The sequence below is a fragment of the Cellulomonas sp. PS-H5 genome (assembly GCF_019265565.1).
Classification (GTDB): Bacteria; Actinomycetota; Actinomycetes; order Actinomycetales; family Cellulomonadaceae; genus Cellulomonas.
The window spans coordinates 1-115,343 of record NZ_JAHVCI010000001.1 but is presented as its reverse complement, the minus strand read 5'-3'; the positions used below and the strand labels follow the sequence as shown (position 1 = coordinate 115,343).

The 115,343-nt window shown below is 71.9% G+C and carries 87 protein-coding genes and 1 pseudogene (1 of these 88 running past the window's edge); 36 read left to right on the top strand and 52 right to left on the bottom strand.

Annotated features, from left to right (window positions below; genetic code table 11):
- The 4 genes in view from J5O08_RS00435 to J5O08_RS00420 are tightly spaced (at most 28 nt apart) and all read left to right on the top strand, a layout consistent with a single transcriptional unit that may run on beyond the window.
- Nucleotides 1-314 carry the 3' end of an ROK family protein gene (locus J5O08_RS00435; protein ID WP_255589019.1) on the top strand. 724 nt of this gene lie to the left of the window's left edge, so the window shows 314 of its 1,038 coding nt (coding positions 725-1,038); its start codon lies off the left edge, out of view; it ends in the stop codon at nucleotides 312-314.
- A complete protein-coding gene (locus tag J5O08_RS00430) occupies nucleotides 311-907 on the top strand; it encodes a histidine phosphatase family protein (RefSeq protein ID WP_218704883.1) in 597 nt (198 codons plus the stop codon). Before J5O08_RS00435 ends, J5O08_RS00430 begins: the two co-directional genes overlap by 4 nt.
- Nucleotides 904-1,689 (top strand): DeoR/GlpR family DNA-binding transcription regulator, encoded by a 786-nt coding sequence (locus tag J5O08_RS00425; RefSeq protein ID WP_217616802.1) that lies wholly within the window; start codon nucleotides 904-906, stop codon nucleotides 1,687-1,689. Before J5O08_RS00430 ends, J5O08_RS00425 begins: the two co-directional genes overlap by 4 nt.
- A 28-nt stretch (nucleotides 1,690-1,717) precedes the next feature.
- Nucleotides 1,718-2,785, top strand: a complete 1,068-nt coding sequence (locus tag J5O08_RS00420) for an amidohydrolase family protein (protein ID WP_218704882.1) — start codon at nucleotides 1,718-1,720, stop codon at nucleotides 2,783-2,785.
- Here J5O08_RS00420 and J5O08_RS00415 read toward each other — a convergent pair.
- The 8 genes from J5O08_RS00415 to melA form a co-directional block, all read right to left on the bottom strand.
- The gene (locus tag J5O08_RS00415) at nucleotides 2,754-4,034 is read right to left on the bottom strand and encodes an MFS transporter (protein ID WP_218704881.1); all 1,281 of its coding nucleotides are present in this window, start codon (nucleotides 4,032-4,034) and stop codon (nucleotides 2,754-2,756) included. The two genes, J5O08_RS00420 and J5O08_RS00415, sit on opposite strands and share 32 nt — an antisense overlap.
- Nucleotides 4,031-5,872: a DUF4832 domain-containing protein gene (locus J5O08_RS00410; RefSeq protein ID WP_218704880.1), complete on the bottom strand. Its 1,842-nt coding sequence runs from the start codon at nucleotides 5,870-5,872 to the stop codon at nucleotides 4,031-4,033. Before J5O08_RS00410 ends, J5O08_RS00415 begins: the two co-directional genes overlap by 4 nt.
- A complete protein-coding gene (locus tag J5O08_RS00405; RefSeq protein ID WP_308281203.1) occupies nucleotides 5,869-6,780 on the bottom strand; it encodes an LLM class flavin-dependent oxidoreductase in 912 nt (303 codons plus the stop codon). Before J5O08_RS00405 ends, J5O08_RS00410 begins: the two co-directional genes overlap by 4 nt.
- Nucleotides 6,777-7,925 (bottom strand): N-acetylglucosamine-6-phosphate deacetylase, encoded by a 1,149-nt coding sequence (locus tag J5O08_RS00400; protein ID WP_218704879.1) that lies wholly within the window; start codon nucleotides 7,923-7,925, stop codon nucleotides 6,777-6,779. The genes J5O08_RS00405 and J5O08_RS00400 overlap by 4 nt, the downstream gene beginning before the upstream one ends.
- A gap of 3 nt (nucleotides 7,926-7,928) precedes the next feature.
- A complete protein-coding gene (locus tag J5O08_RS00395; RefSeq protein WP_218704878.1) occupies nucleotides 7,929-9,095 on the bottom strand; it encodes an SIS domain-containing protein in 1,167 nt (388 codons plus the stop codon).
- Entirely contained in the window at nucleotides 9,092-10,387 is a 1,296-nt protein-coding gene (locus J5O08_RS00390) for a D-tagatose-bisphosphate aldolase, class II, non-catalytic subunit (protein ID WP_255589018.1), read from the bottom strand. The genes J5O08_RS00395 and J5O08_RS00390 overlap by 4 nt, the downstream gene beginning before the upstream one ends.
- Before the next feature lie 32 nt (nucleotides 10,388-10,419).
- A complete protein-coding gene (locus tag J5O08_RS00385) occupies nucleotides 10,420-11,646 on the bottom strand; it encodes a Gfo/Idh/MocA family protein (RefSeq protein WP_218704877.1) in 1,227 nt (408 codons plus the stop codon).
- Between the two features lie 141 nt (nucleotides 11,647-11,787).
- Nucleotides 11,788-13,107 (bottom strand): alpha-galactosidase, encoded by a 1,320-nt coding sequence (gene melA, locus J5O08_RS00380; protein WP_218704876.1) that lies wholly within the window; start codon nucleotides 13,105-13,107, stop codon nucleotides 11,788-11,790.
- Between the two features lie 172 nt (nucleotides 13,108-13,279).
- Between melA and J5O08_RS00375 the strand changes: the two genes are divergently transcribed.
- From J5O08_RS00375 to J5O08_RS00355, 5 genes are all read left to right on the top strand, one after another.
- On the top strand, nucleotides 13,280-15,070 hold the full coding sequence (locus tag J5O08_RS00375) for an ATP-binding protein (RefSeq protein ID WP_218704875.1): 1,791 nt from the start codon (nucleotides 13,280-13,282) through the stop codon (nucleotides 15,068-15,070).
- A gap of 175 nt (nucleotides 15,071-15,245) precedes the next feature.
- A complete protein-coding gene (gene uxuA, locus J5O08_RS00370) occupies nucleotides 15,246-16,427 on the top strand; it encodes a mannonate dehydratase (protein ID WP_218704874.1) in 1,182 nt (393 codons plus the stop codon).
- A gap of 20 nt (nucleotides 16,428-16,447) precedes the next feature.
- Nucleotides 16,448-17,479 (top strand): LacI family DNA-binding transcriptional regulator, encoded by a 1,032-nt coding sequence (locus tag J5O08_RS00365; protein WP_218704873.1) that lies wholly within the window; start codon nucleotides 16,448-16,450, stop codon nucleotides 17,477-17,479.
- Nucleotides 17,480-17,608: 129 nt separating this feature from the next.
- Nucleotides 17,609-19,045 carry a glucuronate isomerase gene (uxaC, locus tag J5O08_RS00360; protein WP_218704872.1) on the top strand — a complete coding sequence of 479 codons (1,437 nt, stop codon included), beginning with the start codon at nucleotides 17,609-17,611 and terminating at the stop codon, nucleotides 19,043-19,045.
- The gene (locus tag J5O08_RS00355; RefSeq protein WP_218704871.1) at nucleotides 19,042-20,460 is read left to right on the top strand and encodes a mannitol dehydrogenase family protein; all 1,419 of its coding nucleotides are present in this window, start codon (nucleotides 19,042-19,044) and stop codon (nucleotides 20,458-20,460) included. Before uxaC ends, J5O08_RS00355 begins: the two co-directional genes overlap by 4 nt.
- A gap of 319 nt (nucleotides 20,461-20,779) precedes the next feature.
- On the opposite strand, the gene J5O08_RS00350 is transcribed toward J5O08_RS00355, so the two are convergent.
- The 6 genes from J5O08_RS00350 to J5O08_RS00325 form a co-directional block, all read right to left on the bottom strand.
- Nucleotides 20,780-22,993 carry a beta-galactosidase gene (locus J5O08_RS00350; RefSeq protein ID WP_218704870.1) on the bottom strand — a complete coding sequence of 738 codons (2,214 nt, stop codon included), beginning with the start codon at nucleotides 22,991-22,993 and terminating at the stop codon, nucleotides 20,780-20,782.
- Nucleotides 22,986-23,681 carry a DUF624 domain-containing protein gene (locus tag J5O08_RS00345; RefSeq protein ID WP_218704869.1) on the bottom strand — a complete coding sequence of 232 codons (696 nt, stop codon included), beginning with the start codon at nucleotides 23,679-23,681 and terminating at the stop codon, nucleotides 22,986-22,988. The genes J5O08_RS00350 and J5O08_RS00345 overlap by 8 nt, the downstream gene beginning before the upstream one ends.
- Nucleotides 23,678-25,246, bottom strand: coding sequence for a xylan 1,4-beta-xylosidase (locus J5O08_RS00340; RefSeq protein WP_218704868.1), 1,569 nt, complete (start codon nucleotides 25,244-25,246; stop codon nucleotides 23,678-23,680). The genes J5O08_RS00345 and J5O08_RS00340 overlap by 4 nt, the downstream gene beginning before the upstream one ends.
- An 84-nt stretch (nucleotides 25,247-25,330) precedes the next feature.
- A complete protein-coding gene (locus tag J5O08_RS00335) occupies nucleotides 25,331-26,971 on the bottom strand; it encodes an extracellular solute-binding protein (RefSeq protein WP_218704867.1) in 1,641 nt (546 codons plus the stop codon).
- Nucleotides 26,972-27,026: 55 nt separating this feature from the next.
- Nucleotides 27,027-27,953 (bottom strand): carbohydrate ABC transporter permease, encoded by a 927-nt coding sequence (locus J5O08_RS00330; protein WP_230322822.1) that lies wholly within the window; start codon nucleotides 27,951-27,953, stop codon nucleotides 27,027-27,029.
- Nucleotides 27,947-29,002, bottom strand: coding sequence for a sugar ABC transporter permease (locus tag J5O08_RS00325; RefSeq protein WP_218704866.1), 1,056 nt, complete (start codon nucleotides 29,000-29,002; stop codon nucleotides 27,947-27,949). Before J5O08_RS00325 ends, J5O08_RS00330 begins: the two co-directional genes overlap by 7 nt.
- Before the next feature lie 267 nt (nucleotides 29,003-29,269).
- Here J5O08_RS00325 and J5O08_RS00320 point away from each other — a divergent pair, with 267 nt between their 5' ends.
- The 3 genes from J5O08_RS00320 to J5O08_RS00310 are packed head-to-tail and all read left to right on the top strand — an operon-like array spanning nucleotide 29,270 to nucleotide 33,823.
- On the top strand, nucleotides 29,270-30,301 hold the full coding sequence (locus J5O08_RS00320; RefSeq protein ID WP_218704865.1) for a LacI family DNA-binding transcriptional regulator: 1,032 nt from the start codon (nucleotides 29,270-29,272) through the stop codon (nucleotides 30,299-30,301).
- Nucleotides 30,298-31,749 (top strand): serine hydrolase, encoded by a 1,452-nt coding sequence (locus J5O08_RS00315; protein ID WP_218704864.1) that lies wholly within the window; start codon nucleotides 30,298-30,300, stop codon nucleotides 31,747-31,749. The genes J5O08_RS00320 and J5O08_RS00315 overlap by 4 nt, the downstream gene beginning before the upstream one ends.
- A gap of 22 nt (nucleotides 31,750-31,771) precedes the next feature.
- Nucleotides 31,772-33,823, top strand: a complete 2,052-nt coding sequence (locus J5O08_RS00310; protein ID WP_218704863.1) for an alpha-glucuronidase — start codon at nucleotides 31,772-31,774, stop codon at nucleotides 33,821-33,823.
- A gap of 186 nt (nucleotides 33,824-34,009) precedes the next feature.
- Here the strand turns inward: J5O08_RS00310 and J5O08_RS00305 are convergent, their stop codons facing one another.
- From J5O08_RS00305 to J5O08_RS00290, 4 genes are all read right to left on the bottom strand, one after another.
- Complete coding sequence (locus J5O08_RS00305; protein ID WP_218704862.1) at nucleotides 34,010-34,423, bottom strand: hypothetical protein; 414 nt, start codon at nucleotides 34,421-34,423, stop codon at nucleotides 34,010-34,012.
- Nucleotides 34,420-36,243, bottom strand: a complete 1,824-nt coding sequence (locus tag J5O08_RS21430; RefSeq protein WP_218704861.1) for a PKD domain-containing protein — start codon at nucleotides 36,241-36,243, stop codon at nucleotides 34,420-34,422. The genes J5O08_RS00305 and J5O08_RS21430 overlap by 4 nt, the downstream gene beginning before the upstream one ends.
- Before the next feature lie 547 nt (nucleotides 36,244-36,790).
- Nucleotides 36,791-37,468 (bottom strand): hypothetical protein, encoded by a 678-nt coding sequence (locus tag J5O08_RS00295; RefSeq protein ID WP_218704860.1) that lies wholly within the window; start codon nucleotides 37,466-37,468, stop codon nucleotides 36,791-36,793.
- 50 nt (nucleotides 37,469-37,518) lie between these two features.
- Nucleotides 37,519-39,174, bottom strand: a complete 1,656-nt coding sequence (locus J5O08_RS00290) for a histone-like nucleoid-structuring protein Lsr2 (RefSeq protein ID WP_218704859.1) — start codon at nucleotides 39,172-39,174, stop codon at nucleotides 37,519-37,521.
- 321 nt (nucleotides 39,175-39,495) lie between these two features.
- Between J5O08_RS00290 and J5O08_RS00285 the strand changes: the two genes are divergently transcribed.
- Together J5O08_RS00285 and J5O08_RS00280 are read left to right on the top strand one after the other, a co-directional pair.
- A complete protein-coding gene (locus J5O08_RS00285; RefSeq protein WP_218704858.1) occupies nucleotides 39,496-40,602 on the top strand; it encodes a hypothetical protein in 1,107 nt (368 codons plus the stop codon).
- A 65-nt stretch (nucleotides 40,603-40,667) separates the two neighbouring features.
- Nucleotides 40,668-41,186, top strand: a complete 519-nt coding sequence (locus tag J5O08_RS00280; RefSeq protein ID WP_218704857.1) for a thermonuclease family protein — start codon at nucleotides 40,668-40,670, stop codon at nucleotides 41,184-41,186.
- A gap of 102 nt (nucleotides 41,187-41,288) precedes the next feature.
- On the opposite strand, the gene J5O08_RS00275 is transcribed toward J5O08_RS00280, so the two are convergent.
- Complete coding sequence (locus tag J5O08_RS00275) at nucleotides 41,289-42,710, bottom strand: glycoside hydrolase family 1 protein (RefSeq protein WP_218704856.1); 1,422 nt, start codon at nucleotides 42,708-42,710, stop codon at nucleotides 41,289-41,291.
- Between the two features lie 445 nt (nucleotides 42,711-43,155).
- Between J5O08_RS00275 and J5O08_RS00270 the strand changes: the two genes are divergently transcribed.
- The 3 genes from J5O08_RS00270 (at nucleotide 43,156) to J5O08_RS00260 (ending at nucleotide 47,459) form a co-directional block, all read left to right on the top strand.
- Nucleotides 43,156-45,048 (top strand): beta-glucoside-specific PTS transporter subunit IIABC, encoded by a 1,893-nt coding sequence (locus tag J5O08_RS00270; RefSeq protein ID WP_218704855.1) that lies wholly within the window; start codon nucleotides 43,156-43,158, stop codon nucleotides 45,046-45,048.
- Nucleotides 45,049-45,128: 80 nt separating this feature from the next.
- Nucleotides 45,129-45,983 (top strand): PRD domain-containing protein, encoded by an 855-nt coding sequence (locus J5O08_RS00265; RefSeq protein ID WP_218704854.1) that lies wholly within the window; start codon nucleotides 45,129-45,131, stop codon nucleotides 45,981-45,983.
- Between the two features lie 72 nt (nucleotides 45,984-46,055).
- Complete coding sequence (locus J5O08_RS00260) at nucleotides 46,056-47,459, top strand: hypothetical protein (RefSeq protein ID WP_218704853.1); 1,404 nt, start codon at nucleotides 46,056-46,058, stop codon at nucleotides 47,457-47,459.
- Nucleotides 47,460-47,531: 72 nt separating this feature from the next.
- On the opposite strand, the gene J5O08_RS21310 is transcribed toward J5O08_RS00260, so the two are convergent.
- Together J5O08_RS21310 and J5O08_RS00250 are read right to left on the bottom strand one after the other, a co-directional pair.
- Nucleotides 47,532-48,146, bottom strand: coding sequence for a DUF47 family protein (locus tag J5O08_RS21310; protein WP_218704852.1), 615 nt, complete (start codon nucleotides 48,144-48,146; stop codon nucleotides 47,532-47,534).
- A 5-nt stretch (nucleotides 48,147-48,151) separates the two neighbouring features.
- Nucleotides 48,152-49,111, bottom strand: a complete 960-nt coding sequence (locus J5O08_RS00250; protein ID WP_218704851.1) for an inorganic phosphate transporter — start codon at nucleotides 49,109-49,111, stop codon at nucleotides 48,152-48,154.
- 225 nt (nucleotides 49,112-49,336) lie between these two features.
- Here J5O08_RS00250 and J5O08_RS00245 point away from each other — a divergent pair, with 225 nt between their 5' ends.
- From J5O08_RS00245 to J5O08_RS00225, 5 genes are all read left to right on the top strand, one after another.
- Nucleotides 49,337-50,254 carry a carbohydrate ABC transporter permease gene (locus J5O08_RS00245; protein ID WP_218704850.1) on the top strand — a complete coding sequence of 306 codons (918 nt, stop codon included), beginning with the start codon at nucleotides 49,337-49,339 and terminating at the stop codon, nucleotides 50,252-50,254.
- Complete coding sequence (locus J5O08_RS00240) at nucleotides 50,254-51,072, top strand: carbohydrate ABC transporter permease (protein WP_218704849.1); 819 nt, start codon at nucleotides 50,254-50,256, stop codon at nucleotides 51,070-51,072. The genes J5O08_RS00245 and J5O08_RS00240 overlap by 1 nt, the downstream gene beginning before the upstream one ends.
- Nucleotides 51,069-52,433 carry an ABC transporter substrate-binding protein gene (locus J5O08_RS00235; protein ID WP_218704848.1) on the top strand — a complete coding sequence of 455 codons (1,365 nt, stop codon included), beginning with the start codon at nucleotides 51,069-51,071 and terminating at the stop codon, nucleotides 52,431-52,433. The genes J5O08_RS00240 and J5O08_RS00235 overlap by 4 nt, the downstream gene beginning before the upstream one ends.
- Nucleotides 52,434-52,526: 93 nt before the next feature.
- Entirely contained in the window at nucleotides 52,527-53,153 is a 627-nt protein-coding gene (locus tag J5O08_RS00230; protein ID WP_218704847.1) for a heme utilization protein, read from the top strand.
- A 52-nt stretch (nucleotides 53,154-53,205) separates the two neighbouring features.
- Nucleotides 53,206-54,258, top strand: coding sequence for a LacI family DNA-binding transcriptional regulator (locus tag J5O08_RS00225; RefSeq protein WP_218704846.1), 1,053 nt, complete (start codon nucleotides 53,206-53,208; stop codon nucleotides 54,256-54,258).
- A gap of 24 nt (nucleotides 54,259-54,282) precedes the next feature.
- Here the strand turns inward: J5O08_RS00225 and J5O08_RS00220 are convergent, their stop codons facing one another.
- Nucleotides 54,283-56,682, bottom strand: a complete 2,400-nt coding sequence (locus J5O08_RS00220) for a glycerophosphodiester phosphodiesterase family protein (RefSeq protein ID WP_218704845.1) — start codon at nucleotides 56,680-56,682, stop codon at nucleotides 54,283-54,285.
- Between the two features lie 473 nt (nucleotides 56,683-57,155).
- On the opposite strand from J5O08_RS00220, the gene J5O08_RS00215 reads away from it, so the two are divergent.
- The 3 genes from J5O08_RS00215 to J5O08_RS00205 all read left to right on the top strand — a co-directional run bounded on the left by J5O08_RS00215 (nucleotide 57,156) and on the right by J5O08_RS00205 (nucleotide 61,483).
- Nucleotides 57,156-57,695: a hypothetical protein gene (locus J5O08_RS00215; protein ID WP_218704844.1), complete on the top strand. Its 540-nt coding sequence runs from the start codon at nucleotides 57,156-57,158 to the stop codon at nucleotides 57,693-57,695.
- 113 nt (nucleotides 57,696-57,808) lie between these two features.
- Nucleotides 57,809-58,459 carry a hypothetical protein gene (locus J5O08_RS00210; RefSeq protein ID WP_218704843.1) on the top strand — a complete coding sequence of 217 codons (651 nt, stop codon included), beginning with the start codon at nucleotides 57,809-57,811 and terminating at the stop codon, nucleotides 58,457-58,459.
- Between the two features lie 6 nt (nucleotides 58,460-58,465).
- Entirely contained in the window at nucleotides 58,466-61,483 is a 3,018-nt protein-coding gene (locus tag J5O08_RS00205; protein WP_218704842.1) for a GDSL-type esterase/lipase family protein, read from the top strand.
- A gap of 238 nt (nucleotides 61,484-61,721) precedes the next feature.
- On the opposite strand, the gene J5O08_RS00200 is transcribed toward J5O08_RS00205, so the two are convergent.
- The 9 genes from J5O08_RS00200 to J5O08_RS00160 form a co-directional block, all read right to left on the bottom strand.
- Nucleotides 61,722-65,150 carry a DEAD/DEAH box helicase family protein gene (locus J5O08_RS00200; protein ID WP_218704841.1) on the bottom strand — a complete coding sequence of 1,143 codons (3,429 nt, stop codon included), beginning with the start codon at nucleotides 65,148-65,150 and terminating at the stop codon, nucleotides 61,722-61,724.
- Nucleotides 65,151-65,242: 92 nt separating this feature from the next.
- A complete protein-coding gene (locus tag J5O08_RS21820; RefSeq protein ID WP_218705016.1) occupies nucleotides 65,243-65,443 on the bottom strand; it encodes a restriction endonuclease in 201 nt (66 codons plus the stop codon).
- Between the two features lie 37 nt (nucleotides 65,444-65,480).
- Nucleotides 65,481-65,618 carry a restriction endonuclease gene (locus J5O08_RS21815; protein ID WP_374225903.1) on the bottom strand — a complete coding sequence of 46 codons (138 nt, stop codon included), beginning with the start codon at nucleotides 65,616-65,618 and terminating at the stop codon, nucleotides 65,481-65,483.
- 536 nt (nucleotides 65,619-66,154) lie between these two features.
- Nucleotides 66,155-67,318, bottom strand: coding sequence for a restriction endonuclease subunit S (locus J5O08_RS00185; protein ID WP_218704840.1), 1,164 nt, complete (start codon nucleotides 67,316-67,318; stop codon nucleotides 66,155-66,157).
- Complete coding sequence (locus J5O08_RS00180; protein ID WP_218704839.1) at nucleotides 67,315-68,796, bottom strand: class I SAM-dependent DNA methyltransferase; 1,482 nt, start codon at nucleotides 68,794-68,796, stop codon at nucleotides 67,315-67,317. Before J5O08_RS00180 ends, J5O08_RS00185 begins: the two co-directional genes overlap by 4 nt.
- Before the next feature lie 199 nt (nucleotides 68,797-68,995).
- Complete coding sequence (locus J5O08_RS00175; RefSeq protein ID WP_255589044.1) at nucleotides 68,996-70,216, bottom strand: aldose epimerase family protein; 1,221 nt, start codon at nucleotides 70,214-70,216, stop codon at nucleotides 68,996-68,998.
- 224 nt (nucleotides 70,217-70,440) lie between these two features.
- The gene (locus J5O08_RS00170) at nucleotides 70,441-71,418 is read right to left on the bottom strand and encodes an EVE domain-containing protein (protein WP_218704837.1); all 978 of its coding nucleotides are present in this window, start codon (nucleotides 71,416-71,418) and stop codon (nucleotides 70,441-70,443) included.
- 237 nt (nucleotides 71,419-71,655) lie between these two features.
- On the bottom strand, nucleotides 71,656-73,533 hold the full coding sequence (locus J5O08_RS00165; RefSeq protein WP_218704836.1) for a UvrD-helicase domain-containing protein: 1,878 nt from the start codon (nucleotides 73,531-73,533) through the stop codon (nucleotides 71,656-71,658).
- Nucleotides 73,533-75,716, bottom strand: coding sequence for an ATP-dependent endonuclease (locus tag J5O08_RS00160; RefSeq protein WP_218704835.1), 2,184 nt, complete (start codon nucleotides 75,714-75,716; stop codon nucleotides 73,533-73,535). Before J5O08_RS00160 ends, J5O08_RS00165 begins: the two co-directional genes overlap by 1 nt.
- Before the next feature lie 401 nt (nucleotides 75,717-76,117).
- Here J5O08_RS00160 and J5O08_RS00155 point away from each other — a divergent pair, with 401 nt between their 5' ends.
- From J5O08_RS00155 to J5O08_RS00135, 5 genes are all read left to right on the top strand, one after another.
- Nucleotides 76,118-77,293 carry an ROK family transcriptional regulator gene (locus J5O08_RS00155; protein ID WP_218704834.1) on the top strand — a complete coding sequence of 392 codons (1,176 nt, stop codon included), beginning with the start codon at nucleotides 76,118-76,120 and terminating at the stop codon, nucleotides 77,291-77,293.
- A gap of 16 nt (nucleotides 77,294-77,309) precedes the next feature.
- Nucleotides 77,310-78,116, top strand: coding sequence for an ATP-binding cassette domain-containing protein (locus J5O08_RS00150; protein ID WP_218705014.1), 807 nt, complete (start codon nucleotides 77,310-77,312; stop codon nucleotides 78,114-78,116).
- Between the two features lie 259 nt (nucleotides 78,117-78,375).
- Complete coding sequence (mmsA, locus tag J5O08_RS00145) at nucleotides 78,376-79,923, top strand: multiple monosaccharide ABC transporter ATP-binding protein (RefSeq protein ID WP_218704833.1); 1,548 nt, start codon at nucleotides 78,376-78,378, stop codon at nucleotides 79,921-79,923.
- A gap of 32 nt (nucleotides 79,924-79,955) precedes the next feature.
- Entirely contained in the window at nucleotides 79,956-81,251 is a 1,296-nt protein-coding gene (gene mmsB, locus J5O08_RS00140; protein WP_218704832.1) for a multiple monosaccharide ABC transporter permease, read from the top strand.
- A 118-nt stretch (nucleotides 81,252-81,369) separates the two neighbouring features.
- A complete protein-coding gene (locus J5O08_RS00135; protein ID WP_217614680.1) occupies nucleotides 81,370-82,482 on the top strand; it encodes a sugar-binding protein in 1,113 nt (370 codons plus the stop codon).
- A 100-nt stretch (nucleotides 82,483-82,582) separates the two neighbouring features.
- Here the strand turns inward: J5O08_RS00135 and J5O08_RS00130 are convergent, their stop codons facing one another.
- Nucleotides 82,583-83,284, bottom strand: coding sequence for a hypothetical protein (locus J5O08_RS00130; RefSeq protein WP_218704831.1), 702 nt, complete (start codon nucleotides 83,282-83,284; stop codon nucleotides 82,583-82,585).
- Nucleotides 83,285-83,301: 17 nt separating this feature from the next.
- Nucleotides 83,302-83,934, bottom strand: coding sequence for a helix-turn-helix domain-containing protein (locus J5O08_RS00125; protein WP_218704830.1), 633 nt, complete (start codon nucleotides 83,932-83,934; stop codon nucleotides 83,302-83,304).
- Nucleotides 83,935-84,135: 201 nt separating this feature from the next.
- Between J5O08_RS00125 and J5O08_RS00120 the strand changes: the two genes are divergently transcribed.
- Nucleotides 84,136-84,762: a hypothetical protein gene (locus J5O08_RS00120; protein WP_218704829.1), complete on the top strand. Its 627-nt coding sequence runs from the start codon at nucleotides 84,136-84,138 to the stop codon at nucleotides 84,760-84,762.
- Between the two features lie 54 nt (nucleotides 84,763-84,816).
- Here the strand turns inward: J5O08_RS00120 and J5O08_RS00115 are convergent, their stop codons facing one another.
- The 11 genes from J5O08_RS00115 to J5O08_RS00065 all read right to left on the bottom strand — a co-directional run bounded on the left by J5O08_RS00115 (nucleotide 84,817) and on the right by J5O08_RS00065 (nucleotide 97,732).
- Nucleotides 84,817-85,584, bottom strand: coding sequence for a hypothetical protein (locus J5O08_RS00115; RefSeq protein WP_218704828.1), 768 nt, complete (start codon nucleotides 85,582-85,584; stop codon nucleotides 84,817-84,819).
- On the bottom strand, nucleotides 85,581-86,390 hold the full coding sequence (locus tag J5O08_RS00110) for a hypothetical protein (protein ID WP_218704827.1): 810 nt from the start codon (nucleotides 86,388-86,390) through the stop codon (nucleotides 85,581-85,583). Before J5O08_RS00110 ends, J5O08_RS00115 begins: the two co-directional genes overlap by 4 nt.
- 41 nt (nucleotides 86,391-86,431) lie before the next feature.
- The gene (locus J5O08_RS00105; RefSeq protein ID WP_218704826.1) at nucleotides 86,432-88,672 is read right to left on the bottom strand and encodes a hypothetical protein; all 2,241 of its coding nucleotides are present in this window, start codon (nucleotides 88,670-88,672) and stop codon (nucleotides 86,432-86,434) included.
- On the bottom strand, nucleotides 88,669-88,935 hold the full coding sequence (locus J5O08_RS00100; RefSeq protein WP_218704825.1) for a hypothetical protein: 267 nt from the start codon (nucleotides 88,933-88,935) through the stop codon (nucleotides 88,669-88,671). Before J5O08_RS00100 ends, J5O08_RS00105 begins: the two co-directional genes overlap by 4 nt.
- Before the next feature lie 247 nt (nucleotides 88,936-89,182).
- Nucleotides 89,183-90,466, bottom strand: coding sequence for a low temperature requirement protein A (locus J5O08_RS00095; protein WP_308281199.1), 1,284 nt, complete (start codon nucleotides 90,464-90,466; stop codon nucleotides 89,183-89,185).
- A gap of 69 nt (nucleotides 90,467-90,535) precedes the next feature.
- The gene (locus tag J5O08_RS00090; RefSeq protein ID WP_218704824.1) at nucleotides 90,536-92,473 is read right to left on the bottom strand and encodes an FtsX-like permease family protein; all 1,938 of its coding nucleotides are present in this window, start codon (nucleotides 92,471-92,473) and stop codon (nucleotides 90,536-90,538) included.
- Nucleotides 92,470-93,270: an ABC transporter ATP-binding protein gene (locus J5O08_RS00085; RefSeq protein WP_218704823.1), complete on the bottom strand. Its 801-nt coding sequence runs from the start codon at nucleotides 93,268-93,270 to the stop codon at nucleotides 92,470-92,472. Before J5O08_RS00085 ends, J5O08_RS00090 begins: the two co-directional genes overlap by 4 nt.
- A gap of 143 nt (nucleotides 93,271-93,413) precedes the next feature.
- Nucleotides 93,414-94,583 carry a mannonate dehydratase gene (gene uxuA, locus J5O08_RS00080; protein ID WP_218704822.1) on the bottom strand — a complete coding sequence of 390 codons (1,170 nt, stop codon included), beginning with the start codon at nucleotides 94,581-94,583 and terminating at the stop codon, nucleotides 93,414-93,416.
- A gap of 95 nt (nucleotides 94,584-94,678) precedes the next feature.
- On the bottom strand, nucleotides 94,679-95,983 hold the full coding sequence (locus tag J5O08_RS00075) for an ABC transporter substrate-binding protein (RefSeq protein ID WP_217614672.1): 1,305 nt from the start codon (nucleotides 95,981-95,983) through the stop codon (nucleotides 94,679-94,681).
- 76 nt (nucleotides 95,984-96,059) lie between these two features.
- The gene (locus J5O08_RS00070) at nucleotides 96,060-96,860 is read right to left on the bottom strand and encodes a carbohydrate ABC transporter permease (RefSeq protein WP_217614671.1); all 801 of its coding nucleotides are present in this window, start codon (nucleotides 96,858-96,860) and stop codon (nucleotides 96,060-96,062) included.
- Between the two features lie 2 nt (nucleotides 96,861-96,862).
- On the bottom strand, nucleotides 96,863-97,732 hold the full coding sequence (locus J5O08_RS00065) for a carbohydrate ABC transporter permease (protein WP_217614670.1): 870 nt from the start codon (nucleotides 97,730-97,732) through the stop codon (nucleotides 96,863-96,865).
- A 196-nt stretch (nucleotides 97,733-97,928) separates the two neighbouring features.
- On the opposite strand from J5O08_RS00065, the gene J5O08_RS00060 reads away from it, so the two are divergent.
- Both J5O08_RS00060 and J5O08_RS00055 read left to right on the top strand, forming a co-directional pair.
- Nucleotides 97,929-98,939: a LacI family DNA-binding transcriptional regulator gene (locus tag J5O08_RS00060; RefSeq protein WP_255589011.1), complete on the top strand. Its 1,011-nt coding sequence runs from the start codon at nucleotides 97,929-97,931 to the stop codon at nucleotides 98,937-98,939.
- 66 nt (nucleotides 98,940-99,005) lie between these two features.
- A complete protein-coding gene (locus J5O08_RS00055; protein ID WP_218704821.1) occupies nucleotides 99,006-99,320 on the top strand; it encodes a hypothetical protein in 315 nt (104 codons plus the stop codon).
- 324 nt (nucleotides 99,321-99,644) lie between these two features.
- On the opposite strand, the gene J5O08_RS00050 is transcribed toward J5O08_RS00055, so the two are convergent.
- Together J5O08_RS00050 and J5O08_RS00045 are read right to left on the bottom strand one after the other, a co-directional pair.
- Nucleotides 99,645-100,217, bottom strand: coding sequence for a hypothetical protein (locus tag J5O08_RS00050; RefSeq protein ID WP_218704820.1), 573 nt, complete (start codon nucleotides 100,215-100,217; stop codon nucleotides 99,645-99,647).
- Nucleotides 100,218-100,583: 366 nt separating this feature from the next.
- Nucleotides 100,584-103,556 (bottom strand): glycoside hydrolase family 2 TIM barrel-domain containing protein, encoded by a 2,973-nt coding sequence (locus tag J5O08_RS00045; RefSeq protein WP_218704819.1) that lies wholly within the window; start codon nucleotides 103,554-103,556, stop codon nucleotides 100,584-100,586.
- A gap of 178 nt (nucleotides 103,557-103,734) precedes the next feature.
- Here J5O08_RS00045 and J5O08_RS00040 point away from each other — a divergent pair, with 178 nt between their 5' ends.
- Together J5O08_RS00040 and J5O08_RS00035 are read left to right on the top strand one after the other, a co-directional pair.
- Nucleotides 103,735-105,252, top strand: coding sequence for an alpha-N-arabinofuranosidase (locus tag J5O08_RS00040; RefSeq protein ID WP_218704818.1), 1,518 nt, complete (start codon nucleotides 103,735-103,737; stop codon nucleotides 105,250-105,252).
- Between the two features lie 195 nt (nucleotides 105,253-105,447).
- Complete coding sequence (locus tag J5O08_RS00035) at nucleotides 105,448-105,822, top strand: hypothetical protein (protein ID WP_218704817.1); 375 nt, start codon at nucleotides 105,448-105,450, stop codon at nucleotides 105,820-105,822.
- 35 nt (nucleotides 105,823-105,857) lie between these two features.
- Here the strand turns inward: J5O08_RS00035 and J5O08_RS00030 are convergent, their stop codons facing one another.
- Nucleotides 105,858-106,010: a hypothetical protein gene (locus J5O08_RS00030; RefSeq protein WP_218704816.1), complete on the bottom strand. Its 153-nt coding sequence runs from the start codon at nucleotides 106,008-106,010 to the stop codon at nucleotides 105,858-105,860.
- Nucleotides 106,011-106,262: 252 nt separating this feature from the next.
- On the opposite strand from J5O08_RS00030, the gene J5O08_RS00025 reads away from it, so the two are divergent.
- Entirely contained in the window at nucleotides 106,263-108,395 is a 2,133-nt protein-coding gene (locus J5O08_RS00025; RefSeq protein ID WP_308281198.1) for a serine hydrolase domain-containing protein, read from the top strand.
- Nucleotides 108,396-108,503: 108 nt separating this feature from the next.
- Here J5O08_RS00025 and J5O08_RS00020 read toward each other — a convergent pair whose 3' ends face one another.
- The 5 genes and pseudogenes from J5O08_RS00020 to J5O08_RS00005 form a co-directional block, all read right to left on the bottom strand.
- Nucleotides 108,504-109,967: a glycoside hydrolase family 1 protein gene (locus tag J5O08_RS00020; RefSeq protein ID WP_218704814.1), complete on the bottom strand. Its 1,464-nt coding sequence runs from the start codon at nucleotides 109,965-109,967 to the stop codon at nucleotides 108,504-108,506.
- A complete protein-coding gene (locus J5O08_RS21810; RefSeq protein ID WP_374225902.1) occupies nucleotides 109,964-111,646 on the bottom strand; it encodes a glucose PTS transporter subunit IIA in 1,683 nt (560 codons plus the stop codon). The genes J5O08_RS00020 and J5O08_RS21810 overlap by 4 nt, the downstream gene beginning before the upstream one ends.
- 72 nt (nucleotides 111,647-111,718) lie before the next feature.
- Nucleotides 111,719-111,907 (bottom strand): annotated as a pseudogene (locus J5O08_RS21805) (PTS transporter subunit EIIB); the annotation flags it as partial.
- Nucleotides 111,908-111,965: 58 nt separating this feature from the next.
- Nucleotides 111,966-112,790, bottom strand: coding sequence for a PRD domain-containing protein (locus J5O08_RS21425; protein ID WP_218704812.1), 825 nt, complete (start codon nucleotides 112,788-112,790; stop codon nucleotides 111,966-111,968).
- Nucleotides 112,791-113,021: 231 nt separating this feature from the next.
- Nucleotides 113,022-115,187 (bottom strand): DEAD/DEAH box helicase, encoded by a 2,166-nt coding sequence (locus J5O08_RS00005; protein ID WP_218704811.1) that lies wholly within the window; start codon nucleotides 115,185-115,187, stop codon nucleotides 113,022-113,024.
- Nucleotides 115,188-115,343: the final 156 nt, after the last annotated feature.

The following is a 115,343-nucleotide window of genomic DNA, read 5'->3' as shown; positions in this document are numbered from 1 at the left end:
TCGCCGCGGCGGTCTGGGACACGGCGGTCGAGGGGCTGGCCCTCGGGCTCTCGCACGTGGCGAGCCTGATCCAGCCCGAGGTGGTCGTCCTCGGCGGCGGGCTGGCCGAGGCCGGCGACCACCTGTTCGTCCCGCTGCGCGCCCGGCTCGCCTCGCTGCTCACCTACGTGCCCGTCCCGCCCCTGGTGAAGGCGCGCGCCGGGGAGAATGCAGGCCTGCTGGGGTCGGCCCTGCTCGCGCGCCGGGCGGCCGGACCCGGCACCGACGGCAGCACCGACCGCAGCACCGACGACCGAGGAGAGCAGCACCGATGAGGATCGCGCTGGTCCGGCACGGCCAGACCGACTGGAACATCCAGCGTCGCTACCAGGGCTGGGAGGGGCTCGACCTCAACGAGGTCGGCCGCGCGCAGGCCGTCGACGCCGCCGGGCGCCTGCTCGGCATCGGCGCGGAGCTGGGCGCCCGGTGGCGGTGGCTGTCCTCGTCGACCTCGCCGCGCGCGATGCAGACCGCGCGGATCATCGGCGAGCACCTCCCCCTGGTGCCCGGCGACCTGCAGTTCGAGGACCTGCGCGAGCGCGGCTTCGGCGTCGCCGAGGGGATGCTCATCGAGGAGGCCCGCACCCGGTGGCCCGCGCGCGACTACCCGGGCGGCGAGACGGCCGACGCGGTGCTCGACCGGGCGCTGCGCGGGCTGGACGCGGTGGGCCGGGCGCACCCCGGGCTCGACGGCGTCCTGGTCACGCACGGGACCACGCTGCGCCTGCTCGTCCAGAGCCTGACCGGCGAGGATCCCGGTAGCCTGCCCAACGCCGCCATCGCCGTGGTCGACGGTGAGCCGGGCGGGTGGTGCACGATCGTGCATCCATCGGCGACGACTGGGAGCGAGCAGGTACGAGGGCGATGAAGATCGAGGACCGACACCTGGCCATCGCCTCGTGGGTGGCCCAGCACGGGACCATCAGCGTCGAGGAGGTCATCGAGCAGTTCGGGGTCTCCCCGGCGACGGCCCGCCGCGACCTGGACGCGCTGGGCCAGCAGATGATCGTCATCCGCACCCGCGGCGGTGCCCGCGCCGCCGCGATCTCCGGCGACCTGCCGCTCCGGTACCGCGCCGCCCTGATGGGTCGGGAGAAGCTCGAGATCGCGCGCGCCGCGGCCGCCATGGTGCAGCCCGGGCAGACGGTCGCCTTCAGCGGCGGCACCACCACCACGCAGATCGCCCAGGAGCTGGGGGTCCGGGCGTCCGCCGACCCCGAGTTCGCGGAGAAGCTCACGACCGTGGTCACCAACGCGATCAACATCGCGAACGACCTGATCGTGCGGCCGGAGCTGCGCGTCGTGCTCACCGGCGGCGCCGCCATCGCGCGGTCCTACGAGCTCGTCGGCCCGCTGGCCAAGGCGGCCCTCCCCCTCATCAACGTCGACGTCTTCTTCCTCGGGGTCAACGCCATCAACCCCGCGCGCGGGTTCTTCACCGAGTTCGAGTCCGAGGCGGAGATCAGCGCCGCGATCCGGGAGAAGGCCGTGCAGTCGTACGTCGTGGCGGACCACACCAAGTTCGCCAGCACCGCGTTCGCCCTGATCTGCGAGCCGACGGACGTCACGGGCGTGATCACCGACGCCGACGCGGACGCGGAGGCGGTGGCCGCGCTGCGCGCCGCCGGCTGCCCCGTCATCCTCGTCTGATCCCACGGCCCCGACGGAGGGGAACGCGATGACCACCGACGACCTCGCCGACCTCCGGCTGCGGGACTTCGCGCCGCGGCCGATGCTCCGGACCGCCGAGACCGAGGTGCTGCGCTGCGCCACCCCGGCCGTCGACGCCCACAACCACCTGGGCCGGTGGCACACGGGCGAGTGGCGTGTCGACGACGTCGCCGCGCTCGTCGACCTGATGGATGAGCGGAACGTCGGCACCATCGTCAACCTGGACGGCTGCTGGGCGGACGAGCTCGAGCGCAACCTCGACCGGTACGACCGGGCGCACCCCGGCCGGTTCGCCACGTTCTGCCGCGTCGACTGGGGCGAGACAGCCACGCCCGGGTGGCCGGACCGGATCGCCGCGTCCGTCGCCGACTCCGCGGCCCGGGGCGCCACGGGGCTGAAGCTGTGGAAGGACATCGGCCTCGGCCTGGAGGACGAGCACGGCCGGCGGATCTTCCTCGACGACCCGCGCCTGGACGGGATGTGGCGGGCCGCGGCCGAGGCGGGGCTCCCGGTCACCGTGCACACGGCGGACCCGGCGGCGTTCTTCGAGCCCCTCGACCGGCACAACGAGCGCGTCGAGGAGCTGCTGGAGCACCCGGAGTGGCACGTCCGCGGCCCCGGGTCCCCCACCTTCGGTCGGCTGCTCGACGCGCTCGAGTCCGCCGTCGCGGCTCATCCCGACGTCACCGTGATCGGCGCCCACGTCGGCTGCTGCGCGGAGGACCTCGACCGCGTCGACCGGATGCTCCGCACGTACCCGAACTTCGCCTGCGACATCGCCGCGCGGATCGCCGAGCTGGGCCGGCAGCCGCGCCGCGCACAGCGCCTGATCGCGGACCACCCCGACCGGTTCGTCCTCGGCACGGACGTCGCGCCGCCGAGCGCCGACGCCTACGCGACGTACTACCGGTTCCTCGCCACCGCCGACGAGCACTTCTCCTACGGGCCGGAGGACCCGCCGGGGACCGGGCGGTGGCGCGTCTCGGCGCTCGACCTGCCGGCCGAGCACGTGGCGGCCGTCGTCGGCGACAACGCCCGCCGGCTCATCCCGGCACTCGGCGCCGCGCGGCTCTGAGCCGCGGCTGGAACACCCGCACGTTGACGTACCACCCGGCGGCCCCGCACCCGGCCACCAGCACGAACAGCGCCCCGAACCCGAGGGCGTCGAGCAGCGGCGCCAGCGCGAGGACCGCCACCGACGAGACCAGCATCGAGATCGCGAACAGGGTGCCGACGTAGGACGGCGCCCGGCCGCTCGGGCTCACGTCGCCGAGCATGAGCATCGTGGTCTTCAGGTAGCAGGCGGCGCCGACGTTCGCGAGCACCCACGCCACGGTCACGCCGCCGAGCGAGCCGCTGACCAGCCCCACCACCCCGGCCGCGGTCGCCGCGAGGGCGGCCACCGGCGACAGCGCGACCGGCCCGCGGCGGTCGATCACGAAGCCGAAGCCCAGGTTCACGGCGACGCCCGACACGATGGCGAGCGACGCCATCAGCGCGACGTGCTGCTCGCTCGCCGAGAACGTCCGGATGGCGTGCAGCGTGTAGAACGGCAGGAGCGAGTTCGCGAGCACCAGGAACACGCACGAGATCACCATCGCGCGGAACGTCGCGTCCCGGCCCAGCGTGCGCGGGACGTCGCGGAGGTACTCGGTGACCCGCATCGGCACCCGCGGCTCCGGGTCGTCGTGCTCGCGCATGAACCAGAAGCCCGCCGCGTTGGCGAACAGGAACGCCAGCCCCGCGCCGAACAGCACCATGTAGCTCCAGGGGTACGCGAGGCGGTCGATCACGAGGGGGATCAGGGCCGCTGCCCCCAGCGCGAGCACGCTCCCGATCGCCATGCCGACGCCCCGCAGCCCCGCCCGGCGCATCGGCGGCAGCAGCTTGAGCACCAGCGGGACGTTGAAGAGCGTGCCGGACCCGGCGAGCACGTTGAACACCGTCCAGGACGCGAGGAACAGCCACGTCATCAGGCCGGCGTGGTCGGCGAGCAGCGGCATCGCCAGCACGAAGGCCAGGAACAGCCCCCGCTGGACCAGCAGGACGACCGCGAACGTCCGCGCCATCCGCCGGGTCCGCGAGCACAGCGACACGAAGTACGGCTGCGAGACGAACGTGCCCAGGGACACGACGCTCGTGGCGATCGCGAACTGCGCGGTGGAGGCCCGCAGGTGCTCCAGGAGCAGCGGGATGACGGCGGTCATCGAGAGCAGCGCGACCGAGGGCTGGAAGGTCACGCCGTCCAGGAAGAACAGCAGCGAGTTCCGCCGCACTGCGCTCGCGCCGCCGAAGTCCCGGTCGACGGTGTCCTGCGCCGTCACCGGACCACGACCCGCCCGATGCGGTTGGCGCCGAGCCCGGCCGCCCAGGTGCCGCGGTTGGCGAACCGGACGCCGCGCCGGTTCTCGCTGGTCTCCTTGGGGTCCGCGATCCGCAGCAGGACGTCGTACTCCCCCGCCGGGACCGCCCCGAACGCGGTCATCGGGATCGCGCACGCGAACGCGTGCCAGGCGCCGGTGTTCTCGGCCCGGCCGTCCCCGTCGGCGGCGGGGAGCCAGGCGCGCACGTCCAGGTCGGTCGGCGCCGCGAACTCGGTCGCGCCGTCGACGGCGCGGAGCAGCACCCGCACCTGCTTGGCGTTGACGACGCCGCCGAAGCCCACGTTCTGCACGTGGCCGGCGCACTCCAGGGTCCCGGTCCGGGCGTCGACGGCGTCGGACACCTCGGACGAGCGCAGCACGAGGCGGTAGCCGAGGCGGTCGCGCAGGTACTCGAGCCCGGTCCGCCCCGCGTACACCGGGTCGAAGACAGCCCGGACCGTGCGCCCCGTGTACGGCGGCTCGGCGCCGTCGCCCGGGCCGGGGAGCGTGACGGGCGCGGACACCAGGTCCTCGGTGTACCGGGCGTCGTTCCACGTGCGGTAGTCCCCGTGCCGCAGGTTGAGCAGCGTCGTCCCGAGGCGCTGGGCCTCGACGATCGCGCCCGGCAGCCGGGAGAACACGTTCGGCGCGAGCCCGCCCTCCCCCTGCACGACCGAGCCCTGCCGACCGACCCACGCGGTGACGGTGTCGCGGTCGAAGCCCGGGTCTGTGCCGGGCGGCACCAGCATCGCGCTCCCCTCGGACAGCGAGCCGTGGTCGGACCAGCCGTCCTCGGACCAGCCGGCGGCGTAGCTGTCGTGGAAGAAGCCGAACCGCGCCTCCGGGGTGCCGGGCACGGGTGCCGGGAGCGCGTCGAGGTCGCGGAACGTCAGCGCCGTGCCGTGGGTGGCGTTGTGCCAGGCGAGGTAGCCGCCGGCGTGGGTGAGCAGGGGGCGGCTCGCCGGGACCGCGGCGAGGTAGGCGTCGAGCAGGGCCGTGTAGGCGGCGGGGTCCTCGGCCAGGGGCGAGGAGTGCTGCTCGCCCCACGGGCCGAGCATCCCCGTCTTGACGCACGTGATCACGTCCTCGAACTCGTGCAGCACGGGTGCCAGCTGCCACAGGTGGTACTCGATCCAGGACTTCCCCGTGTGCCCGGGGACGTCGCACGTCGCTGACGGGTTGTTCGGCGTGACGTGGGTCGGCTCGGGGCCCCAGATCAGGTGCTCGTCCGGGCCACCCTCGAGGAAGCCGAACCCGTTGCCGTCGTAGGAGAACTTGACCAGCGCGGTGCCCTCGCCGTCCCGCACCCGCTGCAGAGCGCCGCGGACGACGTCGAGCGCGTAGGACGTCAGCGGGCCGGTCCGCCCGGTGCGACCGCGGAACATCTCCTGCGTCGCCACGCCGCCGGCGGCGGCCAGCTCGGCGTCGAACGCGCGCCCGGCCGCGCGGGTCAGGAACGCGTTCGAGGAGAACTCGCACAGGTCGAAGCCCAGGAACGCGACCGAGGGCTCGGCGACGACGCCCGTTCCTCCGACGTAGCGCGGGCTGCGGTCCGTGCCGTCGAAGAACTCGGTGGGCTCGAGGTCGTCGCCGTCGACGACCCCGACCACGCCGGGCGCCACGAGGGTGGCGCCCTGGTAGCTCCCGGTGCGCGGCGCGCGCGGCACCCGGCGGTCCACCTCCGGCGTCGCGCCGAACCGGGTTCCCACCCACTGCCAGCGGCCGCGGTACGCGCCGCGGTCGGGGTTGGGGACGTCGACCGGGTCCTCGGTGTAGTCGAGGTCCTGGGCGACCCTCACGGCAGCTCCTCCCCGGACGCCGGCGGCTCGCCGTGCGCGCCGGCCAGGAGCGGCCGGACCTCGGTGCCGAGCCAGGCCGCCGTCGCTGCGGCGTCGGACATGTCCGGCGTGGTGCCGTCGGGTTCGACGGGCACGACCGCGACCGTCGTGGCGCCGGCGTCGGCGAACCGCCGGAGGTGCGCGGCGGTGCGGCGCGGGCCCGCGGCTCGCAGGGCGGCGTCCAGGCCCACGTACACGCAGGCGCCGAACGACCCGCCGTGATCGCGGGCGGCGCGGCCCTCGGCCACGGCGCGCAGCTTGGCGCGCGTGTCCTCGGGCGAGACGCCGAGCTGGAGGATCACGCCGTCGCCGACCTCCCCGGCGAGCCGGAGCGTCCGGGGTCCGTGCGCACCGACGTACAGCGGCGGCGGCTCCGCGGGCGGCCAGACCAGCCGGGCGTCGTCGAGCGCGACGTAGCGGCCCGCGACCGTCACCGCCTTCCCGCGCAGCAGCGGGCGCAGCACCGCGGCGTGCTCGCGCAGCAGCGTGAGCGGCGAGGCGACCCGGGCGCCGATCTCCGCCATCCAGGTCTGCACGCCGTGGCCGATCCCGGGGACCAGGCGTCCGGGGAACATCTCCGCCAGGGTGGCCACGTCCATCGCCGCGAGCACCGCGTGCCGCAGCGGCACGGGCAGCACGCCGAGGCCGACCCGCAGGCGCTCGGTCGCGCTCAGCACCGCGCCCGCCTGCGCGACCGCGGACTGCCGGTAGACGTCCTCCCACAGCCACAGCTCCGCCAGCCCGGACGCCTCGGCGGCCTCCGCGACCGCGAGGAGCCTCCGGGTGGGGAGCTCGGGCGTCGCCACCACGGCGAGCGTGACCGCGCCGCCGGGGCCGGGCACGCCCCCGTCCGGGCCGGGCCCGGTCACGCCAGGAACCGGCCGGCGCGCAGCACCCGCGTGACCCGCCCGCCGTCGAGCACGACCAGGTCGGCCGGCGCCCCGGCGACGATCCCGGGCGCCGGCAGCCCGAGGGCGCGAGCCGGGATCGACGACGCGGACGCCACGGCGGCGGCCACGTCCAGGCCGAGCACCGCCACGGCCCGGGCGACCGCGTCGGCGACCGTGATCGTGCTCCCGGCGAGCGACCCGTTCGAGGTCGCCCGCGCCACGGAGTCCGTCACGACGACCGCGCTGCCGCCGATCTCGTACGCGCCGTCGCCCAGGCCCGTGGCCGCCATCGCGTCCGAGACGAGGGCGAGCCGCTCCGGGGCCACGGTGGCGAGCACCCGCGCGGGCTCGGGTGCGACGTGGTGCCCGTCGAGGATGAGCTCGATCGTCACCCGGTCGTCGACCAGCGCCGCACCGAGCGGACCCGGCTCGCGGTGGTGCAGGCCGGGCATGCCGTTGAAGGCGTGCGTGAGCACGGTCGCCCCGGCGTCGAACGCCGCCCGGGCCTGCGCCGCGGTGCAGGACGTGTGGCCGACGGCGACCGTGACGCCCTCGGCCACGAGGTAGCGGATGGCGTCCACGGCGCCCGGGAGCTCCGGGGCGAGGGTCACCATCCGCAGCGCGCCGCGAGACGCCCCGACGAGCCGCCGCAGCTCGGTGACGGACGGCGGCCGGAGCAGGTCGGGCGCGTGGCACCCCCGGTGGCCCGCGTCGAGGTACGGCCCCTCCAGGTGGATCCCGGCGAACCGCCCCGCGGTGACCAGGTCGCTCAGCAGCGCCACCCGCTCGATCAGGACGTCGAGCGGCGCGGTGGCGACCGAGGCGCAGAGCGTCGTCGAGCCGCGACCGCGGTGGTGCGCCGCCGCCACCTCGGCGTCCTCGGGCGAGGCGGAGCCGTAGTCGTGCCCGAGCGCGCCGTGGTGGTGGATGTCGACGAACCCGGGTGCGAGCACGCCCCCGACCCGCACGGCCTCGTCGGGCGCGCCGAGCAGGTCCGGGGGCGGGCCGTCGCCGGTCGCGGTGATCCGGCCGTCGACGACCCGGGCCCAGCCGGGTCCGGACACGGCCGCACCCCGCACGACGCCGTCGGCGACGAGGGTCGTGGACGCGGCCGGGTCCGGCACTCCTCAGCCCTCCAGCGGGTGGATGACGACGCCCTGGACCACCCGGTTGACGCTGCCGCCGGGGAACGGGTTGTCCGGGGTGCAGCCGACGCCGACGGACGAGAACAGCGCGACGACCTGCGCCACCAGGACCGCGACCAGGGCGGTGGCGACGTCCCCCGCGCCCGCGAGCTCGGGGAACGACCAGGTCACCGCGCCGTCGAGCTCGACCGGGTCGGCCGACAGGACCAGGAGCCGCCCGGCCGCGACGGAGCCGGCGAGCTCGCGCGCCATGTCGAGGTCGTACCGGCGGGTGTACGGGTCCCCGGACACGAGCACGACCGCGAGCGTCGTCGGGTCGAGCACCGCCTTCGGGCCGTGCCGGAACCCGAGCGACGAGTCGGACCACGGCACGACCTTGCCCGCGGTGAGCTCGAGGATCTTCAGGCCCGCCTCGTTCGCGGCGCCCGCGAGCGGGCCCGAGCCGAGGTAGACGATCCGCCCGGGTGCGGTGAACGCGAGCTGCTCGATCTCGCCCACGCGCTCCGCCAGCAGCGCGTCGCCGGCCGCCGCCACCCGCGCGCAGGTCGCGCGCACCTCGTCGTCGCCGGCGCCGGACGTCACCAGCCACCCGGTCAGCAGCATCGAGGAGAAGCTCGACGTCATGGCGAACGACTGGTCGTTCGTCTCCGGCGGCAGCAGCAGCACCGTCGAGCGCGCGCGGGCGGCGTGCTCCGTCGCCAGCATGCCGTCGGCGTTGCACGTGATGATCAGGTGGTGCACCTCGGTGAGCAGCTGCTCGGCGAGCTCCGTCGCCGCCACCGACTCGGGGCTGTTGCCGGACCGCGCGAAGGACACGAGCAGCGTCGGCCGGTCGCCGGCGAACGCGGCGCGCGGGTTCGACACGATGTCCGTCGTCGGCACCGCCTCCGCAGGCCGCCCGTGCCGCTCGCCGAGCGCGGGGGCGATGGTGTCGCCCACGAACGCGGACGTACCGGCCCCGGTGAACACGATCCGGACGTCGTCCCGCGCGAGCAGCGGCGCGATCTTCGCGTCGAGCTCCGCGCGGGCGGCGGCGAGCAGGTCGGCGACCTTGCGCCACACGGCCGGCTGCTGCGCGATCTCGCGGGCCGTGTGGGCGGAGCCCTCGACGTCCAGCGGCGCGAACAGCTCGGTGAACGTGGCGGTCATGCACCCACCTCCTGGGGGTTCGTGGCGAAGGCGTACGCGCGCAGCGCGTCCTTGACCCGGTCCATCGCGAGCGCGCGGGGGTCGTTCTGCAGCTCGCCGCGCAGCACGCGGTCGTACTGCGCGGGCAGGTACTGGCTGAGCAGCGGGAGCGGGATCTCGATCGCCGCGAGGTTGTCGAGCAGCCGCTCCTGCGCGGCCTCGATGGCCGCGTCCGGCAGGTAGTAGCGCAGCCGGTCGGAGTAGGAGTAGCGGCGCTGGATGCGCTGCTCGCCCTCGTCGCCCTCGTAGTAGGACGCCCAGCGCCCGGGGTCGGCCACCATCGTCGACTCGATGACGGAGCGCAGGCCGGACCGCTGCTCGGCGGGCACCAGCTCGTCCTCGATGTGCGACAGCGCGAACAGCCCCTCGCGCAGGTTGAACGTCAGGCCGGGGCCGACCTTGATGACGAACCAGTGGTCCTCGACCAGCTCGCGCAGGTGCTCCGGGAGCTGGTAGTCCGTCGAGTGCGCTTCGAAGAGCATCGTGGGCTCGTCGTCGAGGACGGTGCGCAGCGCGACCGTCTTGCTGCGGTCGTACGGGATGACGCGCAGGTGGTCGAACTCGACGGCCGGCTGGACGACGAGCGCGATCACCCGGTCCCAGGCCTCGAGCACCCCGTGCTCCGCGAACGCCCGCCGGTGCGCCGCGATCGTCGCGCGGGCGGCCTCGGGCGACGTGGCGCGGAGCTCGCCGAGCTCCTCGTGCGCGCCGCCCGGGACCGGCACCTCGGTGCCGATGACGTAGACGGGGCGGTGCGCCAGGCCCGCGTCGGCCGCGGTCCGCTCGGCGACGGCCAGCATCCGGGCGGCCCGCTCGGCGACCACCTCGTCCGACAGCGGCAGGGTGTCGTCGGCGCACGCCATCGAGCAGTCGAGGTGGATCTTCTCGTAGCCCGCCGCGACGTAGGCGGCGACCAGGTCGAGGGCCTTCGCCATCGCCTGCTCCGCCGGCTCGGACTGCCACCGGTTCGGGCCGAGGTGGTCCCCGCCCAGGATCAGCCGGTCCGCGGGCAGCCCCTCCTCCGCGGCGATCGACAGGCAGAGCGCGCGGAAGTCCGCCGGGCGCATGCCGGTGTAGCCGCCGAACTGGTCGACCTGGTTGCTCGTGGCCTCGATGAGGACCGGCGTCCCGTCCTCGACCGCCTGCGCGATCGCGGCCCGGAGCACGAGCGGGTGCGCCGAGCACACCGCCGCGATCCCCACCGGGGTGCCGGACTTGTGGGCTCGAACCATGTCGAGCAGCTTCACGCTCATGGTGCTGTTCCTTTGCTGGTGGTGCCGCGGGGCTAGGCCTGCGGGGCGGCGATCCGCCGGAAGTGGGCGACGACGTGGGCGGGCAGCTCGGGCACGTCGACCGGCCGCGAGCCGTCCCGCAGCGACGCGGCGGCGAGCGACCCGGCGGCGACCGCCTCGCGGGCGGCCAGCGGGGAGACGACGGTGGGCGCGCCGTCGACGACGTGGTCGAGGAACTCGCGCATCGACTCCAGGTCGGCGTCCGCGTGCCCGCTGTCGACCCCCTCGACGACGTACTCGGCGTCGCCGGCGAGCTGCCACTCGTGCCGGCGGTTCCACACCCGGACGACCGCGTCGTTGGTGTCGCCGAAGTTCTCCAGCCGGCCCTCGGTGCCGATGACGGTGTAGTTCCGCCAGTAGTCCGGCGTGAAGTGGCACTGCTGGTAGCTGGCCATGACCCCGTTGTCGAGCGTCATCATCATCATCGAGACGTCCTCGACGTCCACGACCGGGTTCAACCCCGTGGCCGCGGCCGGCGGCCAGTTGTCCAGCGAGAACCAGTCGGGCATGAGCTCGCCCGTGCGGTCCCGGCGGTCGGTCACGTCGCCGTAGACCATGAGGTCACCCATCCCCACGACCCGGCGGGTGTACCCGTGCGCGAGGTAGTGGACGATGTCGATGTCGTGGCTGGCCTTCTGCAGCAGCAGCGTGTTGGTGCGCGAGCGGTCGGCGTGCCAGTCCTTGAAGTAGTAGTCGCCGCCGTTGCCGACGAAGTGGCGCACCCAGACCGCCTTGACCTCGCCGATCTCGCCGCGCTCGATCACGCCGCGCATCACCTTGACGAAGGCCGAGTGGCGCATGTTGTGCCCGATGTACAGCGGCGTGCCGGTCTCGGCGGCGGTCGTGAGCACCGCGTCGGCGTCCTCGAGCGTGATCGCGAGGGGCTTCTCGACGTACGACGGGATGCCGGCGCGCAGGAGCTGGACTGCGATCTCGGCGTGCGTGTCGTCGGGCGAGGTCACGATCGCGACGTCGAACCCGCCGGCCGCGATCAGCGACGCGGTGTCGTCGTGGACGGCGATGTCGCCGAACGAGGCGCGGGCGCGGGCGCGGCCGTCCGCGTGGATGTCGGCAGCGGCGACGACGGCGGAGCCGGGGCGGACGGTGGCGACGTGGTGCGCGATCGAGGACCGGGCGCCCACGCCGATGACGGCGACCCGCAGGCCGCTCGATCCGCTCGTGATGCTCGATTCTGATCGAATCACCGGTGTTTCGCTCATGATGTGAGTGTAGACCGAACCCTGCGGCGGAGGGAACACCCGCACGCGGGCCGCTCTCCTACCGCGCCGCGGGCGCACGAAGAAGAGGACGGCGCCGCCCGGTCGGGGCGGCGCCGTCCTCTCCGTCGGGACGCGCGGGGGCTACGGCAGCACGAGGTCGACCTCGCCACCGAGCGCGCGCGGGAGGTGGGCGCGATGCGCCTCGGTCAGCTCGTCGCACAGCGCCCAGATCTGCTCCGGCGTGAGCGTCGCCGCGGCGTTGCCGTCCACCAGCACCGCCTGCCGCACCGCCCGCGGGTCGCCGGTCAGCGCTGCCTGCACGGTGAGCTCGGCGACCGACAGCATCGTCCGGTTGAGCGCCGCGCCCGCCGTCGGGATCGACCCCACCGCGACCGGGCGGACCCCGTCACCGTCGACCACGGCCGGCACCTCCACGACCGCCCCCTGCGGGAGGTTGTCGATGTACCCCGCGTTCGGCACGTTGACGTGGATCTTCCGCGCCGTGCCGGTCAGCAGCGAGTGGATGATCTGCGGCGCGTACTCCGCGGCGCCCTCGTCGGGCAGGTCGAGCGGCTCGCCGGCGGCCAGCTGCCGCCGCACCTGCTCCACCTCGGCCAGGTTCTTCTCCGAGATGTCGAGGTAGACGAGCGGCTCCAGCCGGTACTGCGCGACCTGCTCGTCCGACCGCAGGAACCAGGGCAGGTACTCCGAGGAGTGCTCCGACGTCTCGGTCGGGTAGTACCCGATCCGGCGGTACATCTCGACGCGCACCCGGCGCAGCAGCTCCGGGTCCTCCGCGAGCTTCGCCTCCAGCAGCGGGTACAGGCTCTCGCCGCCGCGCGACCACTCGGTGAGCCACGCCTGGTGGTTCACGCCCGCGGCCGCGTACTCGACCTCGTCGAACGGGACGCCGACCAGCTCGGAGAGGTCGTTCGCGGTCCAGTACACGGAGTGGCACAGCCCGACGACCTTGATCTCGGGGGCGACGACGGACCACCACCACACGTTGAGCGTCATGGGGTTCGTGTAGTTCAGCACCCAGGCGTCGGGGCAGACCTCGCGCACGTCGCGGGCGATCTCGGAGATCACCGGGAAGGTCCGCAGCCCGCGGAACACGCCACCGACGCCGGTGGTGTCGCCGATGGTCTGCCGCAGCCCGTAGCGGGCGGGGATCTCCAGGTCCTTGCGCGTCCCGTCGACGCCGCCGACCTGGATCATGATGACGACCGCGGTCGCACCCTCGAGCATCTCGCGCCGGTCGAGCGACGCCGTCACGCGCACCGGCTTGCCCAGGCGCTGCGCGACGTGCTCCGCGGTGCCGCGGGCGATCGCGAGGCGGTCGGGGTCGATGTCCTGCAGGGCGATCTCCAGCTCGGGGAGGTCGTCGTAGCGCAGGATGTCGACGAGCAGCTGGCGGGTGAACACGGCGGATCCGGCGCCCAGGAACGTGATGCGAGTCATGCGTGCCATCCTCGGGGCGCGACCCGCGTTTATGCAAGGACCTGACGCGATCTGCAGGTTTCGCTCACGATCACGCATCACGAGACCCGGGTTCGGCGACGACCGCATCGGCGGGACAGAGGTGTTTTGCAGTGTCTTGCACTCGCGCGACAGGTTTGCCAAACTGCAAAACATGGATGAGGACGCCGTCCGGGCGCAGGTCGAGCGGCTCAGACGGCTGGGCGCGGAGCCGACCGGTATCGAAGTGAAGGCCGCTGTCGGCGGGCTCCCGAAGACGACCGGCGAGACGCTGTCGGCGTTCCAGAACGGCTCCGGAGGGGTGCTGCTTCTCGGCCTCTCCGAGTCCGATGGGTTCGTCCCGGCTGCCGGGTTCGACGCCGCGCGCATCAGGGACGCACTGGCCGGTCTGTGCCATGAGGACATGGAACCCCCGATCCGCGCCGACATCGAGATCGTGCCGTTCGAGGACGGTCGGCTCGTCTACCTCGAGGTGCCTGCACTCGATCCGCTGCGTCGTCCCAGTCACATCCGCCGGAGAGGCCCCTACGGCGGGTCCTTCATCCGGAGCGGCGATGGCGACCGGCACCTCACCTCCTACGAGGTGACCCAGCTGCTGTCCAACCGGACACAGCCGGTCGACGACCGTGAGCTCGTCGTCGGAGCGCAGATGGCCGACCTCGACGCGGACGCCGTGGCAGCCTTTCTCCGCAGGCTCCGCCAGCTCCCGAACCGCGCGTTCCGCGATGTGACCGACGAGGTCGCGCTGACGCGGGCCGGTGTCGTGGGTCCGGCGGACGACGGCACGATCCGCCCGACGCTTGCCGGCCTGCTCTCGCTGGGCAGCTACCCGCAGCAGTTCCTGCCGCAGCTCTTCGTCTCGTTCGTCGCGCTCCCCGGCCTGTCGCTGGGTGAGACATTGCCCGACGGGACGAGGTTCCTCGACAACGTCACCTGCGACGGCACCATCCCGGAGATGCTGGACGGCGTGATCGCGGCAGCACGGAAGAACATGCGGAAGGCCGCCGTCATCATGGGTGCGGGACGGGAGGACCGTTACGACTACCCCGTCGACGTCATCCGTGAGCTGGTGGTGAACGCGCTGCTGCATCGTGACTACTCCTCCGGGGCGCGTGGAATGCAGGTCCAGGTCGAGCTCTATCCGGATCGCCTCGTCGTGAAGAGTCCGGGTGGTCTCTTCGGTGACGTCGTCCCCAGTCAGCTGGGAGTCGAGGAGGTCTCCTCGACCCGCAACGCGACGCTCGCCCGCATCCTCGCCGACCTGCCTGGAGCCGACGGCATGCCGGTGAGCGAGAACCGCGGGTCCGGGCTGGCCCACGTGCTACAGCGGCTGCGGCGCGCCGGCATGAGCCCGCCGACGTTCGATGTCACCCCCGGGCACGTCCACGTCACCGTGCCGCAGCATGCCCTGCTCGACCCAGACACCGTCGCGTGCATCAGCGCCCTCGGAGCGGCGAACCTGACGGACGAGCAGCACATCGCGCTCGCTCTGATGCGGAACACGGGATCGGTCTCGAACGAGATGCTGCGCGCATGGGGAGTCGAGTCGCACGCAGCGACGGCAGCCCTCCGAGGCCTGGTGCATCACGGGCTCGCGCTGAAGACCGGCGGACGTCGGTACGCGACATACGAGCTGGCGGACGTGGACGACGAGCCCGGGCGCTTCGCGGGACTCGACGACGCCGCTCCACCTCCGTCGCCCTCGTCGGGATCCCGACCTGCGGACGGTGCACGCCAGGACAGCTCGCTCGAGGCGGTGGTCCAGGCCATCCGGGCGGGAGACGTCACCACCAAGGCGATCGCCGCTCGGCTCCGGATCAGCTACTGGACGGCGACGCGCCGGATCAACACCTTGCTGGAAGCGGGTCGCATCGATCAGACGGCCCCGCCGCACAGCCGGATGCGCACGTTCGTCGTGCGGGAGGGTGCCGACCCGACCTCGTGATCGGCGCCGCGCGCGCCCGCGAGGATGTCGAACACGGCCACGTGCGTGCACGCACGCGCTGCCCAGGGCGCCGAGCAACTTCCGGCAACCGGTTGCCCCCCACCCTCCGCCCCGGCGACGCTGCTGACCACGCGGGGCGGCACCGGCGCCGCCCCACACCCCGGGAGGGACGGCGATGGAGCACACCTGGCGCTGGTTCGGCGACCGCGACCCGATCACGCTGGCGCAGGTCCGCCAGACCGGCGCGACGGGCGTGGTCACCGCCCTGCACGACATCCCGAACGGAGAGGTCTGGCCGGTCGAGGCGATCGAGGCCCGGCGCGCGCAGATCGAGGCCGCGGGCCTGGTGTGGTCGGTGGTCGAGAGCGTCCCGGTGCACGAGGACGTCAAGCGCGGTGGCCCGCTGCGGGACCGCGCGGTCGCGGCGTACCAGCAGACGATCCGCAACCTCGCGGCCTGCGGGATCGACCTGGTCTGCTACAACTTCATGCCCGTCCTCGACTGGTCCCGCACGGACCTCGGCCACCCGCTGGAGGACGGGACGTGGGCGCTGCGGTTCGACGCGGACCAGCTCGCCGCGTTCGACCTGTTCCTGCTCCGCCGACCCGGCGCGGCCGCGGAGTACGACGCGGAGCAGACCGCCCGGGCGCGCGCCGTGCTGGACGCGATGGACGACGCGGCCCGGGAGCGGCTGGTCGACACGATCCTGCTCGGGCTCCCCGGCTCGGAGGAGCGGTACACGCTCGACGAGTTCCGCACCGCCCTCGCCACCTACGACGACGTGGACGCCGACGCGCTGCGCGGCAACCTGTCGTCGTTCCTCCGGGAGGTGGTGCCGGTCGCGGAGGAGGTCGGCCTGCGGCTGGCGATCCACCCCGACGACCCGCCGCGCCCGCTGTTCGGGCTGCCGCGAGTGGTGTCGACCGCCGAGGACGCGCAGCACCTGCTCGACGCGGCCCCCTCCCCCGCCAACGGGCTGACGATGTGCATCGGCTCCTACGGGTCGCGCGCGGACAACGACGTGGTCGCGATGACCCGGCGGTTCGCGGAGCGGATCTACTTCGCGCACCTGCGGTCGGTGCGGCTGCAGGACGGCGGCCGGAGCTTCTACGAGGCCCCGCACATCGCCGGCGACGCCGACATGGTCGCGGTGATCGCGGCGCTGGTCGCCGAGGAGCGCCGGCGCGAGCGCGAGGGCGGCCCGCGGCTGCCGATGCGGCCGGACCACGGGCAGCGCATGCTCGACGACCAGTTCCGCGAGACCTACCCGGGCTACTCGCTGATCGGCCGGCTCAAGGGGCTGGCGGAGCTGCGCGGGGTCGAGCAGGCGGTCCGCTCGCTGCTCCCGGCGGCGTAGCAGCACCCTACGATCGCGGCATGGTGGAGGCCGACGGGGGCAGCGAGCCGCGGACGACCCGCGCGCCGACGATCTACGACGTCGCGCAGGCGGCCGGCGTCGCGGCCTCGACGGTGTCCCGGACGTTCGCCCGGCCGGGCCGGGTCAACTCGCAGACCGCGGAGCGGGTGCGCGCGGCCGCCGCAGCGATCGGCTACCGCGCGAACCCGGTCGCCCAGGCGCTGTCGACCGCCCGGACCCGGATGATCGCGGTCCTCGTGTCCGACCTGGCCAACCCCATCTACGCCGAGCTGCTGCGCGGCGCGCAGGTCGCGGCGTCCGCGGCCGGGTACGGGGTGCTGGTCGAGGACACCCGGGAGGACGCCGGGATCGAGCGGGAGACCGCGGAGCGCATCCTGCCGATGGTCGAGGGGGTGCTGCTCACGTCGTCGCGGATGTCGGACGCGGCGATCCGCGGCGTCGCCAAGCAGCGGCCGCTGGTCGTGATGAACCGCGGGCTCGCCGACGTGCCCTGCGTCGTGGCGGACGAGCAGCGGGGCGCGCGGCGCGCCGTCGAGCACCTCGGCGAGGCCGGGCACCGCGACCTCGTCTACGTGGCCGGCCCCGACGCGTCCTGGCCGAACGGCGCGCGGTGGCGGGCGTTCAGCGACGCGTGCCAGGAGCTGGACATCACCGGCCGGCGGATCGGGCCGTTCGAGCCGACGTTCGCGGGCGGGTTCGAGGCGGCGCTGGCGCTCGGCGGGTCGCGGGCGTCCGGGGTGCTGGTGTTCAACGCGCTCATGGCGGTCGGGGTGATCCGCGGGCTGCAGCAGGCCGGGCTGCGGGTGCCGGAGGACGTGAGCGTGGTCGGGTTCGACGACGTGCTGATCGGGCAGATCGTCTCCCCCGCGCTGACCACGGTGTCGTCGCCGCTGCAGGCGATGGGCGCCACCGGTCTGCGGAACCTGCTCGCGCTGGTGAACGGGGCGCGGTCCCGCGGGGAGCCCGTCGTGGTGCCCGCGCGGCTGGTGGTGCGGGAGTCGTCGGGGGCCGTGGCGGCACGCGCGGGCTGACGCCGGCCCGCCGGGCGGGACGGTGGCCGCGGGCGTCGTCGGGCGCCCGCCGCGGGGGCGCCGCCCGGCACCGGGGCAACTCATGGCAACCGCTTGCAGCCCCGCCCCGCCGCCTCGAACCATGGCCGCATGACAGCGCTGTCGACCCCCGTCGCCCCACCCCGGCTCGCGCCGCACCCCGACCGGCTGCTGCCGGCGGACCCGGCGACGCGGTCGGTCGCCCGCGAGCTGTACGCGTCGGTGCGGGACCTGCCGATCGTGTCCCCGCACGGGCACGTCCCGGCCCGGTGGCTGGCCGAGGACGCCGCGTTCCCCGACCCGACCGCGCTGCTCATCACGCCCGACCACTACCTGACCCGCCTGCTGCACGCGCGCGGCGTGCCGCTCGAGGACCTCGGCGTCGGGGTGGCCGACCCGACGCCCGCGCAGTCCCGGGCCGCGTTCCGGCTGCTGTGCCGGCACTGGCCGACGTTCCGCGGCACGCCGGTGAAGCTCTGGCTGGAGCAGGTGCTGGTCGAGGTGCTCGGCGTCGACCTGGTGCCGTCCGAGGCGAGCGCCGACGACCTGTACGACGCGATCGCCGCCCGGGTCGCCGAGCCGAGCTTCCGGCCGCGGGCGCTGTACGACCGGTTCGGGCTCGACGTGCTCGCCACGACCGACGACCCCTGCGACGACCTCGCCCACCACGCCGCGCTGCGCGCCGACCCGACCTGGCACGGCCGGGTCGTGCCGACGTTCCGCCCCGACCGGTACCTGGAGGCCGGCGCCCCGGGCTGGACCGAGCGCGTCGACGCGTTGGGCGAGGTCGCCGGGACCGACACCGGCACGCTCGCGGGCTGGGTCGACGCGATGCAGCGCCGGCGGGAGCACTTCGCGGCGCACGGCGCGGTGTCGTCCGACCACGGCCACCGGGACGCGGCGATGGCCCCCCTCGACCCGGCCGACGGCGAGCGGCTGTACGCCGCGGCCCGGGCCGGGACCGCGACCGCCGCGGAGGCCGAGGCGCTGCGCCGGGGCCTGCTGTTCGAGATGGCGCGGATGTCGAGCGAGGACGGCCTCGTGATGACGCTGCACCCGGGCGTCCGCCGCGACCACCACGCGCCGTCCCGCGAGCGCCTCGGCACCGACATCGGCGCCGACATCCCCGTGACCGTCGAGTTCACCGAGGCGCTGCGCCCGGTGCTGCACGCCTTCGGCACGCACCCGCGGTTCCGGCTGGTGGTGTTCACCATCGACGAGACGACGTTCTCCCGCGAGCTCGCGCCGCTGGCCGGCTTCTACCCGTCGCTCTACGTCGGGGCGCCGTGGTGGTTCCTCGACGCGCCCGACGCGATGGAGCGGTACCGGGCGGCCGTCACCGAGACCGCCGGGTTCGCCAAGACCTCCGGGTTCGTCGACGACACCCGCGCCTACCTGTCCATCCCCGCCCGGCACGACGCGAGCCGGCGCGCAGACGCCGCGTACCTGGCCCGGCTCGTCGCCGACCACCGGCTGACCCTCGACGAGGCGCACGAGACCGCCGTCGACCTCGTCACCACCATCCCGAGAGAGGCGTTCCGGCTGTGATCACCCTCCCCGAGCACCGCCTGACCACCCCCACCGGCCTGCGGCTGTCCCGCGCCGCCGGCCACGGCCGCCCCGCCGCGCCCGTGCGCGTCGTGCACCTGGGGCTGGGCGGCTTCTTCCGCGCCCACCAGGCCTGGTACACCGACAACGCCCCCGACGCCGCGGGCTGGGGCATCGCCGCCTTCACCGGTCGCTCCCGCACGCTGGCGGAGGCACTGGCCCCGCAGGACGGGCTGTACACGCTGGTCACCCGGGCCGCCGACGGCGAGCGGTTCCGCGTCGTGTCGAGCGTGTCGGCCGCGCACGGCGGCGACGAGCACGACGCCTGGCTGGGCTACTGGGCGGACCGCGCCGTCGCGGTCGCGACGTTCACCGTGACCGAGGCCGGTTACGTCCGGACCGCGTCCGGCGCGCTCGACACCGACCGCGGCGACGTGCGGGCCGACGTGGCCGCGCTGCGCGCCGACCGGCACGGGCCGGTGCGGACCGTCCCGGGCCGGGTGGTCGCGGGCCTGCGGCTGCGCCGGGCGACCGGGGCGGGGCCGATGACGCTGCTGCCCTGCGACAACCTGCCCGAGAACGGCGCCGCGCTGCGCCGGGTGGTGCTGGAGCTCGCCGACCTCGTGGACCCGGCGCTCGCCGAGTGGGTCGGCGACCACGTCGCGTTCGGCACCACGATGGTCGACCGGATCACGCCCGCCACGACCGACGCCGGGCGCGAGGCGGTGCGCGCCGCGACCGGGCTCGCCGACGCCGCGCCCGTCGTCACCGAGCCGTTCTCCGAGTGGGTCGTCTCCGGGGAGTTCCCCGCCGGCCGGCCGGCGTGGGACGACGCGGGCGCGCAGCTCGTCGAGGACGTGCTGCCGTTCGAGCAGCGCAAGCTCTGGCTGCTCAACGGCGCCCACTCGCTGCTGGCCTACGCGGGCGGCTCCCTCGGCTACCGGGCGGTGGCGGACGCGATCGCGGACCGCCGGCTGCGCGGCTGGGTCGAGACGTGGTGGGACGAGGCCGCCCGACACCTGGACCTGCCCGCCGACGAGGTCGGCGCGTACCGGCGCGCGCTGCTCGACCGGTTCGGCAACCCGCGGATCGAGCACCTGCTCGCGCAGATCGCTGCGGACGGCTCGGAGAAGCTGCCGGTCCGGCTGGCGCCGGTGCTGGTCGCCGAGTGCCGGGCGGGGCGGGTGCCCGCCGGGGCCGCCACGACCGTCGCGGCGTGGGCGCTGCACCTGCGCGGGCTCGGGGCCCCGGTCGCGGAGGCGCGGCCGGAGCGGGTGGCGGGCCTGGCGGACGGTGACCTCCCGACGTCGGTCCGCGCGGTCCTGGACCGGCTGGACGCCGGGCTGGGCGGCCACGAGCCCCTGGTCGCGGCGGTCCTGGACCAGGCCCGCGCCCTGGAGTTCCTGGCCGCCTGACGCGCGCGGCGCGTGTCGCCGCCGAGCGTCGCCCTCCCGGCCGCCCCGCTCGCCGCCCACTCCCTCGCCGAGCTTGCACTACTTGCGGGGTTCCGCTCGTTCGAACCCCGCATCTTCTGCAGTCTCGGCGGCCCGGCTCCGCCCCGCCCCGCCCCGACCCGGCCCGGCCGGCCCGGCCCGGCTCCGCCCCGCTCCCGTGTCCGCGTGGGATCTCGTCGCCGAGAATGCAGTTGATGCGGGGTTTCGGGCCCCCGAACCCCGCACCTTCTGCAGTCTCGGCGGCTGTCGTCCGTGAGGTACCCCGGCTGCGTCGCGCGAGTCAGGCCCGGCGGAGGACGACGACGTCCGCCGGGGCGAGCGTCACGCGCTCGCCCGCCGTCCACCTGCGGTCCGTCAGGAGGTCCGTGCCGTCGGCGTGCGCCTCGATCGTCACTGGGTCGGTGCCGTGGTGCAGGAGCAGGTCGACGCGGTCGCCGGTCGTCGTGATGCGGGTCGCGAGCTCCAGGCCCGGGACGTCGGCGTACGGGCCGAGCAGGTCGTGCCGGGCGAGCGCGGTGCGGACGACGTGCGCCAGGCCCTCCTGCGCGAGCTCGGTGCCGAGGTACCAGACGTGGCCCTCGGCGGGCTCGGCGCCTGCCGGGGCACCGGTCGCGGCGTCGCCGACGGCCCGGGCCGCGCGTGCCGTGCCCCCGCCCGCCCCAACGCCCGCCGCCGGCACCCGGTTCCGGGTCACCGCCGGCTCGCCCGCGTAGAAGTCGGCGCCGTACCGCGCCATCACCTCGGCGCCCTCGGGCACCAGCACCTCGAAGACCATCCGCCCGTCGACGACCGGCCCGTCCTCGCCGTCCTCGCCGTCCCCGCCGCCCGACCCGCCGATCCCGCCCGCGAACACCACCGGGTTCACCACCCCCGGCTCGGCCGCGTCGGTCTCCGCGACCCGCACCCCCGCGAGCCCCGCCAGCGGCCCGGGGACGTCGGCGAGGAACCGCCGGTCATCCTCGTCGACCCGCCCGGACAGGTACCCGGTCAGCACTGTCCCGCCGCGCGCCGCCACCTCCGCGAGCCGCCCGGCCAGGTTGCCCTTGACCAGGTGCAGCAGCGGTGCCGCCACCACGTCGTACCCCGACAGGTCGGCGGTCACCGGGACGACGTCCACCTGCGCGCCCGCGTCCCAGAACGCCCGGCCCCACTCCAGCAGCGTCGGCAGGTACTTCACGAGGCGGTTCGGCCCGTCGGCCATCTCGACCGCCCACCACGAGTCCCAGTCGACCAGCAGCGCCGTGCGTGCGGGCGTCCGGGCGCCGAGCAGCGCGTCACCGAGCCGCGAGAGCTCCTCCCCCAGCCCCGCCACCTCCCGGAACGCCCGGGTGTCGAGCCGGCCGGAGTGGTCGAGCACGGCGCCGTGGGTCATCTCGCAGGCGCCGCGGGACGCCCGCATCTGGAAGAACAGGACGGAGTCGGCCCCGTGCGCGACGGCCTGCCAGGACCACAGCCGCATGATCCCCGGGCGGCGGACCGGGTTGACGTCCCGGGACGCGGTGACCGTCGGGGTCTGCTCCATCAGCCAGAACGGTGCGCCGTCCTTGAGCCCGCGCATCAGGTCGTGGGTCAGCGCGGTGCGCCAGGGCTCGTCGGAGCGCGGCGGGTAGTTGTCCCAGGACGCGAAGTCGAGGTGCGGGGCCCAGCGGTGGTAGTCGAGCGGCTGGAAGAACCCCATGAAGTTCGTGGTCACCGGCAGGTCGGAGTGCGCGCGGATCGCGGCCTTCTCCTCGGCGAACTGGCGGATCGCGTTGTCGGTGCTGAACCGGTAGTAGTCGAGCGTGATGCCCTGGAACGCCGTGTACCCGCGACCCTTCCAGTGCTCGGTGAGCGCGCTGGGCGGCTCGATCTCGTCCCAGTCGGTGAACCGGTGCGACCAGAACGTCGCGTTCCACGCCTCGTTCAGCGCGTCGAGCGTGCCGTACCGGGCGCGCAGCCAGAGCCGGAACTCGGCGGCACACAGGTCGCAGTAGCAGGCCCCGCCGTCGCCGCCGTACTCGTTGCCGACGTGCCAGGCGATGACGGCGGGGTGGTCGGCGTACCGCTCGGCGACCCGGCCCGCGATGCCCGCGGCGAGGCGCCGGAACGCCGGGGACGACCAGCACGCGTTGTGCCGCTGGCCGTACCGGTGCTTGCGCCCCTCGAAGTCGACGCGCGTCACCTCCGGGTACGCCCGGGCGATCCACGGCGACAGCGCACCGGTGCCGGTCGCGAGGCAGACCTGCCGGCCCTCGTCGGCGGCGCGCTGCACGATCTCGTCGAGCACGGTGAAGTCGAAGGTGGCCTCGGCGGGCTGGGTCAGCGACCAGCTGAACACCCCGAGGGTCACGGTGGTGATCCGGGCGGCGTCGAACGCGGCGTAGTCGGCGTCCCAGACGTCCTTGCCCCACTGCTCGGGGTTGTAGTCGCCGCCGTAGGCGATCGACGGGGTGCGCGGCAGCCGCGCCGGGGTCGGTGCGGGCGCGGGGGTGCGCAGCGGCGTGGCGTCAGACATGGACGGTGAACCTCTCGGTGACGTCGGCGACGAGCGGGCGGGCCATGGCGTGCAGCAGCAGCACGCCGGCCCAGGCGAGCAGGACGGTGACCACGTCGAACGCCAGCACGGTGACCGCGGCGCCGACCAGGAGCAGGCACAGCACCCCGAGGCTGAACCGCCACTGCGGCACCACCTCGGCGAGCGCGATCCGCACGGCGTCCCGCAGCCGGAACGCGAACCTGGCCTGCAGCACGGCGAGGTGCCCGCCGACGACGACGAGCAGCGCCGCGAGCACCAGGCCCGCCGGGCGCAGCGCTGCGCCCCCGGGCACGACCTCGGCGTGCGCGGCGTTCACCGCCAGCACGGCGGAGACGGCCAGCAGCGGCGCCCACCAGCGGAGCGTGCCGAGGGCGTCGCGCCGGTACGCCCGCCAGAACCCGCGCGCGGGCGACAGGTCCGGGTCGACCTCCCACGCGCGCGCGGCGGCGAGCCCCGCGACCACCGCCGGCCCGACGGGCAGCAGCGCGGCGGCGAACAGCGGCAGGTTGGCGGCGGACCGGTCGAGCAGGACGAGCAGCACGGCGGTCGGCAGGGTGGTCAGGACGAGCAGCGCCTCGAGGACGAGCACCCGGTAGACCGCCGCGGCCCCGCGGGACAGCGGGCCGCGCCCGACCTCGTCGTCGGTCCAGGCCCGGGCGGCGCTCACCGCGCACCCCCGGCGCCCGGCCCGGCGCCGTCGGCCCCACCCGGCGGCGCAGCAGCCCCCAGCAACCGCCCGTCGTGCGTCCACGCCGGCGCCTGGTCCGGCGCCCCGGCCACCTCGACCAGCGCGATCCCGTGCCGCCCGAGCGCCACGTCCACGACCCGCCGCCCCGCGTCGGCGGCGACCCGGCGGACGAGCAGCGACGGGGCCGACGCGTCGTGCAGGTCCGCGAGCGCCCGGTGGTCCGGCGCGAGCGGGCTGCCCATCGCCTGCCAGGCGGTGCGCACGTTCCCGCGCTCGGCGTCGACGTGCCGCTCGGTGACGACCGCGGGCCCGGCGCCGGGCAGGTCGAGCCGGACCCGGTGCCCCGCCTCGGCGGGAGCGGCGCCGTCGAGCGGCTGCCAGAGCAGCGCCGTCACGCGCCCGTCGGGGTGCCGCGTCACGAGGTGGTCGGCCCCTCGGGCCAGCACCGACGACCCGAGCCGAGCCAGGAACGCGTACAGGTGGAACACCGGCTTGCGCAGCTGGCGGTGCCCGAGCAGGCCGAACCCGCCGTGCAGCGGCGCGGTCGGGATGCCGACCTCCTCGAACACGTCGCACAGCGTCCAGTAGGAGAAGGAGTCGACCAGGTCGCCGCCGCCGGCGAGCACCGGCGCGAGGTAGGCGGCCTGGTACGCCGTGTCGTGGATCGGGTTGTCCGGCCGGTACGACGAGGAGAACTCCGTGATGTGCACCGGCAGCCCGGCCAGCGCGGTCCCGGCCAGCAGCGACCGCGGCGTCGCGAACTGGTCGAGCAGGTCCTGCGGCGGCCGCAGCGTCTGGTAGGTCCCGAACGGCACGTGCTGCGCCGGCCCCGAGGTGTACGCGTGCTTGCTGACGAAGTCGCACGGCACCCCGGCCTCGGCGACGTGCTCGGCGAACCGCGGCAGCCAGTCGTCGGCGCCGGGCGACACCGCGGGCCCGCCGACGGGGATGTCGGCGTCGACGTCCTTCACGGCGCGCGCGGTCACGTCGTACAGCCGGTGGTACGCGGCCTCGTCGGCTCCCTGCCAGAAGAACGGCAGGTTCGGCTCGTTCCACACCTCGACCGGCCAGGTGCGGACGGTCTCGATCCCGTACCGGTCGACGAGGTGCCGCAGCAGCGCGCGCACCAGGTCGGCCCACGCGTCGTGGTCCCGCGGCGGCGTGACGTTGCCCCGCCACCAGAACTGCGTCTGGTCGCCGGACGCGAGCGCGGCCGGCATGAACCCCAGCTCGAGGAACGGCGCCATGCCCGCGTCCAGCCAGGTGTCCACCACCAGGTCGAGGTACGCGAACCCGTACCGGGTCCCCGACCGGCCCTCGTGCGACCAGGGCTGCACCAGCCCCATGTCGTCGTGCAGGATGCCGTGCGCCCGGGTGGCGCCGAACCCGATCTCGTCCTGCACCACCGCGAGCGAGTCGCGGTAGTCGGCGTGCAGCACCTCGCGGGTGCGGCCGGTGCCCACGCAGGCGCGCCAGGCGGGCGGCAGGGTGCCGACGGGCTCGGACGGGACGACGACGGCGGCGGGTGCGCCGGTGCTGGTCATGGTGGCTCTCCGGTCGGGGATGGGGACGAAGCTCGCCGCCGTCCCGGGCGCGAGGGCAGTGGCACCCGGGACGACGGCGAGGGCTCAGCCGTTGTCGGCCACGTAGCGGTCGCGCGCGCCGTTGACGACGTCGACGTACTGCGTCGCGCCCTTGCCCTCGAGGTCGGCGACGAACGCGTCCCACTCGGACAGGTCGCGCTGGCCGAGGATGAACTGGATCGTGCCCTGCGAGACCGCGTCCCGGAGCGTGGTGTCGATCAGCGTCAGCTGCTCGTTCTCGGCCTCGTCCAGCGGGGCCGGCGGCGCGAGGTCGATCATGTCGTAGTCGGCGATCGACTCCTGGAACGCGACCTCGGCGTCGGAGAACGTCGACCACAGCAGCTCGGTCGCGCCGCCGTAGGCGAAGTTGCCGCCCGCGAACCCGAAGTCCTTCTGCAGGTGCTTCGGGGCCCCGGGGTTCAGCCCGACGTAGTCGACGTCGGCGGCGAGGGTGCGGGTGCCGTCGGCGGCCTTCTCGAAGGTCGTCCCCTCGACGCCCCACTTGGTGAACTCCTGGCCCTCGTCCGAGTAGAACAGCCAGTCGATGAACTGCATCATCGCGACGAAGTTCGGCGAGTCGGCCGCGTCGGCGTTGATCATGATCCCGTTCTCGGTCTGCGTGACCGGGTTCAGCACGCAGCCGACCGGGCCGCACGGGAACGGGATCTTCGCGACCGTCGCGTCGGGGTCGTTGGTCGCGAGCCCGGGCTCGTACTCGTTGACGACGCTCTGCGCGTTGGTGCCGATCGCCACCGACTTCCCGGTGACGAACTTCTGGATCGCGCTGTCGTCGTCCTGGGTGAAGCTCTCGGGGTCCATCAGCCCGTCGGCGACGAGGTCGTGGAAGTACTCGACCATCTCCTTGTACTCGGGCATCGCGGCGGTGGCGACGAACTCCTCGGCGTCGCCGTCCCAGGTCGCGTTGTTGTAGCCCCAGCCGGCGGAGGTGCCGAAGCCGAGCGCCGCCATGTTGAGCAGGTTGCCGCCGGGGTAGGTCTCGGAGAACCGGTCGGAGAACGGGTACTCGCCCGGGCGGGCCTCCTTGATCGCCTCGAGGGTCGTGCGGAACTCGTCCCACGAGGTCGGGGCGTCGAGGCCGAGGTCGGCGAGCACGTCCGTGCGCATCGCGATCGTGTAGTCCTGCCACGGCGCCTCGTGCAGGCCGGGCAGCACGTAGTACTTGCCGTCGGCCTGCCGGAGCTGGTCGATGTTGTCCTCGAGGCCCCAGTCGGCGACCTTCTGCTGGTAGTTCGGCATCAGGTCGACGTAGTCGGAGACTGCGAGGATCGCGCCCGAGGACACGAACGCGTCCTCCTGACCGGGGTAGGTCTTCGCGATGATCGACGGGGCGTCGCCGGCGCCGATCAGCAGGCTGCGCTTCTGCTCGTAGTCGGACATCGGCACGAGCGTCGGGTCGAGCGTGACGTTCGTGCGGTCGGTGATCTCCGACCACAGCAGCCAGTCGTCCTGCGACGGGTAGTTCGGGTGGTCGGAGAACAGCATCGAGAACGTGAGCGGCTCCGTCGCGGTGAACTGGTCGCCGGCGGCGTAGTCCTCCATCGCCCCCGTGCGGTTGTCGAGGCCGGAGGTCTCCTCGTCGCCGTCGGAGCCGCCGGAGCAGGCGGTCAGGGCCAGGGCGAGGGCGGCTGCGGCGGCGAGGCCGCGCGCCCGCGTGCGCTGGGACATGGCATTCCTTTCGTGACGAACATCGTCGTTGGTCGCGGGAGGGAAAGAGCGGGGGTCAGCCCTTGACGGAGCCGAGCATCACCCCCGAGACGAAGTACCTCTGCACGAACGGGTAGACGCAGAGGATCGGGAGGACGGTGAGCACCATCGTCACGGACTGGATGTTCGCGGAGACCTGCGCGACGTCGGCGGCCGCGGCGCCCGTGGACTGGGCGGTCGACGACCCGGCGATGAGGTTCCGCAGGTAGACCGTGACCGGGAACAGCTCGGACTTGTCCATGTAGAGGAACGCCGCGAACCAGGAGTTCCAGAAGCTGACCGCGTAGAACAGCAGCATCGTCGCGATCACCGCCTTGGACAGCGGGATGACGATCTTCCACAGGATCCGGTAGGTGCCGAGGCCGTCGATCTGCGCGGCCTCCTCGAGCTCCAGCGGGAGGTTCTCGAAGAACGCCTTCATCACCAGCAGGTTGAACACGCTGATCGCGTTCGGCAGCACGATCGCCCACAGCGAGTTCTTCAGCCCGAGGCTCGTGATGAGGACGTAGTTCGGGATCAGGCCGCCGTTGAAGAACATCGTGAACACGGCGATGCCGATGAGCACCGAGCGCCCGCGCAGGTGGTGCTTCGAGATGACGTAGGCGTAGCAGGTGGTGAGCACCAGGGCGATCGCCGTGGCGACGACGGTGTAGATCACGGTGTTCTTGTAGTTCGTCCAGAACATCGCGTCGTTCATCACGAGCTGGTACGTCGTGAGGTTGAACCCGACCGGCCAGATGTTCACCTGGCCCGACCGGATCGCGGTGTCCGAGCTGAACGACCGCGCGATGATCATGAGGAAGGGGTAGAGCGTCACGGCGACGACGCCGAGCAGCGCCACCACGTTGAACGCCCGGAACACCTTGTAGCCGCGGGTCTCCCGCAGCAGGCTGCCGGTGCGCGCGGGCAGCGGGCCCGCGGAGGTCTCGACGGTCGTCACCACAGGCTCGCTCCCACCGCTCGCTTCGAGATCGCGTTCGCGGAGAGGATCAGCGTCAGGCCGATGATCGACTCGAACAGCCCGATGGCCGCCGCGTACGAGAAGTTGTTGGACACCAGGCCGACCCGGTACAGGTACGTCGAGATGACGTCGGCCGTGGGATAGGTCAGCGGGTTGTAGAGCAGCAGGACCTTCTCGAACCCGACCGCCATGAAGGTGCCGATGTTGAGGATGAGCAGCGTGACCATCGTCGGCCGGATGCCCGGCAGCGTGATGTGCCAGGTCTGCTTCATACGGTTCGCGCCGTCGATCCGCGCCGCTTCGTAGAGGCTCTCGTCGACCGTGGTCAGCGCCGCGAGGTAGAGGATCGTGCCCCAGCCGACGGTCTGCCAGACCTCGCTCGACACGTACACCGCGCGGAACCACTCGGGGCGCTGCAGGAACGGCACCGCGTCCCCGCCCAGCGCCGTGACGACCTGGTTCACCGTGCCCTCCAGCGAGAGCAGCTGGAACAGCATGCCGGCGATGATGACGATCGACAGGAAGTGCGGCAGGTAGGACACCGACTGCACGAACCGCTTGAACACCCGCGAGCGCAGCTCGTTCAGCAGCAGCGCCAGCACGATCGGCAGCGGGAAGCAGAACAGCAGCGTGAGCGCGCCGATGACCAGCGTGTTCCGGAAGACCATCCAGAACGTCGGGTCGGACAGGAACATCTCGACGTAGCGGAAGCCCACCCACTCCTCGCCGAAGATGTTGCCGCCGGCGCGGAACTTCCGGAACGCGATGACGTTGCCGAGCATCGGCGTGTACCGGAACACCGCGAAGAAGATCAGCGGCAGCACGGCCAGCGAGTAGAGCTGCCAGTCCTTGCGCAGCGCCGTACGCCAGGGGATCTTGCCGTCCATCCGGCCGCGGCGGGTCCGGCGGCTGGTGCGGCCGCGGCGGGCGCGGGCGTCGGGGTCGGCGGCCGGGGTGATCTCCGCGGCCGGGCCGGCCGGGCCCGTGGGCACGGGGGCCGGCGTGGTGATCTCGGGGCCCTGGACGGTCATGCGCTCACCGCGCCAGGGACCACGACCGGCCGGCGCGGGTGGCGTCGGGCTGGAGGCGGTGCGTCGCTCATGTGGCATCCACTTCGTCGTGGGTTCGGTCGGGCTCGCGTTTCGAAAGTTGCGCTCCGACGACCGATACCGTTTCACCCGCACCGTAGGGGCGTCGGGCGGCGTCCGTCAACCACACCCCTCTTCCCGCCGTCGGGCACGGTCCGTGCGCTACAGTCGGGGCCAGCTGCTCGACAGCGACAGTTTCGAAGGGGAACCATGCCGAGAGGCCGCACGACGATCGCCGACATCGCGAGCGAGGTGGGCGTGTCGATCCCGACCGTGTCGAAGGTGCTGAACGGCCGCACCGACGTCTCGGAGGCGACCCGCGCCCGCGTCGAGGCGGCGCTCGAGCGGCACGACTACCGCAAGCCCGTCGCCACCCGGGGCTCCGGCCACGGGGTCCGACTGCTCGACCTGGTGTTCCACGCCGCCGACAACCTGTGGGCGCAGGAGATCATCAAGGGCGTCGAGCAGGTCTGCGGCCCCGAGCGGGTCGGCGTCGTGCTGTCCGAGCTCGGCGGCTCGCACCGCCCGCCGCAGGAGTGGATCGACGACGTCATGGCCCGCCGACCGCTCGGCGTCCTGCTCGTGCTGTCCGGGCTCGACGCCAAGCAGCGGCACCAGCTCGAGTCGCGGAACATCCCGTTCGCCGTGGTCGACACCCAGGGCGAGCCGCCCGCCGGCGTGCCCACCGTCGGCTCCAACAACTGGAACGGCGGCCTGTCCGGCACCCGGCACCTGCTCGCGCTCGGGCACCGCCGGATCGCCGCGATCTCCGGGCCGGACGACATGCTGTGCTCCCGCGCCCGCGTCGACGGCTTCCGAAGCGCGCACGACGAGGTCGGCGTGCCGTGGGACCCCGCGCTGATCCGGTGGGGCGCGTTCGACGCCGAGAGCGGCTACCGGCACGGGCTCGACCTGCTCGACCGCCCCGACCGGCCCACCGCCGTGTTCGCCGGGTCGGACTACCAGGCGCTCGGCGTCCTGCGCGCCGCCCGCGAGCTCGGGCTGCGCGTCCCCGAGGACCTGTCCGTCGTCGGGTACGACGACCTGCCGATCAGCCAGTGGATCGACCCCGGGCTGACGACCGTGCACCAGCCGCTGCGGGAGATGGCGTCCATGGCGACCCGGATGCTCCTGACGCTCGCCGCGGGCGGGCAGCCGCCGTCGACGCGGGTGGAGCTGGTGACGGAGCTGGTGATCCGGGCGTCGACCGCGGCGCCCTCGTCGACCGGGGGCCGGTCGTGACCGGAGGCGCGTGGGACGCGGCGCTCGACGCGCTGGACGGGCTCGACCCGCACGCGCTCGTCGTCGCCCGTCACGGGACCGTCCTGGCGCGCGCGACCTGGGCGCCGTACGACGCGGAGCACGCCGGGCTCGTCTACTCGGTCTCCAAGTCGGTCACCGCCATGGCCGTGCTGCTGCTCGAGTCGGAGGGGCGGCTGGCGCTGTCCGACCCGGTCGACCGGCACCTCGACCTGCCGAACCCGCACGGGTTCACGCTGCGGCACCTGCTCACCATGTCCACCGGGCACAGCCGCGAGCAGACGTCCGTGATGCCGGCGGACCCGGCCGTCCTGCTGACGACGCCGCCCGAGTTCCCCGTCGGGACGCGGTTCGCGTACTCCTCCCCCGCGACCTGCACCCTCGGCCGCGTCGTGCACGCCGTCGCCGGGGAGCAGCCGACCGCGTACCTGAGGCCGCGGCTGCTCGACCCGCTCGGCATCGGGCCGCGGTGGTGGCGGCCGCTCGCCGGCGTCGAGCAGGGCTTCTCGGGGCTGCACCTCACCGTCGACGACCAGGCGCGGCTCGGGATGGCGCTGGCGTCCGGGGGCGTCGCGCCGGGCGGGACGCGGGTGCTGCCCGCGGCCGTGGTCGAGGCGATGGCGACGACGTTCGTGCCGACGGCCGACACGTTCGTCGAGGACCATCAAGGCCCCGAGCCCGACACCGCCCACGACGACTGGGCGCTCGGGTACGGGTACGGGGTCTGGCGCAGCCGGCACGGGTACCGGATGGACGGGGCGTACGGGCAGTTCACGCTCGTCGTGCCCGAGTCCGGGGTCGTCGTGGCGTACCAGGGGTCGGCGATGGACACCCAGCGGGTGCTCGACGTGCTGTGGGGGCTGGTGGCGGCGGCTGGGTCGTGGCCGGCCGGGGCGGCGGGTGCGGGTGAGCGCGACGCGTCGGGCGGGGCGCCGGGCGCGGCCGGGTCGGCCGGGACGCTCGTCGGCGGTGTCGCGGAGCGCGACTCGTGGGCGGCGCGCGACCGGTACGTCGCGTCGGACGCCCCCGCGCTCGACGTCGCGGGGTGGACGCTGGACGACGCCGGGCCCGACGCGTGGCGGTTGACGATCGCGGCCCGCGACGGCCTGCCCGGCGGCGTCGTCGACCTGCGCCCGGACGCGTGGAACCGCGGGTCCCTCACGCTCCGACCCGGCGACGTCGCGTCGGGTGCCCCCAGCGACCCCGTCCCCGACGGCGTCGTCCCCGTCGCGGCGCGCGCCGAGCGGCTGCCCGACGGGACCGTGCGCGCCCACCTCGTCGCGACCGCGTCCCCGCACCGGCTGCTGGTCACCCGCGCCCCCGACGGCGCGCTCTCCGCCCGCTGGCACACCGCACCGCTGTGGGAGCCCACGCTCGCCACCCTCCTCGTCCCGCCGCTGGTCGCCGCACCGGCGCGGGGACCGTCCTGACCGCTCGACCCCCACCGGAGCCATGACCCCCGACAACGCCGTCGCCGTCACCGTCCACCCCGCCTGGCTGCCCGACGCGGCCCTGGTCCCGCTGCGCGCGCAGCCGTCCGCCGTCCTCGGCGCCGGGCCGTGCCTCGACACGGTCCGCTCGGAGCTGTCGTCCGGCTCCTCGGCCCCGGCCGCCGCCGAGGCGCGGCTGGTCGTCGCGCCGGTCGAGGCCGTCGCGTCGCCGTCGTCGGTCGGCCTCGACGCCCTGCCCCAGGTCCCCGCCGGCGGCCACGCCATCGTCCGGACCGGCGACCGCACGGTGCTGCTCGGCGCCGACGGACCGACCACCCTGCGCGGGCTGTACGCGCTGGCCCGCGAGGAGGCGGTGGGGCGGATGCTCGGCCGCGACGCGGTGCCCGGGACGACGACGAGCGCGCCCGAGCAGCCGCTCCGCATGCTCGACCACTGGGACAACATGACCGTGCACCCGGTGATGGGCCAGATCGAGCGCGGCTACGCCGGCGGCTCGATCTTCTACGCCGACGGCGAGGTCCGCGCCGACCTGGGCCGGGTCCGCGACTACGCCCGGCTGCTCGCCGCGACCGGCGTCGAGGCGGTCGGCATCAACAACGTCAACGTGCACGCCCACGAGGCCCGGCTGCTGACCGAAGGCCTCCCGGACGTCGCGCGCATCGCCGCCGTCTTCCGGGCGTACGGGATCCGGATCTTCCTGTCGGTGTCGTTCGGGTCGCCGCAGCGGCTGGGCGGTCTGGCGACATCGGACCCGCTGGACCCGGCTGTCGCCTCCTGGTGGGCCTCGACGGCGGACCGGGTGTACGCCGCGGTCGCGGACTTCGGCGGCTTCCTCATCAAGGCCGACTCGGAGGGCCAGCCCGGGCCGTTCGCGTACGGCCGCAGCCACGCCGACGGCGCGAACATGCTCGCCGCGGCGCTGCGGCCGCACGGCGGCACCGTCCTGTGGCGGGCGTTCGTCTACAACCACCACCAGGACTGGCGGGACCGCACCACCGACCGCGCGCGGGCGTCGTACGACCACTTCGCGCCGCTCGACGGGACGTTCGCCGACAACGTCGTCCTGCAGGTCAAGCACGGGCCGATGGACTTCCAGGTCCGCGAGCCGCTCTCCCCCGTGCTGGCCGCGATGCCGCGTACCCGGCTGGCGATCGAGCTGCAGGTGACGCAGGAGTACACCGGGCAGCAGCGGCACGTCTGCTACCTCGCGCCGGCCTGGCGGGAGTACCTGCGGTTCCCGCTGGACGGCTCGCGGGCGGTGGCGTCGATCGTCGGCGGATCGGGGGCGTCGTCGCCCGCGGGTGGGGTCGTCGCGGTGTCGAACGTCGGGGACGACGCGTTCTGGACCGGGCACCCGCTGGCCCAGGCGAACCTGTACGCGTTCGGGCGGCTGGCGTGGGACTCGACGCTGACAGCCGAGGACGTGCTGGACGAGTGGATCGCGCTGACGTTCGCCTCGGCCGATGCCGACGACCTGGCGCGGATCCGGTCGGTGCTGCACGACGTCATGGACGGCTCGTGGGCGCGGTACGAGGGGTACACCGCGCCGCTGGGCGTCGGGTTCATGGTCGACCCCGGCACCCACGGCGGGCCGTCGGTCGACGGGTACGAGTACTCGCGCTGGGGGACGTACCACTTCGCCGACCGCGACGGGATCGGAGTCGACCGCACGGTGGCGACCGGGACCGGGTTCGCGGGGCAGTTTCCGTCGCCGTGGCGGGAGACGTACGAGTCGGTCGAGACCTGCCCGGACGAGCTGCTGCTGTTCTTCCACCACGTCCCGTACGCGCACGTGCTCCGGTCGGGGAAGACGGTGATCCAGCACATCTACGACTCGCGCTCCGAGGCGGTCGAGGGGCTGGACGCGGTCGAGGCCTCGTGGGACTCGCTGGCGGACCTCGTGGGCGTGGCGGTGCCGGCCGCCTTCGACGCGCGGGTGCGGGAGCGGCTGGAGGTGCAGCGCGCGTCGGCCGTGGAGTGGCGGGACCAGGTGCGGAGCTACTTCTGGCGGAAGTCGGGGGTGAAGGACGCGTCGGGGCGGGTCGTGTACTGAGCCCGGGGTACGCGGCGTCACTCGGCGAAGTCGAACGACGTTCTGAGCATGCGTACGCGGTGGACGCATGCGGCCGGGGGGCGAGTGGACCCGCCGCGCCGTTAGTGCGTATCGAATCTGGGTGCGGTGCAGTCCGGCGCCATGGGACCGGCGCGGCCCGCGGAACTCATCGAAGCGGCGATGAGTTCATCGGCTGCGCTCGCTGGCGCGCGCAGCGAATGTGAAGAGCGTGAGCTCGACGACGACGAGCGCGATGATCTCGGCTCGGGCGACGTGCGACCAGAACTCCGCGGGTGTGATCACCCCTGGCTGACCCTGATTGAGTCCGAACCGGTCGTACCAGGGGTTCTGCACGGTGACGACGATCATCGGCACGAGAGCCGTGGCCATCCGGAGCGCCTGCGGGAACGGGCTGCGCCGGAACGGACCACGAAGCCCGACGAGGGCGGCGGTGAGAACGCACGGCAGCATGAGCAAGACGGCCGGCCACGACATTCCGACCGCGACGGCGCCCAGCCAGGCTGCACTGACCAGGAGCGGCCACCACAGGTAGCTGCGCGCCGGGCTGGGCGTCGTCGCGGATTGTCGAGTTCGGGTCACGGGAGGGTAGTCAGGGCCCAGGTGGCGCTGGGATGCGTGTGGGTCTCGTCGCCGTCGGAGACGACGACCCGAACCGCGTGGATGGAGCGTTCGCCGGCCGTGGTCGTGTGTGTGTACGTCGGACCCGTGCCCACAGGCGTGTCGTCGAGGTACCACTGGAACGTCACCGGCACGTTCTCGGGGTCGGTGGCAGCGACGGAGAACACCTGACTGGCCCCGCCGGTGACGGTGACCCGACCGGTCGCAGGACTCGAGGTCGCGACCACGGCGGGGGCACTGGCCTGGTTCGAGACGACCCGCACGTAGCTGGTCGTGCTCAGCCCGCGCGAGTCCGTCACGCGTGCCCCGACGAGCTGGTCGCTAGCCCGGTCCGGTGTGAAGGGCGCCGTGGTGCCGGTGGCGTCGTCGAAGTCCCCGTCCAGGTCGAAATCCCAGCGCACGGTCAGGGCGCCCGTACCGCTGCCGGTCGTCGCGGTCAGGGTGGTCGGGGCGCCGGCGGTCACGGTGGTGCCGGGACCGGCCAGGGTCAGGGTCGGCATGGCGACGGCCTGCACCTGTGCGATCAGTTCGGCGTTCAGCGCGGCTGCCTCGTCGGCGGCGGCCTGGAACGTGGTCAGCAGGTCGGTCGAGGCGGCCAGGACCGCGTCGTAGGCGTCGAGTGCGGACATGTTCGTGGCGGGCGGGACGAAGGCCAGGATCCGGTCGACCACGACCTGGGCATCAGCGGGCGTGAATCCGATCGCCTCGTAGTCGGCAGTCTCCTGCGGGCTGAGGCCGGTGGACGAGAGGCGGGTCTGCAAGCCGGTGAGCGCCGCCGCGTCGATGGGGTCGTCGGCGCCGGGCTGAGTCGCCAGCGCGTCGCGCTCGGCCTGCAGCAGAGCCATGAGTTCTTGCTGGTCGGCCACGAGCGCGCTCGTGTACTGCTCCAGAGAGACCGCGTGGCTGACCGTCCAGCGCACATCATCGGCGTCCCGGGCTCCCAGGAGACGCTCGTGAGAGTCGATGACGGCCTGCACCGTGGCGGCCTGCTCGGCCTGGAGCGTCGCGATCCGGACCTGCTGCAGGTGCGACGGGTCGTCGATTGCCGGTGCGAACGGGTAGCTGCTGGACAAGCCCAGGGCGGCGAGTCGGTCCGCGAGGTCGGTCTGCACCGCTTCGATGTCGAGTCCGACGGCCCGTCCGTAGGCCGGGTCGGCGGGGTCGTCGGCCAGGTTCTGGTAGTGCTGCGCCTGCGTTCCGGCGAGCGAGTTGATGACCAGCCCGCCGATGTAGAGCACCCCGTCGTTGTAGCTCGTCGGGACAGTGAAGTCGGTGAAGGACAAGCCAGCAGTACCGCCGCCCGCGACCAGCCCCGTGAGCGGCACGCTCCACCCGGCAGAGCTCGCGAACCGTCCGGCGTCCGTGGCGGCGGCTCCGGCTTGAACGCCACCGGCGTAGCGGCCGAAGTTGGACAGCTGCGACCACCCGCCCACCTGGGCCTGAGCCTCCGCCTTCACCGACGCGGAGTCGAAGTCATACCCGGCTAGGTCTGTGCCGGTGACCGAGAATGCGTAGTCGGTCCCGGCGCCGAGCAGGATGTCGTGGGCGGGGTCCCATGTTCCGTTCAGGTCGTTGTCGATGAGGATGTCGTAGCGGCCGGCCTCCAGGGTCGGCAGCCAGGCGTACTGGTCGTAGAAGGTCCCGAATGACTGGAACCGGTTCACCGAACCCGTGACGTCGACAGCGCGGTCGCCGTCGGACCAGGTCGTGTTCGCGGTGACGTAGATGTCCGCCGTGGGCACGATGTGGCCCGGCGGGACGTAGTCCAGGTCGCCGGTCACGCACACCGGCTGGTTGCGGTGGAACGTCTCCTGCGGCCAGAAGTCGCAGTCCGTCACCATCGCGGACGCGGCGGCGGCCGGTCCCGCGCCCGCTAGAAGAACCAACGGGGCGAGCAGCGCCCCTGCTCCCAGACCGGCGGTCAGTCTTGTTCGTACGCCTGTCATTGCTAGCCCCCTGTTGCTGTGCTTGGGGGACCTGGCCCGAGCGATCGCCGATCCCCCTGTCCTCGGGACGCTAACCACGGCAGCAGAGGGGGGGTGCTTGATTCGCTCCGGCTTCACCCGAAGGGGTGCCGCGCTCAGGTCGCCGGCGGGGCGCTGAGATGGCACGGCCTTCGCCCACCTCAAGCAAGGGCGCGGTCTGGCCACCCGGTTCGACAAGCACGCCGCGAACTACCGCGGAGCCGCCGTCCTACGGGCCTGCTCTGCCTCAGACCGTGAGGAGACGCGTCCTGGTCAATAGGCGGCGCGGCGCGATTCACGCACGATCCACGTTGCCCGACGCAGCCGATCGTCGAGTACTGCTGCGGCGTGACGCGCGCGGGGCTCACGGGCCGGGCTCGCTCGCGGCGCTCCCGTTGTCCCGGAACAGCACCCACTCGAGCCGCTCCGCAGGCACGCCGAGCGTCCGACTCCAGTCGTGGACCGCCTCGACGTACGCCCGGTACCTCGCCGCGCGGGACCGGCTGCCGGCGAGGTCGACGAGCCGCACGTCGAGCGTCGTGTTCAGCGCGCGGTAGACCCTGTCGTCCAGGATCAGCGGCTGCCAGTCCCGGCCGGCCCGTCGGCCGGCGTAAGCGAACCACTTCGTGAAGAACGACGGACCGACGCCAGGGCACCTCCAGCCGTCGTAGGCCTCGGCGAGCGCCGCCGTGCCGTTCGCGTCCCGGAGCCGCTCGACGCTCGTCCGCAGTGCGCTCAGGAGCTGCGCCCGGTGGGCGAAGGCCCGCGCGGTGTGCCGGAGCGTCCGCGTGCCGGTGACCCCCGCACCCCAGGCCTGGACCGCGAGGAACGCTCGGAGCAGTGCCACATCGTCCGCGAGGTCGGTGCCGTCGAGCAGACCGTGGACTGCCTCGCGATCGACCAGCCGGTCCCCCGGCGTGCTCTGGCTCGGGCGCGACACCGCGTCGTCGTCGAACACCGCCAGCACGCCCGGATCGATGTCGAGCAGAGCCGATCGCCAGGACCAGGGCCGGATCAGGACCGGCTTCTGCGGCTCGTTCACGTGTGCATCGACCAGGCCTTCGAGCGCAGGCGGAACCTCGAAGCCCTCGCTCACGGCGTCACCTCCACCGGGTGCGCGTCGTGGTACCGGGCGACGACGTCCGCCGACAGGCGGCCTCGGTCGCTCACCACGATGCCCTGGCCGCGCGCCCACTCGCGGATCACCGCCGGCGCGACGTCGGCGCGCGCCGCCACCACGCGCTCGACCGCAGGCGCCGGGGCCGATGGGGTGGCGCGCCCGTGCCTGGTCGCGGTGACCGTCGGCGCGGCCGTGGGCTGGACGTGGTCGAGCAGGACCCCGAACAGCTCCGGCGCGACGATGCGGGTGCCGAGGCGCTGCGCGTCCGCCAGCTTGGTGCCGGCGAAGCTGCCGTCGGTGACAAGCATGGCCGTGCGGCCTGACACCTTGGTCGAGACCCGCAGGCCCGCAGCCTTGGCCCGCGCCTCGAGCACCGTCCGCACGTCCTCGTCGCACCCGGTGAACACCACCGACTCCCCGACCCGCAGCGGCTCGCCGTGTGCCCACCCCTCGGGCAGCGGCGCCAGCCCCTCGCTCTGCCGGGCGTCGCGCCGGGCCGCGGCGGCGTCCAGCGACGCGAGCACCCGGCTCCGGTCCACACCCAGCAGCTCGGCGACCTCGTACAGCTCGGCGCGCTCTGCCTGAGTCACCCGGGCATCGGCGACCGCCTTGCCCGCGAGCGCGAGCAGGAACGCCTCGTGCGCGGCGGTGACCGCCTCCGGCGGCAGCTCCCACAGCTGCGCGATGTCGGCGAGCGCGCCGGCCTCGTCGTCGGTGAGGACGCCGTCCTCCAGGACCTCCGCGAGCAGCTCGACGTACGAGGCCGTGCCTTCCGGCGCACCCGTCGGGACGGCGTCCGCCACTGCGAGGTCGTCGAGCAGCTGCACGAGGCGGCGGTGCTCCCGGGGCTGCTCGCGGATCCGGCGGTCCTCGCGGACGACGCCGGCGGGAGCCGCGGGCACCACGGTCCCGGACGGTCCGTCGGGCCACGCCACTCCGGCCGCTTCCGCGACCAGCGCGTCATACAGAGCTGCCCCGCCGCGCCGTGCGCCCAGGTAAGCCGCCAGCAGACCGGCGGCCGCGCGGGCGTCGCCGAGCGCCGAGTGCGCGCCCTCGTGCCGGACGCCCGCCGCGGCGCAGCAATCGGGGAGCCGACGGCGGGCGAGGGACGGCAGGTGGCGGCGGCTCTCCTCGAGCGTGCACAACGAAGGAGCCCACGGCATCGCCCACCCGGCGCGAGCGAACTCGGCGCGGAGGAACCCGAGGTCGAACCGGGCGTTGTGCGCGACGAGCACGAGCCCGGACAGCCGGCCCGCCAGCGTGGCGACCTCGGCCGCGAACAGCGGCGCGTCCGCGACGTCCGCGGCGGTGATGCCGTGGATGTGCGTGGCGCCGACCGGGCCCTGCGGGTTGAACCGGGACGACCACTCGTCGATCGGCCGGCCGGCGGCGTCGCAGCGGACGACGCTGAGCTCGAGGACCCGGTCGCGGGCGGCCGCGAGGCCGGTCGTCTCGACGTCGAGGACGGCGAAGACGGCGCGCGGAGCCGACGTGAGGGGCAGCGAGGGGACCGCCACCGGCGTCGCGGCGCGCGTCGTCGGCGCGGGAGGCCCGACCTGGTCGAGCAGCTGCGCCGCTGTGGGCTCGTCCGTGCGCTTCCGTGGCCGCAGCCAGTCCCACATGCCCATGCGTCGTCCTCGGTCGGGGTCGGGTCGTTGCCGGAGGCTATCGGCAGTGCGCCGGCCGGCGACAAGGGCGTCTGCACCCGGGTCGCCCGATCGGACGCGCGCACACGCCGACGCGTCGCCACGCCCCGTCGCGCGAGGGCCGGACCGCGCTCGAGGGCTGAGGTGAGGACTGAGGGCTGGGGTTCGTCAGACCGGCCAAGTGGCTGAATTCGAACGGGCGCGGCCGGTTTCGCGCCCCGCGATCAGTCTTTCGGCTCTAGCCTCGGCAGGCTGACGGTGGGTGGAGACGAGAGGTGCCCGATGAACGAGCCTGAGCTGACGATGACCCGGGACACCGCGACCACGGCACCGGCGGAGTTCGTCGCGTCGGCCAAGCAAGCCACCCAGACCGACGGCTTCCAGGCGCAGATCTACAAGGCGATCTCGGTCCAGCGGCCGGTGGTGCTCGAGTACCTGCGGTCGCTACGCCGGGACAAGCCGGACGCGTCCCCGGCCGAGCTCCTCAAGGAGCTCGATCGCCGCTACGTCGCGACCGTCACGACCACCAGCACGGGCGTCGGCCTCTCGGCCGCGATCCCGGGCGTAGGCATCCCCGTCGCACTCGGACTTGGCGTCGCCGACCTGCTGTTCTTCTACGAGACGAGCGCGCTCTACGTCCTGGCCGTCGCGGAGCTCAACGGCATCGAGGTCGACGACGCGGCCCGTGCTCAGCCCCTCGTCTTCGGGATGCTGCTCGGAGAGAAGTCGCAGAGCCAGGTGACCAAGATCGTCCTCGGTTCCATCCCCGGCCTCGACGCCGGCGACGCTCGCACCGTCGCGGCCGGTGTGGTCGGCAAGGCGATGCCGAACGGCTGGGGCGAGGTGCTCACCCAGCAGCTCCCCGACTCCGCGCTGGCACCCGTCCTCACCATCCTCGCGCGCGAGGCGCTCAAGAACGGCGCGAAGATCGGCGCAGGCACCCTGGGCAAGGCCATTCCCTTCGGAGTCGGTGCCCTGATCGGCGGGGTCGGCAGCTTCACCTTCGGTCGCGACGTCGTGAAGTCCGCTCGGGTTGCGTTCCCCCAGCCGCTGACGGCGTTTCCCGCGGCGCTCGTGGAGTTCGTGAGGACTGAGCCTGAGTCCGTCGCCCCGTCGCGCGCCGCCGCTGCGTTGCAGAGCGCCGCCGACAGCGTCTCCGACTTCGGCGAGGACGTCTGGGGAACCGTGACGCGGGCGGCCGACGTCTTCCGGTCGGTCGACCTGGATGGCGACGGCGTCCCGGACGAGGCGCGCGCGCTCACCGCGGTGAAGGGCGCCGGGTCCGCGGTCAAGGGGGCGGGATTCGCGGTCAAGGGTGCTGCGGCCGGTGCGGTCGGTTCGATGTTTCGCCGGAAGCGTGCCGCGGACGCGACCGAGACCGGGGACTCGGTCGAGCACTCCGGGGCATGAGCGCGGTACGCACCGGTGCGAGTGCGACATCCCGCCGTCGGCGCCATGGACTCGGTGCCCTGGTCATGATCCTCGTGGCGGTGGGCGTGGCCTGGTGGGGCCTGCCACGCCTCGGCCTGATCGACCCCGCTGACACCGAGAGCGAACCTGGCGCCCTCGTACGACCGCCGTCCGCCGCCGGTCCGGTGCCGGTGGAGCGGGTCGTCGACGGGGACACGATCATCGTGCTCCGCGACGGAGCCGAGGAACGAGTGCGGTTGCTCGGCATCGACACCCCGGAGAGCGTCAAGCCCGACAGCCCCGTCGAGTGCTTCGGCCCCGAGGCCTCCGCGCGCACGGCGGAACTGCTGACCGGACGGTCGGTCTGGCTCGAGAGCGACCCCACCCAGGACCCCGTCGACCAGTACGGTCGCACCCTGGCGTACGCGTGGCTCGACGAGTCGACGCTGGTGAACCTGCTGCTCGTCGCGGAGGGGTACGCCTACGAGTACACCTACGACGTCCCAGGCGTGCACCAGGTGGCACTCGCGTCGGCCCAGGACGATGCCTCTGCAGCCGGACTCGGCCTCTGGGGTACCTGCTAGCTGCGCGTCAAGCCCAGCGCAGCGAAGTCGGGACGCCGAGGAGCGGACCCCTTCGCCACGAAGAGGCCGCTCCTCGCCTGAGCGCACAGTGCGCCCGGCGCGCTACCGCTCCAGGCTCCCCCCGTTCGTCCGGATCACCTCGGCGTACCAGTCGAACGACTTCTTCCGGTACCGCTCCAGCGTCCCCGACCCGTCGTCGTGCCGGTCGACGTAGACGAACCCGTACCGCTTGCTCATCTGCGCCGTCCCCGCCGACACCAGGTCGATGCAGCAGCCCCACGTCGTGTAGCCGAGCACGTCGACCCCGTCGCGCAGCGCCTCCTCCACCTGCACGAGGTGCTCGTTGAGGTACGCGATCCGGTAGTCGTCGACCACGGTCCGCACCCCGTCCACCTCGACCAGCTCGTCGACGGCACCGAGCCCGTTCTCGACGATGAACAGCGGCTTGCGCCACCGGTCCCAGAACTGGTTCATCACGATGCGCAGCCCGACGGGGTCGATCTGCCAGCCCCACTCGCTGGCCACCAGCGTCGGGTTCGGCACGCCGCCCATCATGTTGCTCTGCCCTTCGAGCGCCCCGGGATCGGCCGTCTCGCAGATGCTCGAGTAGTAGGAGAACGACACGAAGTCGACCGTGTGCTTCAGCGTCTCGCGGTCGTCGTCGGTGATGTCGAGCTCGACGCCGAGCTCACGGAGGTGCCGCAGCAGGTACCCGGGGTACTCGCCCCGGCAGTGCACGTCGCCGAACGCCAGCGTCTGGTGCTGCGTCCGCATCACGGCGAGCGCGTCGGCCGGCGACGGCGTCAGCGGGTACGCCGGCACCGCGATGAGCATGCAGCCGACCTGCGCGTCCGGGGCGACCTCGCGGGCGATCTTCGTGGCGAGCGCGCTGGCCACGAGCTCGTGGTGGATCGCCTGGTAGAGGTCGGCCGGCGACAGCTCGTCCTTGGGCGTGAGGATCGCGCCGCTCAGCAGCGGGGCGTGCAGCACGGCGTTGATCTCGTTGAACGTCAGCCAGTACTTGACGCGCGACCCGTACCGCTCGAACAGGGTCCGCGCGTACGTCGCGAAGTGGCCGATCATCTCCCGGCTGACCCAGCCGTCGTACGTCCGCGCGAGCGCCAGCGGGGTCTCGTAGTGGGAGATGGTGACCAGCGGCTCCATGCCGTGCTTCTCGCACTCGTCGAGCACCCGGTCGTAGAACGCCAGGCCCTCCTCGTTCGGCTCGGCCTCGTCGCCGTCCGGGAAGATCCGCGCCCACGCGATCGAGAACCGGAACGTCCGGAAGCCCATCTCCGCGAACAGCGCGATGTCCTCGGCGTACCGGTGGTAGAAGTCGATGCCCTGCAGCTTGAGGTTGTCCGGCGTCGGCTCGTCGGTGGGCGGGCCCATGACGCCGCGGGGCATCACGTCCTGGATGGACAGGCCCTTGCCGCCCTCGTCGTACGCGCCCTCGCACTGGTTGGCGGCGGTGGCTCCGCCCCAGAGGAACCCGGGCGGGAAGTGGGTGTCGGTGGTGGTCACGATGGCGCCTCTCTGCGATGGGGGAAGGGGGCGCGGCTGACGTCGCGGATGGACCGTCCTCGGGCATGAAAAAAGACCTGCGCGAACCGGGCGCAGAAGGCCTCGGACGCGGCAGGTCTTGCCTGATCTGGTCAGTCACAATCCTGGTCGACGTCGCCATTCCTACCGTCGGCCCGAGGGGCCGTCAAGCCCCTCTTCAGCTCACCGTCGGTGCTACTCATCAGTCTGTGGACACCCGGTGTTGACAGGTGCTCAAGCCGCGCTGCTAGGTTCGCCGCAGTCGCCGCTCGACGGCGGCTCGTGCAGGTCCGGGGTTGTTACTGGCGACAGGCAAAACCCGAGCCGAGGCTGACCGGAGCATTGTTTCCGCCTGCCACCGGCTCGGGTTTTTTCGTGCCCGAAATCGCCCCGACGCTGCGCGCTGCGACCGGTTCGAGGAGGAATCGTGGCAACGGCCAGCAAGTACCAGACGATCGCGGACGACGTCCTGCGCGCGGTCGGCGGAGTCGAGAACGTCGTCTCCGTGACGCACTGCGCCACCCGGCTGAGGTTCCGCCTCAGAGACCGCGAGCGCGCGGACAAGGCCGCGGTCGAGGCGACCCGCGGCGTCATCACCGTCGTCGAGGCCGGCGGGCAGTTCCAGGTGGTCATCGGCAACACGGTCAACAGCGTGTTCGAGGCCGTCGCCGCCACCGGCGTCGCGACGGAGGCCGCCTCGTCCGGCGGGTTCCTCGCGCGGGCCATCGACCTCGTGACGAGCATCTTCACGCCGTTCCTCTGGGTGCTCGCCGGCACGGGCCTGATCAAGGCGTTCCTCGCCGTCGGCGCGCGGATCTCCCCCGAGTGGGGCGAGTCCTCGACGTACGCGATCTGGTTCACCGCGGCCGACGCGATCTTCCAGTTCCTGCCGATCCTGCTGGCGATGACCGCGGCCAAGCGGTTCAAGGCGAACCTCTACACGTCGGTGGCGATCGCCTGCGCGCTGATCTACTCGGCGACGCTGCCGGTGATCCCCGGCGCGGACGGCGCCGAGGTGACGCTCGACGCCTTCGCGGCGGGTGGCGGCGAGCTCACGTTCCTCGGCGTCCCGGTCGTCATGATCAGCTACCTGTCCGCGGTCATCCCGACGATCCTCGCGGTCTACGCGCAGTCCCACCTGGAGCGGCTGCTCGCCCGGTTCGTGCCCGACGCGCTGCGGAACTTCGTCACCCCGATGATCACGCTGGCCGTCATCGTCCCGGTCACGTTCCTCGCGATCGGACCGGTGTCCGACATCGTCGGCCGCGGGCTGTCGAGCGGCATCAACACGATGTGGGACCTGAGCCCGGCGGTGGGCGGCGCGCTCATGGGCGCGCTGTGGCAGGTGTTCGTCATCTTCGGCGTCCACTGGGGTCTGACGCCAGTGATGCTGCAGGACATGGTCACGCAGGGGTACTCGCTGCTGACCGGCCCGCTGTTCGCCGCCGTCCTCGCCCAGGCCGGCGCCGCGGCCGCCGTGCTGATCAAGACGCGCAACCGCGACCTCAAGGGCGTGGCCGGACCCGCGACGATCTCGGCGTTTCTCGCGGGCATCACCGAGCCGGCGATCTACGGCGTCACGCTGCGGCTGAAGAAGCCGTTCATCTACGCCTGCATCGGCGGCGCCGTCGGCGGGTCGATCGCCGCGGCGGGCGGGTCGGCGGCCGAGGGCTTCATCCTGCCGGGCGCGATCACGGTGACGGCGACCATGGGCATCGGCAACTTCACGATGCAGCTGATCGGCACGGGGCTGGCGATCGTCATCGCGTTCGCGCTGACGATGACGCTCGGGTTCACCGACATCCCGAACCCGCCCGCCGCTGAGGCCCCGAAGCCGTCGGGCGCGGCCGGCGGCGGCGTCGCGACCGCGCTCCGGACGCGGGTCGTGCTCGCACCGGTCGCCGGGCGGGTGATCGCGCTCGACGCGGTGCCGGACGCGGTGTTCTCGTCCGGCGCGCTCGGGGCGGGCGCAGCGGTGGTGCCGTCCGCGGGACGCGTCGTCGCACCGGTCGACGGCGAGGTGCTCACCGTCCTGCCGCACGCGTACGGGCTGCGGACCGTCGACGGCGTCGAGGTGCTCGTGCACGTCGGCCTCGACACCGTCCGGATGGCGGGCGAGGGCTTCGCCCCGGCGGTCACGCCCGGGTCGCAGGTGGTCGCCGGTGAGCTGCTGGGCGAGTTCGACCTCGCCGCCGTGGTGGCTGCCGGCTACGACCCCAGCACGGTCGTCGTGGTGACGCGATCGCCGGACGGGGTCGCCGTGACGGCGTCCGGCCACGGCTCGGTCAGCGAGGCCGACGCGCTGCTGCGGATCGGATGAGCCGACGAGCCGACGGCCCGGGTGGCGGTGATGAGCCGGCACCCGGGCCTCCCGCGGACGGACCGCGTCGAGGAGGACGCATGCGCGTGGTGCGGGTCTTCAACAACAACGTCCTGCTGGCCGACGACGGCGCCGGCGCGGAGGTCGTGCTGATGGGCCGAGGCCTCGGGTTCCAGGCCCGGCCCGGCGACGCCGTCCGGGAGGACGACGTCGAGCGCACGTTCGTCGCCGGCGGGTCGACCACGCCCGAGCACATCGCTGCGCTGCTCGAGGACATCCCCCCGTCGGACCTCGACCTGGCGCAGCAGATCGTCGACGAGGCGCGGGTCGAGCTCGGGCCGCACATCACGGCGCACGTGCTGATGCCGCTCGCGGACCACCTCTCGTACGCGCTGCGCCGGGCGCGCGCGGGGACGGAGATCGCGTACCCGCTGCAGTGGGAGGTGCTGCACCTGTACCCGCGGGAGGTGGCGTTCGCGCGGCGGTGCCTCGCGGAGGTGGCGTCCGCGACCGGGGTCCGGCTGCCCGACCTCGAGGCGGTGCCGTTGGCGCTGCACTTCGTGAACGCGCAGCTCGGAGGCGGGGACGGCGGGGAGATGGCGCGGACGTTCGAGATGACCGAGGCGTTCGCGGCGGCGCTCGGGATCGTGCGGGCGCTGCACGGGTGCGTGCTGGACGAGGAGTCGCTGGAGGTGGCGCGGTTCGTGACGCACCTGCGGTACCTGTTCGTGCGGCAGACGCGGGGGGAGGCGGTGCCGGGTGGGGGGTCGGCGGCGGCGCTGCGGGAGGCGGTGCGGGGGGAGCATCCGCGGGCGTTCGACTCGGCCGTGGCCATCGCCGGGCTGCTGCGGGGGCGGTTCGGGTGGGACGTGGGTGGGGAGGAGGAGGTGTATCTGGCGCTGCATGTGGCGCGGTTGGCGGGTGGGGTGGGGTGAGCGGGCGGGATCGATCCGCAGGATGGCGGGCCCGGGGCGGCGACCGGGCTCTTCACCTTCGGCCGCGACGTCGTGACGTCCGCTCGGGTTGCGTTCCCCCAGCCGCTGACGGAGTTTCCCGCGGCGCTCGTGGAGTTCGTGAGGACTGAGCCTGAGTCCGTCGCCCCGTCGCGCGCCGCCGCTGCGTTGCAGAGCGCCGCCGACAGCGTGTCCGACTTCGGTGAGGACGTCTGGGGAACCGTGACGCGTGCAGCCGACGTCTTCCGGTCGGTCGACCTGGATGGCGACGGCGTCCCGGACGAGGCTCGCGCGCTCACCGTGGTGAAGGGCGCCGGGTCCGCGGTGATGGGTACCGGCTCGGCGGTCAAGGGCGCTGCCGTTGACACCGGTAGCGTCCGCGGTATGGCAGACCGAGACGAGACGTCATCCCGGCCTCCCCGCTGGCACGCCGCGCTGGTCGCGGAGGATCTGCCACCATCCGACGGACCTGTCGCTGCCCTGGTGAAGGCCGATGGCCGGACGTGGGCCTGGATCCCCGACTCAGGGAGCCTTCGGCCACTCCCTCGGATCGGATCACCCTCGGACGCCGTCAGCTCCTTCGCCGAAGCGGGAGGCAAGGCGGTGCTCCTCGAGGCCGAGGCACTGCGGCCGGACGACGCGAGCCCGATGTTGGAGCGCCGATACTGCGAAGGCATCTACCGACTCGACCCACGCGATCTGACGACCACGCGCCTCCCGTTCGAGCCGCGCGGCGGCTGGGACTGGCGGCACGAGTTCGCGACCTCGCCAGACGGAAGGATGATCGTTGTCGCCGAGCGGTGGCGGCCTGATGAGTTCTACGCAGTTGCCCGACAGTTCGCGCCCGATCAGTTTCTCGATCGACTCCGAGCCACGGCCACCCTCCCAGTTCACGTCGCACTCCATCTGGTCGACACGGCGGCAGGCACCTCGAGGTCCGTTCTGACGATACGAACCTCGATGCCGCGGTCGTCAGATGACCGTCCCGTTCAATGGGCACCCGACGGCTCGCTCATCGCTGTCTCGCTCATGTCTGAGGTTCCGGGCGTTCCCACGACGCTGGTCCTCGAACCCACGACCGGCGACATCCGGCACGAGATCGCGGGCACACAGCTGGTCGGGTCTCTCTCATGGCACCACGACAGCGACCGCCTGCTTCTCGAGCGTCAAGGGCGAATCGTTGAACACCGTCTCAGTCACGGCGACGAGCACCCGCTCCCGCCTCTGCCCGGAGCGGGATCGTCCACGCGGAGGCCGACGCCCCCGGGTGCCGGCCGTCACAGGGTGCTCGGTTACGCCGACGAGGAACGGCTCTTCTCCGTCACCCACCGCGGATCGGTGATGACGCTCTGCCGCATCCGCCGGGGGTCGGCAGAGGTCGAGCCCCTAGCCCGGTGGGCCGGGTCTACCGACATGTACCCGTACCTAACCTCCATGCCTTGGGACTTCTGGTCATAGGCCTTGGCCGCGATCGCTCGGGCGCACCTTTCGTGTACCGCGCACCGTCGCGGGCCGGTCGGCGGTTGCGCCTCACGTCCCCCGCTTGATCGCCGCGGTCGCGAGGTGGTCCGCCGCCTCCGACAACCGCAGCCCCACGATGTCCAGCCGCCGCAGCACCTCCCGCCGCCGCAGCGTCGACGCCGTCAGCGGCTCGGCGAGCAGCGCCGCCATCGCGAGCTGGTACTGCCCCCGCACCGGCGCCTTCTTCGCCGCGAGCGCCGCCACCGACACCCGCCGCACGTCACGCCGCAGGCACTCGGTCGCCGCCCGAAGCGCCCGGACCCCGACCCGGATCTCCTCCAGCACGCCCACCCACGACGGCGCCGGCCGCACCCCGTACAGGTCGACCTCCCGCACGAAGTCCCGCAGGTTGTCGAGCACGTCGTCGACCGCCCGCGAGTACGTGAACAGGTCCTCCCTGTCGAGGTACGACGTCAGCGCGCGGGTCAGCGACTCGACGACGTGCGCCCGCCACGCGTCGCCCTCGTGCTCGACGGCCGCCACCTCCTCGCGCGCGGCCCTCGCCGACACTGACCCCCGCGCCAGCCGCAGCGCCACGTCGCAGGCTGCCTCGGTCGCGCGCAGCTGCCCGACGAGCCCGTCGACCAGGTCGTCCCGTGCCGCGCCCGAGATTCCGCGTGCCAACCGCCTCATCCGGCGACGAGCCCGGCGCCCCACGCGACGCAGCCCGCCACCACGACGCTCGCGGGCACCGTCAGCGCCCAGGCCAGTGCGACCCTCCCTGCGTACTCCCATCGGACCTTCCCTCTCCCTCGTGCGAGACCGGCGCCCACGAGGGAGCCGGAGAGCGTCTGCGCCATGCCGACGGGGCTGCCGGCCCCGGAGCTGGCGAGCATGACGACGGCCGTGGTCGTCTGCGTGGTCACGGCGTCGAGGCCGCGGACGGCGAGGATGCCGCGGTTGACGGTGCGCTCCATCCGCCCGAGCCCGACAGCCGCGCCGAGCGTGAACAGCCCGCCGCAGAGCAGCAGCTGCCAGAGCACCGGGTCGACCGTGGCCGCGCCCGGCGCGGACGCCACCGCCACGATCGCGAGCAACTTCTGCGCGTCGTTCGACCCGAAGGCGAGGCACAGCAGGCCGTAGGACCCGACGTGCCAGCGCCGCACCGCGCCGGGCGACACCCGCCAGGCGGCTGACAGCCGGTGCAGCGCGGCCGCGAGCGCCAGGCCGAGGAACGGCGCGACGGCCACCAGCGCCAACACCCGCCCGATCGCGGACCACCCCATCGCCTGCCCGGCGCCGAGCCCGCCGCCGGCGATCCCGGCGATCAGCGCGAGGGTCAGGCTGGTCGGCTGACCCCAGCGGCTCAGCGCCCCGGTGACGACCAGCGCGGCGACGACCGCGGCCAGGAACACCACCCGGTCGGCGCGCGGGTCGCCGCCGGACGGCACGAGCTCGTGCGCCACGGTGCTCGCCACCGCGGTGCCCAGCACCAGGGGTGCGACGGCGACCGCCGAGCCCAGCGCGACGAGCGCCAGCCAGGGCCGGCCGCCGTGCACGCGCAGGCTCGTCGCCGCGATCGTCGCGCCCGCGTTGGAGCCGTACACCAGCGCGAGCACGCCCGCGGCGACCAGCAGCGCCACCTGCACCGTGACCTCCTCGTGACATTTGCGTACGCGCTCTCGCAAACGTCACCGGAGCGCTATCGGATGTTGTCACATGCTACTCATCAGTGTACGGTCCGGAGCAAGCCGATCCGATTGCACCGGCGTTTACCGCCGATTGCCCGGATGTCCACTTCGACCCTGTTTGGGTGGACCGCAAAGCATTTGTGACTCCGCATTGCCGCGGAGACGGGACGACTCGGAGGATCCATGCAGCACGTCGTCGCGACCCGGTCCCCCAGGGGGCGCGCCGGGTCACGCAGCAGACCGCGGGCCTGGGCGTACTGGGCGCTCGCGCCCACCGTCGTGGCGCTGCTCGCGTTCAACTACTGGCCGCTCCTGCGGACGACCGTGCTGTCGTTCCAGAGCTCCGACCTGTTCGGCCGGCCGTCGGGCTTCGTCGGCGCGGACAACTACGCGAGCATGCTCGGCTCGCCGGACTTCCGGCGCACGCTGCTCGTCACGTCGCTGTTCGTCCTGCTGACGGTCGCGGGCAAGCTGCTGGTCGGGCTGGCGCTCGCCGTGCCGTTGTCCCGGCGGCTGCGCGGCACCGCGTTCTCCCGCGCGACGGTGCTGATCCCGATGGCCGTGTCCGCGGCCGTCGCCGGCCTCGCGTTCCGCGCGCTGATGAGCCCGACGTACGGGCTGCTCGACCAGATCGCCATCGCCCTGACCGGCCGGCCCGCGGGCTGGCTCACCGAGCCGACGATGGCCCTGGTGTCGATCGTGGTCGTCGACGTGTGGATCTCGATCGGGTTCGTGACCCTGCTGCTCATCGCCGCGATCGACGCGATCCCGGTCGACGTCGAGGAGGCGGCCGCGCTCGACGGGGCCGGCCGGATGCGGCTGCTGCGGTCCGTCACCGTCCCGCTGATCACGCCGACGCTGTTCTTCATCGTCGTCACGCAGTCGGTCCAGGCGATGCGCGAGTTCACGATCATCCAGGTGGTCACGGGCGGCGGTCCGGCCCGGGCCACGCAGACGCTGGTCTTCGACATCTGGGCCAAGGCGTTCGGCGGCACCGCCGACTACGGTGCGGCGTCGGCCCGCGGGATCATCCTGCTGGTCGTCATCGCGGTCCTCACCGCCGTGCAGTTCGGGGTCCTCGAGCGGCGGGTGAACTACTGATGCGCGCCCACCTGGCCCGCGGGGCCGTCATCGCCTACCTCGCCGTCGCCGCGCTACTCGTGGCGCTGCCCGTCCTCTACGTGCTGTTCGCCGCGCTCCGCCCGGGGCAGGCGCTGACCGGGACGTTCCGGGACGTGCTGCCGACCGGGTTCTCGCTGGAGAACTTCACGGCCGCGCTCGGCCGCGCGCCGATCCTGCGGCAGATGGTGAACTCCGGCGTCGTCACGCTCGCGCAGACCGCCGCGCAGGTGGTCACCGCGCTGCTCGCGGCGTACGCGCTGGTGTTCGGCCGGCTGCGCCGACCCAACCTGGTGTTCGCGTTCATCCTGCTCACGATGATGATCCCGGGCGAGACCATCCTCGTCGCGAACTACCTGACCATCCGGTCGCTCGGGCTGTTCGACACCGTCGTCGCGGTGTTCCTGCCGTTCCTGGTCTCCGCGTACAACGTCTTCCTGCTCCGGCAGACGTTCCTGTCGTTCCCCAAGGAGATCGAGGAGGCGGCCGTCGTCGACGGCGTCCGCCCGATGCGGTTCCTGTTCGGGTTCCTCGTGCCGCTCTGCCGGCCGACCGTCGTCACCGTGACGCTCATGGCCGCGATCGCGGCGTGGAACGGCTACCTCTGGCCGCTCGTGGTGTCCGAGACGCCGGCGTCGAGAACCGTCCAGGTCGGCATCAAGATCCTCACCGACGAATCCGGCACCGACCTCGGTGCGTCGCTCGCCGGTGTGACCATCGCCGCCATTCCCACCATCGTCCTCGTGCTCCTCGGCCAGCGTTTCCTGGCCAAGGGCCTCACGCAGGGCGCCGTCAAATGAGGAAGGGATTCACCACCATGCGAGAAATCAGGAAGCGCGGGTTCGTCGGTGCCCTCGCGGTGGGCGCCCTGGCGCTGTCCGCGTGCGGGTCGTCCGACGAGCCGTCGACGTCCGACCCCACCGGGGACACCGGCAGCGGCGGGGCGGTGACCCTCGACTTCTGGTACTCGGTGTCGGGCGTGCCGGCCGACACCCTGACCGCGCTCGTCGACGAGTTCAACGACGCCCACGACGACATCACCGTGAACGCCGTCTTCCAGGGCAGCTACGTCGACTCGATGGCCAAGCTGACCAACGCGGTGCAGTCCGGCGACCTGCCGGACGTCATCCAGGGCGGCGACACGTTCTCGACCTACCTGCACGACACCGGGCTCACGATCGCGCCGGGCGAGGTCGCGGCCGTCGACGGGACCGTGTTCGACGGCGAGGACCTGGTGCCGGTGCTCGCGAACTACTACACGTTCGACGGCGTGCTGTCCTCGGTGCCGATCATGGTGTCCCAGCCGGTGGTGCTCTACAACGCCGCCCTGCTGGAGGAGGCGGGCGTCGACCCGGCGCAGGTGCCGTCGAGCATCACCGACCTGTTCGACGTCGCCGCCGAGGTGCACGCCGCGACCGGCACCGCCGGGCTCACGGTGTTCCTCGACCCGTGGTGGTCCGAGCAGTTCAGCGCCTCGGAGGGGCTGACGTACTGCACGCCCGACAACGGCGTGGGCTCCGACCCGGCGGATGCGTTCGTGCTCACCAGCGACACCCAGATCGGGATCTGGGAGCACTTGCAGTCCCTGGTCGCGAGCGGCGCGATGCTCAACACCGGCACGGACGGCAGCGCGTCGCTCACCGCGTTCGCCTCCGAGCAGGCCGCGATCATGATCCAGTCCTCGCGGATCTTCGGCGACGCCGAGCGGGCCGCGGAGTTCGAGTTCGGCACCTGGCCGCTCCCGGTCGGCAGCCCCGACGGCGGGGCCGTCCCCGGCGGCAACTCCGTCTGGCTGATCGACGAGGGACGGTCCGCCGACCAGCTCGCCGCCGCGGCGACGTTCGTCCAGTACCTGGCGTCGCCCGAGATCCAGGCGCGGATCTTCGTCGAGACCGGCTACCTGCCGACCTCGCAGGAGGCGCTCGACTCGCTGCAGGGCGAGGTCACGGACGTGCAGCAGGTCGCGCTCGACCAGCTCGCCCGCACCACCGACTCCGTCCCCAGCGCCGGCTGCCACACCGGCGCGATGAACGAGGCCCGGGAGGCGGTGAAGAGCGCCGTCGAGGCGGTCGTCGGCGGTGCCGACGTCCGGGCCACCTGGGAGGACGCGGAGGCCCGCGGCAACGCGGCCATCGCCGACTACCTCGACCGGCTCGGCTGACCACTCGACCACCTGACCGCCGTGGGCCCGGGCGTCCGACTCCCCCGGTCCGGGCCCACGGCCCCACCCCCTGCGAGAGCGAAGCGAGCACCCATGACCGAGCCCGTCTACGGCGTCTTCCTCATCCCCGACCCGGCGACCTCCGCGGCCGTCACCAGCATCACCCTGAGCGTCGAGCGGCAGTTCGGCTTCGTCTCCGCCGGGAGGTTCCCGCCGCACGCGACGCTCGCCGGCTCCGTGCCGATCCGGGCCGCGGTGCCGGAGATCGTCGCCGCGCTCGACCCGGTGCTGCGCGACCGGCCCGGGTTCGCGGTGCACCACTCCGGGATCGTCCGGCACGGCGCCGCCGTCACCTACGACGTCGACCGGCTGCCCGACGGCACCCGCAACCTCGCGCTCGCCGACCTCGCGGCGGACGTCAACGCCGCGCTGACGCCTCTGGCGCACGCCATCGACGCGCTGCTCGTGTCGCCGTTCCGGCCCGGCCTGTTCCGCGCGCACATCTCGCTCGCCTCGCACGAGATGAACACCCAGCCGGAGCTCGCCGACCAGGTCGAGGCCTTCGTCCGCGCCGTCCCCGCGCCGGCAGTCCCGGCGTCGTTCCCGGCCTCGCTCGTCGGGCTGTACGAGTTCCGCTCCGCCGGCTGGACCGGGCACTGGTGGGAGACGCTGACCTGGCGTCACCTGCGCACCTGGCGGCTCGCCGACCCGCGGCGCTGAGTGCCGGCCCGCGCGGGTCCCCCGCCGGCGGCCGCGCCCTAGCATGGGCGCCGTGAGCAGCACCTCGGGCGGGCCGGCCGCGCGCCGCCCGTTCACCGAGGCCGACCTCGCGGTCCGGCTCGGCGTCTCCCGGGCGACGGTGTCCCGCGCACTGCACGGCACCGGCCGCGTCTCGCTCCCCACCCGCCGGCGGGTGCTCGAGATGGCCGAGCGCATGGGCTACGTGCCCAACGTGATGGCCAGCGAGCTCGCCGCCGGCCGCACCCGGACCGTCGGGCTGCTGCTCCGCGACTCCTACAACCCCGCCTACGGCCTGCTGCACGCGCGGCTGCAGTCCGAGGCGCACCGGGTCGGCATCGAGATCCTGACCGTCACCGCGACCGGCGACGTCGGGGCGTCCCGGCAGATCGCCGGGCTGACCCGGCTGCTCGGGATGCGGGTCTCCGGGCTCATCGTCGCGACCGGCGACGTGCCGTCGGAGCGGCTGCTGCCGTTCCGGGAGGCGGTGCCGATGATCCGCGCCGGGCGGCCCGAGTCCGACCCGGAGATCCACGCCGTCACCTACGACGAGGAGCACCACGCGGCGCTGGTCGTGTCGCACGTGCTCGGGCGGGGGCACCGGAGCGTGGCCGTGCTGACGCCGTCGCGGGAGGTGTCGCTGCCGGAGTCCGTGCGGGCCACGGCGATGGCGCGGCTCGCGCTGGCCGGCGGGGCGTCGGTGTCGGCCGTGTCGGTGCACCGGAACTCGGACGGGATCGCCGAGGCGCTCGGGCTCGTCGAGGCCGGCGAGGTGACGGCGGTGCTGTGCCCGACGGACCTGCGGGCGCTGGAGGTGCTGCGGGCGGCGCAGGCGCGGGGGCTGTCGGTGCCCGGGGACGTATCCGTGACCGGGTGCGACGGGGTGCTGCCGGGGCTGGACCTGATTGGGCTGACCTCGGTGCGGCTGCCCGTCGAGGAACTGGCGACGCGGGTGGTGGGGCATCTCGTCGGGCTGATGCGGGAGGGCGGGGGCGACGTCGTGCACGAGTCGCTACGCGGGGCTCTCGTGGAGCACGGCTCGGTGGGAGCTGCTCCACCCGCAGGCGCGGGGCCCGGCCGGCGCTGACACCGACCGGGCCCCGCGCACCACTCAGGGCGCGCGCCGGTTGCTCCCCACGTCCAGGAAGTACGCGATGCGCACCGCGTGCGGACTGGTGCCCCCGATCGTCCGGCTGTTCCGGCGGTTGAGGTCGGTCGACCAACCGTCGAGCTGTGCCGTCCCGTGCGACAGCGACATGTCCGGGAGGACCCGACGTCCGGTGAAGTCGGTCCGGACGTGCAGCGGCCGCGCGCCGGCAACCACGTCCCTCGACAACGGGATGAACTGGTCGGGCGCCACCGTCACGGCGTCGGACCGTTCCACCCAGAACAGTCGCCGCGTCTCCATCAGGTCGCCGCGGTTGCACCGGTCCCCGGGGGCGGGAGGGCCCGACGAGTAGCCGCAGAGCGTGCCGTGCACCCGCCACGTGTCGTTGCTGAGCAGCGTCGCGGAGAAGTCGCTGGCGACCGCCCACTGGCGGGAGACGGTGTAGTGGATGCGGACGGGCGTGCCGTCGGTCAGCCAGACGTCCTCGGTGTAGGTCCCGTCCGGATGGTGCTCGGGGAGGATGATCAGCCGGGAGGCCGTGTTCCGGTCCTGATCAGGACGGTCGGACCACCGCCACGAGACGTCGATCCAGAGCTGGGTCTGCCCGTACGTCGCGACGCCGCGGGCGTTGGGCGCGGTCCGCGAGTCCAGGACCATCTCATGGTCCGCCATCGTCGCCGGCACCGGGCCGTTGCGCTCCGTCACCCTGACCCGGGCGGTGGCGTGCCACGTGCTCGCCTCGTTGACCGGCCTGACGCTGACCTGGATGTACTTGAGCAGCGACGGGATGTGGCGCGACTCCGGGTGGATCAGCGAGTTCATCTCCAGGTCAGGCTCGTTGGGGGTGACGCGGTTGTCGCCGGTGTCGAGCAGCTTCCCGCGGGCCTTGAAGTACGCGTCGATGCTGTCCGTGTCGTCGGCGGTGAGGAACGTCGCCCCGATGTCCTCCAACCACGGAAGCAGCATGCGCTGGTCGTTCTGCTCGGCGTCGACGTCCTGCGTGCTGCCCGGGTCGATCCGGTCCCGCAGGGCGTAGCAGCAGCGCGAGTTGTTGTTGAAGTACGCCTCCCGCGGGGTGACCGGCACGGTGCTCTTGCCCGCGTCGACGTTCGGCAGCACCTGGTCCCAGGTGAACGTCGACGGGTCGCGGAAAAACACCCAGTCCGGGATCGGGACGAACTGGCCGAGCGGCTTGTTCCGCTTCCGGACGATCTCGACCGCGCTCGCCATCGTCCCCGGCGGCGCCGTCGCGTCGCCGGCAGCCGTGTAGTACTCGACGCCGTGGAACGCCGGTCCCTCCGGGTTCCCGTTCCGGCGCACCAGGTGGCTGTAGGACGTGGAGTCCTTCATGGTGACCTCGACCGACAGCATCCGGTCCTGCGGTCGGGTGGCAGCCCAGGACGTCACCACGGCGTCGACGAAGGACGGGCTCACGCCGATCTGCTTCGCGATCTGCGCGGAGAGCTGCACCTGGCTCAGCGGGATCGCCGGCAGCCCCGGCACCTCGCGCACCGCCTCCGACCAGTCGTGGAACGTGCCGAAGACCGACATGCGGAACTTGAGCACGACGCGGTCGAAGATGCCCGCGTCGGGGTGCCGCTGGTGGAAGGCCACCAGGTGCTCCACGGCTTCGAGGACCTCGCGCTGGGACGTCGCCTGGTCCGCCGACGAGTTCTTGATCTCGACGTAGAGCAGAGAGCGGCCTCCCACCCGCACGTAGTGCTCGAGGAACTCGTCGAAGCTCGGGACCTTGACGCCCGCCTGCGGCTGGCGCGCGATGTTGACGAGGTCCCGCTGCTGCAGCTCCGCCCAGGTCGTCGCGCCGAGGGCGGCGTTGGGTCCGGTGTTCTGCTCGGGGTCGTACGTCGGCTCCAGCATCTTGCCGAGGTGGGTGTCGTGGAACATGACGAGCGTGCCGTCGGCCGTCCTCCGGAGATCCGTCTCCACGCCGGCGCGGCAGCGCAGGTACGACTTCTCGAACGCCGGGAGGCTGTTCTCCGGGGTGCGCGCGTCGAAGTCGCCGCGGTGGCGGACCGTCGTGAACTGCTGGCGGCCGCCGAGGTCCTGGAGCGTGCTGAGGATCTCGGCGGAGGTCTTGGTGCACTCGCGGTCGATCTGGTTCGCGACGTCGGTCGCGGAACGACCGGACTGCTCGAGATCGGTGGGCTGGGTCTGGGCAGGAGCGTCGTCAGGGCTCGCTTCGGTGATCGGGTCGCCGGGTCCCTTGTCGGGTGGGAGGACGGGTTGCGGCTCCGGGTCTGCGCTGGTGGCGGCCGGTGCCGTCGTGGTCGGGTCTGGGGTCGGTGCGGCGACCGCGGCGATCGTGCCGGTGCTCAGCAGAGCGAGGACGACCGCGACGGCGAGCGTCGACCGTGGCCGTCGGCGGGCGGGGTGCGGGTGCATGGCGTGCTCCTCGGGTGGGAGACGTCTGCCCGTCCGGTACGCCGGGCGCGCGAGGCGCCGCGGTGTGGCGGACGGTCCACGCCATACCGATCGGGTTCCGTGACCCTCGAACCGGGTCGCTTCGCCGTTCTCCCGAGGCCCCCCATGGCCGCGGAACCGCGGCGCCCCGCTGCGGCGGGCGGGGTGCTGCGGTGCAGGGACACGCGGGTGCGCGTCCTCTGTCGACGCTAGCGGTGGGTGGGCGCTGTGAGAAGGCTGTGGCGCGAGGTGCTACTCATTCGGCGCGGGTCCGCAGCCTGCCGGAGCACGCAATCCGACCTTGGGTGGTCCGTGCGGCGTCGATCCTGGGTCGGTCGGGCTCCCAGAGCCGAGACGCCGAGCGACGCGTGGAGGTGCGATCCGTGCCGGAAGTGACCGCTCCCCCGCCCCGGGGGCTTCCCGCAGCCGGCGTCGTCAGCGTCGTCCTTGGACCCGTGCCCACGGCGGTGCTGACGTTCGTGGTGGCCCTCCGCGTGTTCGGCGTCCCCCACCCCGGCGTGGCGGTGCCGGCGGCCGCGTGCGTCGGGGCTGCGCTCGGCGTCGTGCTCGCGGTGCGCGCGCTCCGCGGGCCCGGGTCCGTCGCGCGCCGCGAGACCCTCGTGCTCGTCCTGGTCGCCCAAGCGGTGTGCTTCGCCGTCCTCTGGTGGACAGACATCCCGCCGACCGTCGTCATGGGGTTCGTCCACCTCGGACTCGCCGGGGTGACCGCCCTGATCGCGCCGTTCATCCGGCTGTGGGGGCACGGATTCGTCCTCGGTGCGCTCGTCGGGGTCGGACGCATGCTCGACCTGGCGCCGGCCCCGGTGTGGCTGGTCGCGTCGCTCGCGGTCATCGCGCTCGCCTTCGCGCACCTCGCGCTCGGCAAGCAGCCACCTGGGCGCGCGATCATCAGCCCGCTGCTCGGGTTCGTCGCGGGGTGCGTCGGCGGCATCGTCGGCATGCTCGTCGCGATGGTCATCTGGAGCGCCGGGTGACCGGCGTCGGGCCCGTTCCGGACCGGCCTGCCGGGCGCCGCCCGCCCGGGGGTCGTCGCTCGCCGCGGCGGCGGGCGTTGCAGCGGGTCGCCGCGGCCGTGATCGTGCTGGTGGTGACCGCAGCGGTGTGGTCCGCGGTCGCCCGGGCCGAGAAGGACCGGACCGAGCGGCAGATCGCCACCGTCCACGACCTGCTGCGCGGGGACGACTACACGATGTACGAGCAGCGGCCCGGTCCGGAGAGCTGGCTGTCGATGTTCCGGCCCAACGTCGGGCGGTGGGGGTGGTTCGCCACGTCCCGGTCGGTCGACGAGCTGCTGCGCGACATCCGTTCGGCGGCCGGGGCGGCGTCGCTGGACGAGCCGTACTGCGTCGGTCCTGAGCAGACACGACGCGAGGACGGGACCGCCCTCGTCAGGGTCCCGGAGTACATCCACGCCTGCGACCTCACCCTCGGCGGCAAGCCGTTCGGCTCGATCGAGCTGGACCCGTACGACGAGTTCGACACCACCTATGTGACGTTCGGTATCGGGCCTGATGCCGACGTCATGTACCTCCGTGAGCAGGTGGAGCACGAGGGCGACGAGCCGTGGACGCCGGAACCCGTCGGGGTGATCTCCCCCGCCGACGTCGTGCGCGGGTCTCTCCGTGCCGACGTCGTCTCGGCGTTCGTGGTGGCGGTCGGGTCGAGCGCCACGGCGTCTGGTGTGGTCGTCCTGGTCCGCCGGCGGCGGGACAGCGGTAGGGCCACAGCGAAGGACTAAGGGCCCATGGACGGCGAGGTACGGCTCTGGCTAGGTTTCCGGCGAGCAACCGGTCCCCCGGCCGGTCGCTCGCGACGTCGACGGAGTTCCGCGCTAAGGCCGCCAGGTCAGGACCGCCGACTCGTCGCGGGAGCACGCGGCACGACGCCGCATCGCTGCCGCGCAGCCGCACGAGGGATGTCACACCACGAGGACGGCAGGTCGGCCCTGCCTCGTCCTCGCCGTCCCGCAGGGAGCTTCCCCGTGCGTTCTCAACCCTTCATCGCCGCGCTCGCGACGCTGACTCTGGCCGCCGGACTCGGCGTCGTCGCCGCTCCCCCCACCGATGCGCGCGCAGACGGACCGACATCGCCTGCGCCCCGCCTCGACGTCGCCTTCCCAGGAGAGCAGCAGCGAGTGTCGGGCGGGGACGTCCCGTTCCACGGGACGGTCCGGCTCGACGACACGACCGACCAGATCACCCGCGTCCAGTTCGTCGTGGACGTCTCCGACTCCACGCGCTCGCCGCTGCAGGACTGCAACGGAGACGGGATCCGCGACGCGCTGGACGACTTCAACGGCGACGGCCGATTCGGCGACGTGCTCGACTGCCAGATCTCCGCGGTCGTCGCGCTCAACGCCGATCTTCGCGGCGTCCCGGGCTCAGCCGAGCACATCCGCGTCGGGCTGACCGCGTTCGGGACCGCTGCCGCGGTTGCCCAGATGGTGCCCGACGCGGACATCGACGCTGCCCTCGACAACGCGACGTTCATCGCGCCCGGCACCACCGGCACAGGTACCGACGTGATCCCGAACGTGAACGTCGTCGCAAGCTCGCTGCGTGTCGGGTTCGTCGGCGAGTACGCCCCGCAGACCGTCGTCGCCGGAACCAACTTCGACGCCGCCGTCCGGGCTGCGCTGGACACGCTCGAGCCGTACAGCGGGCCACGGTGGGTCTTCTTCCTGTCCGACGGCCAGGCCACCGTCAGCCAGAGCACGTTGGACCGCGTCGCGGCGTCCGGGATCGGAGTGCGGACCTTCGCCGTCGGGAGCGGCGCCGGCACCTTCCCCTGCTCGGCCAGCTCAGCGCTCGCCAAGATCGCCGCGGCCGGATCCGACGCGTGCGTGCACGTGCTCGACCCGTCCTCGTTGACGAGCTCGCTCGTCACATCGCAGCCCGGGTGGCTGCGCTCGGTCGAGGTCGAAGTCGGTGGACGTACCGTCCTCGCGGACATCGATCCGATCGGCGGCTGGTCGGTCGTCGTCCCCGGGCTGGAGCCGGGTCGTCACCAGGCCACGGTGACGGCGACCCTGACCGACGGCCGGACGGTGACCCGCATCCGCGGGTTCCGCGTCGCCGACCACATCTCCTACGTCGCACTCGGCGACTCGTACGCGTCCGGGGAGGGCATCCCGCCCTACCTCCAAGGGCCGCAGGACAACCTGTGCCACCGCTCGACCGGCTCGTGGCCGGGGATGGTCTCGCTGCCCGACTCCACCGTCTCGCTCTCCCAGCGCACGGACGCCGAGTTCCAGTTCCTCGCGTGCTCGGGAGCGCGCATCGTCAACCTCGACACCACCCCGCAGCCCAAGCAGATGTGGTCCGGAGGACGACCCGAGATCCCGCTGCAGCTCGATCTCCTCAAGCGAGACGCGGACCTCGTGACGCTGAGCATCGGCGGCAACGACCTCGGCTTCGCGCCGATCGTGACGCACTGCTTCACCACCCTGGTCTGCCAGGACCACGGCTTCATCACGACCTCGTCCGGCACGCACGTCAGCCTGGACGACTGGACGGCGATCCGGCTCGCGCTCATCGGCAACGAGCTCACCGGCAGCTATCAGGCGATCCGGTCGCGTGTCAGCGCCGACACCGCGGTGGTGGTGACCACGTACCCACGCCTGGTGAGCGACTGGGACCGGGCCCACGCAGCGTGCAGCCCTCTCCTGCTCTCGGGGGACGAGCGGCGATGGCTCCGTCGTCAGGTCGACACCTTCGCAGAGATCGTGCACGACCGTGCACGCCGAGCAGGAGCGGACGTCCACGTCGCCGACCTGCGGAACGACTTCGAAGGGCACAACTTCTGCGACTCGGACTCCGTGATCATCGGGCCGACCCTGTGGCGGCTGACCGAAGTGGGTTTCAGCCCGCTCAGCGCGGCGAGCTTCCACCCGAACTCGCGCGGGGCGCGGCTCTACTCGCTCGCTGTCAACGACACCTTGCGCTACGACGTCGACGTCCCGGGTACGAGCCGCGCCCAGGCCGTCACCACGGCCCAGGCGAGCGGCACGCCGCAGCCGGCCACCGTCGCCCGCGCCTCGCTTGCGTCCGCGGCGCCGGTCGTCACCACCAGCCGCACGACCCCCGTCGCCCGGACGGCCCCCGATCCGGTGACGGACCCTGACGGACTGCTCGGGAGCTATCCCGACGACGTGGTGAGCGCGGTAGGGAGCACGACCTTCGCGGAGGTCGCGCTGGCGAACGGAGCCGCCCTCGACGGGTTCCCTGCCTGCGACCACGTGGTGTCACACGAGGTCGTGCCGCTGCTGGCTCAGGGGTTCGCCCCCGGCAGCACGGTGACGGCGACCACCAGGGCGGTCGGGCACGACGGCACGGAGTCCGACGCCGTCACCAGCGAACACGAGGTCGGTGAGGACGGGCGGCTGATCTCCGAGATCGTCGCGCCGTCGATTGCCGAAGACGGGATGCTCACGGTGAGTCTGTCCGGGGTGGGGCCGGGCGGTGGACCGGCGGTGGGTACCGCGCTCGCCAGCACGTCCGACGACCCCGAGTGCGTGGCGTTGGTGGAGGCGGCGGGACGTGTTGCGCCTGAGGGGGCGCCGAGTGAACCGGTCAGCACTGCGCCCGCCGTTCCGGAGGCGGGTGTTGAGGCGGTCGCGAGCATCGACGGGACTGCCTCCCGTGGTGGTCTGGCGCTGACCGGTGTCTCGCTGGTCGTGGCGATCTTGATCGCGACGCTGGGAGTTGGGTGTGCGGGTGCCCTGCTCGTGCGGCGCGTTCTAGGTGCCTCGACGCGAGCGTGAGCCGGCGTGGGTGCATCATTCCCCGAGGGCCAGGCGACGTCCCCGCGGATGTCGACGCGCGATCCGTGAGCTGGCGATGCACCAGCCCGTGGTGCGGGCACAGGGCACGTGGGTCTGGAGGCGGAGTGTGACGTGGTAGCCGGTGCAGGTGACCAGCGTCGGTGGCGTTCTCGCTGGTCGACCACCCGCGCGAGGTGGACTTCATGGACGGGCGGGCGCAGCGTGTCGAGACGAACGTCTAGGACGCGGCCGTGACCTCGGCCGAAGCGTTGAGGTCTTGGATCGTCTTGACGATCTGGTCGATCTGATCGCTCTCGAAAACATCCTCCGGGCCACCAGGAGCGTCGTCGGTGAAGGGCGGCGCCCACAGCACGTCAACCTTCATGACGCCGTTGTAGGTGAGGTTCTCCACCACGAGGTGCACGAAGTCGATCTGCTCCGCCGTGTAGATCGTCCCAGCGAGGAACTCGGCGAACGCCTCCTCGACGGCCGCTCGCTCGAGGCCAACCAGGGACCGGATGAAGACGCCAAGCCCGCCCTCGGAAGCCTTGGCCTCGGCGATCTCGACGTCGGTTCCGGCGCCAGACTCTGAGAGCATCCGCTCGAGCTCTTTGAGGTCGGTCGGTGTGAGCTGTCGTCCGCGCCGCACCTTCTGCAGCGCGGTGTGATCCTCGTGGGCGCGCAGGTAGGTGCGGGCCTTCTCGCGGAAGCGCTCGGGGTCAACGCCGACGTGCGGACGGCCGAGGTCGACGGTTTCGAACGGCCCGAGAGTGTCTTCGAAGTTGGTGTAAATGATCGGCTGCTTGGTGCGCGCTAGCAGCCGGACTAGCGAACGCACGCGCCGACGCGCGAGCTCCAGCATGGGGACCGTGACGTCGACCCACCACTCGTCGCCGGCGAGGTCGTCGAGCAGCACGGCCTGAGTCTTGATCTGCGGGATGTTGGTCTGCTCAAGCAGGCCGGACGCGATGGCCTGGACCTGACGGCGCAGCCGGTCGGTGGCCAGCGTCGGATCGAGCGCGCCAAGCTGAAGCTTAAGCATCGTCAGGTCGAACCGCTTAGCCTTCTCGTCCTCGTCGATGACCGTGGTGGGCAGACCGGCCAGGTGCTCGACGACGTCACGGGCGCTCTGCTCGTCGAGCCCCGCCCACGCCTCGCGCGCGCCGAACCGCTCTACCCACGGTCGGTGAGGGCGGACGACGAAGTTGTCCAGCGTCATGCCGGCGACCGTCTCGTGCAGCGCGTCCCTGAGGTCCTCGCGCAATGCGGGCAGCGCAGTCGTTCCGTCGTCGCTCTCGGCCGCCGTAGTGTCGCCGGTCAACTTCTCGACACCAAGGAGCAACTCGACCTGGGCGGTGAAGATCTGCTGTGACACCGATTGCTGGACCGAACCCTCGTGCCCGGTGGGGTTCTGCCCGAAGTACTCGAGGTTCTGGCAGAAGTCGAAGACGTAGAACTCCTCCTTGTCCTGTCCGGGCGCGAACAGGTTGGGCCGCAGACGGGTGCCGCGACCGATCATCTGCCAGAACTTCGACGACGACCGGACGATCTTAAAGAAGACGAGGTTGGCGACGTCGGGCACGTCGATTCCGGTGTCCAGCATGTCGACGCTGACCGCGATGTGCGGGGCCTTGTCGGGTGTAGAGAAGTCGTCGATCAGGGACTGCGCATATGTCGTCGAGTAGGTGATGACGCGCGCCCACTCCCCCTTGTACTGCGGATAGGCGAGGTCGAATCGCTCGGCGATGAACCGCGCGTGGGCGTCGTTCTTGGCGAAGATGATCGTCTTGGCGATCCGGTCACCGCCCGCGACGCGCACGCCGTGGGTCATGAGGGTCTGGAGCACCTTGTCGACTGTGTCTGTGTTGAACAGCCACTTGTTCACTGCGTCCGGATCGACTTCGTCCGGGGGTCCGTCCTCGCCCCACTCCAGGTCGTCCCACTCGTCCTTCTCCGCTTCGGAGAGTTCGGCATACCGGATGCCCTCTCTTTGGAACTTCAGCGGTACCGAGATGGGCGTGGGCGGCACCAGGTACTGGTCAGCCACGGCCTGCTCCAGGGAGTAGGTGTCGGTAGGCACGCCGTTCTCGAGGTGAAACAGCTCGTACGTGTTGCGGTCGATCTCGTCCTTCGGTGTGGCAGTCAGGCCCACAAGCAGCGCGTCGAACCAGTCGAACAGCGCTCGGTACTTCTGGTAGACCGACCGGTGCGCCTCATCGATGATGACTAGGTCGAAGAACCCGGGTCCGAACTTGCGGGTGCCCTCCGACCGAGTGTCGATGAGATTCATCATCGTCGGGTATGTGGAGACGAAGACGCGCCCCTCACCATGCCGTTCAGTCACGAGATTGACCGGTGACGAGTCCGGAAGATACTCCTTGAACGCGTTCACCGCCTGAGTCACGAGTGCCACCCGGTCAGCGAGGAACAGCACCCGCCGCGCCCAGCCGGCCTTCATGAGCTGGTCGACGAGAGCGACGACAGTGCGGGTCTTGCCCGACCCCGTCGCCATGACCAGAAGCACCTCGCGCTGGTTGTCCTTCTCGAACGCACGATCGATCGCCCGGATCGCGCGCAGCTGGTAATACCGCCCGGCGACCTCTTCGTTGATCGGCGATGTCAGCAGGCTCGTGCGGCTCCCGCGCCGTCCCACGAGGTACTCCAGCTCGTCCTGCGTGCGGAAGCCCGCGACCTTTCTGGGCGCGTAGCCGGCACCGGCGTGGTCGTCCCACATCCAGTGCACGTGGCCATTGGTGTAGTAGACGACCGGGCGGCGCCCGTACTGGGATTCGAGCGAGTCGGCGTAGAGCTTGCCCTGCTGCTGCCCCACCTGAGGGTTGCTGCGCGTGCGTTTGGCCTCCACCACGGCCAACGGACGCCCGTCGGCGCCCCAGAGCACGTAGTCGACGAACCCGACGCCTTGGGCGTTAGGCATCTCGGCGACCTCGTGCTCGATCGTGTACGCCGCGCTCCCATCGACGGCGTCGAGCGTCCAGCCCGCTTCTTCGAGCAGCGTGTCGATGAACAGATCACGGGTTGTGGCTTCGTCGTAATCGTGGGCGTCCGGGAGAGTCTGGTTCGCGGCTTTGGCGGCAGCGACCTGCGCCTGCACGGACGCGAGCTGCGCCTCTAGGGCTGCGGTTTTCGCTGCGGCGGCCGCGAGCTGCCCGTCCTTGCTCTCCAGGTCGGCAGCGAGGGACAACAGCTGCGCCTGAGTCTTGACCTTCGTCGCCGCCGGGTCGGGCAGCGAGGCGATGTCGAACTGCAGGCTCGCCGGCACGCTCCCCGGGCGCTGGGTGTACGTGCGGGCGTACCAGTAGAGGACGTGGAAGAGCTGCTGCAGGGTCGCGACCGCGTCCTGCGCCGAAGCGGGTCGTGTCGAGTGGACGGCGGAGTTGCCCTTCTTGCGGACGATCTCCATCTTCGCTTGAACATCGTTGCCCACGAGGCGTCGAAGGGTCGGCTCGTGGATCATCCCCGACAGATCCGCCTTGTAGGGCTGCTTCAGGGAGGCGTCGTACTGGAAGACCCAGGCGAGGGCGACCTCAAGGGCGCGTCGCGAGTAGAAGCACGACGTGCGCGGGTCCACCCTGGCGAACTGCTCGGCGCGGGCGGCCTCCGTGAACACCGACGGAAATTCGTCCCTCAAGAACCCGAAGTTGGTCACATGCTCCCCTGAGTGCGGCGCCGTCATCGATCACCCGAAGCATGGCAGAACCCGGACGCGGAGTGCTGGAGGCGAGGTGAGGGAGTGCGGGCCTACACGAAGAAGTCCTCGTCGACCACGACGATTTGCACGGTTCGCCGGACTTGGGTCCCAACCCGATAGCGGATCATGAGCTTGGCGAACTCCCGCCGGTCGACGAGCACGACACTCGTGCTGCTCCGATCCGCGGCATCTTCAGCGTCTTTCGCGAAGCGGCTCGTGGTGAAGAAGACCCCGACGCTCGCCCGCTGGATGTCGACCGAGCCTGACCGGTTCGCAGGGTGTCACTGCCTACGGAGATTCGCGGAACCGCTCGGCCTGGAGGTGGATCAGGTCCGAGCCAAGCGCGTGACGGTTGATGACGCCGTCGACGCCGCCGTCGCCGGAGCGCGTGGTGCGCAGTTTGGCGCGATCCGTGCCGCAAACGATAGCGGTGAGAAGCCGACGAAGGGTGCACTCGAAGAACTGCCCGTCCCCATCGCGGAGCCTCTGGAGCAGGTCGGGGGCGGTTGCTAGGTGGCTGACTCAGCGGCGTCGAGCAGTTCGCCCGGGTCACTGGTGACGTCGGCGGCATCTGCAGGCGCCTCGTCCTTGATGGTGACGGACGCACGTCGCGTCGATTCCTACTCGTCTTAGGCGGGAGGTGCTTGAAGGTCGCCTTGCGCGAAACCTTGCGGGTGTCTTGCCAAGAACCTTCGACCGGCATCGGTGATGCGGACCACGCCTCGGCGCAACGTCTCCGGAAGCCGGGCGGACTTTGCCGAGTCCGCTCGGTTCTCCGCAGCGACATTGTCCGTCTCCTGCACTGAAGCACGCGGAGCGCTTCACACACCCCGACGAGATCGAGCGACACCGAGTAAAGGGCCCGGCGACCCCAGTCCATGCCTTGCGAGACCGCCTGAATTACCGGATGAAGGAACTGTCACCAATGCGGGACCCCAGGCCCGTCGCCCTTACCTCGAAAATCAATACAGCTCGCCCCGGAAAGCACGGAACCGGAGGGACTCTGAAAGTTCGATGTCGGCCGCGAGCGCGCCTCGCACTAGTGCAATCTGGGCATTAATCGCCTCGGATCGAGCTTCGAATTCCCGCTGAAGAGGAAGGGGTGGCAGTGGCGCTAAATACTCTAGCAGCTCGGATTTCCTGATGTTCCGGACACCTGCCGCACCACTCGCGCGGTGGCGAATGAAGGCCCGCGCCTCTGGCGAACGCAACACCGCTAGTATGAATGCGGGCAGAACGACGGCTCCCGGCTTCGTTTCGAGCCTCCAGACCTTGTCCGGTAGGAAAAGTTCTCCAGGGTCAACATCGACGAGGGCAGTCGCACCCAGGAGGTCGAGCGAGCCACTCGCTCGACCGAATAGAACGTCACCTCTCTGCAGTCGATGAGTGGCCGGCGGGCTGTAGTCGCGGGGCATCGGCTTGGACTCGGTTCGCACGAATCGGCCGCCGGAGATCGCGCTGACTTTGATTACACGGTTGACGGGATGTGCGTCGGTGTCGGAACCCAAGACGTTCTTCCCACTGAGGAAGTCCACCCCCATATCCTTGAGTCGCGAGCGCTTTGGGGTGCCGGCGAACATGGCGTGGAAGGTCGACTGGGTGAGAGCGTCGAGGCGAGCAAGAACCAGGCGCCGCTTCGAGCATATCGCCTCCGCCTGGTCTAGAATCGCCGCGATCCGCCGCTGCTCCTCGATGGGCGGCAACGGAACCGGGATCACCTGCAGCTTTGCCTTGTTGAGCACAGCCCCCATTGCCGCTCTGTTCGAATTACCGGCCCAGTCAAGAACTGCAAGAGCTTGAGCAAGATAGCCAGGATCCAGGCGTGCGGGATCTCTGATCGGCAGCGCCGCGATCGCTTCGTTGGTAAATAGCGGCACGCGGGCGATGCCAACTTTGCCTATGCTCAGCTTGAAACTGATCAGCACCGTTCCTGGAGGTACGCGCTTCCCGCCGATTGCACCGGCTGCGGTTATTTGCTCCTTCGTTGTCACAATGTCGAGGCCCTGGTTCATGTCGGCAATCGAGAGCCACGGCTCGCCAGGGCCCCAGTACGCCGGATTGGCCCGAGCAGGAGTCCGTCCGATCACGATGTCGCAGAGCTCCCCCAGGGGCGCGCTGGCGATCATCCGAGCATCGCCTCAAGGCTTTCGACACCTTCGACTATCTCCTCGTTGAGGATTTTGATGTCCGCAATGATCTCCGCCGGCATCCGGTGCTCTCCATCCGCCTGCACGGTCTCCTTGTACCGGTTGAGCGACAGGTCGTACCCCTGTCCTGCGATGTCGGCCTTCGAAACTACGAAGGACTGCTCGGTTCGAGCCCGGTCGCGTTCCGTCGTCGTACGCGCTGTCCACCTGGCCAGCACGTCCGGCAGGTCGCTCGCCTCGACAGGGTTGCGCCTGTCGTCGAGCGAAAATCCGTCGGCCTGAACGTCGTAGAACCACACCTCGTCGGTGCCGCCGGAGTCAGTCCGCGTGAATACGAGGATCGCGGTCGAAACTCCGGCGTACGGCTTGAACACGCCCGAGGGCAACTTGATCACCGCGTCGAGCTTGTGATCCTCGACGAGGGTCTTTCGCAGCGTCTTGTGTGCCGAGGACGAACCGAACAGCACCCCGTCGGGCACGATCACGGCAGCCCGTCCACCACGCTGTAGCAGCCGCAGGAAGAGCGCGAGGAAGAGCAATTCGGTCTTTTTGGTTTTGACGACCTTGAGCAGGTCCTTGCTCACGGCCTCGTAGTCGAGCGAGCCGGCGAACGGTGGGTTCGCCAGGATCAGCGAGTACTTGCCCTCGTCGCCGCCGGCCGCCTCCGACAGCGAGTCCCGGTAGCGGATGTCCGGCTTTTCGACGCCATGCATGAGCATGTTCATGCTCCCAATGCGCAGCATGGTGCGGTCGAAGTCGTACCCGTGGAACATCGACGAGTGGTACCGGCTGCGCTGGGCGCTGTCGGTCAGCACTGCCGGGTGGTGTTCACGGACGTACTCGCTCGCAGCCATCAGGAAGCCCGCCGTGCCGCAGGCGGGGTCGCAGATCTCGTCCTGCGGGGAGGGTGCGGTGAGTTGCACCATCAGCTCGATGATGTGCCGCGGCGTGCGGAACTGGCCGTTTTGGCCCGACGCCGCCAGCTTGCCGAGCATGTACTCGTACAAGTCCCCATTGGTGTCGCGGCGGTTCATCGGCACGTCGCTGAGCAGGTCGACGACCTTCGCGAGCAGACCCGGTGACGGGATGGTCAGGCGCGCGCCCTCCATGTGGGCAGCGTACGTCGAGCCGTCCGCGCCCAGGGTGCGCAGGAACGGGAAGACGTGCTTGTCCACCAGGTCGAATGACGTCTGCGGCGCCTGATCTTTGAAGTACGACCAGCGCAGATGCGCGTACGACACTCCGGTTGGGGCGTTGCCCTCGGGGAAGAACCGCTGCTCGACCGGAGTGCCAAGGCGGTTGGCCTTGTTTTCCTCGGCGGTCTGCAGATCGTCGAGGCGACGGATGAACAGCAAGTAGGTGATCTGCTCGATCACCTCCAGCGGGTTCGAGATGCCGCCGGACCAGAAGGCGTCCCAGACTCGATCGACCTTGCTCTTCAACTCGCCTGTGATCACGGTTGATGAGCCTACCCACTCGCAGATGGTGACCGTGCGGCGCAGGCTGCCAGACACGTGTCGTGCGCCACGTCGCTTTGCGCCCCGTTCTGGCGCGAGGCCTTGTGTCACGGCTCCGCTCGACCGCTGCGGATCAACTCCCGATCGGGAGACGGTGTCGCACGGCGCTGTCCTCCGACCGGGACGTTCGCGAGTCAGTTCATCGCCGCCCGCGCGACAGGTCGAACACCGTCGTCGTGTCGTACGTCTCCCCCGGCCGCAGCGTGGTGCTCGGGAACTGCGGCTGGTTCGGCGAGTCCGGGAAGTGCTGCGTCTCGAGCGCCAGCCCGTCCGACTGCCGGTACACGTGCCCGCCGGTGCCGACGAGCGTCGCGTCCAGGAAGTTGCCCGAGTAGAACTGGATGCCCGGCTCGGTCGTCCACATCTTCAGCGTCCGCCCGGAGTCCGGGTCACGGAGTTTCGCCGCCAGCTGGAGGCTGCCGTCGTCGGGCCGGTCGAGCACCCAGTTGTGGTCGTAGCCCTGCCCGAACAGCAGCTGCTCGAACGGTTCGCGGATGCGCTCGCCGATCGGCGTCGCCGACCGGAAGTCCATCGGCGTGCCCGAGACGTCGGCGATCTCGCCGGTCGGGATCAGCGTGGAGTCGACCAGCGTGTAGCCGCTCGCCGGCAGCGTGAGCTCGTGGTCGAGGATCGACGACGTGCCCTCGCCCTGGAGGTTCCAGTAGGTGTGATTCGTCAGGTTCACGACCGTCGGCGCGTCCGTCGTCGCCGTGTAGTGGATCTCGAGCTTCTGGTCGCGGGTCAGCGTGTAGGTGACCTGGACGTCGAGGTTGCCCGGGTAGCCCTCCTCGCCGTCGGGGCTCAGGTAGTTGAGCTGGAGGCCGACGGTGCCGCTGTTCTGGATCGGCGTCGCGGTCCATACCTTGGTGTCGAAGCCGTTGAAGCCGCCGTGCAGGCTGTTCGGGTCGTTGTTGATCGGCAGCTGGTACGTGGTGCCGTCGAGCTCGAACTGACCGTTCGCGATGCGGTTGCCGTACCGGCCGATGAGCGCGCCGAAGTACGGGCCCGGGTTGTTGTTGTCGAGGTAGCCCTGCAGGTCGGCGAAGCCGAGGACGACGTTCACCGGGTCCTTGCGGCCGTTCGGGACCTCGAGCGACTGGATGATGCCGCCATAGGTCAGAATCCGGACGGTCATGCCGCGGTTGCTGAGGGTGTACCGCTCGACGGCGGTGCCGTCCTCGGAGGTCCCCCACGGCTCGGACGTGATGGTGGCCCTGTCGTGGTGCCCGCCTCCCTTGTCACCACCCCAACGGTCAGTGGTGTCATCGGCTCCCAGAGCGGCAGGGCCGCCCGAGACGAGCAGTGCGGCGACTGCGAGCGGGGCGACGACGCCCACGAGGCCGCGACGGAGTTGACGCATGCGCATGTGACTCCCCCTTGTCCACGTCGGCCGGCGCCGCCCCCTGGGACGTCGGTGTCCCGCGGCGCGGCGACCCTGGCGCGTGACGTGGACGGGGTCGGGGGCCCGGAGGGGCGGTGCGGTCGGTGTCGACGCTAGGACGACACATGCCGGCGGTCAACGCTCCGTTCGGCGCGCAGCGCGCCTGCTCGACCGAATCGGCGTCTCCACCAACTGAGCGGGACCTACCGCGCGAGCTCGACCTCGGGTGAGCCCGCACCCTCCGGCAGCGCCATGGCCACCAACTCCGGCGACAGACCCGAGTCGGACGCCTTCGAGAGGTGCCACGCGAAGTGCGGGGCGGTCCAATCCGAGAACGCCTTGCAGGTTCGACCGATGAGCAGAGCCCGGGCTGCTTCGGCATCACCGCTGAGTTCGCCCACCGCAACCACGACGCCCGCACCGTCCACGCTGATCCACCCGAGCTCGAACAGGGCGTCACATCCCAGAACGCAGGCGGGCATCGCCACCGCACGGAAGTCGCGCCGCTCATCGTCGCTGCACGCACTGCGACGCTTGATGTGCGCAGCCCGCAGAAGGCTCACCGGAAGCAACCGCCCGCACACAGCGCACTCAGCAACCGTTGCCGTGCCAAAGAGGAAGCGACGTAGAGCCGCTTGCTCACCGCGCGCGACCCCTTCGAACACGACATCGACGGTTCCGCTGTAGTGATGGGTCTGGCCCTCCGGTTGTCCCGGTCCGGTAGAGCCTCCCCCGGACGAACCGTCCGCGGCCGCCGGAGCTGGACCACCAACACGCTCGAGAACCCAGTCGTAGATCTCGGTCGTTGCCGCCCAGAGGTAGCCCTGTTTGACCCCATGGTTCTTGTTGAACGGCCCCTCGAAGATCTGATCAGTGCGGAGCTCGACCGGCATCTCCGCGAGGGGGATCGGATCGTCGAACACTCGGTAGTCGACTCGCACCATGAGACCGGCGTCGTCCCAGTCGCTGTTGAACCCCTTCGGCCGAGGCCATCCCCGCGCATCGGCGATGACGACTCCCAGCGCCCGCACCCCCTGGGCGTAGTGGATCACCAAATCTCCGACCTGGACCTCGCGCATGTGCCGCCAGTGGGACGGGACCGCACTGTCGGGCGACCACAGGAGCTCCTGCTTGACCGAAGCCGCGAAAGTCGATCCCTGGTTTACCCACCAGACAGCCACCTGGCACCACCCTTCGTCACGCGGACGCTATGGCGGATGCCGTTGTGGCACGGCGCAATTGTGTCTCCTTCGCCCTCATGCAGCGCCGGTTCACCCGAACGGCGTGATTCAGTGCGCCGTACGAGTGAACGCTCGCGGGCTCCGTCGAACACGCCTCGGTTCGCCGCACTTGGTGCAGCGTTCCTGCCTCCGAGACGTCGAGCATCACGACCGTGCCCATCGGCGGATATCTCGCCCCTACATGGGTAGATCGAGATCCCCGCCGTGCACGAACTTCAACGTCGCACCTAGAGAACTGGCCCGTAATGACTCTGAGGCGAGTTTCACATTCGGAGCGAACAACACTATCGAAAGCGCCAAGCGCGCCCTTGACACGCAGACGTACAGAAGTCGGCGAGTGCGCTCGACGGCAGAGTCGGAGCCGGCAGCTTGATTCGCGACATCGGTCGGCGAAAGCTCTGAAATCCCAAACAACTTCTCATACGAGTAGAGGCTGAACTTCCCCTCCTCATCATCAAGGACAACAATGACTCGATCGAACTCAGCGCCTTTAGTTCCGTGCTGCGTGGAGTAGGGTGACTGCTGGTTGATGTACTTGTAGTATCCGACGAGTTCTGACAGTGAACACTTACTCATTGCGTCGAGCACTGCAAGCGTTTCCGGCTCGAGCACAATGTCGTCCTGATCGCCGCCTGGGTACAGATACGCGGCCAGACGAGGATCCAGTTCGACGATGGCGCGATCTGCCGCAAACCGAATCAACTCGCCGAGGGTCGCAGTCTCCGGATTCTCCGACATCCGTCGCAGGTCTTTTACCGCCGCCCTACTACTAGCCAACGCCGACTTCGCATGCCCCGCCGCCAGACCTCGCTGAAAAGCTGGACTCTTGTCTCGCAGCACACCCACCAGCTCGGGAGAGGATGCACTCTCGGATTGACACAGCGGTAGAATCACGTCCCGGAATGGCGCGAGCGGCCAGGCTACACCTTCACTGAAAGCCTGATCGAGTGAATTGGCCTTATTGTCGCTGAACGCCGCGTACAGCGCGCCGAAACCCAGGCGACGCGCCGCCATTCGGTGTACGATCATCAATATTTTGGCGCCGCCATCGTGCGCGCCCCGGGTCCAGTTCCCTTGGCCACTGTTGCGGTCTAGCCACACCCGCACACTTTCCAGCCGCTCGCTGCGCTTCTCATCAGACGGCAGCACGAAACAGTAAGCGTCGCCTTCGGGCTGGTTTTCCCGTCCACTGATTTGCTCGAGAGCGTCGCCATCGGCACGTACAGCATTGACGCATTCCAAGACTCGACGCGAGGACCTAAAGTTCTGCGGCTTGTCGACCCTGACCCAGCCTTCCTCGTGAGACACCGCCCCGACGCCCTGCTGGTAGATCTGCTGCATTGGGTCGCCGAAGAAACCTAAACACATCTTGCCCCCGGCCAGAGACCATGAGTGCTTCAGCGCACGTACGACCTCGAAGAAGGTGTCCTGACTTTCGTCCACGAGCACGAACGGAAATTGTCGAGCGAGAAGCCGCGCCAACATCGGGCGCTCGATGATCAGTTCCGGAACCATCTTGATCACGTCGGCGTGACCTACAACGCCACGTGCGTAGTCGGACCCGATCCCATATGTCCATCGGGAAACGTTGACGATAGCCTCGCGCTGCCTCTGCCTCTTGACGAGATCCTGTGCATCGCGCTCCTTGGTGCTGTCACGCGTCCGCGCCGTGTATTGCTCTTGCTTTTCGAGGATCTGATCGATCTGCTCTACGATCCGCGCCGCGACCCACACCGCAACGTCAGCTTGGAATGGCTTCACCAGGTGCCAAAGGAAGCTGTGGATGGTTGAGACGAACGCCAGCGGGTCGTTGCCGATCTCGTCGCGGATCTCCCTTGCCGCAATCTCAGTGTAGGTTATGCAAGCAACGCGTTGTTTCTTTGCGAGAAGAAGGGGGCCGCGAGTTCGAGTCACGTATGCCAGTGCCTTCACCAATGAGGTGGTCTTCCCGGATCCAGCCCCCGCGATAACCGAAAATCCGGTGAGCTCGGTTCGATCTAGGATGGCTCTGATCTCGCGATCTGCTGCGGTATCCGGCGTGGAGATCCTCGACATCACCGCTCACCGTCTTCGCTAGTTTGTTCCGCGAGTTCTCCTCGAACCAGTGGTTCGAGTCTGTCGCGCAGCCACTCCAGCCCTTCTGTCAGATACGCGGGCGCTTTCCACTCGTGCATGACGGAAGCAACAACTCCGAGGACGAACGCCGTCTTGTCAAAATGCGATCCCTTGACTCGCTTAAAGATTGCGTCATGGAGATCCTCGATCGAGAGCTCGGATGACCCACGAATTCTCAGGCCCAGCGATTTGCCTTCTTCCCCTTGGGTCCAATCGAGATTCTGCAGCGCGAATGCTTCTTCAAGAGTTCGACCGGCTCGGTCCTCCGATGCGCCTTGCCAAGACACCGTCTCGCGGGTTTGGTACGAAACGCGAACCGGGGTGGACGGAGCGCTCCCATGACCGGACACCTTGAGATCGTTATCCGCGTCGAGGAGTTCCTGGATGGAACTGATTTGCGGCAGCCACTGTTTGAGCGTCGCGTTCGAAGTCACCGCTCCAGGCGTATGAACCGTACAGGCCTTCCCTGGGCTCAATGCGTCATCCTCCTCTGCTTCGCCTTCGGCAGACGGCACGCGAGCAAGTACGCTATCCAGGTCCGTGATGACCAGAGTTGGCAATCCAAGAAACGTCATTAGCTTCTCAAACTTGAATGCAAAGGCGCCCCCAACTTCGAGGATTGTGAGGTGGCAGGACCGAAGGGCTGGAACGAAACGTTCGATGACAAGCGGCAGGAGAAGTCTCTCGACATTGCCCTCGACGAGTACGGCGCCGTCGGCGAAAAATAGGTCGCAGTGTGTCAACTTGATATACTGCTGGAGAAAGTCGCGGGTAGCGAGCTCTTCTTCGTCATAGAATCTCGAGAGGTTTTTGACGTCGCTGCACTGCAAGCCTTCAGTCATCACCACACGAGAGAAGTAGCGGATCGGACGAAAGTTGCTCTCGTATACTATGTGCGGCGAATGAGTTGTCACCACCAGTTGCGTTTGGAAGTCAGGATCGACCTCTGGGATGATGTCGAGGATCTTCCTGATGAAAACCTGTTGCAGTTGCGCGTGAAGATGGGCTTCGGGCTCTTCGATCATCACGAGGTGGATCGGCGGTCGGTCCTGCTGGGATTCGCTCCAGGCCTGGTGGAAATCTAAAACCTCCACGACCATGAATATCAAGTTCTTGAAGCCGAGACCGTTGTATTGATCGGGTAGCATCTGTTCGACCGCCGCGGCCCCTCCCGCGCTCGGGAGCGCGTAGTGCACCCGAGCGCTGGAGCTGAGGATTCCGTAAGCATTGAACGAAGCTTTGACGACCAAGCCTGGGTTCGCGACCCCCGGATATCCCACCTCTGCGAGGCGATCCAGGGTCGGCCCAAACACCCTGGCGAAGTGATCATTGAGCCGATCTTCTGATTCTGCGATGGCCCCGAGCGCGTCGAGATCTGTGTCCATCTTGTCGAGATTCCGGGCGTAGAATCTACTGAGCCGCTTGGAAAGGTCTTCACTGCGGCCTCGGGAGTCAGCATCAGACAGGTGGCGCTGCGCGTTGAGGAAGTCCACCCGGACGATCGAGTCGACAATCTTCGATGCGCCGCTACCGTGTGTGCCCAGGAAGAAAGGGTCATATCCCTCCTCGAGCATCAGGTCAGCGTCGCATCGCGCCGGATTCAGAGAGAAGTACTTTATCTCATACTCCTGCGGGAGGCGCTTGTCGAGATAATCGACCATTGATTGTGGCCATGCCCGGAAAGATGTGGAAGCTCCGGCGGTTGTGGCATGCGCCTTGGCGCGCGCCTCCTTGTAGTTCTCGATGAGCGCGATTGCATTCTTGGGCGCGTACACCATCCGCACGCCGACCGGTTCGCCGTTCCAGTCGAGGCTTGGTAGCAGTTCGAGGACGCGGTGGAGGTTGTCTTCGTCGACGTCGAACCAAAGATCGAAAGTGATTTTAGGCAACTCGGTCCATGGGTCCGCGTCCACCGCATTGAAGCGCGCCCAGCAATCCGCCGTGAAATCGTATATCTGAAACGGTGGGCGCGGTTGCTGACCAAGGAACAGCTGGAACAGGTGCGTAGCCGAAGTCTTTCCGCTGTTGTTTGCGCCGACAAAGACCGTTTGGTCCCTCTCCAAGTCGACTCGAACATTTCTTAAGCGCCGGAAGTTCTCGACTCGGAATGCTTTGATGTGCACGCGTTTCCTCGCTTCTTACGATTGCATTCCAGTCGACCGGTGCCAAACCGAAGCGCTTAGCCCGGCTCCAGGAGCCGTCGAGGTGATCGGAGTCCCCAGTTACGACAACCTTGAGTTAGGAACTCACGCTAGCTGCGCAAGACGCGCAGCGGGCGGCACTTCGATGCGTTCACCCAAGCGGGTCACTGGTCATGTGCCCGGCGGCTCCTCGAGAGGGCACCAATCACGGGACATCTCGTCGAGCCAGGCGTGCTGCGACGAGCGGGCTCGCGGGCCAGCCGAGCCGGTGGGCCTGCCTGGAGGCGGAAGGCTTCGTTGAAGAGGCCGATGATGCAAGCGGGCGGATCTTCCGGAGTACTCTCCCTTCAACCACGGCGGAGTGATCGGGAGGCCTCACCCACATGGCCGGCTCCCAAACAGCCCTGCGCGAAGCCAACCGCGCCACGGTCGTCGACACCATCCGCCGCTACGGCGGCCTCACCCAGGTCGAGCTCGCCTCCACCACGGGCCTGAGCGCCGCCACGGTCAGCAACATCGTCCGCGAGCTCCAACAAGCGGGCGAGGTCGACGTCCGCGCCACGGTCCACAACGGCCGCCGCGCCATGCTCGTCACGATGGTCCACCGCACCGGCCTCGCGGCGGGCGTCCACGTCGGCACCCGCCACATGAGCATCACCCTTACCGACTCGGCCCACCAGGTCCTCGTCGAGCAGGCCCTCCCCCTCCCCCACGAGCACCGCGCCGACACCAGCCTCGACCGCGCTGCCCTCCTCATCGTCGAGCTCCTGGCCCGCGTGGGCGCCGACATGACCGAGCTCCTCGGCATCGGCATCGGCCTCCCCGCCCCGGTCGACGCCGCGACCGGCACCGTCTCGGTCCCCGGCATCCTCCGCGGCTGGGACGACGCCCCCGTCGCCCAGGTGATGTCGAAGCGCCTGGGCGTCCCGGTGTTCGTCGACAACGACGCCAACCTCGGCGCCCTCGCCGAGAGCCGCCTCGGCGCGAGCCGGCACTTCCAGGACTCCGTCTACGTCCGCGCGTCCCACGGCACCGGCGCCGGCATCTCCCTGCACCAGAACCTGCACCGCGGGTTCGCCGGCACGGCGGGCGAGATCGGCCACGTCCAGGTCGACGCCCAGGGCCACGTCTGCCTGTGCGGGAGCCGCGGCTGCCTCAACACCGTCGTCGGCGCCCCGGCGCTCATCGAGGTCCTCCGTGCCAGCCGCGGCAGCCTGACCCTCCGGGACATCGTCGCCCTCGCCAACGACGGCGACCCCGGCTGCCGCCAGGTCGTCGAGGACGCCGGCGCCACCATCGGCGCCGTCGTCGCGGGCCTGGCGATCGCCGTGAACCCGCAGTGCGTCGTGGTCGGCGGCGAGCTCGCGGAGACCGGCGAGCTGCTGATCGGCCCGATGCGCGAGGCCATCCGCCGCCGGGTGCCGCTCAACCACATCGCGCCGCTCGAGGTGGTCGCCGCGGAGCTCGGCCCGAACGCCGAGGTCATGGGCGCGGTGCTGCTCGCGCTGGAAAACACCCGCACCACCCTCCCCACATACGCCCGGCCGGACGGAGACTGAGACCGTGGCACTCGACGTGGAGTGGACGACGACGCAGCAGCAGGGCCGATCGAAGCCCGGCGGCCCGCCCCTGCTCGCCCTGTGCAAGGTCACCAAGCGGTTCGGCGCCGTCGAGGCGCTGACCGACGCCGACCTCACCGTGCACGCGCACGAGGTCGTCGCGCTGGTCGGCGACAACGGGGCGGGGAAGTCGACGCTCGCCAAGATCATCTCCGGGGTGCTCCAGCCCGACAGCGGCACCATCGAGATCGACGGCGACCCCGTCGCCATCCCCAACCCCGCCGGCGCCCACGCCCTCGGCATCTCGACGGTGTTCCAGGACCTCGCGCTGTGCGAGAACCTCAGCGTCGCGGCGAACATCTTCCTCGGCCGCGAGCTGCGCGCGTCGAAGCGCAGCCCGATGGACATCGACGGCATGGAGCTGGCGTCCGCGCAGATCCTCCGGGACCTGACGATCACGGTGCCGTCGGTCCGGACGCCCGTGCGCGAGCTGTCGGGCGGGCAGCGGCAGGCCGTCGCCATCGCCCGGACGCTGACGACGCGGCCCCGGATCCTCGTGCTCGACGAGCCGACCGCCGCGCTGTCCGTCGTGCAGACCGCCGAGGTGCTGATGCTGGTCGAGCGGCTGCGCGAGATGGGCCTCGGCGTCGTGATCATCAGCCACAACCTGGCCGACCTGCGGGCGGTGTCCGACCGCATCGAGGTGCTGCGGCACGGCCGCAACAACGGGTCGTTCGACGCGGCGACGTCGGCGCCGGAGGAGATCATCGGGGCCATCGCCGGGGCCACGCGGGCCGTGCGCCCGGCGTGGGCGACGCGCTAGCCCGGCTTCAACCGCCGAACGCGATTGCCTTCAGAAGTTGTGGGCAATGCCGCCACTGGGCCCGAGCAAGCGCCCACCTCGCCCCGGTTCGCCCAGATCCCTACCGCTTGACCCGCGTCCGGTTGCGATTCAGTAACACGCTGCCCCTTGATTGCCTTCAGAGGTTGACGGGAAGGTCGGGCCGGTCCTAGCGTCCACCGCGAGCTCGACAGACCGGCACCGACGCCGGCCGTGCAGCGCGGCACAGAGAGCAGGCACGATGCTGGACACCCCCGTCGTCCTCGAGATGAGGTCGATCACCAAGACCTTCCCCGGCGTGAAGGCGCTGGACCAGGTCCGGATGACGGTGCGCGAGCGCGAGATCCACGCGATCTGCGGCGAGAACGGCGCCGGCAAGTCGACGCTGATGAAGATCCTGTCCGGCGTCTACCCGCACGGGACCTACGAGGGCGAGATCGTCTACCAGGGCGAGGAGGTCCGGTTCAAGGACATCAAGTCCAGCGAGCGGGCCGGCATCGTGATCATCCACCAGGAGCTGGCGCTCATCCCCGAGCTGTCGATCGCGGAGAACATCTTCCTCGGCAACGAGGTCGCCGGGCCGCTCGGCATCGACTGGGACGCCACCCGCGAGAAGGCGGCGGAGCTCCTGGCCCGAGTCGACCTGACCATCTCCCCCGACGAGCAGGTCAAGAACATCGGCGTCGGCCAGCAGCAGCTCGTGGAGATCGCCCGGGCGCTGGCCAAGGACGTGAAGCTGCTCATCCTCGACGAGCCGACGTCGGCGCTGAACGAGGAGGACTCCGCGCACCTGCTGGACCTGCTGCGCGACCTCCGCGCGAAAGGCATGACCAGCATCATGATCAGCCACAAGCTCAACGAGATCGCCGCCATCGCCGACTCGATCACGATCATCCGGGACGGGAAGACCGTCGAGACGCTGGACGCCGGTGCGGGCGAGGTCGACGAGGACCGGATCATCCGCGGCATGGTCGGCCGGTCGCTCGACCACCGGTTCCCGGACCACACCCCGAACATCGGCGAGACGTTCTTCGAGGTGCGGGACTGGTGGGTCGAGCACCCGACGGTCGCGGACCGGATGGTCTGCAAGGGCTCGGCGTTCGAGGTCCGGCACGGCGAGATCGTCGGCTTCGCCGGGATCATGGGCGCCGGGCGCACCGAGCTCGCGCGGTCGATCTTCGGCCGGTCGTACGGGCGGTTCCGCGGCGGCGAGATCCTCATCGACGGCGAGCCGGTCGAGCTGCACACCGTCCAGCAGGCCATCGACCACAAGATCGCCTACGTCCCGGAGGACCGGAAGGTCCAGGGCCTCAACCTGCTGGACAGCATCCTCGACACCATCGTGTCGGCCGACCTGCGGCGGATCACCAAGCACCGGGTCCTCGACACCGACCTGGCGTTCCTGGCCTCCGAGCACTACCGGAAGTCGCTGAACATCCGGACGCCGTCGGTCCGGCAGGGCGTCGCCAAGCTGTCGGGCGGCAACCAGCAGAAGGCGCTGCTCGGGAAGTGGATGTTCCCGGAGCCGGACCTGCTCATCCTCGACGAGCCGACCCGCGGCGTGGACGTCGGCGCGAAGTACGAGATCTACGGCCTCGTGCAGCGCCTCGCCGACGCGGGCAAGGGCGTCGTCGTCATCTCCTCCGAGCTGCCGGAGCTGCTCGGCCTGTGCGACCGGATCTACACGATCTTCGAGGGCCGGGTCACCGGCGTCCTCGACCGGGAGCAGGCCGACCAGGAGTCGCTGATGCGGCTGATGACCGGCACCAGCCCGGCGCTCACGAACTGATCCAGCGGAACCCGACGAAGGACTACCGGACGATGACGTCTCTCAAGCAGCTGTTCGGCGGCGGCGCCCGCCAGTTCGGCATGGTGTTCGCGCTGATCGCGCTGGTGATCATCTTCCAGATCGCCACCGGCGGGAAGGTGCTCACGCCGACCAACGCGCAGAACATCATCAACGGCAACTCGTACGTGCTGATCCTGGCGATCGGCATGGTGCTGGTGATCATCGCCGGGCACATCGACCTGTCGGTCGGGTCGGTGGCCGCGGTGGTCGGCATCATCGTGGCGCTGGCGATCCGCGACTGGGGCATCCCCTGGTGGGCGGGCATCCTGCTCGGCCTGGCCGTCGGGGCGGTGATCGGCGCCTGGCAGGGGTTCTGGGTCGCCTACGTCGGCATCCCGGGGTTCATCACCACGCTCGCCGGGATGATGTTCTTCCGCGGCGCCAACCAGTACATCGGCAAGTCGAACACCGTCCCGGTCCCCGAGGAGATCCAGACGCTCGGCGCCGGCTATCTGCCCGAGTGGGGCCCGAACACCGGCCTGAACAACTGGACGCTGCTGCTCGGCATCCTGGCCGTCGCGGGCGTCGTCTACGGCGAGCTCCGCAAGCGCCGGTCCGCCCGCCGCCTCGGCGGCACCCCGGTCCCGCTGTGGGTGTCGATCACGCGGATGGTCGCCCTCGGCGCCGTCATCGCCTACGCCACCGTCCTGTTCGGCAGCGGCCGCGTCGGCACGTCGTTCCCGGTCTCCGGCGTCATCCTCGGGGTCCTGGTCCTGCTGTACGGCTTCGTCTCGAGCCGCACCATCACCGGCCGGCACGTGTACGCGGTCGGCGGCAACAAGGTCGCGGCGGCGCTGTCCGGCGTCAACATCCGCCGGACCAACTTCTTCGTCATGATGAACATGTCCGTGCTGGCGGCGCTGGCCGGCATCGTCTTCATCGGCCGGTCGACCGCCTCCGGGCCGTTCGACGGCACCAACTGGGAGCTCGACGCGATCGCCGCGGTGTTCATCGGCGGCGCGGCGGTCTCCGGCGGTGTCGGCACCGTCGTCGGGTCGCTCATCGGCGGCCTGGTGATGGCGGTGCTGAACAACGGCCTGCAGCTCATGGGCGTCGGCTCGGACAGCACCCAGATGATCAAGGGCCTGGTGCTGCTCGCCGCGGTCGCCTTCGACGTCTACAACAAGGTCCAGGGCCGGCCGTCGATCGTCGGGCTGCTGATGAAGGGCGCCCGGCGCGGCCGACCCACGGACCCCGGCCCTGACGACAGCACCGCCGGGACCGGCGCGGTGCCGGTGTCGCAGAACGAGACGCTGGCGCGGAGCTGAGCGGGCGCCGCCGGCGCCGACCCCTGACCCCACACCTGTCCTCCATCGTGCCGACCCCCGGCACGACGCTCGACCGCACCCAACGACGGGTGCCCAACCAGGAAGAGTGACACCACCCATGAAGAAGCTGACTGCGGCGCTGGTCGCCGCCGGGGCCGCCGGAGCACTGCTCCTGTCCGGCTGCTCGTCCGAGCGTGGCGGGTCGTCCACCGAGGAGACTGCCGGGTCGTCCGAGAGCGGCGGCGGCGGCTTCGCGGCCGACGCCACCATCGGCGTCGCCCTGCCGCAGAAGACGTCGGAGAACTGGGTGCTCGCCGAGCAGCTGTTCAAGGACGGGCTGACCGAGGCCGGGTACAACCCGATCGTGCAGTTCGCGAACAGCGGCGTCACCGAGCAGCAGAACCAGATCCAGGCCATGACCGAGCAGGGCGCCAGCGTGATCGTCGTCGGCGCGATCGACGGCTCGCAGCTGGGCTCCCAGCTCGAGGCGGCGGTCGACTCCGGCGCCCACGTCATCGCCTACGACCGCCTGGTGAAGAACACCGACGCCGTCGACATGTACGTGGCGTTCGACAACTACCAGGTCGGCGTCCTGCAGGGGCAGGCGCTGCTCGAGGGCCTCGCGGAGCGCAAGGGCGAGGGCCCGTACAACATCGAGCTCATCGCCGGCTCCCCCGACGACGCCAACTCCACGCCGTTCTTCGAGGGCGCCATGAGCGTCCTGCAGCCGAAGATCGACGACGGCACCCTGGTCGTCGTCTCCGGCCAGACCTCGTTCGAGCAGGTCGCGACGCAGGGCTGGAAGGCCGAGAACGCGCAGAAGCGCATGGACACGATCCTCGCCGGCTCCTACGGCTCCGAGGAGCTCGACGGCGTCCTGTCGCCGAACGACACCCTCGGCCGCGCGGCGCTCACGTCCGTGTCGCAGGCCGGCAAGGAGACCCCGGTCGTCACCGGCCAGGACTCCGAGGTCGAGTCGGTGAAGTCGATCATGGCCGGCGAGCAGTACTCGACGATCTACAAGGACACCCGCGAGCTCGTGGCGCAGACGATCAAGGAGATCCAGGCGCTGCAGAAGGGCGAGGACCCGGAGATCAACGACACCGAGTCCTACGACAACGGGGTCAAGGTCGTCCCGTCGTTCCTGCTGACGCCCGTGATCGTGACGAAGGAGAACGCGGCCGACGTGTACAAGGACGACGACACGCTGGCGCCGCTGACGCAGGGGTGACGGCGGCCGGCGTCCGGTAGGGCGGCGGTCGAGGCGAGGGGCGGGCCCGTGCGGTGGGTCCGCCCCTCGCGTCGTGCGGGGGTGCGGGGCGTGCAGGGGGTCAGGCGTCGAGGACGTCGCGCAGCGTCGCGACACCCTCCGCCGCGCCGTCCACCCGGAGCACCGTCCGCCGGTCGTCCGCGAGCGCCGCGAGCATGCCGCGGAGGTAGCGGCGGTCCCGCGGGCCCGCCTCGTCGATCCGGTCGGACGGCGCGATCAGGGTCGTCAGGACCGCGAAGTCCGCGCGGTGCCGTGCACGGGCCTGGTCGAGGACCACGGTGTGCGCCGCCGCCTTCGCGACGAGGGCGCCGAGGAGGCTCGGCCTCCGGACCCGCCCGGAAACGCCGGCCACCTCTACCGCGACGGCGGCGCTCCGGTCCAGCGCCTGCTGCGCGGCCGGCGTCTCGAGCGTCGTCCCGCCGTGCACCCCGCGGCGCGTGGCCGCGCGCTCCCCCACCCGGCGCGGGATGAGCACGTCGATCCGCGCCAGCCCGCGCGTCCAGCGGTGCTGGTGCCCGGCCGGGCTCGTGCCCGCCGACGTGAACCCCAGCGCGACGAGCGCGCTGGTGAAGCGGTGCAGGATCTGGCCGTCGGCCCGGACGTCCAGCACCGCGTCCAGGTCGTCGGTGGGCCGCGCCGGGGCGGCGCCCCGCTCGGCGCAGTGCAGGTGCACCATCTGGCCGCCGACGAGCGTCCAGCAGCCGGGGAGCCGGTCGTGCACCTCCAGGAGCGCGTGCCACCCGGCCGTCTGCGCGACGGTCATGGGCGGCAGCGCGATGGTCAAGCGGCCCGCACCGCCTGGGCGATCAGCTCGCTCGCACGGGCCAGCTCGCGCGGGCCGTCGTGCTCCGCGAGGTCGGCGGCGAGCACCAGCGGCGGGACCGGGTCCGTGGGGAGCACCGCGACGACGTGCAGGACGACGTCGGGGCGGCCGGTCGCGGGGCGCAGCAGGTGTCGCCGGCGGACCGAGTCGAGGTCGTCCCGGCGGACGTAGCCCTCGGCGAGGTCGGCGGCGCTGATGCCCGCACGGGGGTCGGAGAGGCCGGAGCGGACGACGGCCGGGTCGTCGAGCACGCCGCGGGGCTCGCGGGTGGCGAACAGGAGCCGGTCGCCGCGCGCCGCGGCCCAGGACGCGAGAAGGGTCTCCGGGGACGGATCGGTGCGGAGCCGGTCGCGGCGGTCGCGCCACCTGCCGGGCCGTGCACCGGGCGCCTGGTCCGTGGCGAGCAGGAGCCACGCCTCGGTCGGACTGAGCGGTCGGCTGCGGCGCGGCGCGATCGGGAGCGAGGCGCCGTCGACGAGCCACTGCGACCCCACGCGGCGGGCGCGGATGCGCCCCGAGGCGACGAGCTGGCGCACGCGGCGGTCGCTGACGCCGAGCGCGTCGGCTGCCTCCCGGACGGACACCTCCATGACCACATGTCTACCGGGTCCGGAAGGGAAGTGGCAACGCCTCTTCGGCGGCGCTCGGTGGGGCTGCTCGAGCGGTGAGGGCTCCGGTCCCAGTTGCACCCACCCCTGGTCTCGTTACGTTCGAGGTGAGGGGCGTGCCGAGCGCCCCTCGCGGCTACCACCGATCGAGCAGCGGTCGGGCCGACCCGCTGGAGGACCACCGTGATCACGACCCCCACCCGCCGCCCGCGCACCCACGCCCGCACGTTCGCGCTCGCCCTTGCGGCAGGCGCCCTCGTCGTCGGGACGTCGGCGTGCACCGGCGGCACCGCGGAGGCCGAGGACACCACCGACACCACGCCCGCGCCGGACCCGGTCGCGACGACGGCCGACACCGGGGCCGGCGACGACGCGACCGCGGGCGGCGACCTGCTGGACGGCACCCACCAGGTCGACATCCAGACCTACGGCGGCGAGTGGGTCACCACGACCGTCGAGGGCGGCGTGACCACGGTCGCCGACCCCGCCGAGGCCGGCGGCGTCCCGACGACGTGGGTGTTCCAGCCCACCGGCACGACGTTCCAGGTACGGACGACGTCCACCACCGACGGCCAGCCGTCCTGCCTGAGCCTGCCGGGCGACGACCTCATCACCGTGGCACCGTGCGACCCGGCCGCGCCGGACCAGCAGCTCGACGTCGCGGCGCTGGACCAGCCGGAGCAGGTGAACATCTCCTCGGCTGCGGGCGTCGTGGTGGCGGACCAGGAGGGCGGGCTCGCGCTCGACCCGGACCCGTCGAGCCCGGCGAGCGTGTTCACGCTGGTGGACCGGGGCGCGGTGGAGGGCTGATCGCGCGCCGCCGGCGGCGTGGACGCACCGACAGGCGCTCACTGGCGTCGCGGTTCACGACTCCTCCTCCAACAGCCGGGCGAAGCCGTCGAGCAGACGCTCCTGCAGCGACCGTGGCTCGACCACCCGCCCGTCCGGACCGAGCACAGCGTCGAGCGGCTCGCCGTACGGCGGCGCAGGGTCGAAGTACCCCACCACGGCGCCGGCGATCGGGCAGCGGTCGTGGATGTCTCCCGTGAAGGTGACGTCGACGACGCGCCGGGTGCCGTCTGGCCGACGTTCGAGTTCCCAGGTCACGTCACTCCCGCTCCCGGACCGGAACTCGTCCAGCTGTGAGACGTACTCCTCCTCGGTGGTTGTCCACGACCAGGCACTGCAGACCCTGACATGCGCGGTGTCTGCGTCAGACCGGACCTCGAGCACGACGAAGGGCCTCGGTCCGGGCATGTAGTAGGCCGGGTCGGCGGACTCTGCGGTGTCTCGGGCGTCGCGCCTCAAGAACTCGACGGAGAACGCCTCGGCCAACAGCTCGCTGGAGTAGTCGCCCTGGTTGTTCGCGGCCGCACGCAGCACCTGAGCGTGGCGCAGCGCGATCACCCACGGGTCCCTGTCCCAACGACCGGTGCCCCGCCCTTCAGGCCAGTACACGGACGGCACGTGCAGCTCACCGGTGATCGGTGGATCGGAGACCGGTGCTCGGGCACGCTGGTGGCGCCACAGACCGGTACCAACCACCATGAGAACCACGACCAGCGCGGCGAGGAACCACCTTCCGCGCGAGTCGCGAGCATCGGTTCTTCTCTGGCGCTGGACGGACGTCATGAGGCCCTCGTCGCCGCGTTGCTCGACTTCGGGCGCTGGACCGCCCAGAGCGGGTGGGTACCGGGTCGGCCGAGGACACCGTCGTGGCGGACCAGGAGTGCGTCTGCACGCTCGAGTCCAGCGCTGGCGAGCGGAGAGACGTCGAGCAGGCGGGTGGGCGATCCGCTCGGTCGGCCATCGGGTCCGATGACGACGTCGCGGGACTCGCCGTAGGGCGGCGGGGGGTCGAAGTACCCGACGACGGTCCCGGCGTTAGGGCACAGATCGCCGGGCGGTCCGACGCGGGTCAGGCTGGTGACGTAGCGGGTGCCGTCCGCACGCAGGGCGAGCTCCCACACGTGCCGATAGCCGCGGCCGGTCATGAAGTTCTCGGGGGTCGGGACGTAGTCCGGGTCGGCGATCGACCAGCGACCGGCGTGACAGGCGCTCACGACGGCGGAAGCGGCGCTGGACTCGAGGTCGAGCACCACGAAGGGCTGCGGACCCGGGTGGTAGTCCGCGGGCGCCATCACCCTGGCACTCCAGACGTAAGACTCGAGCACCTCGTCCGACATGATGTCGCGCAGAGCAGGATCGGAGAAGTCTCGGGCGTTGACCGCGACGGCAGCGAGCGTCATCGCCTCACGCAGGGTTTGGATCCAAGCGTCGTCGTCCCATCGTCCGGTGCCGCGGCCGTTCGGCCAGTGCACTGCGGGCACTCCGGGGCGGGCCGGATCGGTCACCGGGGAGCGTGTCTGGTGCCGCTGCCACAGGCAGGTGGCGACCAGGAGGACGCCCACGACCAGGACGAGCGCGATGATGCCCATGCGGGTGTGTCTCGTCCCGGAGCGGAGCCGGCAAGCGGAGGTCACGCGACCTGGCTCGCAGCGTCCGCCGCCGCGCCGGACACCGCGTCGTAGGAGGCCACCAGCACCTGCACGTAGTGCTCGATGTTGCCCCCTCTCAGGGCGAGCTCCTCGGGATCGAGGGCGACGACCCAGGCCGCTAGAGCCGCCTTCAAGTCCTCCTTGGGTTGCCGTGCCTCCCCACTGACCTCGTTCAGGGTGCTCGCCCACGCATCGCTGGCTCCCGCCGCGAGCGCCGCCGTGAGACGGTCCTGCGCGAGGTCGACAAGCGCGTCGCCGGCCCAGGTGGCCACGCTGGTCCGCAGGAAGCTCGACGCAGCCCTTGCGAGCACCTCCGCCGCCTTGCCCGATCCCGGCAGTGGGACGATCCCCGCGGCTGTGACTGCTCCGTCGATCAGAGCTTGCACACGTGCGTCGTGCCGCACGGCGATGCCCTCGGCCGCGCCCTCCACCGCGCCATCGAGGATCGACTGCAGATCCGCGACCGCTCGGAGCGCCATGTCGGGGGTGTAGCTGCTGTCTGCTGCCGCTGCCGCGCCAAGCATGGCGCTCTGCAGCAGCGAGATCGATCGGCGTAGCGCCACCAAGCCTGCATTCGAGCTACCCGCGAGGCCAAAGAGTGCCGCGAGCTCGTCCCGGGTGGTGTTCATGAGCGTCATCTCTGCGTCGAACTCGGGCATGACGCCTGTCACCGTCAACGGCCCTCTGTCGTCTTCGTACCGCTGGAGCGGTACCTCCCGCAGTTGGGGCAGAAGTCGGGTGATCGCCACGACGAGGTTGATGCGCGCCTCGTCGCAGAGGTGCTCGGGCAGCACGTGCGGATTGCCGAGGAACGCGGCCGTGAACGCGGAGTTCGCCTCCGCCAGGGCCTTCCAGGCGTCGTCGGTCCAGCCTGCCGGGTCGTTCGGTCCGCCGGTCGCCAGCTGCATGCCGGCCCACAGCGCGGTGACCGCGGTGTACCCGTCCGCCTCGGGCCAGACGCGTTCGCCCACCCAGTAGGCGATCCGGGGGAAGGCGCCCGCACGGTCCGCGCCAGCGACCGGACCCCCGGCGGTGAGCCAGGACAGCGCGGCGTCGGGGTAGTTCCCCAGGGTCTGCAGGACGGCTCCGGCGGGGTCGGCTCCTCTCCCGGGCCGGTCGGGGAACTGCAGGTTACTGAGGGTGAGGGCGCCGGAGGCAAGCGTGGCACCCCACTGCCCCTCTCCGAGCCGTTCGCGCCGATCGAAGAGATCGGCCATCGCCACCGTGAAGTGCTCGCCCATGGGGGCGGTCCACGGGTTGCCGAACAAGAACCCGACCACCGCCGCGCCGTCGGAGGCACCGACGAGGTCGCGCGCGAAGACCCGCGCCCGCCCCGCGGTCCACAGCGACGAGGCGGCCGACAGCGCCGACTGCAGCGTGACGGCCAGTCGCAGTCCGTCCGCATCGTCGATCTTCTTCGTGACCACGGCGGTGCCGATCCGGGAGACCAGGTCGGCGGTGCCCCTGCCGCCCAGGCGCTGGAAGAACGCGCCGAGCAGTGCGGGTTCGTCGGCGCAGGCGTCCAGCAGGCTCTGCAGGGCAGCGAGCGTCGCGGCCGAGGAGTCGCCCTCGAGGATGTCACGGGCGAGGTCGAGCAAGGCGTCGCGCAGACCGGCCGCGCTCAGGTCGCTCGGTCGGTGCACGCCGGCCGCGGTGAGGCCCGCCCCGACGGCGGACCAGTCCGAGATCTCGGCGACCCCGTGCAGGTCGAACAGCAGGCGCGCGTCCGCACTCGCACGCTCGTCCGCCAGTGCCTGCAGCGTGTGCCCGGCGGCGGTCAGCCGCTCCTTCGCCGCGTCGCGCGCAGTCCACTGCGCGGCGATGCTGCGGTCCGACACCGTGCCGGTGGGCACGGAGGTGTACTGCGAGATCAGGCGCAGGGCCCGTGCGTGGTCGCTCGCGGCCTCGTCGCGCCGGGCACGGGCGAGGACGGCGTCCTCGGCGATGCGCTGCACGGCGCCCGCGTAGACGTACATCGCGCTGGCGCACGGCCCGACGGTGTCCACGAGTCGGGTGAGGTCCGCGAGGTGCCGCGCGCTGGTGCTGCGGAGCGCGTCGGCCGCGCTCCCCGTCCACACGTCGGGGCCGAGCGCCTCGCAGTGCCGGCGGAGGACGGAGCAGGCCTCGGCCAGCTGCCGCGTGAGGCTGTCCAACCGGGCACCCTGGACCCGCAGGCCGTCGGGGTCGCCGGCGCCCGGGTCGTCGACCGTCCACTGCGTCATCGCGTCGTCCCCAGCGCCCGGTCGGCGGCGGCGTACTCGGCGCTGGCGTCGACCACCCGCTGACCGACGCGGAACATCTCGGCGGCGGCACCCAGCACCTGCCGCGACACCAGCGCCGCGGCGCGCTCGATCGTCACGGCCACCTGGTGCGACCCCGGATCGGACGTCGCGACCCAGCCGGAGGCGGGCATCGACTGCGCGCACGTCTGGATGCCGCTGCCGGCGGTCCTGAGCGAGGCATGGTCCACCACGAGCTCGGCCACGAGCTGCCCTCCCCTGCGGATCACCGCGAGGCCAGGTCGACCTCGACTCCAGAGCCCGTCCCTCTGCGGACGGCGCCCGACCGACGCTAGGAGCCCGTTGCGTGGAGTCGGTGGTCCTGAGTGGGCGACCGTGCGTCACGGGGCGGGGAACTGAGTGGTCCCGGGCACGGAGGATGAGTGCCGCGCTGCGCGTCGGACGACGTCGGAGCTCGTCCTCAGCGACCATCCAGATCCGGGGTCGGCGCGATCAGCGGCCGCCCTCGTCAGTCTCGGTCACGGACGTCGCGCCCAGCACCTGGCTCTCGCGGCGGCCGGCCAGCCCGTGCCCGACCACGGTCACCCACGGCGTCGCCGCGAGCACGAGCAGGCACCACACCAGCGCCACCCCGGCGGCCGCCAGCGCCACGCTCGCCAGCACCACCACCGCCGACACCCCCACGAGCACCACGTGGAACCGGTCGTGCGCCCGGCTCAGCACGGCGAACAGCGCGTAGAACGTCCCCACGTACACCGCGACCGGCACCGCGACGGTGAGCGCCGTCCCGACGGCGGACAGCGAGCTCTCCCCCTGCAGGTAGAACGCCCCCGCGTGCAGCCCGCCGCCGATCGCGATGATCGCCCCGAACAGCACGATGTGCCCGTACCCCCAGGTGAACGACCGCCGGCTGCGCGCGGCCAGCAGCTCACCGCTCGGCATCACGTCGTACGCCCACCACAGCCCGAAAGTCAGCGCCACGCCCGCCAGCCCGAGCAGCGCCGTCTCGACGGTCCAGCCGGACTCCTCGATGAGCGCCGCCAGCGCGAACGTCGTGCCGGTCAGCCCCTCGCCCACGGCGATGATCACGACCAGTCCGTACCGCTCGGCGATGTGGTGCGGGTGCCACGGGGTGCCGCCGTGCACGCGCTCGGCGACGACCGGCCCGATCGCCTCCAGCATCATCAGCGGGGCCACGCAGGCGAGGGACACGACCGTCGGCAGGTCGAGCAGCGCGATCGTCACCCAGCCGGCCTGCGCGACCAGCAGGGTCGCGATGAACACGGCGACGCTCGGCCGGCGCTCCGGGTCGGCCAGGGCGGCGCGGCTCCACTGGAGCACCATCGGCACCCGCATCACCACGAACCCGAGGACCAGCACCTTGTTGTCCAGGTGCTCCCCCGCGGCGAGCGACTCGAACATCGGCGGGACGCCCAGCGCGAGGATCAGCACGCCGACCATCTGCACCATCGTGGTGAGCCGGAACAGCCAGTCGTCGGTGTCGTAGGCCGAGGCGAACCAGGTGAAGTTGATCCACGCCCAGGACACGGCGAACGTCGCGAAGGCGAACCCGATGATCGCCGGGCCGACGTGGCCGTCCGCGACCAGGACGGCGAGCTCCTCCGCGGTGCGGCCGAAGGCGATGACGAAGGTGAGGTCGAACAGCAGCTCAAGCGGGGTGGCGGCGCGGCGCTCCTCGCGGGGATCGCGGCCGGTCATCCGGATGCGCAGCGGGGCGACGCGGGACTGGGTGATCGGTGCGGAGGGCCTCGTCACCCGACGGATCGTGCCACGCGTCCGCGAGCGGCGCCGTCAGCCCTCCCGTTCGCGCCACATCGCTCGGGCTCACGCGCTCCGTGCGCTCGTCGCCGACCACGCACCCGCCGCCGCGCTCGCCACCGCGACGACCACCGCGGCCGCGAGGACGACCGCGAGCACCCCGACGGGTACCGAGGGCATCAGGTCGACCTCGTCGTGCCGCAGGTAGGACACCATCCGCGCGTACAGCGCCACGGCGGCGACCACGGCGAGCACCGCCGCCGTCGTGAGCACGACCACCACCTCCAGGACGGCGGTCCCGACGACCGACCGCCGGCCGGCACCGACCCGCTGCAGAAGTCGCAGCTCGCCGCGACGCTCGCGCATCGACGTCCCGACCGACTGCGCCACCGCGCACAGCGCGAGGATCCCGGCCCCGCCGATCAGGGCGGACAGTCCTTGCGTCTGCGCGACCCGGCCCGCCTGGATGCGCGCCCCGACCCACTCCGGCACGGTCACGACATCGGCGTCCGGCAGGGCCCGGCGCGCGTCCTCGACCACCGTCGCCGGATCCACCCCTGGGGGCCCGGTGATGAACCACCGCGAGTCGACCACGTCGCCCGGCTCACGCAGCGCGCCGTCGGCCGCCAGCACGTCGTCCTGCACGAACGCCGTCGACATGACCACCGCCGCGACGGTCAGCTCTCGCAGCGACCCGTCCGGCGCCACGATCTCGAGGGCGTCTCCGACCTGCGCTGACCGATCGATGGTCGCGACCGCGTCGCCGTCCACGTCGGACATCCGACCAGCGACGACCGCGGCGTCCACGACCGAGGCCAGCGCCTCCGGATCCGTCCAGGCGACCGTCGGCAACCCGGGTCTTCCCTCGGGCCAGGCCCACCGGTGGCTGGTCTCGTACCGGACCGCCGAGGCCTCGAGACCGAGATCCGGGCGTTCCGCTTCGGCGGTGCCGAGTCCTCCTGACCCCTCCCCTGCGCCGACGGTCCGCTCGCTCGATGCCATGACGTCGGCGCGGATCTGGTCCCGCCACTCGAGCAGCCCGATCGCCTGACCTGTCTGCGCCACCATGAACAGCGCGGTCGCCAGGGCGACGAGCAGCAGGACCGGGTTGCCCAGAGCCGCCGTCCGCCGCACGTCCCACGCCGCGTGCTCCCGCGCGACGAGCCCCGCTCCGGGCGCCACGCGCACGGCGACCGCACCCACGAACCGCGCGACGGCGGGGATCACGACGGGGGCGAACGCCGACAGCGCGACCACGCTCGCCCCCGCGAGGAGGAGCGTGACCGCCTGCACCTCCCCGACCGACGGCGGCAGGACGAGCAGCGCAAGAACCGTCAGAGCGCCGAGCACACCCCGCACGAGTCGGCCTCGCCCGAGCCGCGTGCGCACCGCGTCGGCCTGCGCGAGGGCCTCGATCGGCCGGACCCGACCCACACGTCGAGCGGGTACGAGCGCACCGACGACCGCGACGACCGCGACTCCACCGGCGCACACCACCGCGAGCACCGGCCGCACGGACGGCTCGAACCCGGGAGGAGCCAGGTCGAGCCGCACGAGCAGCGAGGCGTACGGCGCGAGCAGGACCATCCCGACCACCGCCGCGCCGCTGGCGGCGACCACGCCCACGACCGCCGCCTCGCCGAGCACGAGGCGTGTCACCCGCCCCGGGCTCGCACCGGCCAGCCGGAGCATCGCCAGCTCACGCCGACGCCCTTCCACGGCGAACCCGGTGGCAGACCCGACGAGGAACACGGCGAAGAACAGGCACACGCCCGCGATCAGCCCGGTCACGTACTGCACCGACTCCAGCGCGACCCGCGCCTCCGCCGCGGCGCGCGGCGTCTCGCTCGCGAACGTCAGCCCGTCCCCGTCGCCCGCAGCGGCCAGCAGCCCGATCGACGCGGTCGACAGCGCCGACGCGGCCCCGACGACCACGACGAGCCCGGCGTAGGCCCAGCGGTGCTCACGCAGGAACGCAGGCGTCAGCGGCGTCCGAGCGATCATGCGCGGGTGTCCAGGCCCGCGAGCGTCCGGGCGATCGTGGCGGGCGAGCCGCCGGCGACCTCCTCCACCAGCCGCCCGTCGATCAGGAACAGCGTGCGGTCGGCGTGCGCCGCGACCACCGGGTCGTGCGTCACCATCACCACCGCCGAGCCCTCGTCGGTGAGCGTCGTGAGCTCGCGGAGCACCACCTCCCCCGACCGAGAGTCGAGCGCCCCGGTCGGCTCGTCGGCGATGACGACCGCCGGCCTGGTGAGCAGTGCCCGCGCGATCGCGACGCGCTGCCGCTGGCCGCCCGAGAGCGCGTCGGGGCGCGACTGCAGCTTGTCGCCGAGGCCGACACGCTCGAGCGAGGCGCGCACGGCGTCGTCCGCGGCGGGGTGACCGTCGAAGCGGGCGGGCAGGCCGACGTTCTGCTCCGCCGTCAGCGCGGGGATGAGGTTGAAGTCCTGGAAGACGAACCCGAGCTGCCGACGGCGGAGCTCCGTGAGCCGACGCTCCGACGCGGTGCGGACGTCGACGCCACCGAGCAGGATCCGGCCGGCGGTCGCGCGGATCAGGCCGGCGGCGCAGTACAGCAGCGTCGACTTGCCGGAGCCGGACGGGCCCATGATCGCGGTCCAGGTGCCGCGGCGGAACTCGGCGGTGACGTCGTCGACGGCACGGACCGGCGCGGCCTTGGTCTCGAAGACGTGCGTGACGCCGTCGAGGGCGAGGACGACGTCCTCGGTGGCCGACGCGCTTGCCGCGGGGTTTCGCGCCCGGTCGTCCGTCCGCGTGCGGTGTTGCGCCTCGGCCATGAGCCACGACCCTCCATCGGGAGCAGGGACACCCCCGACGACGGCACGGCGTCGGGAGCGGTTCGCGGCTGCACCCGACGGTAAGCAACGGCCCGGGGCCGCACAAGGCGCATCTCGCCGGGACCCGTCCGTCCCAGCCCTGGTCAGCGGCGCGCCCGCACCGCCCGCTCCACCCCCCGCAGCTCCGCCAGCCCACGCATCCGCCCGTACAGCGAGTACCCCGGGTTCGTCACCCGCGCCCCGTCGTCCAGCAGCACGTGCCCGTGGTCCGGCCGCATCGGGATCGCCGCCGCCCCCGGCCCCCGCCGCGCCTCCTCCTCCACCAAGGCCGTGATGACGGCGACCATGTCCGCGTCCCCGTCCAGGTGCGCCGCCTCCGTGAACGACGCCCCGTCCGCATCCAGCGTCACCGACCGCAGGTGCGCGAAGTGGATCCGCGACGCGAACCGCCGCGTCATCTCTACGACGTCGTTGTCCGCCCGCGACCCGTACGACCCGACGCACATCGTCAGCCCGTTGAACTCCGACGGCGCCGCGTCCAGCACGCTCTGCGCGTCGGACGCCGTCGACACCACCCGCGGCAGCCCGAACATCGGCCGCGGCGGGTCGTCCGGGTGGATCGCCATCCGCACGCCGACCTCCTCGGCCACCGGGATGACCGCCGAGAGGAACGACCCCAGCCGCGTCCGCAGCACCGACGCCGGCACGTCGTCGTACGTCGCCAGCGCCTCCCGGAAGCGTCCGAGGTCGTAGTGCTCCTCGGCTCCCGGCAGGCCGGCGAGGATCGTCGACCGCAGCCGCGCCCGCGCCCCATCGTCGAGCCCGTCCCACAGTCGCGCAGCCCCCTCGGTCTGCGCCGCCGTCCAGTCCCCCGCAGCCCCCGGCCGCGCCAGGTCGAACAGGTCGAACGCCGCCAGCGCCACCGCGTCGAACCGCAGCGCCAGCGCCCCGTCCGGCATCTCGTACGACAGGTCGGTCCGCGTCCAGTCCAGGACGGGCATGAAGTTGTAGCAGACGACGTCGAGTCCGCAGGCGGCCAGGTTCCGCAGGGTCTCCTGGTACGCCGACACGGCGGCGTCGGCCAGCGGCCCGCCCGTCTTGATGTCCTCGTGCACCGGCACGCTCTCGACCACGTCCCACGACAGCCCAGCCGCCTCGATCTCGGCCTGCCGCGCGCGGATCGCGTCGACGGGCCACACGGAACCGTTCGGGATGTGGTGCAGCGCGGTCACGATCCCGGTCGCGCCGGTCTGCCGGACCTCGGCCAGGGTGATCGGGTCGGCGGGGCCGAACCATCGCCAGGTGTGCTTCATCGCGGTTCCCTCCACTGGTTCACAGGACAGACAACACGACAGCCCGGGGCCCCAGCACGCAGGGACCCCGGGCCGTCGTCACGCACGAAGCGCGCTCACATGTTCAGCGTCGCCAGCTCCGTGGCCGGGTCCGCGCCGTTCGCGATGTTCTGCAGCACGACCCCGAGGTCGTTCTCCAGGCCGTCGTTCTCCGAGGTGAGCTTCCGCGGGAACTCGGCGTCGGCGAGCGCGTCGGTGACGATCTGCACCGACTCCAGGGCGACCGGGTTCTCGTCGGCCGACAGCTCGGCGGACACGCCCTCGGCGGCCGGGAAGCCCTGCATCGTGTTGACCCAGATCTGCTGGCCCTCGCCGACGGCCAGGAACTCGGCGAACTTCTTGGCGGCCTCGAGCTTCGGTCCCTCGAGCTCGGCGCTCAGCGCGATGGAGTAGTCGACGCCGGAGACGGCCTTGGCCTCGTTGTCGCCGAGGGTCGGCATCGGCGCCATGCCGAGCACGTCGTTCTCGACGGCCGAACCCGGGGTCTCGGCGTTGCCGGACAGGGTGGCGGACACGTGCCATGAGCCGGTTGGCATGGCGAGCGCCTTGCGGGCGAGCAGGTAGTCGTCGCGGGCCGACGGGTAGATGGTCGTCGACGTCGCGCCCTCCTGGAAGACGCCGTTGTTGAACAGCTCGGCCCAGCGCTCGGCCGCGGCGACCAGCGGCTCCGCGTCCCACGAGCCTTCGCCCGACGCGGCCTCGTAGATCGCCTCGCCGTCGCCGAACTGCGTGCTCAGCCAGACGAAGAAGTCGTCCGCGTGCCACGCGTCGGCGGCGCCCATCGCGAACGGCGTGTAGCCGGCGGCGCGGGCGGCCTCGGACACGGCCAGCAGCGACTCGTAGTCGGTCGGCAGCTCGAGGCCGAGCTCGTCGAACAGCGTCTGGTTGTAGAGGTAGAACTCGGAGCCGGCGGTGAGGATCGGCACCGCGGCGACGACGCCGTCGGAGGTGGTGACCGAGTCGAGCAGCTCGGGCTTGATGCCGTCGATCCAGTCGCTCGCGTACTCCTCGGTGTCGAGGGCGTAGTCGGCATAGTCGTCGAACGCCGAGCCGACCTGGATGCCGTAGATGTCCGGCACCTCGCCGGCCAGGATCAGGTTGTCGAGCTCGCCCAGGTAGTCGCCGGCGCCCTCGGCACCCTCGTACTGGATGGTGATGTCGGGGTTCTCGGCCTCGAAGGCCTCGATGATGTCGGCGGCCTGGTCGACCGTCGGGATCCACGACCGGTAGACGAGGGTGACGGAGCCGTCGTCGGCCACGCCGTCGTCGCCGCCCGAGCCGCAGCCGGCGAGGAGCAGGGCCGCGGAGGCGGTGGCCGCCCCGGCGAGGAGGAAACGCCGGGAGGTGCGGGTGGTGCGCATCGGTTCTCCTGAGGGGTTCGACGTTGAACTGCAGGTCAGCGCGCCGCGCGGGTGCGGCGCTGGGGAAAGGAAGGGGTCAGCTCTTCACCGCGCCGGCCGTGAGGCCCGACTGCAGGTAGCGCTGGCTGAACAGGTAGACGATCACGGACGGGATCGTCATGAGGATGAGGCCGGCGTACAGCTGGCCGATCTGCTCCTGGGACATCCGCTCGTACTGCAGGAGCGCGACGGCCGCGGTCACCGGGAACTTCGACTCCGAGGACAGCAGCAGGTTCGGGAGCAGGTACTCGTTCCAGCAGTACACGAACGACAGCACGGAGACGTTCGCGAGCACCGGCCCGGACAGCGGCAGGAAGATCTTCGTAAACACCCCGAACGGCCGGGCGCCGTCGATCGTGGCGGCCTCGACGAGCTCGGCCGGGATGCCGTCGAAGTGGTTCTTCATCAGCAGCAGCATCACGAGGACGTTGAACGCGACCAGCGGGATGATCACGCCCACGTAGGAGTCGCGCAGGCCGAGGTCGTTCATCGTCGCGAACAGCGGGGTCACCACGGACGCGACGGGGATGGCCATGCAGGCGAGCAGCGCGCGGTACAGGAACGTCCGCCCGCGGAACCGCATCCGCGCGAACGCGAACCCGGCGAGCGAGGAGATGATCACGATGATCACCGTCGAGCCGCCGGCCAGCAGGAAGCTATTCCCGATCGCCGACCAGTAGTCGAACCGCGGGTGGTTCAGCACGGCCTCGTAGTTGCCGGCGCCGCCGACCTTGAACGACTCCACGAACGCGATGACGATCGGGTAGATCCACATCGCGGCGAGGACGCACAGGACGGCGTACATCACCGTCCACATGAGGGTCTTCTGGTTGCGCACGACTACTTCTCCCTGCTGCTCAGGCGGGTCTGGACCAGGGACAGGACGAACGCGGCGACGAGGATGAAGATCCCGATGGCCGACGAGTAGCCCGCGTCCCGGTTGAGCCGCTCCTGGTAGAGGAACGTGCTGAGGAAGTGCGTGGAGACGCCGGGCCCGCCCTGGGTGGTGAGCCAGACCGTGTCGAAGGTCTTCAGCGAGCCGACGATGCCGAGCAGGATCAGCACGCCGGTCGTGCCCTTGAGCGACGGGACCGTGATCGAGAACAGCCGCCGCCACCAGCCGGCGCCGTCGAGGGACGAGGCCTCGTAGAGCTCGTCGGGGATCGACATCAGGCCGCTGAAGTAGACCATCATCGAGAAGCCCATCCAGGCGAACACGTTGATGACGACGATCGACCAGACGCCGAGGTCGGCGCCGAGCCACAGGATCGAGTCGTTCTCGCCCAGCAGGCCCAGCGCCCGCAGCGTCTCGTTCAGCGAGCCGTAGTTCGCCTCGAACATGTACTTGAAGACCGTCGCGATGATCGCGGGGGCCATGGCGATCGGCAGGAAGAAGATCGCCTTGAAGAAGTTGGCCCCGGGCATCCGCTCCTTGGCGATGACCGCGATCAGCAGGCCGAGGACGGTCTGCAGGAAGACGGTCGCCACCATGAACACGAGCGTGTTCCGCAGGGCGATGTAGAACGTGCGGTCCTGGAACAGCCGCTCGTAGTTCTCGAGCCCGATGAAGTCCATCCGGGTCAGGCCGTTCCAGTCGGTCAGGCTGGCCCAGACGGCGAAGCCGACCGTGTAGTACAGGAGCGCGCCGGCCAGCACGACGATCGGGGCCACGTACAGGTAGGGGGCCCATCGGCCGCCGAACTGCCGCATCGCGGTTCTCCTAGGTCATCGTTGAACTAAGGCCTCCCGGCTGAAGCGCGGGAGGGTGGGTGGTTCAACGTCGTAGTTCGACGTTGAACGCTGGGACCGTAGCACAGGTACGATCAGCCCGACGAGCCCGCCGCCGGGTGGTTCCACTGGTCGAGCAGACCGGGACGAACCGGCACCGATCGGGCGCAGGGGCACGATGACGAGGGGATTCTCGATGGCGCGAGTGCGGCTCGCCGACGTCGCCGAGCGGGTGGGCGTCAGCACCAAGACGGTGTCGAACGTGGTGAACGGCACCGGCTGGGTGAGCGCGCCCGTGCGCGAGCGGATCCTCGCCACGATCGCCGAGCTCGGGTACCGGCCGAACCTCGCCGCCCGGCAGCTGCGCAGCGGGCACAGCGGGCTGATCGGCCTGTGCGTGCCGAGCCTGCGCGAGCCGTACTTCTCGGAGTTCGCGTCGGAGTTCGTGTCCGCCGCGGAGGCGCGCGGGTCGACGGTCCTCGTCACGCAGTCGAAGGGCAACCGGCAGGTCGAGCTCGCGATGCTCGAGAACGAGGACCTGCCGGCCATCGACGGCCTGGTGTTCAGCCCGCTGACGCTGACCCGCGAGGACACCGAGGCGCGCCGGTCGACGATCCCCCTGGTGCTGATCGGCGAGCACGGCGAGGCGCTCGCGTCCGACGCCATCGCGCACGTCGGGCCGGACAACGCCGCGGCGGCCGAGGTCGCGACCCGGCACCTGATCGACCAGGGCCGCACGCGGATCGCCGCGGTCGGCCTGCAGCAGGGCGACGAGGACACCACCGGCCACGTGCGGTTCCAGGGGTACCGGCGCGCGCTCGCCGCCGCGGGGATCCCGCTCGACCCGGCCCTCTTAGTCGAGGTCAAGGACTACCACCGGTCCGAGGGCTCCGCCGCGATCGAGCAGCTGCTGGCCGACGGCGTCGACTTCGACGGGGTGTTCTGCTTCAACGACTCGCTGGCGTTCGGGGCGCTCTACACGCTGGGCGTGCACCGGGTCGCGGTCCCGGACAAGGTCGCGGTCGTCGGGTACGACAACATCGAGGAGGGCGGGTTCCTGGTCCCGCCGCTGACGACGATCGACCCGGGCCTGGCGACGTCGACCGGGCTGATCCTGGACCTGCTGATCGGCGCCCGGAAGGGCGAGGGCGGGCACATCGGGACGCCGTTCAGCCTCGTGCAGCGCTGACGCCGCCCGCGGACCGCTCGACCGCCGACCGCCGCACCACCGCAGACCCGTGTGTAGCGTTGCAGGATGACGACGCCGGCGCTGCGCATGCCGATCTCGACGGCCGCCCGCAAGGGCGTCGCCACGGTCGTGGCCACCGCGGCGGAGCAGCGCGTCGTGCTCACCAGCCTCGGTCGTCCCGTGGCCGTGGTGGACTCCGCCGAGCGCCTCGACGAGGACCAGCGCCGGCTCCGCCACGGCGCGCGGGCCGTGGTCGACGCGTACGCGTCCGCAGCCGCCGACCGCGAGCCGCGCCGGACGCTGGTGGAGGTGTGCGACCGGCTCGGCCTGGACGAGGCGACGGTCCGCGAGCGAGCGGCGACGCTCCGCGACGGCGGGTGAGAGCTGCGCTCCTCTCCCGCGACGAAGTCACCGCGGCGCTGGAGCAGGGGTGGGGCCCGGACGGATCCGACCCAGCCCGCGCGCCGGCGGCCGCGCGCCGGCGAGCGCGCGAGGGCGTCGCCTTCGACTCGGCGGCGCGGGTCGTGCACCGGCGGGCCGACCACCGGTGCGGCGAGCCGGTGCCCCGGGCCTGAGTGCGGTGCATCCGGCGCCACGGGCACCCGGGGCCGCATCGGGCGCGACCCTGATGGCGCGTCGAGGTTGCAGTTCTGGTGGGGTTCCGGCGTTCTGAACCCCGCCACGAGTGCACTCTCGACGACAGGGTCAGGTGACCTCCGTCTGGCGGACCTGCTCGGCCTTCGACGCGGACTGGTCCACCCGCGGCAGGCGGTCTGCATCGACCGCCCATGTCCCGTCCGGCTCCACCCGCCACGCGCCGAGGTCCAGGTACCGATGCCACTGCGCAACCCGCTCCGGCAGGCTCGAGTGCGCCACCCACGCCGTGCCCGACTGAGGGTCGAACCGGAACGTGTCGGTCGATCCGTCGGGCCGGGCCGCCAGCACCAGGGGCAGCAGCCACGCATCGACGATCACCCACTCCCGCCGCCAGAGGTGCCCCTTGTCCTCGTCGGGCACGGATGGATCGGCGAGCTCGTCGTCGTCACCGCAGATGTCGTACGTCCTGAGGCTGTAGCGCAGGGCCGAGTCGAGGTCGAGGAACGCGCCGCCGGGAATCAGCCCGGGATGCTCCTTGTCCGTGCCACGATCACCGAGCCGCCGATGGCCGTCGTGCCACGCCCAGACCGAGGCGATCTCGTCGGACAGCGTGAAGCCGTGCCTGGCGGCGATCTCGGCGATCCGGTCCGGCGACAGGCCGGGACGCAGCCGCGGCACCACGGCCGCACCCAGCCCGGCGATCCGGTCGACCCAACCTTGGAGCGCGTCGACGGCCTCCGCCGCACTCATCGCGTGGCCGCGAGGGAACGTCTCACGAGGTGCCCCCATCTCGTCCGACGGCCCGACGGCCGTCGCCCACCCGGTCATGTCGTGTGCCGGCCATCGCTGAGCGGTGGCCTCCTCGAATCAACCATTGGCACCCATGACGCCGGGTGAACTCGCTCCGGTACCGCCCGACCGGCGCACGTGAGTTCCCTCGACCGGACGACCCCACAACGCCGAGCGGGCAGTCGATGTCGCCTCCCGGGGTGCGGAAGGGACGTCGACTGCCCACTCGGCGCGCGGGGCGCGGGCGGGCGCGGGGCGTCAGCCCGCGGTCAGACGGAAGGTCAGCTCGGCCGGGGCCGGGCGAAGGACCGCGTTCGGCAGGACGCCCGGGCCGCACGCGGCCGAACCCAGGCCGTGCTGGGCCGCGTCCAGGTGCACGTAGAGCTTCCCGTCCGGGGTGAGCTCGTGCGGGTGCGCCGCCACGTCCAGCGCGCGGTCGGACCACGGCCGCAGCGACAGCTCGACCCCCGCGCGCGGGACCCCGCCGTAGACGGTCGGGCCCGCGTCGAGCGTCAGCGACGAGCCGTCCGCGAACGCCAGCGCCGCGTGCGTGACGCCCCGGCGCGCGCCGTTCTCCTGCGGGTGCGTGTACCGGGTCTGCAGGTCGCGCACTGTGTGCGACCACGCGCCCGCGACCGCCGCCTTCGCGGAGTCGGCGTACGACTCGTCCGGGCCCAGCCCGAGCCACGACACCGCCACGTCCTCCGCGGCCGCCTCGTCCAGCGTCAGCAGCAGGCCCAGCCGCGCGATCGATCCGTCCCACCGGCCGTCGGGCACGATCCGCACCCGCAGGTCGACCGAGCCGGCAGCCCCCGACGACCACACGTACGTCGTCCGGAACCCGTTCCGGGTCCGCGGGCCGGCCGTGCGCGCCTCGACCACGAGCGCCCCGTCGGCGTCGAGCGCCGCGGAGATCTTGCGCTCGGCGAGCAGGTGCAGGCCGTGCTCCTTCCAGACCGCCTCGTCCGACGGCCCGACCCACATGCCCGACCGGCGGTCGTTGTCCGTCGGAGCGCGCCAGGCGTCGACCCGCAGCTCCGCGACCCGGCGGCCGTGCAGGGCGACCAGGTTGCCCGCCTCGTCGAACCGCGCGGGCCCGACGACGTACGAGCCGTCCGCCTCCTGCCGCGCGCCGCCCGGGGCCACGTCCGCGAGCGGCGCCGCCGGGACGACGGCCACCTGCCCGGCCGCGACGGTCCACGGCCCGCCCTCGAACCAGGACGCGTCGAGGTCGTCGGCCGCGTGCTGGACCGCGCGCAGGGTCCAGGAGGTCGGCGTGTGGTCGGCCGTGGGCAGCGGCAGGTCCGCCGGCGGCCGCACCTCGCGCGACTCCCCCGGGGCCAGCGCGCCCAGGTCCAGCACCCCCGTCGCCAGGACGTCGGCGCCGTGCGCCAACGTCCACTCGAAGGCCAGGTGCGCCGTGTCCCGGAACGCGTACCGGTTCCGCACCACCAGCGCGTCGACGCCGTCGACGGCGTCGATCCGCACCGGCGCGAACACCGCCGCGACCTCGCGCAGCGACGGCGACGGCGTCCGGTCCGGCAGCACCAGCCCGTCCGCGACGAACGTGCCGTCGTGGAACAGCTCCCCGAAGTCGCCGCCGTACGCCGCGAACTCGTGGCCCTCGGCGTCGCGCCGGGACAGACCGTGGTCGATCCACTCCCAGATGAACCCGCCCATGAGCCGCGGGTAGCGGTCGAACAGGTCGTCGTAGTCCGACAGCCCGCCCGGGCCGTTGCCCATGGCGTGCGCGTACTCGCACTGCACGAACGGCATCAGCCGGCGGCGCGCGTCGGCCTCGGGCCGGGCCAGCTGCGGGTCGACGCCGCGGCCGATGAGCTCGGTGTGCTCGCTCGTCGCGTACATCCGGGAGTAGACGTCGACCTCGTCGGACGACCAGTCGCCCTCGTAGTGGATCGGCCGGGTCGGGTCGAGCGCTTGGACCGCGCGGGCCATGGCGCCGACGTTGCAGCCGCCGCCCGCCTCGTTGCCGAGCGACCACAGGATGATGCTCGGGTGGTGCGCGTCGCGGCGGACCATGCGGGTCACGCGGTCGACCAGCACGTCCTCCCACGCCGGGTCGTCCACCGGGTTGCCCGGCCAGCGGCCGTCCTCCTGCTCGAACCCGTGCGTCTCGAGGTCGTTCTCGTCGATGACGTACAGGCCGTGCCGGTCGCACAGGTCGAGGAAGTGCGGGTGCGGCGGGTAGTGGCTGGTCCGCACGGCGTTGACGTGGTGCCGCTTCATCAGCAGCACGTCGGCCTCCATGAGCTCCGCGCCGACGGACCGGCCGCGCAGCGGGTCGAACTCGTGCCGGTTGACGCCGCGCAGCTTCACGGGCGAGCCGTTGACCAGGAAGACGCCGCCCTCGATCGCGATGGTGCGGAAGCCGGCGTGCAGGACGACCCGCTCCCCCGGCGCCTGGACGACGACCTCGTACAGGTGCGGGCGCTCGGCGCTCCACGGCTCGACGGCGGCGGTCGCGGTCTCCCCCGGCGCCAGGTCGAGCCCCAGCGCCGGGACGGTGACCCGCGTCCCGGGGGCGGCGTCCTCGACGTCGACGCGCAGCGTGCCGGTGCCGGTCGCGTGGTCGTAGTCCGCCGTGATCCCCACGTGGCCGAGCCCGGCGGTCGGACGGTGCTCCAGCGTCACGCTGCGGAAGATGCCCGACAGCCACCACTGGTCCTGGTCCTCGACGTACGAGTACGCCGACCACTGGGTGACCCGCACGGCGAGCAGGTTCTGCCCGGGCTGCAGCGCGTCGGTGAGGTCGATCTCGGTCGGCAGGCGCGAGCCGTGCGACGTCGCGACGACCGTGCCGTTCACGGCGACCTCGAACCACGAGTCGACGCCCTCGAACCGCAGGTAGGTGCGGCCGTCGACCGGCCAGTCCTCCGGGAGCTCGATCGTGCGGCGGTACTCGCCCGTCGGGTTCTCGTCCGGCACGAACGGCGGGTCGATCGGGAACGGGAACAGCTTGTTGCTGTACGCGGGCGTGCCGTACGGCCAGGCGTCCGGCGCCTGCGCGAGCTGCCAGTGGCCCGGCACCGCGATCGTGTCCCAGTCGTCGCCCGGGTCCTTGGGGTCGGCGCCGGTGCGGGCGGTCGGGTGCAGCCAGAACCGCCAGGGGCCGTCCAGGCTCACGCTGCGGGCGTCGGACGCGCCGGCCGGCGGCCGGAACCGCGCGGGGACGACGCCGGTGGGCGGTCGGACGGTGACGTGGTCGGTCACGGGCACTCCTCGTCGGGTGGGGTCGCTGCGGTGCGATCCGCCTCCGCAGTGTGCCAGCGGTCGGCGTCGTCGCGCTGTCTCGGCACCTAGGGTGGCCGGGCTAGTTCAACGATGGACTATAGTCGCCGGTGCCGCCGTAGTTCAACGCTGAACGCATCTCGACGAAGGGTTTCTCCCCATGCACTCCGCCACCGTCGTCATCGACCCCGCCTTCACGGTCGCCCCGGTCCGCCGCGGCACCTTCGGCACGTTCGTCGAGCACCTGGGCCGGTGCGTCTACACGGGCATCTTCGAGCCCGGCCACCCCACCGCGGACGCCGACGGGTTCCGCGGCGACGTGCTGGCGCTCGCCCGCGAGATGGGCGTCTCGACCGTGCGCTACCCCGGCGGCAACTTCGTGTCGGGCTACAACTGGGAGGACGGCGTCGGCCCGGTCGAGGACCGCCCGGAGCGGCTCGACCTCGCGTGGCACTCGACCGAGACCAACGCGTTCGGCCTGCACGAGTTCATGAAGTGGACCGCGGCCGCCGGCGTCGAGCCGATGATGGCCGTCAACCTCGGCACCCGCGGGCTGCCCGAGGCGATCGAGCTGCTGGAGTACGCGAACCAGCGCCGCGGCACCGCCCGCGCCGAGCGGCGCCGCGCCAACGGTGCCGACGAGCCGTTCGGCATCTCGTTCTGGTGCCTCGGCAACGAGATGGACGGCCCGTGGCAGCTCGGCCACAAGACCGCCCGCGAGTACGGCCGGCTCGCCGCCGAGACCGCGCGCGGCATGCGGCAGATGTTCCCCGACCTGACCCTGGTCGCCTGCGGGTCGTCGTCCTCCGGCATGCCGACGTTCGGCACCTGGGAGCGCGAGGTGCTCGAGGAGTGCTACGACCAGGTCGACCTGATCTCGGCGCACGCGTACTACCGCGAGCAGGACGGCGACCTCGGCTCGTTCCTGGCGTCGGCGCAGGACATGGACCACTTCGTGGCGACCGTCGCCGCGACGGCGGACGCGGTGGGGGCGGCGCGCAAGACCGCCAAGCGGATCAACATCTCGTTCGACGAGTGGAACGTCTGGTACCACGAGGACGAGTCGAAGCTCCCGAAGGGCGAGGACTGGCCGGTCGCCCCGCGGCTCGAGGAGGACGTCTACACCGTCGCCGACGCGGTGGTCGTCGGGAACCTGCTCATCTCGCTGCTGCGGAACTCGGACCGGGTGCACTCGGCGAGCCAGGCGCAGCTCGTCAACGCGCTCGCGCCGATCATGACCGAGCCCGGCGGCCCGGCGTGGCGGCAGACGACGTTCCACCCGTTCGCGCTGACGTCGCGGTACGCGCGCGGCGAGGTGCTGCGGGTGGCGGTGGACGCGCCGACGTACGCCAACGCGCGGTTCGGCGAGTCGGCGCTGGTGGACGCGGTGGCGACGTACGACGCGTCGACCGGGGACGTCGCGGTGTTCGCGGTGAACCGGGCCGTCGACGGGCCGACCACGCTCCGGGTGGACCTGCGGGGCATCGGGGCGGTCGAGGTCGTGGAGGCGCTGACCTACGCGCACGACGACGTGCACTGGCGTGCGACGCAGGAGGACGCGGAGACGGTGCTGCCGCGGGCGAACGCGAGCGCCGCGCTCGGGGAGGACGGCGTCCTGACGGTCGAGCTGCCGGCGGTGTCGTGGTCGGTCCTGCGCCTGCGCGGCGCGGGCGCCTGACGGCCCGACGCCTGCGGCGCACCGGCACGCACCGGCGCCGGCGCCGGCCTCCGCCGGCCTCCGCCGGCCGCGCGCCGCCCCTGACGCCGAGTGCCTATCGGACACGTCGAGTGCCTATCCAGTGGATAGGCACTCGACGTGTCTCATGCGCACTCGGCGCCGCCCGCGGCAACCGGCCACCGCTAGCCTGGCGCGATGCTGCCCGCGGACTGGATCGAGCACCGGCGCGCCGACGACCGCGAGCTGCTGGGCTGGATCCGCCCGGCGGGCGAGGAGTTCGTCGCGGTCGACCGGCTCGGGCGCGAGGTCACCGGCGCCGTCGACTGGCTCGCCGCCGAGGAGGCCCTCGACGAGCGCGGGCTGCGGTGGCTCGCGGAGCGGTGGTCGCTGACCCTCGACGACGGGACCGAGCAGCGCGTGCGGTTCGCGGAGGTCAGCCCGGAGCAGGTGGTGGTCGTCGCGGAGCAGTGGGGCGCCGTGCTGCCGGGCGCGCCGACCTGGACGCTGCCGTTCCCGGCGCCGGGCACGCTGCGCCCGTTCGAGGGCGACGCGCACGTGTACGACGCCTGACCCACAGGCCCCGCGCCGGCCCCGCGGCCGGCCCGTCAGGCGCGGCCGGTCGCGCCGCCCCGCTTCGTGACCCGGCCCAGCAGCTCCTTGGCCTTGCGCTGGTTCTCGGGCTTCGACATCTCCCGGATCGCGACCTGCGCCGCCTTGGCCACGACCGCGCTCTTCAGCAGCTTGCCGACGTATCCCATGTCGTGCCTCCGATCGTTCGAGGGAGCGGCGACCGTAACCCGCCCCGCGGCCGAGCGCCCGGCGAGTGACCGGGGCCCCCGCGACCGCCGGACCCTCGTTCCTCCGGCGCAGCGTTGCGTCCAAAGGCGCAACCTGCGGACCCCGCCCCACGCCCGATGTGCCGCGCCGGCCCGCTCACGAGGCTGGAGGTGCAGGCCAGGGGTGCCGCAGCCGGGGTCTCCCGGACACCGCCCGGCCGCGAGGAGGCCGCCGTGCGCACCATCGACCGCGCGACCACACCCGGCGACGAGACCGCCGCACCGTCCGACCGTCGGCGCCCGGCCCGCCGCCGCACCGCCGCCGCCGCTCTCGCCGGTGCCGCCCTGCTCGCGGGGCTCACCGCGTGCGCCCCGGCCGCCCCGGCGCCGACTCCGGCGCCTGCGCCCGGGGCACCGGTCGCCGGCACAGCGCCCGAGGCCCCGGCCGACCCCGCCGATCCCGCGGACCCCGCTGCCGACCCCGGCGCCCCGCCCGAGAGCCCCGCGACCCCCGCGCTCACCCGCGCCGACGTCGACGCCTGGCTCGACGGCTTCCTGCCCGCCGCCCTGGAGCGCACCGACATCCCCGGCGCGGCCGTCGCGGTCGTGCACGACGGCGAGGTCGTCACGACCCGCGGCTACGGCTGGGCCGACACCGGCACGGAGTCCGGCGAGGCCGTCCCCGTCGACCCCGACCGCACGCTGTTCCGGCCGGGCTCGGTGTCGAAGCTCGTCACCGCGACCGCGGTGCTGCAGCTGGTGGAGTCCGGCGACGTGGACCTGGACACCGACGTCGGCGCGTACCTCGACATCGACGTGCCGCGGTCGTTCGACGACCCGATCACGCTGCGCCACCTGCTCACGCACACCGCCGGGTTCGAGGAGCGGATCCGCGGGCTGATCGGCGCCGAGGGGACGCCGGTCGACCTGCGCGCCGCGCTCGCCACCGACCCGCCGGAGCAGGTGTATCGGCCCGGGACCGTGCCCGCGTACTCGAACTACGGCAACGCGCTGGCCGGGTACGTCGTCGAGCGGGTGAGCGGCGAGCCGTTCGAGCGGTACGTCGAAAAGCACGTCCTGGCACCCGCCGGGATGACGACGGCGACGTTCGACCAGCCGGTGCCCGAGGACCTGCGCGACCGGCTCGCGCTGGGGTACGGCACGGCCTCCGGGCCGTCGACGGGCGTCGAGGTCGTCGGGGTGCCGCCCGCCGGCGCGCTGTCCGCCTCGGCCGCGGACATGGCCCGGTTCATGCTCGCCCTGCTCGGCGAGCCCGCGACCGGCGAGCGGGTGCTGGACGCCGACACGCTCGCCCTCATGCAGGAGCCCGCGCTCGACGAGGACGATCTGGGGACGCTCGCCGGCGGCGCCCGGATGGGCCTCGGGTTCTTCCAGGAGGACCGCAACGGGCACCGGATCGTCGGCCACGGCGGCGACACCAACGCCTTCCATTCGCACCTGCAGCTGTACCCGGACGAGCACACCGGCGTCTTCGTCACGGTGAACGGCTCGGGCGCCGGTGCGCTGGACAGCCTGGAGCTGCGCGAGCAGCTGATGCAGGGCTTCGCCGACCGCTACTTCCCGTCGACCGACGCCGCCGCCGCCGCGAACGGCCGCACCGCCGTCGACGCCGACACCGCCCGCGAGCACGCCGCGGCCCTCGCCGGCGCGTACACCGACTCCCGGGCGATGCGCAGCACGTTCCTGCACGCCACCGAGCTGCTCGCGGTCACCCAGGTCACCCCCCAGGACGACGGCCGCGTGCTGGTCGCGCCCGGCCCGCTGACGGACCGCCCGGTCCTCTACGAGGAGGTCGAGCCGTGGGTGTGGCAGGAGGTCGGCGGCCCGCGGACCATCGCCGCGCGCGCCGAGGACGGCCGGGTCACGGCGATCAGCTACGACTCCGCGTTCACGCTGCTGCCCGCGGGCGCGGCGACCGGCGTCGCGCTGCCGGCGCTGGCCCTCGCGACCGCGGTGCTGCTGGTGGGCGCACTCGCCGGGCCGGTGGCCGCGCTGGTCCGCCGCGTCCGGCGCCGCGCGCCCCGCGACCGGGCCGGGCGTCCCGCCCGGGTGCTGACCCGCCTCGCCGCGGCGAGCGCCGTGCTCGCGGTCGCCGGCTGGGCCGTCGCGATCACGACGATCATGGGCCTGGTCGACCTGCCCGAGGGCGGCCTGCGCGTGCTGCAGGTGCTGCAGGGTGTGGGGATCCTCGGGCTGGTGCCGGCGACGGTCCGCGTGGTGGGTGACGTGCGGCGGCGCGCCGGCGGGTGGCGGGTGGCCGGCGGGGTGCTGGTGCTGCTCGCACTGGGCGCCGTGGCGTGGTTCGCGGTGACGTACCGGCTGGTCGCGCCGAGCCTGTCGTACTGAGCGCCCGGGGCCCGCGACGCACGACGCCCTACGGTTTCCGGCGGAGCCACCCGCGAAAGGCGGTGGGCTCGCCGGAAACCGTAGGGCTCGCGGTCCGGGAGGGCAGCGTCAGTCGCGCAGCGACGCCCCGTTCGTCCGGATGACCTCCTGGTACCAGTCGAACGACGCCTTCGGCGTGCGCGCCAGCGTCCCGCGGCCCTCGTCGTCCTGGTCCACGTGGATCAGGCCGTACCGCTTGGACATCTGCGACGTCGACGCCGCGATGATGTCGAGCCCGCCCCAGGCGGTGTAGCCGAGGACCTCGACGCCGTCCTCGATCGCCTCGCCGATCTGCTCGATGTGCGTGCGCAGGTAGTGGATCCGGTACGGGTCCTCGACCCGCCCGTCCGGCCCGACCTCGTCCTTCGCGCCCAGGCCGTTCTCGACGACGAAGAGCGGCACCTGATAGCGGTCCCACATGTCGCGCAGCGCGATCCGCAGGCCGACCGGGTCGTGGTGCACGCCCCAGTCGGTGACCTCCAGGTGCGGGTTGCGGATGCTGGAGAAGATGTTGCCGCCGGTGATCCCGTACTGGGACGGGTCGGCCGCCGACACCAGCGACATGTAGTAGCTGAACGACAGGAAGTCGACCGTGCCCGCGGCCAGCTCCTCCGCGTCGCCCTCCTCCACCGCCACCGTGATGCCCTTGCGGGCCAGCAGCCGCGGCACGAACGTCGGGTACGCGCCGCGCACCTGGACGTCGGTGTGCAGCAGGTTGAGGTCGTTCGCCTCCAGGGCCTCCAGCACGTCGTCGGGGGCGCTGGTCGCCGGGTAGTGCAGCATCCGGGCGAGCATGCAGCCGACCTGCGCCGTCGGGTCGATGCCCTTGATGATGCGCACGGCGCGGGCGCTGGCCACGAACTGGTGGTGCAGCGCCTGCCAGGCCTTGGCCTCGGTGTGCTCGCCCTCGCGGGTGACGACGCCGCCGCCGGTGTACGGCTCCAGCAGCGTCGTGTTGATCTCGTTGAACGTGAGCCAGTAGGTCACCAGCGGGTGCAGCTCGCGCACGACGGTCTCGACGTACCGGGTGTACATCTCGATGACGCCGCGCTCGGACCAGCCGCCGCGCCCGTCGGCCACGAGCGCCAGCGGCATCTCGTAGTGCGACAGCGTGACGACCGGCTCGATGCCGTTGTCCCGCAGCCGGGTCAGCATGTCCCGGTAGTAGTCGATCCCGGCCTGGTTCGGCTCCGCGTCGTCGCCGTGCGGGAAGATCCGGGTCCACGCGATCGAGAGGCGCAGGGCCTTGATCCCGAGCTCGGCGAACAGCGCGATGTCCTCGCGGTACCGGTGGTAGAAGTCGACGCCGTACCGCTTCGGGTAGCCCTGGCCGCCCTCGACGGTCCGGGCGACGGCGATCTCCTCGTCCGAGGCCCGCATGAGCGCCTCGAGCGCGGTGTAGTTGCGCGCCTCCGGGGAGCGGAACGGCACGACGTCGGCGGTGGACAGGCCCTTGCCGTCGGCGTCGAAGCCGCCCTCGACCTGGTTGGCGGCGAACGCGGTGCCCCAGAGGAATCCGTCGGGGAAGGTCATCGGGTGGTCTCCAGTGCGTGCTCGAGGGTCTCGACGGCGAGCAGGCCGGCGCCGGCGCGGACGGTGCCCGCGGCGATCGGCTCGACGCCCGCGTACGCGGTCGCGTTGGTGACGACGACGACGGTGGTCGTGTCGTGGGTGGCCGCCACGGCGGGCAGGTCGACGGTGAGCAGGCGGTCGCCGACGGACACGCGGTCGCCGTCGGCGACGTGGGCGGTGAAGCCGCGCCCGCCGAGGTTCACCGTGTCGACGCCGACGTGCACCAGCACCTCGACGCCCTCGTCGGACTTGAGCCCCACGACGTGCTTCGTCGGGAACACCGTGACCACGGTGCCGGACACGGGGGCGACGACCTCGCCGTCGGTCGGCAGGACGCCGACGCCCTTGCCCATCGCGCCGCTGGCGAACGCGCCGTCGCCGACCTCGGTCAGCGGGACGACGGTGCCGGCGACCGGGGAGGCGACGACCGGGCCGCCGTCGAGGGCCACGGCCGCGCCGGTCGCGGCGGCGGGGACCGGGTCGGCCACGCCGGTCGAGCCGGCGGCGGCCGCACCGCGGGTCAGCGGCGACTCGTCGAAGCCGATGACCAGCACGGCCACGAGGGCGCCGACGAACGACACCGCGATGGCCGCGACGGACCAGCCGAACGCCGGGCCGGCGAGCCCGGGCAGGCCCGGCAGGCCGGAGTTGCCGACGAGGGCGTACGCCTTCGCGCCGAACCCGAGCGCGATCGCGCCACCCGCGGCGCCGCCGATCATGCTGGCGAGGAACACCCGGCGCATCGGGAGCAGCAGGCCGAACAGGCCGGGCTCGGAGACGCCCATGAGGGCGGTGAAGCCGGTCGACAGCGACGTGGCGCGCACCTGGCGCGAGCGGGCGCGGATCGCGACGCCGAACAGCGCGCCGGCGACGGAGAAGATCTGCACGTAGGTCAGCGGCAGGAACGGGTCGTTGCCGAGCGTCGCGAGGTTGCCGAGGATGAACGGCACCAGGGCCGCGTGCATGCCGGTCATGATGATGAGCGACATGACGGCGCCGAGCAGGATGCCGGAGAACACGCCGCCGTGGGTGAGCAGCCAGTTCAGGCCGCCGGAGATCTGGTCGCCGATGATGGCGCCGAGCGGGCCGAGGGCCACGAGGGTGACCGGGCCGACGACGAGCATGCTGACCAGCGGGACCACGCTCAGGTGCAGGGCCGCGGGCAGCACCTTCTTGAGCCCGCGCTCCACCCAGGACAGCGCCCACACCGCGAGCAGCGCCGGGATCACCGTGTACGAGTAGGTGGTCGCGGTCACCGGCAGGCCGATGAACGTGACGGGGTCGCCCGCAGCGAGCAGCGCGGCCAGGTTCGGGTACACCAGCGCCCCGGAGAGCGCGGCGGCCACGAACACGTTCGTCTGGAAGACGCGCGCCGCCGAGATCGCGATCATGACCGGCAGGAAGAAGAAGAACGCGTCGCCGAGCGCGAAGAGCAGCTGGTAGGTCTGCGTCTCGGTCGACATCCAGCCGAGCCACACGGCGAGCGCCAGGAGGCCCTTGATGAGGCCCGCGCCGGCGATGGCCGGCAGCAGCGGCGGGAAGGTCTTCGACAGGAAGCCGAAGAACCGGTCGCGGATGGTGCCGCCCGACGCGGCGGGGGCGCCCGCGGCGTCCGCGTCGTCCGCGTTCGGGTCGTTCACCTTCGCCACGAGGCCCGGGTGGGTCTCCTTGACCGCGGCGAACACCTTCGGCACGTCGTTGCCGATGATGACCTGGAACTGCTGCCCGCTGTCGTTGATCGCCTGCACGGCGCCGACGGCGCGGACCGCGGCCTCGTCGACGCGCGCGCGGTCGACGAGCTGGAACCGCAGGCGGGTGACGCAGTGGTAGAGCGAGGTGATGTTGTCCTCGCCGCCGACCGCCGCGACGATCGCGGCAGCGTCCTTCTCGTATGTCACGGTGCTCTCCTGAGCTGTCCCCGCGGGTCGCCGGAGGGGCGCCGCGGGGTGGGAGGGGGTGTCAGAGCAGGTTCGACAGGTGCAGACCGAGGTAGGTCCGCTCCTGCAGCGTCATGACGTGTCCGTGGCGCTCCTCGACGACCGCCGCCACCTCGTCGACGACCGCGAAGGCCCGGGGCTGCTGCTCCACGAGGAACGCGTGCAGCCGGGGGTCTCCGCCGTCCTCGACCTCGCCGTCGACGACCCGCTGCGCGAGGAAGCGCAGGTGGGTCGCGAACCGGAGGTAGGCGTGGCGCTCGTCGTCGTCCGCGATGGCCAGCTCCTCGCGCACGACGCCGAGGACGTCGCGCATGAACTCCATGAGCCGGGCGGTCTTCTCCGACGAGCCGCCGACCGTCGCGTTCACGAAGTGCAGCGCGATGTTGACGGCCTCGTCGTCGGTGAAGGTCACCCCGAGGTGCTTGTTGAGGATCATCACGGCCGACCGCGCGAAGAGGTACTCCTCGCGGTGGATCGTGCGGACCTCGACGGCCAGCGGGTTCGCGAGGGAGATCCCCTCCCGCACCCGCTGCACGGCGTAGACGAGGTGGTCCGCCAGGGACGCGAAGATGCCGTCCCCGAACTCACGGCCCAGCGACCGGCGGGCGACCGTGACGATGTCGGCCGTGACCTGGAGGATCTCCGGCGGCACCGTGCCCACGATCGAGGCGAGGTGGTTGCCCACGGCGTCGTCGCGGATCCGGAAGACCGACTCCACGCGCTTCTCGTCGATCGTGTCGCCGGGCTTGCCCTGGAAGCCGATGGCCTTCCCGACCACGATCACGTCCCGCCCGGCGGCGTCGACCGCGGACACGACGTTGTTGTTGAGGATGCGCCGCACCTTCACGCTGTACACCTTCGTTGCAGACCTGCTCTACCGGGGCCCTCTTTGGCCTCGGCGGTGGTGTTGCCTGCAAGAGCAGTGACAAGCCAGGCGGGACGCTAACACCGGGATCTGTGCGAGAACAACAGGCCTGGTCAGGATCACCCGGTCCCCGTGCAGAAGAGTGGAGCGTTCTGCCGGACACACCCCGGGCGTGTCGGGCAGAACGCTCCACTCGAGGAGGCGGCGGGGCGGTCAGGCCGCCGTCGCGCCGCCCTCCGCCGCCAGCGCGTCGGTCAGCAGCCCGACCAGCGCCTCCAGCTGCACGTCGGCGGCCGCGCCGTCCTCCACGTCGGCCCCGTCCAGCGCCCGGGCCGCGAGGCCGGACTTGCTGTCGATGAGCTCGGCGATCCGCGAGTCGACGGTCTGCGCGGCGATGACCCGCCACGCGGTGACCGGCTCGGACTGCCCGATGCGGTGGATGCGGTCGATCGCCTGGGTCTGCTCGGCGTCGGTCCAGGACAGCTCGGCGAGCACGAGGTTCGACGCCACCTGCAGGTTCAGCCCCACGCCCGCGGCGGTGAGCGAGCAGACGACGATCTGGACCTCGGGGTCCTCGACGAACGCCTTGACGTTCTTGTCGCGCTGCCGGGTGGTCTGGTCGCCGCGGATCGACGCGTACCTGATGCCGCGCTCCGCGAACGCCTGCTCGGCGTGGTCCATCACGTCGACGTGCTTCGCGAAGAACACCACCTTGCCGACGTTCCGGGCCAGCTGGGCGGCGTAGTCGGCGGCGGGCGCGGCCTTGGCCTGCCCGATCCGGCGGACCATCGCGAACACGTTGTCGCCCTTGGTCTTGCCGCTGGAGTCCTTGAGCTCCGCGGCGGCGACCCGGCGGGCGATCTCGTGGTCGGTCCCCAGGACCAGGCCGGACTCCCGCGCCTCGACCGCGCTGCGGAACCGCTGCATCAGCCGCTCGACCAGGGCGGCCTCGGCCTCGCGGATCGACCGGCCCGCGGCGCCGTCGAGCTCGACCAGCAGGTCGGCGACCCGGCGGGCCGGGATGTCGGCGACGACGTCGGCCTTGCGGCGGCGCACGATGCCCATGTCGACCACGCACTGCCGCGCGGCGGCGGAGAACCCGCGGTCGGCAGGCGTGAGGCCGATGTCGTCCAGCGCGGTCATCAGGCGGCCGAGCGGCTTCTCGTCGTCGATCCAGCCGAGGTACTGCCAGATCGCGCGGAAGTCCTCGATGTCGTTGATCAGCGGGGTGCCGGTCAGCGCCATGAGCAGCGGGCGGGCCGCGCGCTCGCGGATCTTCTCGGCGATCGACAGCACGTGCTGCGAGCGCTGCGAGCGCTTGTTCTTGATGAAGTGCGCCTCGTCGACGACCATCCCGCGGAAGCCGTGCTCCCCCAGCCAGCCGACGTGCCGGTCGAGGATCTCGTAGTTCACGATCACGACGTCGGCGAACCCGTCGACCCGCTCGCCGTCGCCGTGCACGACCGTGGCGCGGCGCTCAGGGGTCCACAGACCGACCTCGTGCGCCCAGTTCGTCTTCACGACGTTGGGGACGACGACCAGCAGCGGGTACGCGCCGGCGGTCCGGGCGGCGAGCAGGGCCTGCGCGGTCTTGCCGAGGCCGGGCTCGTCGGCGAGCAGGAACGTGCGGTGGCCCTCGGCGGCCGCGGTGACGACCTGCGCCTGGTGCGGCATGAGCTCGCGGCCGGGCGGCGTCGGCACGTGCGCCGGCTCGGGCAGCGGCATGCACGCGGGCACGCCGTCGCCGGACTGCTCGAACGACCGGAACAGCGGCTCCAGCAGCTCCCACCCGGCCAGCCGGCGGGGCTTCGCGGCGACGCGCTCGGCGGCGGCCTCGAAGTCGGGGGCCAGGAACGGGTTCGCGAGCCGGCGGGAGATCACCGACTGCGGGACGACCTGGCGGTCGGCGCCCGGCGCGGGGGCGACCGGGGCGGGCGCCTCCTCGGGCTCCGGCTCGGCCGGGACGTCCATGCCGGCCGCGCGCTGGACGGTCGCCTTGTACGCGCGGGCCGCGTCGGACACCTTGGCGTCGTCGGCGAGCAGCGCCAGCAGCGAGGTGTCCCGTGCGGCGATCCGCGCGAGCTGGGTCGCGACGCCGTCGAGCCGCTTCATCAGCTCGGTGCGCTTGGCCTGCGACAGCTCGCCGTCGGCCATCGCCCGCGCGCGCTCCTCGCGGACCAGCAGCGCCACGACCTGGAACTTCGTCCGGACGGCCGGCCGCACCGGCGGGCGCTGCACGGCGCCCTCGATCTCGCGCACCACCCCGGCGAGGACGGGGATCAGCCCCTGCTCGCTCGGGCGGGCGGTGCGGCGGCGCTGCCCGCCGGGGGCGGTGCTGCTGCCCCCGCGGGCGGGTCGGCGCTGGCCGGTTCGTGCCACTTCGTCTCCTTCGTGCCTGCGTGCCGCGGCGAGGGCACGCGGGCGTGGTGCCGTCGCCGCGCGGGTCCGGCGCGGACGCCGGGTGCGCGCGACGCGTCGCCGCGTGCGCCGCCCGCGGGCCCGGGGCTCGCGCCGGGGGCGGCGGGCGCCGGTGCT

Bases quoted from the DNA above. Each gene is read 5' to 3' on its own strand.
- J5O08_RS00245 (WP_218704850.1), top strand. From the start codon at position 49,337: ATGCAGCACGTCGTCGCGACCCGGTCCCCCAGGGGGCGCGCCGGGTCA.
- uxuA (WP_218704874.1), top strand. From the start codon at position 15,246: ATGGAGCACACCTGGCGCTGGTTCGGCGACCGCGACCCGATCACGCTG.
- uxuA (WP_218704822.1), bottom strand. From the start codon at position 94,583: ATGAAGCACACCTGGCGATGGTTCGGCCCCGCCGACCCGATCACCCTG.
- J5O08_RS00335 (WP_218704867.1), bottom strand. From the start codon at position 26,971: ATGTCCCAGCGCACGCGGGCGCGCGGCCTCGCCGCCGCAGCCGCCCTC.
- melA (WP_218704876.1), bottom strand. From the start codon at position 13,107: ATGACTCGCATCACGTTCCTGGGCGCCGGATCCGCCGTGTTCACCCGC.
- uxaC (WP_218704872.1), top strand. From the start codon at position 17,609: ATGACAGCGCTGTCGACCCCCGTCGCCCCACCCCGGCTCGCGCCGCAC.
- J5O08_RS00155 (WP_218704834.1), top strand. From the start codon at position 76,118: ATGGCCGGCTCCCAAACAGCCCTGCGCGAAGCCAACCGCGCCACGGTC.
- J5O08_RS00420 (WP_218704882.1), top strand. From the start codon at position 1,718: ATGACCACCGACGACCTCGCCGACCTCCGGCTGCGGGACTTCGCGCCG.
- J5O08_RS00065 (WP_217614670.1), bottom strand. From the start codon at position 97,732: ATGCGGCAGTTCGGCGGCCGATGGGCCCCCTACCTGTACGTGGCCCCG.
- J5O08_RS00240 (WP_218704849.1), top strand. From the start codon at position 50,254: ATGCGCGCCCACCTGGCCCGCGGGGCCGTCATCGCCTACCTCGCCGTC.
- J5O08_RS00205 (WP_218704842.1), top strand. From the start codon at position 58,466: ATGGACGGCGAGGTACGGCTCTGGCTAGGTTTCCGGCGAGCAACCGGT.
- J5O08_RS00085 (WP_218704823.1), bottom strand. From the start codon at position 93,270: ATGGCCGAGGCGCAACACCGCACGCGGACGGACGACCGGGCGCGAAAC.
- J5O08_RS00090 (WP_218704824.1), bottom strand. From the start codon at position 92,473: ATGATCGCTCGGACGCCGCTGACGCCTGCGTTCCTGCGTGAGCACCGC.
- J5O08_RS00340 (WP_218704868.1), bottom strand. From the start codon at position 25,246: ATGACCAGCACCGGCGCACCCGCCGCCGTCGTCGTCCCGTCCGAGCCC.
- J5O08_RS00075 (WP_217614672.1), bottom strand. From the start codon at position 95,983: ATGCGCACCACCCGCACCTCCCGGCGTTTCCTCCTCGCCGGGGCGGCC.
- J5O08_RS00390 (WP_255589018.1), bottom strand. From the start codon at position 10,387: ATGAGCGTGAAGCTGCTCGACATGGTTCGAGCCCACAAGTCCGGCACC.
- J5O08_RS00020 (WP_218704814.1), bottom strand. From the start codon at position 109,967: ATGACCTTCCCCGACGGATTCCTCTGGGGCACCGCGTTCGCCGCCAAC.
- J5O08_RS00310 (WP_218704863.1), top strand. From the start codon at position 31,772: ATGACCCCCGACAACGCCGTCGCCGTCACCGTCCACCCCGCCTGGCTG.
- J5O08_RS00125 (WP_218704830.1), bottom strand. From the start codon at position 83,934: ATGGAGGTGTCCGTCCGGGAGGCAGCCGACGCGCTCGGCGTCAGCGAC.
- J5O08_RS00365 (WP_218704873.1), top strand. From the start codon at position 16,448: ATGGTGGAGGCCGACGGGGGCAGCGAGCCGCGGACGACCCGCGCGCCG.
- J5O08_RS00035 (WP_218704817.1), top strand. From the start codon at position 105,448: ATGCTGCCCGCGGACTGGATCGAGCACCGGCGCGCCGACGACCGCGAG.
- J5O08_RS00385 (WP_218704877.1), bottom strand. From the start codon at position 11,646: ATGAGCGAAACACCGGTGATTCGATCAGAATCGAGCATCACGAGCGGA.
- J5O08_RS00265 (WP_218704854.1), top strand. From the start codon at position 45,129: ATGCGCGTGGTGCGGGTCTTCAACAACAACGTCCTGCTGGCCGACGAC.
- J5O08_RS00040 (WP_218704818.1), top strand. From the start codon at position 103,735: ATGCACTCCGCCACCGTCGTCATCGACCCCGCCTTCACGGTCGCCCCG.
- J5O08_RS00220 (WP_218704845.1), bottom strand. From the start codon at position 56,682: ATGCACCCGCACCCCGCCCGCCGACGGCCACGGTCGACGCTCGCCGTC.
- J5O08_RS00175 (WP_255589044.1), bottom strand. From the start codon at position 70,216: ATGCGTCAACTCCGTCGCGGCCTCGTGGGCGTCGTCGCCCCGCTCGCA.
- J5O08_RS00110 (WP_218704827.1), bottom strand. From the start codon at position 86,390: ATGGGCATCATCGCGCTCGTCCTGGTCGTGGGCGTCCTCCTGGTCGCC.
- J5O08_RS00185 (WP_218704840.1), bottom strand. From the start codon at position 67,318: ATGATCGCCAGCGCGCCCCTGGGGGAGCTCTGCGACATCGTGATCGGA.
- J5O08_RS00165 (WP_218704836.1), bottom strand. From the start codon at position 73,533: ATGTCGAGGATCTCCACGCCGGATACCGCAGCAGATCGCGAGATCAGA.
- J5O08_RS00325 (WP_218704866.1), bottom strand. From the start codon at position 29,002: ATGACCGTCCAGGGCCCCGAGATCACCACGCCGGCCCCCGTGCCCACG.
- J5O08_RS00230 (WP_218704847.1), top strand. From the start codon at position 52,527: ATGACCGAGCCCGTCTACGGCGTCTTCCTCATCCCCGACCCGGCGACC.
- J5O08_RS00235 (WP_218704848.1), top strand. From the start codon at position 51,069: ATGAGGAAGGGATTCACCACCATGCGAGAAATCAGGAAGCGCGGGTTC.
- J5O08_RS00350 (WP_218704870.1), bottom strand. From the start codon at position 22,993: ATGTCTGACGCCACGCCGCTGCGCACCCCCGCGCCCGCACCGACCCCG.
- J5O08_RS00115 (WP_218704828.1), bottom strand. From the start codon at position 85,584: ATGACGTCCGTCCAGCGCCAGAGAAGAACCGATGCTCGCGACTCGCGC.
- J5O08_RS00375 (WP_218704875.1), top strand. From the start codon at position 13,280: ATGGATGAGGACGCCGTCCGGGCGCAGGTCGAGCGGCTCAGACGGCTG.
- J5O08_RS00105 (WP_218704826.1), bottom strand. From the start codon at position 88,672: ATGACGCAGTGGACGGTCGACGACCCGGGCGCCGGCGACCCCGACGGC.
- J5O08_RS00030 (WP_218704816.1), bottom strand. From the start codon at position 106,010: ATGGGATACGTCGGCAAGCTGCTGAAGAGCGCGGTCGTGGCCAAGGCG.
- J5O08_RS00425 (WP_217616802.1), top strand. From the start codon at position 904: ATGAAGATCGAGGACCGACACCTGGCCATCGCCTCGTGGGTGGCCCAG.
- J5O08_RS00280 (WP_218704857.1), top strand. From the start codon at position 40,668: ATGATCCTCGTGGCGGTGGGCGTGGCCTGGTGGGGCCTGCCACGCCTC.
- J5O08_RS00055 (WP_218704821.1), top strand. From the start codon at position 99,006: ATGACGACGCCGGCGCTGCGCATGCCGATCTCGACGGCCGCCCGCAAG.
- J5O08_RS00395 (WP_218704878.1), bottom strand. From the start codon at position 9,095: ATGACCGCCACGTTCACCGAGCTGTTCGCGCCGCTGGACGTCGAGGGC.
- mmsA (WP_218704833.1), top strand. From the start codon at position 78,376: ATGCTGGACACCCCCGTCGTCCTCGAGATGAGGTCGATCACCAAGACC.
- J5O08_RS00430 (WP_218704883.1), top strand. From the start codon at position 311: ATGAGGATCGCGCTGGTCCGGCACGGCCAGACCGACTGGAACATCCAG.
- mmsB (WP_218704832.1), top strand. From the start codon at position 79,956: ATGACGTCTCTCAAGCAGCTGTTCGGCGGCGGCGCCCGCCAGTTCGGC.
- J5O08_RS00320 (WP_218704865.1), top strand. From the start codon at position 29,270: ATGCCGAGAGGCCGCACGACGATCGCCGACATCGCGAGCGAGGTGGGC.
- J5O08_RS00060 (WP_255589011.1), top strand. From the start codon at position 97,929: ATGACGAGGGGATTCTCGATGGCGCGAGTGCGGCTCGCCGACGTCGCC.
- J5O08_RS00130 (WP_218704831.1), bottom strand. From the start codon at position 83,284: ATGACCGTCGCGCAGACGGCCGGGTGGCACGCGCTCCTGGAGGTGCAC.
- J5O08_RS00135 (WP_217614680.1), top strand. From the start codon at position 81,370: ATGAAGAAGCTGACTGCGGCGCTGGTCGCCGCCGGGGCCGCCGGAGCA.
- J5O08_RS00290 (WP_218704859.1), bottom strand. From the start codon at position 39,174: ATGGGCATGTGGGACTGGCTGCGGCCACGGAAGCGCACGGACGAGCCC.
- J5O08_RS00285 (WP_218704858.1), top strand. From the start codon at position 39,496: ATGACCCGGGACACCGCGACCACGGCACCGGCGGAGTTCGTCGCGTCG.